At 72.4% G+C, this 100,131-nt stretch carries 91 protein-coding genes, 2 pseudogenes and 1 riboswitch; of the genes and pseudogenes, 41 read left to right on the top strand and 52 right to left on the bottom strand.

Going from position 1 to position 100,131, the window contains the following annotated elements; genetic code table 11:
- Positions 1-86 precede the first annotated feature (86 nt).
- Complete coding sequence (alc, locus tag ABT129_RS22135) at positions 87-1,205, bottom strand: allantoicase (protein WP_351904107.1); 1,119 nt, start codon at positions 1,203-1,205, stop codon at positions 87-89.
- A gap of 3 nt (positions 1,206-1,208) precedes the next feature.
- Entirely contained in the window at positions 1,209-2,543 is a 1,335-nt protein-coding gene (gene allB, locus ABT129_RS22130) for an allantoinase AllB (protein ID WP_351904104.1), read from the bottom strand.
- A gap of 367 nt (positions 2,544-2,910) precedes the next feature.
- Here allB and ABT129_RS22125 point away from each other — a divergent pair, with 367 nt between their 5' ends.
- On the top strand, positions 2,911-3,717 hold the full coding sequence (locus ABT129_RS22125) for an IclR family transcriptional regulator (protein ID WP_351904101.1): 807 nt from the start codon (positions 2,911-2,913) through the stop codon (positions 3,715-3,717).
- 223 nt (positions 3,718-3,940) lie between these two features.
- On the opposite strand, the gene ABT129_RS22120 is transcribed toward ABT129_RS22125, so the two are convergent.
- Positions 3,941-4,621: an ABC transporter ATP-binding protein gene (locus tag ABT129_RS22120; RefSeq protein WP_351904098.1), complete on the bottom strand. Its 681-nt coding sequence runs from the start codon at positions 4,619-4,621 to the stop codon at positions 3,941-3,943.
- Positions 4,622-4,772: 151 nt separating this feature from the next.
- Positions 4,773-5,852, bottom strand: a complete 1,080-nt coding sequence (locus ABT129_RS22115; RefSeq protein WP_351904095.1) for an ABC transporter permease — start codon at positions 5,850-5,852, stop codon at positions 4,773-4,775.
- 112 nt (positions 5,853-5,964) lie between these two features.
- Between ABT129_RS22115 and ABT129_RS22110 the strand changes: the two genes are divergently transcribed.
- Both ABT129_RS22110 and ABT129_RS22105 read left to right on the top strand, forming a co-directional pair.
- The gene (locus tag ABT129_RS22110; protein ID WP_351904092.1) at positions 5,965-7,176 is read left to right on the top strand and encodes a sensor histidine kinase; all 1,212 of its coding nucleotides are present in this window, start codon (positions 5,965-5,967) and stop codon (positions 7,174-7,176) included.
- A complete protein-coding gene (locus ABT129_RS22105) occupies positions 7,173-7,799 on the top strand; it encodes a response regulator (RefSeq protein WP_351904089.1) in 627 nt (208 codons plus the stop codon). Before ABT129_RS22110 ends, ABT129_RS22105 begins: the two co-directional genes overlap by 4 nt.
- Positions 7,800-7,880: 81 nt before the next feature.
- Here ABT129_RS22105 and ABT129_RS22100 read toward each other — a convergent pair whose 3' ends face one another.
- Positions 7,881-8,219, bottom strand: a complete 339-nt coding sequence (locus ABT129_RS22100) for a DUF5955 family protein (RefSeq protein ID WP_351904086.1) — start codon at positions 8,217-8,219, stop codon at positions 7,881-7,883.
- 195 nt (positions 8,220-8,414) lie between these two features.
- Here ABT129_RS22100 and ABT129_RS22095 point away from each other — a divergent pair, with 195 nt between their 5' ends.
- From ABT129_RS22095 to ABT129_RS22085, 3 genes are all read left to right on the top strand, one after another.
- Positions 8,415-9,041 (top strand): nucleotidyltransferase family protein, encoded by a 627-nt coding sequence (locus tag ABT129_RS22095; RefSeq protein WP_351904083.1) that lies wholly within the window; start codon positions 8,415-8,417, stop codon positions 9,039-9,041.
- A gap of 226 nt (positions 9,042-9,267) precedes the next feature.
- Positions 9,268-10,890 (top strand): malate synthase A, encoded by a 1,623-nt coding sequence (gene aceB / locus ABT129_RS22090; RefSeq protein WP_351904080.1) that lies wholly within the window; start codon positions 9,268-9,270, stop codon positions 10,888-10,890.
- A gap of 240 nt (positions 10,891-11,130) precedes the next feature.
- Positions 11,131-12,276: a GDSL-type esterase/lipase family protein gene (locus tag ABT129_RS22085; RefSeq protein WP_351904077.1), complete on the top strand. Its 1,146-nt coding sequence runs from the start codon at positions 11,131-11,133 to the stop codon at positions 12,274-12,276.
- 98 nt (positions 12,277-12,374) lie between these two features.
- On the opposite strand, the gene ABT129_RS22080 is transcribed toward ABT129_RS22085, so the two are convergent.
- Positions 12,375-14,180 (bottom strand): hypothetical protein, encoded by a 1,806-nt coding sequence (locus ABT129_RS22080; RefSeq protein ID WP_351904074.1) that lies wholly within the window; start codon positions 14,178-14,180, stop codon positions 12,375-12,377.
- An 89-nt stretch (positions 14,181-14,269) separates the two neighbouring features.
- Positions 14,270-15,208, bottom strand: a complete 939-nt coding sequence (locus tag ABT129_RS22075; protein ID WP_351904071.1) for a fibronectin type III domain-containing protein — start codon at positions 15,206-15,208, stop codon at positions 14,270-14,272.
- Between the two features lie 167 nt (positions 15,209-15,375).
- On the opposite strand from ABT129_RS22075, the gene ABT129_RS22070 reads away from it, so the two are divergent.
- Complete coding sequence (locus ABT129_RS22070) at positions 15,376-15,993, top strand: hypothetical protein (RefSeq protein WP_351904068.1); 618 nt, start codon at positions 15,376-15,378, stop codon at positions 15,991-15,993.
- Between the two features lie 28 nt (positions 15,994-16,021).
- Here the strand turns inward: ABT129_RS22070 and ABT129_RS22065 are convergent, their stop codons facing one another.
- The 9 genes from ABT129_RS22065 to ABT129_RS22025 all read right to left on the bottom strand — a co-directional run bounded on the left by ABT129_RS22065 (position 16,022) and on the right by ABT129_RS22025 (position 24,008).
- Complete coding sequence (locus ABT129_RS22065) at positions 16,022-16,669, bottom strand: aspartate/glutamate racemase family protein (RefSeq protein WP_351904065.1); 648 nt, start codon at positions 16,667-16,669, stop codon at positions 16,022-16,024.
- Positions 16,670-16,728: 59 nt separating this feature from the next.
- A complete protein-coding gene (locus ABT129_RS22060) occupies positions 16,729-18,177 on the bottom strand; it encodes a nucleobase:cation symporter-2 family protein (RefSeq protein ID WP_502981851.1) in 1,449 nt (482 codons plus the stop codon).
- Between the two features lie 295 nt (positions 18,178-18,472).
- On the bottom strand, positions 18,473-19,861 hold the full coding sequence (locus tag ABT129_RS22055) for an 8-oxoguanine deaminase (protein WP_351904062.1): 1,389 nt from the start codon (positions 19,859-19,861) through the stop codon (positions 18,473-18,475).
- 48 nt (positions 19,862-19,909) lie between these two features.
- Positions 19,910-21,316, bottom strand: coding sequence for a nucleobase:cation symporter-2 family protein (locus ABT129_RS22050; protein WP_351904059.1), 1,407 nt, complete (start codon positions 21,314-21,316; stop codon positions 19,910-19,912).
- 71 nt (positions 21,317-21,387) lie between these two features.
- Entirely contained in the window at positions 21,388-22,311 is a 924-nt protein-coding gene (gene pucL / locus ABT129_RS22045; RefSeq protein ID WP_351904056.1) for a factor-independent urate hydroxylase, read from the bottom strand.
- Between the two features lie 5 nt (positions 22,312-22,316).
- Entirely contained in the window at positions 22,317-22,706 is a 390-nt protein-coding gene (gene uraH / locus ABT129_RS22040; protein WP_351904053.1) for a hydroxyisourate hydrolase, read from the bottom strand.
- Positions 22,703-23,218, bottom strand: coding sequence for a 2-oxo-4-hydroxy-4-carboxy-5-ureidoimidazoline decarboxylase (gene uraD / locus ABT129_RS22035; RefSeq protein WP_351904050.1), 516 nt, complete (start codon positions 23,216-23,218; stop codon positions 22,703-22,705). Before uraD ends, uraH begins: the two co-directional genes overlap by 4 nt.
- Positions 23,219-23,373: 155 nt before the next feature.
- Positions 23,374-23,712 (bottom strand): helix-turn-helix domain-containing protein, encoded by a 339-nt coding sequence (locus ABT129_RS22030; RefSeq protein ID WP_351904123.1) that lies wholly within the window; start codon positions 23,710-23,712, stop codon positions 23,374-23,376.
- A 44-nt stretch (positions 23,713-23,756) separates the two neighbouring features.
- Positions 23,757-24,008, bottom strand: a complete 252-nt coding sequence (locus ABT129_RS22025) for a YkoF family thiamine-binding protein (protein ID WP_351904120.1) — start codon at positions 24,006-24,008, stop codon at positions 23,757-23,759.
- Between the two features lie 140 nt (positions 24,009-24,148).
- Here ABT129_RS22025 and ABT129_RS22020 point away from each other — a divergent pair, with 140 nt between their 5' ends.
- The 4 genes from ABT129_RS22020 (at position 24,149) to ABT129_RS22005 (ending at position 28,735) form a co-directional block, all read left to right on the top strand.
- Positions 24,149-24,982: a TIM barrel protein gene (locus tag ABT129_RS22020; protein WP_351904047.1), complete on the top strand. Its 834-nt coding sequence runs from the start codon at positions 24,149-24,151 to the stop codon at positions 24,980-24,982.
- A gap of 44 nt (positions 24,983-25,026) precedes the next feature.
- A complete protein-coding gene (locus ABT129_RS22015; protein WP_351904044.1) occupies positions 25,027-25,917 on the top strand; it encodes a 2-hydroxy-3-oxopropionate reductase in 891 nt (296 codons plus the stop codon).
- Positions 25,918-26,104: 187 nt separating this feature from the next.
- A complete protein-coding gene (locus tag ABT129_RS22010; RefSeq protein WP_351904041.1) occupies positions 26,105-27,559 on the top strand; it encodes a catalase in 1,455 nt (484 codons plus the stop codon).
- Between the two features lie 510 nt (positions 27,560-28,069).
- On the top strand, positions 28,070-28,735 hold the full coding sequence (locus ABT129_RS22005) for an HNH endonuclease (RefSeq protein ID WP_351904038.1): 666 nt from the start codon (positions 28,070-28,072) through the stop codon (positions 28,733-28,735).
- Here ABT129_RS22005 and ABT129_RS22000 read toward each other — a convergent pair.
- The gene (locus tag ABT129_RS22000) at positions 28,729-29,982 is read right to left on the bottom strand and encodes an MFS transporter (RefSeq protein ID WP_351904035.1); all 1,254 of its coding nucleotides are present in this window, start codon (positions 29,980-29,982) and stop codon (positions 28,729-28,731) included. The genes ABT129_RS22005 and ABT129_RS22000 overlap by 7 nt on opposite strands.
- A 72-nt stretch (positions 29,983-30,054) precedes the next feature.
- Here ABT129_RS22000 and ABT129_RS21995 point away from each other — a divergent pair, with 72 nt between their 5' ends.
- Positions 30,055-31,041 (top strand): ArsR/SmtB family transcription factor, encoded by a 987-nt coding sequence (locus ABT129_RS21995; protein ID WP_351904032.1) that lies wholly within the window; start codon positions 30,055-30,057, stop codon positions 31,039-31,041.
- A 193-nt stretch (positions 31,042-31,234) separates the two neighbouring features.
- Here the strand turns inward: ABT129_RS21995 and gcl are convergent, their stop codons facing one another.
- Positions 31,235-33,022 carry a glyoxylate carboligase gene (gene gcl / locus ABT129_RS21990; RefSeq protein WP_351904029.1) on the bottom strand — a complete coding sequence of 596 codons (1,788 nt, stop codon included), beginning with the start codon at positions 33,020-33,022 and terminating at the stop codon, positions 31,235-31,237.
- 324 nt (positions 33,023-33,346) lie between these two features.
- Here gcl and ABT129_RS38070 point away from each other — a divergent pair, with 324 nt between their 5' ends.
- The 4 genes from ABT129_RS38070 to ABT129_RS21970 all read left to right on the top strand — a co-directional run bounded on the left by ABT129_RS38070 (position 33,347) and on the right by ABT129_RS21970 (position 36,711).
- Positions 33,347-34,543 carry a hypothetical protein gene (locus ABT129_RS38070; RefSeq protein ID WP_502981849.1) on the top strand — a complete coding sequence of 399 codons (1,197 nt, stop codon included), beginning with the start codon at positions 33,347-33,349 and terminating at the stop codon, positions 34,541-34,543.
- Positions 34,544-34,656: 113 nt separating this feature from the next.
- Positions 34,657-35,457, top strand: a complete 801-nt coding sequence (locus ABT129_RS21980) for a TIGR04222 domain-containing membrane protein (RefSeq protein WP_351904026.1) — start codon at positions 34,657-34,659, stop codon at positions 35,455-35,457.
- A 19-nt stretch (positions 35,458-35,476) separates the two neighbouring features.
- Positions 35,477-36,064: a GNAT family N-acetyltransferase gene (locus ABT129_RS21975; protein ID WP_351904023.1), complete on the top strand. Its 588-nt coding sequence runs from the start codon at positions 35,477-35,479 to the stop codon at positions 36,062-36,064.
- Positions 36,061-36,711: a flavodoxin family protein gene (locus tag ABT129_RS21970; protein ID WP_351904020.1), complete on the top strand. Its 651-nt coding sequence runs from the start codon at positions 36,061-36,063 to the stop codon at positions 36,709-36,711. The genes ABT129_RS21975 and ABT129_RS21970 overlap by 4 nt, the downstream gene beginning before the upstream one ends.
- Before the next feature lie 173 nt (positions 36,712-36,884).
- Here the strand turns inward: ABT129_RS21970 and ABT129_RS21965 are convergent, their stop codons facing one another.
- A complete protein-coding gene (locus tag ABT129_RS21965) occupies positions 36,885-38,684 on the bottom strand; it encodes a bifunctional metallophosphatase/5'-nucleotidase (protein ID WP_351904017.1) in 1,800 nt (599 codons plus the stop codon).
- Between the two features lie 432 nt (positions 38,685-39,116).
- Here ABT129_RS21965 and ABT129_RS21960 point away from each other — a divergent pair, with 432 nt between their 5' ends.
- Complete coding sequence (locus ABT129_RS21960) at positions 39,117-39,500, top strand: hypothetical protein (protein WP_351904014.1); 384 nt, start codon at positions 39,117-39,119, stop codon at positions 39,498-39,500.
- A 61-nt stretch (positions 39,501-39,561) separates the two neighbouring features.
- On the opposite strand, the gene ABT129_RS21955 is transcribed toward ABT129_RS21960, so the two are convergent.
- Both ABT129_RS21955 and ABT129_RS21950 read right to left on the bottom strand, forming a co-directional pair.
- The gene (locus ABT129_RS21955) at positions 39,562-41,133 is read right to left on the bottom strand and encodes an AMP-binding protein (RefSeq protein ID WP_351904011.1); all 1,572 of its coding nucleotides are present in this window, start codon (positions 41,131-41,133) and stop codon (positions 39,562-39,564) included.
- Between the two features lie 122 nt (positions 41,134-41,255).
- On the bottom strand, positions 41,256-42,941 hold the full coding sequence (locus tag ABT129_RS21950; RefSeq protein WP_351904008.1) for an AMP-binding protein: 1,686 nt from the start codon (positions 42,939-42,941) through the stop codon (positions 41,256-41,258).
- A 139-nt stretch (positions 42,942-43,080) separates the two neighbouring features.
- Between ABT129_RS21950 and ABT129_RS21945 the strand changes: the two genes are divergently transcribed.
- A complete protein-coding gene (locus ABT129_RS21945) occupies positions 43,081-43,896 on the top strand; it encodes a helix-turn-helix transcriptional regulator (protein WP_351904005.1) in 816 nt (271 codons plus the stop codon).
- Between the two features lie 30 nt (positions 43,897-43,926).
- On the opposite strand, the gene ABT129_RS21940 is transcribed toward ABT129_RS21945, so the two are convergent.
- Positions 43,927-45,051: a winged helix DNA-binding domain-containing protein gene (locus ABT129_RS21940; RefSeq protein ID WP_351904002.1), complete on the bottom strand. Its 1,125-nt coding sequence runs from the start codon at positions 45,049-45,051 to the stop codon at positions 43,927-43,929.
- A gap of 145 nt (positions 45,052-45,196) precedes the next feature.
- Here ABT129_RS21940 and ABT129_RS21935 point away from each other — a divergent pair, with 145 nt between their 5' ends.
- The 9 genes and pseudogenes from ABT129_RS21935 to ABT129_RS21895 all read left to right on the top strand — a co-directional run bounded on the left by ABT129_RS21935 (position 45,197) and on the right by ABT129_RS21895 (position 52,309).
- Positions 45,197-46,303 carry a magnesium and cobalt transport protein CorA gene (locus ABT129_RS21935; protein WP_351903999.1) on the top strand — a complete coding sequence of 369 codons (1,107 nt, stop codon included), beginning with the start codon at positions 45,197-45,199 and terminating at the stop codon, positions 46,301-46,303.
- 375 nt (positions 46,304-46,678) lie between these two features.
- Positions 46,679-47,176: an SMI1/KNR4 family protein gene (locus ABT129_RS21930; protein WP_502981852.1), complete on the top strand. Its 498-nt coding sequence runs from the start codon at positions 46,679-46,681 to the stop codon at positions 47,174-47,176.
- Between the two features lie 130 nt (positions 47,177-47,306).
- A pseudogene (locus ABT129_RS21925) lies at positions 47,307-47,544 on the top strand (helix-turn-helix domain-containing protein); the annotation flags it as partial.
- Positions 47,545-47,676: 132 nt separating this feature from the next.
- Positions 47,677-48,588 carry a DUF4145 domain-containing protein gene (locus ABT129_RS21920; protein WP_351904119.1) on the top strand — a complete coding sequence of 304 codons (912 nt, stop codon included), beginning with the start codon at positions 47,677-47,679 and terminating at the stop codon, positions 48,586-48,588.
- A 132-nt stretch (positions 48,589-48,720) separates the two neighbouring features.
- Positions 48,721-48,909, top strand: coding sequence for a hypothetical protein (locus ABT129_RS21915; RefSeq protein ID WP_351903993.1), 189 nt, complete (start codon positions 48,721-48,723; stop codon positions 48,907-48,909).
- 81 nt (positions 48,910-48,990) lie between these two features.
- Positions 48,991-49,263, top strand: a complete 273-nt coding sequence (locus tag ABT129_RS21910; protein WP_351903990.1) for a hypothetical protein — start codon at positions 48,991-48,993, stop codon at positions 49,261-49,263.
- Entirely contained in the window at positions 49,264-49,920 is a 657-nt protein-coding gene (locus ABT129_RS21905) for a hypothetical protein (RefSeq protein WP_351903987.1), read from the top strand.
- 160 nt (positions 49,921-50,080) lie between these two features.
- Complete coding sequence (locus ABT129_RS21900) at positions 50,081-50,839, top strand: hypothetical protein (protein ID WP_351903982.1); 759 nt, start codon at positions 50,081-50,083, stop codon at positions 50,837-50,839.
- Positions 50,840-51,262: 423 nt separating this feature from the next.
- Positions 51,263-52,309, top strand: coding sequence for a hypothetical protein (locus ABT129_RS21895; RefSeq protein WP_351903975.1), 1,047 nt, complete (start codon positions 51,263-51,265; stop codon positions 52,307-52,309).
- A 55-nt stretch (positions 52,310-52,364) separates the two neighbouring features.
- Here the strand turns inward: ABT129_RS21895 and ABT129_RS21890 are convergent, their stop codons facing one another.
- Positions 52,365-53,003, bottom strand: coding sequence for a Cap15 family cyclic dinucleotide receptor domain-containing protein (locus ABT129_RS21890; RefSeq protein WP_351903973.1), 639 nt, complete (start codon positions 53,001-53,003; stop codon positions 52,365-52,367).
- Between the two features lie 2 nt (positions 53,004-53,005).
- The gene (locus ABT129_RS21885) at positions 53,006-53,917 is read right to left on the bottom strand and encodes a nucleotidyltransferase domain-containing protein (protein ID WP_351903971.1); all 912 of its coding nucleotides are present in this window, start codon (positions 53,915-53,917) and stop codon (positions 53,006-53,008) included.
- 1,052 nt (positions 53,918-54,969) lie between these two features.
- On the opposite strand from ABT129_RS21885, the pseudogene ABT129_RS21880 reads away from it, so the two are divergent.
- The 3 genes and pseudogenes from ABT129_RS21880 to ABT129_RS21870 form a co-directional block, all read left to right on the top strand.
- Positions 54,970-55,161 (top strand): annotated as a pseudogene (locus ABT129_RS21880) (CorA family divalent cation transporter); the annotation flags it as partial.
- A gap of 242 nt (positions 55,162-55,403) precedes the next feature.
- Positions 55,404-57,161, top strand: coding sequence for an FG-GAP repeat domain-containing protein (locus tag ABT129_RS21875; RefSeq protein ID WP_351903968.1), 1,758 nt, complete (start codon positions 55,404-55,406; stop codon positions 57,159-57,161).
- Positions 57,162-57,165: 4 nt separating this feature from the next.
- Positions 57,166-58,296: a COG1470 family protein gene (locus ABT129_RS21870; protein WP_351903965.1), complete on the top strand. Its 1,131-nt coding sequence runs from the start codon at positions 57,166-57,168 to the stop codon at positions 58,294-58,296.
- Between the two features lie 135 nt (positions 58,297-58,431).
- Here the strand turns inward: ABT129_RS21870 and ABT129_RS21865 are convergent, their stop codons facing one another.
- The 8 genes from ABT129_RS21865 to ABT129_RS21830 all read right to left on the bottom strand — a co-directional run bounded on the left by ABT129_RS21865 (position 58,432) and on the right by ABT129_RS21830 (position 68,032).
- Positions 58,432-59,100, bottom strand: coding sequence for an MSMEG_1061 family FMN-dependent PPOX-type flavoprotein (locus ABT129_RS21865; RefSeq protein ID WP_351903962.1), 669 nt, complete (start codon positions 59,098-59,100; stop codon positions 58,432-58,434).
- A gap of 164 nt (positions 59,101-59,264) precedes the next feature.
- Entirely contained in the window at positions 59,265-59,717 is a 453-nt protein-coding gene (locus ABT129_RS21860) for a hypothetical protein (protein ID WP_351903959.1), read from the bottom strand.
- Positions 59,718-59,776: 59 nt separating this feature from the next.
- A complete protein-coding gene (locus ABT129_RS21855; protein ID WP_351903956.1) occupies positions 59,777-60,280 on the bottom strand; it encodes a P-loop nucleotide/nucleoside kinase family protein in 504 nt (167 codons plus the stop codon).
- Positions 60,281-60,419: 139 nt separating this feature from the next.
- Positions 60,420-61,784 carry a diacylglycerol/lipid kinase family protein gene (locus ABT129_RS21850; RefSeq protein WP_351903953.1) on the bottom strand — a complete coding sequence of 455 codons (1,365 nt, stop codon included), beginning with the start codon at positions 61,782-61,784 and terminating at the stop codon, positions 60,420-60,422.
- A 211-nt stretch (positions 61,785-61,995) separates the two neighbouring features.
- On the bottom strand, positions 61,996-63,342 hold the full coding sequence (gene gdhA, locus ABT129_RS21845; RefSeq protein ID WP_351903950.1) for an NADP-specific glutamate dehydrogenase: 1,347 nt from the start codon (positions 63,340-63,342) through the stop codon (positions 61,996-61,998).
- 528 nt (positions 63,343-63,870) lie between these two features.
- The gene (locus ABT129_RS21840) at positions 63,871-65,124 is read right to left on the bottom strand and encodes a hypothetical protein (RefSeq protein ID WP_351903947.1); all 1,254 of its coding nucleotides are present in this window, start codon (positions 65,122-65,124) and stop codon (positions 63,871-63,873) included.
- 149 nt (positions 65,125-65,273) lie between these two features.
- Positions 65,274-67,025, bottom strand: a complete 1,752-nt coding sequence (locus ABT129_RS21835) for a lysyl oxidase family protein (protein WP_351903944.1) — start codon at positions 67,023-67,025, stop codon at positions 65,274-65,276.
- 389 nt (positions 67,026-67,414) lie between these two features.
- The gene (locus tag ABT129_RS21830) at positions 67,415-68,032 is read right to left on the bottom strand and encodes a rhodanese-like domain-containing protein (RefSeq protein WP_351903941.1); all 618 of its coding nucleotides are present in this window, start codon (positions 68,030-68,032) and stop codon (positions 67,415-67,417) included.
- Between the two features lie 270 nt (positions 68,033-68,302).
- Here ABT129_RS21830 and ABT129_RS21825 point away from each other — a divergent pair, with 270 nt between their 5' ends.
- From ABT129_RS21825 to ABT129_RS21815, 3 genes are all read left to right on the top strand, one after another.
- Complete coding sequence (locus ABT129_RS21825; RefSeq protein WP_351903938.1) at positions 68,303-69,550, top strand: serine hydrolase domain-containing protein; 1,248 nt, start codon at positions 68,303-68,305, stop codon at positions 69,548-69,550.
- Between the two features lie 166 nt (positions 69,551-69,716).
- The gene (gene helR, locus ABT129_RS21820; RefSeq protein ID WP_351903935.1) at positions 69,717-71,885 is read left to right on the top strand and encodes an RNA polymerase recycling motor ATPase HelR; all 2,169 of its coding nucleotides are present in this window, start codon (positions 69,717-69,719) and stop codon (positions 71,883-71,885) included.
- 88 nt (positions 71,886-71,973) lie between these two features.
- A complete protein-coding gene (locus ABT129_RS21815) occupies positions 71,974-72,393 on the top strand; it encodes a hypothetical protein (protein ID WP_351903932.1) in 420 nt (139 codons plus the stop codon).
- A gap of 79 nt (positions 72,394-72,472) precedes the next feature.
- Here ABT129_RS21815 and ABT129_RS21810 read toward each other — a convergent pair whose 3' ends face one another.
- Positions 72,473-72,940, bottom strand: a complete 468-nt coding sequence (locus ABT129_RS21810; protein ID WP_351903930.1) for an SRPBCC family protein — start codon at positions 72,938-72,940, stop codon at positions 72,473-72,475.
- A gap of 150 nt (positions 72,941-73,090) precedes the next feature.
- Between ABT129_RS21810 and ABT129_RS21805 the strand changes: the two genes are divergently transcribed.
- Complete coding sequence (locus ABT129_RS21805) at positions 73,091-73,486, top strand: TOBE domain-containing protein (protein WP_351903927.1); 396 nt, start codon at positions 73,091-73,093, stop codon at positions 73,484-73,486.
- Between the two features lie 87 nt (positions 73,487-73,573).
- Here the strand turns inward: ABT129_RS21805 and ABT129_RS21800 are convergent, their stop codons facing one another.
- On the bottom strand, positions 73,574-75,262 hold the full coding sequence (locus tag ABT129_RS21800) for a helix-turn-helix domain-containing protein (RefSeq protein ID WP_351903924.1): 1,689 nt from the start codon (positions 75,260-75,262) through the stop codon (positions 73,574-73,576).
- A gap of 229 nt (positions 75,263-75,491) precedes the next feature.
- On the opposite strand from ABT129_RS21800, the gene ABT129_RS21795 reads away from it, so the two are divergent.
- The 3 genes from ABT129_RS21795 (at position 75,492) to ABT129_RS21785 (ending at position 79,845) form a co-directional block, all read left to right on the top strand.
- Positions 75,492-76,364: an FAD binding domain-containing protein gene (locus ABT129_RS21795; RefSeq protein WP_351903921.1), complete on the top strand. Its 873-nt coding sequence runs from the start codon at positions 75,492-75,494 to the stop codon at positions 76,362-76,364.
- The gene (locus tag ABT129_RS21790; RefSeq protein ID WP_351903918.1) at positions 76,361-79,153 is read left to right on the top strand and encodes a molybdopterin-dependent oxidoreductase; all 2,793 of its coding nucleotides are present in this window, start codon (positions 76,361-76,363) and stop codon (positions 79,151-79,153) included. Before ABT129_RS21795 ends, ABT129_RS21790 begins: the two co-directional genes overlap by 4 nt.
- A gap of 203 nt (positions 79,154-79,356) precedes the next feature.
- Positions 79,357-79,845, top strand: coding sequence for a molybdopterin-dependent oxidoreductase (locus ABT129_RS21785; RefSeq protein ID WP_351903915.1), 489 nt, complete (start codon positions 79,357-79,359; stop codon positions 79,843-79,845).
- 12 nt (positions 79,846-79,857) lie between these two features.
- On the opposite strand, the gene ABT129_RS21780 is transcribed toward ABT129_RS21785, so the two are convergent.
- Positions 79,858-80,247 (bottom strand): VOC family protein, encoded by a 390-nt coding sequence (locus tag ABT129_RS21780; protein ID WP_351903912.1) that lies wholly within the window; start codon positions 80,245-80,247, stop codon positions 79,858-79,860.
- 217 nt (positions 80,248-80,464) lie between these two features.
- On the opposite strand from ABT129_RS21780, the gene ABT129_RS21775 reads away from it, so the two are divergent.
- Entirely contained in the window at positions 80,465-81,745 is a 1,281-nt protein-coding gene (locus tag ABT129_RS21775; protein ID WP_351904116.1) for a radical SAM protein, read from the top strand.
- A gap of 63 nt (positions 81,746-81,808) precedes the next feature.
- Here the strand turns inward: ABT129_RS21775 and ABT129_RS21770 are convergent, their stop codons facing one another.
- Positions 81,809-83,332, bottom strand: a complete 1,524-nt coding sequence (locus ABT129_RS21770; protein WP_351903909.1) for an MFS transporter — start codon at positions 83,330-83,332, stop codon at positions 81,809-81,811.
- A gap of 129 nt (positions 83,333-83,461) precedes the next feature.
- On the opposite strand from ABT129_RS21770, the gene ABT129_RS21765 reads away from it, so the two are divergent.
- Positions 83,462-84,187 (top strand): TetR/AcrR family transcriptional regulator C-terminal domain-containing protein, encoded by a 726-nt coding sequence (locus tag ABT129_RS21765; RefSeq protein ID WP_351903906.1) that lies wholly within the window; start codon positions 83,462-83,464, stop codon positions 84,185-84,187.
- Here the strand turns inward: ABT129_RS21765 and ABT129_RS21760 are convergent.
- The 9 genes from ABT129_RS21760 to ABT129_RS21720 form a co-directional block, all read right to left on the bottom strand.
- Complete coding sequence (locus tag ABT129_RS21760) at positions 84,136-85,455, bottom strand: MFS transporter (protein WP_351903904.1); 1,320 nt, start codon at positions 85,453-85,455, stop codon at positions 84,136-84,138. The genes ABT129_RS21765 and ABT129_RS21760 overlap by 52 nt on opposite strands.
- 101 nt (positions 85,456-85,556) lie before the next feature.
- The gene (locus tag ABT129_RS21755; RefSeq protein WP_351903901.1) at positions 85,557-85,916 is read right to left on the bottom strand and encodes an ArsR/SmtB family transcription factor; all 360 of its coding nucleotides are present in this window, start codon (positions 85,914-85,916) and stop codon (positions 85,557-85,559) included.
- A gap of 108 nt (positions 85,917-86,024) precedes the next feature.
- Positions 86,025-86,858: an ABC transporter ATP-binding protein gene (locus ABT129_RS21750; RefSeq protein ID WP_351904113.1), complete on the bottom strand. Its 834-nt coding sequence runs from the start codon at positions 86,856-86,858 to the stop codon at positions 86,025-86,027.
- A 104-nt stretch (positions 86,859-86,962) separates the two neighbouring features.
- Positions 86,963-88,018 (bottom strand): FecCD family ABC transporter permease, encoded by a 1,056-nt coding sequence (locus tag ABT129_RS21745; RefSeq protein ID WP_502981846.1) that lies wholly within the window; start codon positions 88,016-88,018, stop codon positions 86,963-86,965.
- On the bottom strand, positions 88,015-89,070 hold the full coding sequence (locus tag ABT129_RS21740; protein ID WP_351903898.1) for an ABC transporter substrate-binding protein: 1,056 nt from the start codon (positions 89,068-89,070) through the stop codon (positions 88,015-88,017). Before ABT129_RS21740 ends, ABT129_RS21745 begins: the two co-directional genes overlap by 4 nt.
- Positions 89,071-89,150: 80 nt before the next feature.
- Positions 89,151-89,328, bottom strand: a riboswitch (cobalamin riboswitch).
- Positions 89,329-89,400: 72 nt separating this feature from the next.
- Positions 89,401-89,676, bottom strand: coding sequence for a cold-shock protein (locus tag ABT129_RS21735; RefSeq protein WP_351903895.1), 276 nt, complete (start codon positions 89,674-89,676; stop codon positions 89,401-89,403).
- Between the two features lie 315 nt (positions 89,677-89,991).
- Positions 89,992-90,750: a DJ-1/PfpI family protein gene (locus ABT129_RS21730; RefSeq protein ID WP_351903892.1), complete on the bottom strand. Its 759-nt coding sequence runs from the start codon at positions 90,748-90,750 to the stop codon at positions 89,992-89,994.
- A 121-nt stretch (positions 90,751-90,871) separates the two neighbouring features.
- On the bottom strand, positions 90,872-91,471 hold the full coding sequence (locus ABT129_RS21725; protein ID WP_351903889.1) for a TetR/AcrR family transcriptional regulator: 600 nt from the start codon (positions 91,469-91,471) through the stop codon (positions 90,872-90,874).
- A 130-nt stretch (positions 91,472-91,601) separates the two neighbouring features.
- Positions 91,602-92,264 carry a CGNR zinc finger domain-containing protein gene (locus ABT129_RS21720; protein WP_351903886.1) on the bottom strand — a complete coding sequence of 221 codons (663 nt, stop codon included), beginning with the start codon at positions 92,262-92,264 and terminating at the stop codon, positions 91,602-91,604.
- A gap of 56 nt (positions 92,265-92,320) precedes the next feature.
- Here ABT129_RS21720 and ABT129_RS21715 point away from each other — a divergent pair, with 56 nt between their 5' ends.
- Together ABT129_RS21715 and ABT129_RS21710 are read left to right on the top strand one after the other, a co-directional pair.
- Entirely contained in the window at positions 92,321-93,082 is a 762-nt protein-coding gene (locus ABT129_RS21715; RefSeq protein WP_351903883.1) for an AzlC family ABC transporter permease, read from the top strand.
- Complete coding sequence (locus tag ABT129_RS21710; RefSeq protein ID WP_351903880.1) at positions 93,079-93,387, top strand: AzlD domain-containing protein; 309 nt, start codon at positions 93,079-93,081, stop codon at positions 93,385-93,387. Before ABT129_RS21715 ends, ABT129_RS21710 begins: the two co-directional genes overlap by 4 nt.
- A gap of 127 nt (positions 93,388-93,514) precedes the next feature.
- Here the strand turns inward: ABT129_RS21710 and rfbB are convergent, their stop codons facing one another.
- The 7 genes from rfbB to ABT129_RS21675 all read right to left on the bottom strand — a co-directional run.
- Entirely contained in the window at positions 93,515-94,483 is a 969-nt protein-coding gene (gene rfbB, locus ABT129_RS21705; protein WP_351903877.1) for a dTDP-glucose 4,6-dehydratase, read from the bottom strand.
- A gap of 136 nt (positions 94,484-94,619) precedes the next feature.
- Positions 94,620-95,489, bottom strand: a complete 870-nt coding sequence (gene rfbA / locus ABT129_RS21700) for a glucose-1-phosphate thymidylyltransferase RfbA (protein WP_351903873.1) — start codon at positions 95,487-95,489, stop codon at positions 94,620-94,622.
- 93 nt (positions 95,490-95,582) lie between these two features.
- Positions 95,583-96,644, bottom strand: a complete 1,062-nt coding sequence (locus ABT129_RS21695; RefSeq protein ID WP_351903870.1) for a Gfo/Idh/MocA family protein — start codon at positions 96,642-96,644, stop codon at positions 95,583-95,585.
- A complete protein-coding gene (locus tag ABT129_RS21690; RefSeq protein ID WP_351903867.1) occupies positions 96,641-98,122 on the bottom strand; it encodes an NDP-hexose 2,3-dehydratase family protein in 1,482 nt (493 codons plus the stop codon). The genes ABT129_RS21695 and ABT129_RS21690 overlap by 4 nt, the downstream gene beginning before the upstream one ends.
- Positions 98,122-98,658 (bottom strand): nuclear transport factor 2 family protein, encoded by a 537-nt coding sequence (locus ABT129_RS21685; protein ID WP_351903865.1) that lies wholly within the window; start codon positions 98,656-98,658, stop codon positions 98,122-98,124. The genes ABT129_RS21690 and ABT129_RS21685 overlap by 1 nt, the downstream gene beginning before the upstream one ends.
- Before the next feature lie 43 nt (positions 98,659-98,701).
- Positions 98,702-98,932, bottom strand: a complete 231-nt coding sequence (locus ABT129_RS21680) for an acyl-CoA carboxylase subunit epsilon (RefSeq protein ID WP_351903862.1) — start codon at positions 98,930-98,932, stop codon at positions 98,702-98,704.
- Positions 98,933-98,979: 47 nt separating this feature from the next.
- Positions 98,980-100,131: acyl-CoA carboxylase subunit beta (locus ABT129_RS21675; RefSeq protein WP_351903859.1), on the bottom strand; the 1,152-nt coding region annotated here is incomplete at its 5' end.

Here is a 100,131-nt window from a genome sequence, read left to right as displayed (position 1 = left end):
ACCGAGCAGCCGGCCATGTCCAGCGAGGTCACGTAGTTCCCGACGAGGGTACGGGCCAGGGCAGACGGCAAGGTGACGACAGGGCGCTAGCCGCCCAGCTCCTGGTGGCGGGCGGTCAGCCGGGCCGTACCGGCCTCGGTGAGGGAGCCGAAGAGGCGAAGGCGGGAGATGCCGCCGTCCGGGTAGATGTCGATCCGGACGCGGGAGCCGACCGCCGGGGTGTCGAGCACGAAGCGGTGGTTGGTGTCGGGCTGCAGGCGGGTCCGGGGCAGGATCTCGGTCCACTCCTCGGAGTCCGCGGCGGCGACGGAGAGCGCGGCCCAGCCGGCGCTGTTGCCCTTGAGGTACGCGGTGTCGATCTCGACGGCGCGGATCTCGGACTCGGCGGCCAGCTGGTAGCGGATCCAGTCGTTGCCCTTGTCGCGGCGGCGGCGGGTCTCCCAGCCGTCGTCCATCTTGCGGGAGCGGCCCGGCTGGATGGTGTTGGTGGCCGGGGAGTAGAAGCGGTCGGAGGCGTCCTCGACCTGGCCGCCGTTCTCCAGGGCGGCGAGGTCGAAGGTGCCGAGGACCGCGAGCCACGCCGGGTCGGGGGCCACCTCGCCGTGGACGCGGAGGCGGGCGATGCCGCCGTCGGGGTGCTGGTTGACGCGCAGGTGGGTGAAGCGCTGCTCGACGTCGACGGCGAAGCCGTTGGCGGCGTGGCCGCCGACGGCGGTGCGCGGGACGAGCGTCGTCCACTTCACGTCGTCGGCGAGGAGCTCCTCGGGCGAGGGCGAGCCGGGTACGGAGGCGGCCTCGACGGAGACGGCCTGCGGGTAGTTGCCCCGGAAGTGGGCGGTGTCGAGGACGATGCCGCGGACGACGCCGGGCGCGCCGAGCCGGACGAGGGCCCAGTCGTGGTCGTCCTCGGTGGGGTGCGGCTGCTGGGCCGAGACGCCACGGCGGCGGCGGGTCTCCCAGCCGTCCATGATCTTGCCCTTGTGGCCGAAGTGCTCGGGGTCGAACTCGGCGGCCTCGGGCTTGAGGAGGTTCTCGCGCTCGGCGAAGAACTCGTCGTTGGCGGCGACGACACCCGCGCCGAGGCGCCGGTCGGCGAGGTCCGCGTACTGGGTGAAGGGGAAGTCGGCCGTCCGGTAGTCGGCGTACGGGTCACCGCCGCCGTAGGGGCTGGCGTCGCCGGTGAAGGAGGGTATGCCGGTGCTCACGGGTCAGTTGTTCCTTTCGAGGAGGCGGCCGGAGGGCTCGGCCAGGGTGCCGTGTTCGGCGATCCGCTCTCCGCGCAGCCAGGTGGAGGTGACGACGCCGCTGAGGGTCTTCCCCGCGTAGGCGGTGATCCGGTTGCGGTGCTGGAGCTCGGCCGGGTCGACGGTGAAGGTGGCGTCCGGGGCGAGGACGGCGAAGTCGGCGTCGCGGCCGGCCTCGATGGCGCCCTTGCGGGTGAGCCCGGCGAGGCGGGCGGGACCCTCGGACATCCAGCGGACGACGTCCGTCAGGTCGAATCCACGGCTGCGGGCCTCGGTCCAGATGGCCGGCAGGCCGAGCTGGAGGGAGGAGATGCCGCCCCAGGCGGACGCGAAGTCGGGCGTCTTGAGGTCGGCGGTGGACGGGGAGTGGTCGGAGACGATGCAGTCGATCGTGCCGTCCGCGAGCCCCTGCCAGAGGGCGTCCTGGTTGACGGCCTCGCGGATGGGCGGGCAGCACTTGAACTCGGTGGCGCCGTCCGGGATCTCCTCGGCGGTGAGCGTGAGGAAGTGCGGACAGGACTCGACGGTGATCTTGACGCCCTCGGCCCTGGCGGCGGCGATGACCGGCAGCGCGTCCGAGGAGGAGAGGTGGAGGACGTGGACGCGGGCGTTCAGCCGCCGGGCCTGGTTGATCAGGTTCTCGATGGCCGTGTTCTCCGCGTCCCGGGGCCGGGAGGCGAGGAAGTCGGCGTACGCGCCGCCCGTGCGCTGGGGGGCGGCGGCGAGGTGGTGCGGGTCCTCCGCGTGCACGATCATCAGGCCGTCGAAGCCGGAGATCTCGGCGAGCGAGGTCGCCAGCCGCTCCTGGTCGAGCTCGGGGAACTCGTCCACGCCGGACGGCGACAGGAAGCACTTGAAGCCGAAGACCCCGGCGTCGTGCAGCGGGCGCAGGTCCTTGACGTTGTCGGGCAGGGCGCCGCCCCAGAAGCCGACGTCGACGTGGGCCTTGGCACGGGCCACCTCCTGCTTGATCCGCAGGTTCTCGACGGTGGTGGTCGGGGGCAGCGAGTTGAGGGGCATGTCGAGCAGGGTGGTGATGCCACCGGCGGCGGCCGCGCGGGTGGCGGTCCAGAAGCCCTCCCACTCGGTGCGGCCGGGGTCGTTCACGTGCACGTGGGTGTCGACGAGTCCGGGCAGGACCACGTCGTCGCCGACGTCCTCCAGCCGGGCCCCGGCGGGTACCTCGGCGTCGTACGGCAGCACGGCCGCGATCGTCCCTCCGGAGACGGCGATCGACGCCGGGCGCGTCCCCTCGGGGGTGATGACACGCGTCGAGCGCAGGACCAGGTTGACGTCCACCCGTACCCCTTCTTCAAGTGCTTCGGCGAGAACCGGGCGCTTCGGCGGGAACCGCCCGACCGCCCGGCAGAAAATTCAACGAACTGTTGAAGGAGTCTTCACTTCCGGACGACATGTCGTCAAGGGCACACTTCCAGCATCCGACGTCGGTCAACCGCGTCTGGACGTTTCCACAAAGTGGAATGTAAATTCCGTACAGTAGAACGTAGCTCCGCACATGCGGGGTGGAGCCGGACGCCTCCGGGCCCTCGTCGACACCGGACAAACACCCCCTGACCGGCGCGTACGCCGGGACCGGGACCGGGTGCCCCGACCGCTGGCCCGGTAGGCTGCTGCCTTGCCCGCCTGCCCCGAAAGGACCGTTGACGTGCCGACGTCCAGCGCCAGCACCACCGACGCCGCCAAGCCCGCCGCGAGCGGGGGCGTCCAGTCCCTTGAGCGTGCCTTCGACCTCCTGGAGCGGATGGCCGACGCCGGGGGCGAGGTCGGGCTGAGCGAGCTCTCCGCCAGCAGCGGACTCCCGCTCCCCACCATCCACCGCCTGATGCGCACGCTGGTCGCCTGCGGCTACGTGCGCCAGCAGCCCAACCGGCGGTACGCGCTCGGCCCCCGGCTCATCCGGCTCGGCGAATCCGCCTCCCGGCTCCTCGGCACCTGGGCCCGCCCGTACCTGGCGCGGCTCGTCGAGGAGACCGGCGAGACCGCGAACATGGCGCTGCTCGACGGCGACGAGATCGTGTACGTGGCGCAGGTGCCGTCCAAGCACTCGATGCGCATGTTCACCGAGGTCGGCCGGCGGGTGCTGCCGCACTCGACCGGCGTCGGCAAGGCGCTCCTCGCCCACACCCCGGCGGAGGAGGTACGCGCGCTGCTCGCCCGCACCGGCATGCCCGCCGCGACGGAGAAGACGATCACCACGCCGGACGGCTTCCTCGACGCGCTCGTCGCCGTCCGCGAGACGGGTTACGCGGTCGACGACAACGAGCAGGAGATAGGAGTCCGCTGCCTCGCCGTGTCGGTGCCGGACTCCCCCACCGCGGCGGCGATCTCCATCTCCGGCCCGGCCGGCCGGGTGACGGAGGCGGCGACGGAGAAGATCGTCCCGATCCTCCAGGAGGTCGCCCGCGAGCTCTCGACGGCGCTGGCGAACACGACGGGCAACGGCGGGGCGTAACACCCCGGCGGCCCGGCCTCCCGCCGCGTCGCGGCGGGGCCGGGTCGCGGCGGGCCGGGTCGCGGCGGGCCGGGTCGCGGCGGGCCGGGTCGCGCGCCACGGGCAAGGTCCGTGGGTTCGCCCCGGGCCTGGCCGAGACCGGTTCGGGGCCGGTCCGAGGCTGGTCCACGGCCCGTTCGAGACCCGTTCGAGACCCGTTCGAGGACTGCTCCGCGCCGTGTCCTCAGGCCGGGACGGGTTCCGCGAGGTGGCCGTCCTGGACCGTCACCACGCGGTCCGCCCGCGCGAGGTGCGTACGGTCGTGGGTGACCAGGACCGTAGCCGTCCCCCGTTCCACCGTCAGACCCGCGAGCAGCGACACCACCGCCGCGCCCCGCTCGTGGTCCAGCGCGCTGGTCGGCTCGTCCACCAGCAGCACCGCCGGCTCGTTCATCAGGGCCCGCGCGATGTTGACCCGCTGCCGCTGGCCGCCGGACAGCTGGTGCGGCCGCCGCCCGGCCAGCTCCGCGAGGCCCACCGCGTCGAGCAGTTCCAGGGCCCGGCCCCGGGCCTCCTTGGGCGCCCGCCCCGACAGGTGCGCCATGACCTGGAGCTGTTCGGCCACCGTGAGCGAGGGCAGCAGGTTGGGCTGCTGGAACACGATCCCGATCCGCTCGCGCCGCAGCGCCGCCCGCCCGGCCGCGTCCAGCGCGCCCGTGTCCGTACCGGCGACGACGACCCGCCCGCGGTCGGGCGTCACGAGGGTGGCGGCGACCGCGAGGAGGCTGGACTTGCCGGAGCCCGAGGGACCGACGACCGCCGTGAGGGAACCGGCGGGGACGGTGAGGGAGACGGCGTCGAGCGCGGTCAGACGGCTGTCTCCGTCCGGGTAGGTGAGGGTGACGGCATCGAGGACGAGACTCATCGGGCACTCCCGGACAGGATCACGACAGCGGAGACAGCGGGGACAGCGAAGGCAGCGGGAACAGCGGAGGCGGCGCGGGCCGTGCAGACGGCACGGACGGCACGGGCAGGACGGGCGGCACAGGCAGGACGGGCGGCACGGGCGGTGGGGTTCATCGGGCGCTCCCCAGGGCCGTGAGGGGGTCGACGGCGGTGATCCGCCGGATGGAGAGCGCCGCCCCGAGCACACCGAGCACGACGATCACGGCGGCCGGCCCGAGGACGGTCAGCGGGTCGAGCACGAACGGCACGTTCCCGCCGCTGACCAGCGCTCCGATACCGACCGCGAGCGCGGTGCCGAGCAGCGTCCCCGCGGTGAGCATGAGCACGGCCTGCCCGAGGGCGTCCTTGAGGAGGTACGGGGTCGAGGCCCCGAGCGCCTTCAGGACGGCGACATCACCGCTGCGCTGGATGGTCCAGACGGTGAAGAAGGCTCCTATGACGAGGGCCGAGATGGCGAAGAGGAACCCGCGCATCAGCTGGAGCGAGCCGTTCTCGGCCTGGTACGACCCTATGGCGGTGAGGGCGTCGTCGACGGTCCGCGCCTCGGTGCCGACGGCCCTGTCGCCGGCCGCCCAGTCGGTCTCCCCGCCACCGCGGAGCGCGACGACGGTCGCCTGTTCCTCCACCGTGGTGCCGGTGTGCCCGAGCCGCTGCCAGTCGTCGAGGGAGGTCCACACCACCGGGGTGTGGCTGTACGAGGCGTCACCGGCGACCGCCGTGACGGCCAGCTCCAGGGGGCCGAGGCGGACGGAGTCGCCGGCCGAGACACCCAGCTCCTCGGCGGCCGACTCGGAGAGGACGGCCTTGCCCGAAGCGGGCGCCACGGGTGCGAGCCCGCCGTCCGGCTCCGTGCCGAAGGCGGAGACGGCGGCGGTGCGGTCTCCGGCGGCCCCGTTGAGCGTGCGGATGCCGAGCGGCGCGGCCGCCGTCACTCCGGGGCGCCCGGCCCACCGGCGCCACTGCTCCTCCGTCACCGTCGAGTTGGTGAAGGAGACCGACTGCCCGGACGGCGGCGCCGCGAAGGCCAGCCGGTCGGCGGGCAGGCCGGTGATCGCGGAGATGTTCTCCCGCGCGAGCCCGGCGGTCAGCCCGGACAGCAGTCCCACGAGCAGGGTGATCAGCACGATCACGGTGCCCATGAGGGCGAACCGTCCCTTGGCGAATCTGAGGTCTCTCCATGCCACGAACATGCTGACCAGGGTGGTCCGGCGGGTGCCCGGCGGGCATCGCGCCACGGATGGCTCCGCAATCAAACTTTCGGTTGAGTCCGGATTGTCCGCCGCTGTCTACGCTGGAGGGATCATGGATCCCCACTCCTCCCTCCACCCCGCCCGGCGTTCGCTCACCCCCGCCCTGCCTGCGCTGCGCCTCTGTCTGCACCTGCTGATGGCGGGGCTGCTCACCCTGGCGGCGGTGCGGGCGGGCTCGGCCGCCGGAACGGTTCTGGCGGTGGTGACCGGCGCGATCTACGCGGCCGGTTCGTATCTGCCGTCCGTCCGGCGTTCCCAGCGGGCCGCCGCCGTGTGGCTGGGTGTCCTGGGCGCGTCGTGGATCGTGATGCTCTGCCTGACCCCGGAGGCCCTCTGGGTGGCGTTCCCGCTCTACTTCGTCCAGCTGCACCTGCTGCCGACGCGCTGGTCGCTGCCGGTGGTCGCGGCGACGGCGCTCGCGGCGATCCTCTCGTACGTGGGTCACGGGGCCGCGCTCAATCCGGGGGTCTTCATCGGGCCGCTGCTCGGCGCGGCGGTCGCGGTGGCGACGGTCCTCGGCTACCAGGCCCTGTACCGGGAGAGCGAGCGGCGGCGCCGGCTCATCGAGGAGCTGATCACGACGCGGGCCGAGCTGGCGGCGGCGGAGCGGCACGCGGGGACGCTCGCCGAGCGGGAGCGGCTGGCGCGGGAGATCCACGACACCCTCGCGCAGGGCCTGTCCTCGATCCAGTTGCTGCTGCGGGCGGCCGAGCGGACGCTGCCGCCGGGCTCACCGGCCGTCGGTCACATCGAACGGGCCCGTCAGGCGGCCCAGGACAACCTGGCGGAGGCACGACGCTTCGTCCGGGCCCTGTCGCCGCCGGACCTGGAGCACGGTTCCCTGGCGGCGGCGCTCGCGCGGCTGTGCGAGCCGGGGGCGGGCTCGGGGGCGTACGAACCGGGGGACGGGCCGCGGGTCCGGTTCTCGGTCAGCGGTACGCCGGCGGAGCTGCCGACCCCGTACGAGGTGGCTCTGCTGCGGATCGCCCAGTCGGCGCTCGCGAACACGGTGCGGCACGCGGCGGCCTCGCGGGCGGAGATCACCCTGTCGTTCATGGACGCGTCGGTGACGCTGGACGTGGTCGACGACGGCGCGGGCTTCGAGCCGGATTCCGTACGCCCCTCCTCCGACGGCGGTTTCGGGCTTCCGGCGATGCGCTCGCGCGCGGAGTCGCTGGGCGGCACGTTCACCGTCGAGTCCGCCCCCGGCCAGGGCACGGCCGTCGCCGTCTCCCTCCCTCTCCCCATCGGAGTCCGATCATGACCATCCGCCTGCTCCTCGCCGACGACCACCCGGTGGTCCGGGCGGGCCTGCGCGCCGTCCTCGACACGGAGCCGGACTTCGAGGTCGTCGCGGAGGCGGCCACCGCCGAGCGCGCGGTGGAGCTGGCCGCCGCCGGGGGTGTCGACGTGGTCCTGATGGACCTGCAGTTCGGCTCGGGGATGCACGGCTCGGAGGCGACGGCGGCGATCGCGGCGGCCCCGGGCGGGCCGAAGGTCCTCGTCCTGACGACGTACGACACGGACGCGGACATCCTGGCGGCGGTGGAGGCGGGCGCCTCCGGCTACCTCCTCAAGGACGCGCCGCCGGAGGAGCTGGCGGCGGCGGTCCGGACGGCGGCGGCCGGGCAGTCGGCCCTCGCGCCGGCGGTGGCGCACCGGCTGATGGACCGGATGCGGACCCCGGCGGAGGCGCTGACGAGGCGCGAGCTCGAAGTGCTCCAGCTGGTGGGCGAGGGGCTCTCGAACCAGCAGATCAGCAAGGTGCTGTTCCTGAGCCAGGCGACGGTGAAGTCGCATCTGGTGCACGTCTTCGCGAAGCTGGGCGTCGACTCGCGCACGGCGGCGGTGGCGACAGCGACGGCACGCCGACTGATCCGGCGGTAGGCACCGACCGCGGGCCGCCCGGCGCGGGAGCGTCGGGCTCCCCGCGGCCGCCCGGCCTCCGGGAGTCGACAGACCGACCCGTCAGGCCCCTGCGACGTCGGCAGGCCCCTGGGGCGTCGGCGGGCCGAAGAGTTCCACCGCGTGCCGCACCCCGGCGAGCCCCTGGGAGAGCGCGCTGACCGAGCCGACGCAGCCCGCGACGATCAGCAGGGAGCGGCGCAGCCGCCGTACCTCCGGGGCGCCGCTGAGGGCCATGGCGTCGAGTGCGGCGAGCTCGCCCTCGGCGATGCCCCGGTCGGCGAAATCGACGCGGTGTGCGGCCAGTTCGCGCCGGAGGCGGGACACGGCGGACCGCAGTTCGGCCACCCTGGGGTCCACGCCGTCGCCGGTCACTCGCCTCTGCCCCACGCTTCGCAACATGGTTCTCCCCCTCGCACGACACTGTGCGCAGAACGCCGTACCCGAACACACCGCACTACCGAGCCGACCCGTCGGACGGTGGTCGGGCGCCGTGAGTCGCGGGCCAGTTAACTCCTTCGCCACCCCACCGCGCCACCCTCCGTGGACGGAATTCAGGCGACCGTGTGATTCCGCCCGATGCGGTATGCAGTCCTCATGAAGACCTCAGAAGATCGAACCGACGACCGTGCCCCCGTCGTCGCGGGTCTGCTGCTCGCCGCCGGGGGCGGGCGGCGGCTCGGCGGGCGGCCGAAGGCGCTGCTGACGCACCGCGGGCGGCCGCTGGTCGAGCACGCGGTGGGGGTGTTGCGCGCGGCCGGCTGCGAGGTGGTGCACGTGGTCCTCGGCGCGTCGGCGGAGACCGTGCGGGAGCGGGCGGAGCTGCCGGGATGTGTGCTGGTGGACAACCCGGAGTGGGCCGAGGGGATGGGTTCCTCGCTGCGGGCCGGGCTCGCCTCGCTGGCCGCCGATCCGCGCGGGGTGGACGCGGCGCTCGTGTTCCTGGTCGACCAGCCGGGGATCGGGGCGGAGGCGGTGGCCCGGGTCCGGGCGGCGTACGGCTCGCGGGATGCGCTGGCGGCGGCCTCGTACGGCGGGGGGCGGGGCCATCCGGTGCTGTTCGGCGCCGGGCACTGGGCGGGGATCGCCGCGACGGCGGTGGGCGACCGGGGCGCGCGGGACTATCTGGCGGCGCACCGGGATGCGATCACGCCGGTGGACTGTTCGGATGTGGCCGAGCCCTATGACATCGACACGGAGGCGGATCTGGCGCACCTGGAGTGAGTGGGCTGGCACCGAGCGCCATGTTGTGTCGATCCGGAGAATCTCGACATCAACAAACCATTGAACTTCCACCATGAGGAAACTAGTATCCACTGTTCAGAAGCGCCTGCTAGTTCAGAGGGCGCTCGCGGCCGTATCTCGGCGCCTGCGGCACTCCGTGCCGTCCCGCGACGCCCGGCGGCCGCCTGGCACCGCCCGTGAAGTCCGCTGAAGGAAGTGACAGTTCATGTCCGCACCAGCGCCGTCCCCCCTGGCCGTCGTCGATGCCGAGCCCCTGCCGCGTCAGGAAGAGGTGCTCACCGAGGCCGCCCTGGCCTTCGTCGCCGAACTGCACCGGCGGTTCACCCCGCGCCGGGACGAGCTCCTCGCCCGCCGAGCGGAGCGTCGCGCCGAGATCGCCCGCACGTCCACCCTGGACTTCCTCCCGGAGACCGCGGCGATCCGCGCCGACGACTCCTGGAAGGTCGCTCCGGCCCCGGCGGCCCTGAACGACCGCCGTGTCGAGATCACCGGCCCCACCGACCGCAAGATGACGATCAACGCGCTGAACTCGGGCGCCCGGGTCTGGCTCGCCGACTTCGAGGACGCCTCCGCGCCGACCTGGGAGAACGTGGTCCTCGGCCAGGTCAACCTGATCGACGCGTACCGCCGGAAGATCGACTTCACGGACGCGCGCTCGGGCAAGTCGTACGCCCTCAAGCCGGCCGACGAGCTGGCGACGGTCGTCATGCGGCCCCGCGGCTGGCACCTGGACGAGCGTCACCTCACCTTCGACGGACGCCCGGTGCCGGGTGCGCTCGTCGACTTCGGCCTGTACTTCTTCCACAACGCCCAGCGCCTGATCGACCTGGGCAAGGGCCCGTACTTCTACCTGCCGAAGACGGAGTCGCACCTGGAGGCCCGCCTCTGGAACGAGATCTTCGTCTTCGCCCAGGACTACGTCGGCATCCCGCAGGGCACCGTCCGCGCCACGGTCCTCATCGAGACCATCACGGCCGCGTACGAGATGGAGGAGATCCTCTACGAACTCCGCGACCACGCAGCCGGGTTGAACGCGGGCCGCTGGGACTACCTGTTCTCCATCGTCAAGAACTTCCGTGACGGCGGCGCCAAGTTCGTCCTCCCGGACCGCAACGCGGTCACGATGACGGCCCCGTTCATGCGGGCGTACACCGAACTCCTCGTGCGCACCTGCCACAAGCGCGGCGCGCACGCGATCGGCGGCATGGCGGCGTTCATCCCGTCCCGCAAGGACGCCGAGGTCAACAAGGTGGCCTTCGAGAAGGTCAAGGCCGACAAGGACCGCGAGGCCGGCGACGGCTTCGACGGCTCCTGGGTCGCCCACCCCGACCTGGTCCCGATCGCGATGGCCTCCTTCGACGCCGTCCTCGGCGAGAAGCCGAACCAGAAGGACCGCCTCCGCGAGGACGTCTCCGTCGCGCCCGGCGATCTGATCGCGATCGACTCGCTGGACGCGAAGCCCACGTACGCCGGTCTGGTGAGCGCCGTGCAGGTCGGCACCCGCTACATCGAGGCGTGGCTGCGCGGCCTGGGCGCCGTCGCCATCTTCAACCTGATGGAGGACGCGGCCACCGCCGAGATCTCGCGCTCGCAGATCTGGCAGTGGATCAACGCCGGCGTGGTCTTCGAGAACGGCGAGACCGCCACCCCGGAGCTGGCCCGCAAGGTCGCCGCCGAGGAGCTGGACGCGATCCGCGCGGAGATCGGCGAGGAGGCCTTCGCGGCCGGCAAGTGGCAGCAGGCGCACGACCTCCTGCTGCACGTCTCCCTCGACGCGGACTACGCGGACTTCCTGACGCTCCCCGCGTACGAGCAGCTGGTCGGCTGACCCCGACCCCGTCCCGTACAGGCTCGGCCCCGCACAGGCCCGGCCCGTCACAGGCCCCGACCCCGGTGGACGCACACCTCCGGGGGCGGGGCCTGTCGTGTGTCCTGCTGTTCCACAGGTGACGTGACGCAACCGAGATATGCGGCTACCTAGCGGTAACAAGCCAGTGGGTGACAGATTCCGCCATGCCACCGGCCGGCGGCTGTCCCCCACGTCACCGCGTACCGCAGGAGCACAGCCATGCCTTCGTCCCCCCACCGTGCGCTGCGCGCACTCCTGGCACTGTGTACCGCCGCCGGACTCGTCTCCGTCGCCGCCCCCACCGCCTCCGCCTCCCCCGGCACCGGGCCGACCGCCGTCGTCGCCATGGGCGACAGCTACATCTCCGGCGAGGCCGGCCGCTGGCTGGGCAACAGCCTGACCGACTCGGGCGGTCGCACCGGCACCGACCGGGCCTGGACGGGCGGCGGTCACGACCCGTCCCGGGTGTACGGCGCCACCGCGGGCGGCTGTCACCGCTCCGACACCGCCGAGGTGAGGAGCGCGGGCCCGCTCGCGGGCTCCCTCGTGAACCTGGCCTGTTCCGGGGCCACGACGGACAACGTCTTCCGCGCCTCGCGGGGCGGCCAGTCCTTCAAGGGCGAGGCGCCGCAGGCCGACCAGCTGGCGGCGGTGGCCGCCTCGCACGACGTGGAACTGATCGCCCTCTCCATCGGCGGCAACGACCTCGGGTTCGCCGACGTCATCACCGCCTGCGCGACCGACTACATCGTCTGGTACTCGTACTGCCACGACGACCAGCAGAGCGAGGTCGACGCCCGCATCGACGGCGTCATGGCGGACGTCGGCCGCTCGGTCGACGAGATCCGGGCCGTGATGGCAGGGGCCGGATACAGCTCGTCCGACTACCGGATCGTCCTCCAGTCGTACCCCTCCCCCCTCCCGCGCGCCGCAGACAACCGGTACGGGGAGAGCGGCTGGTCCCGTACCGACACCGGCGGCTGTCCCTTCTGGAACGCCGACTCCGACTGGGCCCGCGACTCCCTCGTCCCGCAGCTCGCCGACCGGCTGAAGGGCGTCGCGGCGGCGAAGGGCGTGCAGTTCATGGACCTGCGGGACGCGCTGCAGGGGCGTGAGGTCTGCGCCAAGGCGAGCCGTCAGGTGACGTCGGCCGCGCCCGCGTCGGGGACGACGAGCGAGTGGGCGCGCTGGATCGACAGCCGGAGCACGCAGGGGCTCGTCCAGGAGTCCATGCACCCCAACGCCTACGGCCAGCAGGCCCTCGGCCGCTGCCTGGCCCTGGTCCACGCCCGCCCGACCGGCAACCACAGCTGCCGGAACACGGCGGGGGCGGGGCCGTCGGGGATGTACCTGACGGCGGGGTGAATCCGGTGCGCCGGACTCAGGTGCCCTGGACTCCGGTGCGCCGGACTCCGGTCCGCCGGACTCCGGTCCGCCGGACTCCGGTGTGCTGACGCCGAGGGTCAGGCGAGGGTTCCCGGTGGGGCGAGGCCGAGCGGGGCAAGGACCCGCTCCGTCTCGTGGCGGTCGGCCGCGACCATCGCCCGGAGCAGGGCGGCCGACCCGCCCGGCCAGGCGGCGGCCGCCTGGTCGAAGGCGGTACGACGGGACTCCAGGGGGCCCTTCTTGGCGGGCAGCGCGTCCAGCACGAACAGCGCCCGCGCCGAGGTCCGCACCTGGATCAGGTCGGAGGGTTCGCCCCGCGCGCGCAGGGCCTGATGGGCGTACGCGCCGATCACCGGGTCGCGCAGGGCGCCGCGCAGGGCCTCGGGCGGGGCGGCGGCGGTGTCGAGGACGGTGAAGAGGCCGCGGACGGTGGCGGCGTCGGAGGTCCCGGCGTGGACGGTGCCGAGGGCGGCGAGCAGCCGGGACCAGGCGTCGGCGGTGTCCCCGCGCGCGCGGAGCCAGTCGGCGAGCACGCGCGCGGCGACGCCCGAGGGCCAGCCCGCCGCGGCGGTCACCACCTCGGCCGCGGTCCACCCCTCGGTCTCGGTGGCGTCGGGCGCGGCGACCCCGCGCACCCCGAGGAGGTAGCGGACGGCCCCCGCGCCGCGCGGGGTCAGCCCGAAGGCGTCGCCGGTGCGGAAGACCAGGCCGGTGGCGGCGAGCCGGTCCAGGGCGGTGGCCAGGTCGCGTGCGGGCCCTTCGAGCGCCGTGCGGTCGGCCTCGGTCAGCCCGGGCGTCCCGAGGAGTCGTTCCAGCTCCGGCAGGGACGGGACCGTGTACGGTCCGGCCGCCTCGGCCGGTACCGGTACGGGCAGGTCCTCCAGCGCCGGATCGACGGACCGGTCCTCGTACTCCGCGGCCTTGCGCGCGACGGACTCGGCCGAGCAGCCGCGCCGGTAGACCACGTAGAGGAGGTGCGGGGCCTCGCCCCCGTAGGGCTCGAACTCCTCCTCCGACAGCTCCTCGACCGCGGTGATGAGGGCGTCGGCGTCCTCCTCGACGGGCCCCGGCCCGGGCTCGGTCGCGGGCGGCGGGGGTACGGGTGCGCCGGTGTCCCCGTAGTGGTCGAGGTGTTCGTCGAGGAGGGCATCGGCCAGGACGAGGTGCGGGAAGGCGTCGGGTCCGGGCGCGAAGCGGGCGTACGGCCCGGCGAGCTGTTCGGTCAGCCCGGCGGCGGTCCACCGGTCCTGGAGCGCGGCGGCGACCTGTCCGATCCCGGTCGCGACGGTGTGGTCGGTGAGCAGCGGCCCGGCGGCGGGCGGCGCCTCGGCGTCCCGTACGTACGCGCGGGTGAGCGCCTCGGCGAGGAGGACGTCCGCGAGGGCGGTGCGTCCCATCAGGTCGGCCCGGTGGACGCCGTCGGGCAGCGGCGCCCCGTCGAGGGCCGCGAGCCGGCGCCGTACGTCCTCGGGGTCGGCGAGGTCGGCGCCGCAGGTGCGGAGCAGCGAGGCGTACCAGCGGTGCCAGGTGAGGTTCCCGGGGTCGGTCATGGCCCGCTCGAAGTCGGCGGTGGTCTCCCTGACCGCCACGGCGACGCGCTCGCCCCGCTCGCCGTCGAACCGTGCGGCGAGCCGCCCGACGACAGCCGGATAGGCCGCGAGCGTCCCGGGCGGCGCGTACACGAACGTCGGCAGGTCCTCGACGAGCAACTGGCGGACCAGAGGGGGCGTCGGCTCGGGCACCCCCGTCCCCCGGTCCGCCCCCCGGAGGGCGAGAAGACCCAGCACCGCCTCGGCGGCACGCACGAAAACGGGATCGCGGCGCTCGGGTGCTCCGTCGAGGAAGCTGTCGAGCCCGGTGTTGGTGAGAACGGTCTCGGCCACGCTTCCCAGGGTAGTTCGGAAGGGGCGGATCGGGCGTGCGACGCAGGCGGGCGGGGTGCGGAATCCGCCCGGCGGCCGGGGTGGCGCGGTCAGCGCACCGCCACCGTCCGGGGTGCCGAGAAGTCGCCCCAGGTGCCGTCCGGGAGTTGGGCGCGGAGGGTGACGGTGTAGCGGGTGCCCGGGGGGTCCTGGACCGGGAAGGTGTAGGTGGCGCGGCCCGGGGGCGGGGTGGTGCCCCAGATGATGGTGGTGGCGAAGCGGCCGTTGAGGTGGAGTTCATGGTGGGTCACCGGGGCTCCCGCGTCCGGTGGGGTCCAGGTGACGGTGATCTCGCCCTTGGCCGCGGTCACGGAGAGGCGGGTGGGGGCGGTGTTCGGTGGTGCGCCCGGGGACGGGGCGGTGGTGAGGTCGGCGGGGGCGCTGTCCCGGGAGGAGTTGTCGGCGGCGTCACGGGCGCGGACCGTGAACGCGTAGGCGGTGCCGGGGCGCAGTCCGGAGACGTGGGCGGTGGTGGCGGTGCCGGGCACGGTGTGGATGCGGGTGTCGGCCTGGTAGACGTCGTACGCGGTGACGCGGGTGTCGTCCCTGGCCGGGGACCAGCGGAGGGTGACGGCGCGGCCGCCGTCGGGGGTGGCGCGGAGCGCGGACGGCGCGGTGGGGGGCGTGCGGTCCTCGGCGACGGCGCGGAGCGTGGTCGCGGCGACGGTGGCGCTCGGGGGTGAGACGTTGCCGGCGGCGTCGCGGGCGCGGACCGTGAAGCGGTGGCGGGTCTCGGGGGCGAGGCCGACGACGTCGGTCATCAGGGTGGTGGCGGGGAGGTCCTTGACCTTGCGGCCCTCGCTGTAGACCGCGTAGCCGGTGACGGCCCGGTCGTCGGTGGCCGCGCTCCACATGACGTGGACGGTGCCGGCGCTGCCGGCGGTCGCGGTGACTCCGGTGGGGACGGTGGGGGCGCGGGTGTCCCGGGGCTCCGGGGCGGCGGCGCCGGAGCACCCGGTGAGGGCGAGTGCGAGGGCGAGTGTGGTCAACAGGCTTGCGGGGATCGGGCGTTGTGGGGGGTGCACGGTCCGGCCTCCGTCCGTCGGAAAGGTCCAGACCTATATCCCACAGGCGGGGCGACCCCAGCAAGGGGGCGTTGTCAGTGGCATGCGCTTCACTGAGAACATCACGCTCCGTAGTCGAATCTGGGGGAATCATGACGGACCGTACGACCTATGTGACGCTCGCCGGGGTACGCCGCCGGGGCTGGACCGACACCATGGTGCGGGAGCTGCTCGGCACACCCGACGTACAGGGCCGTGACCCGCGCCGCTGGTCGCTCACACCCCTGCGGCTCTACCTCCTGGCGCGGGTCGAGACCGTGGAGCGGACACCCGAGTTCGCCGAGACCTCGGCGCTCTCCCCCGCCCGGTCGGCGGCCGCCACGGCGTACGCGGAGCGGCGCCGGGCGGCCGTGCTGGCCGCGATCCGCGCGGAACCGATCGAGGTGCCCCGGCTCCCCGCGCCCGAACTGGAGCGGAGGGCGGTGCGGCACCGACGGCTCCTCGGGTCGCCGGTCCCCGCCGCCGAGGCACCGGCGGAGTCTCCGGCCCGGACGCCCGCCGGCCCGCCCGCCGGGGCTCTCGTGCGGTGGCAGGTGAGCTATCTGCGGCACGCCCTCTCGCGCTACGAGGCGCTGCTCGACGGCCTGTACGGGGCGACCGGGCGCGGCGAGGCCGAGCGGTTGCTGCGGCGGCGGCTGTACGAGGCGATCGCCGCCGCCTACCCGGCACTGGCCCACGAGTGCCGCCGGCGGACGGCGGTGGAGGGGTGAAGGGCCACGCGTTCCGCATCCCCGGCCGTCACACGGACAGCAGGCCGGCGATCACCCGGCAGGCCGCCGGGATCGGGGCCACGATCCGCACCGCGCAACGGGACCGGAGGGCCTCCGCCGCCTCGCCCAGCGGGCCGCCGCCGATGACGACGGCCCGGGCGCCGTCCTGTTCGACGCAGGCGCGGACCGCCCGCTCCAGCGCGTCGAGGAGCGACTCCGGGTCTCGGGTGAGGAGTTCGGGGTCTCCCGGTGTGAGGCGCGGACCCGTGTACCGCTCGGCGAGGCCGAGGGACGCGACATGGACGGCGAGGGCGTCGGCCAGGAGCGGTGTCGTGGTGGCGATGCCGAACGGCGTCCCGCCGGCGGCCGCCTCCGCGAGGGCGGCCTCGCCGATGCCCACCAAGGGGACGTCGGTCGCCGCACGCAGTTCCCCGACACCCGGGTCGCCGAAGGCGGCCACGAGGAGCGCGGCGCAGCCGCCCCCGGCCGTGGCGCGCAGGCCCGCGGCGAGCACCTCGGGGGCGGCGGCGCGCAGGGCGGCCGGGTCGGTGAGCATGCGCGGGCCGCGGGGCACGGTCACACCGCGGACGGCGAGGGCGGGGCCCAGGGCGCGCCGGGCGAGGGCGGTCATCATCGCGGTCGTGGCGGTGGAGGTGTTGGGGTTGATCAGCACCACGGCCCCGGGCCCCGCTGTGTGCGCGGGGACCGGGGCGTGCGGTGGGACGTCGGGCGGGTTCAGTGGACGTGCGCCGCCTTCGCGGTGCGGCTGCCCGAGATCTCGTCGCCGGGCTCCATCGGCGCGGTGACGTCGTCGTCGTCCCGGCCCTTGCCCAGGTGGTTGAAGACCACGTTGAGCAGGACGGCGGCGACACAGCCGGTGGAGATGCCGGAGTCCAGGATGATCTTCGCGGTCTCCGGGAAGGCGTGGTAGAACTCCGGCGCGGTGATCGGGATGATGCCGACGGCCAGTGAGACCGCCACGATCAGCACGTTGTTGTCCTTCTCCAGGCCGGCCTTGACCAGGGTCTGGATGCCGCTGGCGGCGACCGAGCCGAAGAGGACGACACCCGCGCCGCCGAGGACCGGCCGGGGAACCACCGAGATGAGCGAGGCGGCGACCGGGGAGAGGCCCATCAGGACCAGGAAGCCACCGCCGCAGGCGACGACGAAGCGGCTGCGGATCCGGGTCATGGCGACCAGGCCGATGTTCTGCGCGAAGGCGCTGCACATGAAGCCGTTGAAGAGCGGGCTGATCGCCGAGCCGAGGGTGTCGGCGCGGAGTCCGGCCGCGATGGTCTTCTCGTCGGCCGGCCGGTCGACGATCTCGCCGAGCGCCAGCATGTCGGCGGTCGACTCGGTCATGGAGACCAGCATGACCACGCACATGGAGATGATCGCGGCGAGGGCGAACTGGGGTCCGCCGAAGTGGAACGGGGACGGGAAGCCCACGATGTCCGCCTCGGTCACCGGGGAGAAGTCGGTGACGCCGAACGGTATGGCGATGAGGGTGCCGATGACGAGGCCGACCAGGACGGCGATCTGCTTGAGGAAGCCGCGGGTGAAGCGGCGGAGCAGCAGGACGACGACGAGGGTGATGCCGGCGAGGGTGAGGAAGGTGGTCGAACCGTAGTCCTCGGCCTTGGGGTTGGGCCCCTGGGCCCAACCGAACGCGACCGGGAGGAGGGAGACGCCTATGAGGGTGATGACGGTGCCGGTGACGACCGGCGGGAAGAACCGCACCAGCCGGGAGAACCAGGGGGCGGCGAGGAATCCGAGGAGTCCGGCGACGATGATCGCGCCGAAGATCACGGGGAGCGCGTCGGCCTTGTCGTCGGTGGTGTCGACGATGGCGAGCATCGGGGCGACACCCGCGAAGGTGACGCCGTTGACGAACGGCAGCCGGGCGCCGATCTTCCAGACCCCGAGCGTCTGGAGGAAGGTCGCGAGCCCCGCGGTGAAGAGGCTGGCGCCGGTCAGGAAGGTGAGTTCGGTACCGGAGAGGCCGACGGCCGCTCCGACGATGAGGGGTGGGGCGACGACGCCCGCGTACATGGCGGCCACGTGCTGGAGGCCGCTGGTGAGCATCTTCAGTGGGGGCAGCGTCTCGTCGACCGGATGTGTCTCGCGGTCTTCGGGGGCGGAGCCTGCGTCTTGTGCATTGCGAACCTGGGGCGCTTCGGCCACGGCGGTTCCTCCGGTCGGTTACACGTCGGCGGTGACGCGGGGTTCAGGGAGGTGGTGCGATGCGGTGCGAGGTGCAGGAGGTGCGGCTCGTTGCGGGGGTGGTGCGGTGCGCGCGGCGGGAGTCCGCGGTGCGGGGACGGGGTGCCCGGTGGGGGTTCGGGCAGGCGTCACCGTCCCGGGAGGTGCCGTACTGCTTCTGAGTACGGCACCTCCCGGTCAGGCTGCCGCGAACCCCGCTCGGGTCCGCGGCGACCGACCGAGGGCCGTCCCCCTCGGTCGGACTCCATGGGGAGGGTCAGCCCTGGGCCGCGATGCGGGCCAGACGCTGGGCCTCCGCGCGCGCGTCGCGCGCGATGGTGTCCTCGTCGACGGTGAGCAGCCGGTCGTTCTCGACGATCTGCTTGCCGTTGACGAAGGAGGCCGTGACCGGGGCCGCCGCGCCGAAGACGATGGCGGTGACCGGGTCGGCGATCGTGGAGTGGCCGAGGCCGTCGATCTTCCAGAGGACGAAGTCGGCGAGCTTGCCGGCTTCGAGGGAGCCGATGTTGTCGGCGCGGCCGAGGACCTGGGCGCCGCCGTAGGTGCCGAGGCGCAGGGCCTGGCGGGCGTTGAGCGCGGACTCGCGGTGGGCGCCGAGGCGGTTGATGAGGAGCGCGTTGCGCAGCTCGGTGTGGAGTTCGCCCGACTCGTTGGAGGCGGTGCCGTCGACGCCGAGGCCGACGGGTACGCCCGCCTTCAGCATGTCGGGGACGCGGGCGATGCCGGCGGCGAGGCGCGCGTTGGAGGAGGGGCAGTGCGCCACACCGGTCTTGGTGCGGGCGAAGGCCGCGATGTCGGAGTCGTTCATGTGGACGCAGTGCGCCATCCACACGTCCTCGCCGAGGAAGCCGGTGGACTCGAAGTAGTCCGTCGGTCCCATGCCGAAGAGCTCGTGGCAGAACTTCTCCTCCTCCACGGTCTCCGAGCCGTGGGTGTGCATGCGCACGCCCAGGCGACGGCCGAGGGCCGCGCCCTCCCGGAGGAGTTCGGTGGAGATGGAGAAGGGGGAGCAGGGCGCGACGGCGACCTGGGTCATCGCGTCGAAGGAGGCGTCGTGGTACTTCTTCACCGTCTCCTCGGTCGCGGCGAGCGCGCCCTCGGTGGTCTCGACGGCGAAGTCCGGCGGCAGGCCGCCGTCCTTCTCGCTGCGGTCCATGGAGCCGCGGGCGAGGGTGAAGCGGACGCCCATCTCGGAGGCGGCGCCGATGATGGCACCGGAGAGGTCGCCGGAGTTCACCGGGTACACGTAGTGGTGGTCCATGGCGGTGGTGACACCGCCGCGGGCCATCATGGCCAGCGAGCCCTGGGCGGCGGCGCGCACCATCTGCTCGTCGATCCGCGCCCACGTCGGGTAGAGGGCGACCAGCCAGTTGAAGAGGTTGTGGTCGGTCGCCAGACCGCGGGTGATCCACTGGTAGAAGTGGTGGTGGGTGTTGACGAGGCCGGGCGTGATCAGGTGACCGGTGGCGTCGATGCGCCGGACCACGTTCTCCAGGCCTTCGGGAGCCCGGCCGGCACCGATGGACTCGATCTTGTTGTCGGCGACGACGAGGTAGCCGGAGGCGTACTCGGTGTCGTTCGCGTCGACCGTGGCGATCGCCGCGTTCTCGATGACGATGCGCTGGGCTGCCGAAGGTGCTGCCATGGCGGTGGTTCCTTCATTCCTCTGGGGTGGAGTGGGCACGGCAGGACCCTAGGAGGATTTGAGTGCCGGAGCCGTCTGACGGCTCCGGGTGCCGAGGTGGTGGAAGAACAGGTTGAGCAGGACGGCGACGAGCGCGCCCGCGCTGATGCCGGAGCCGAGCACGGTCTGCGCCCAGGCCGGGAACTCGGCGTAGAAGGTGGGCGCGGCGAGCGGGATGATGCCCGCTCCGAGCGCGACGGCCACCAGGATGATGTTGGAGCTGTCGTCGAGCCCGGCTTCCGACAGGGTGCGGATGCCGCTGACGGCGATCGAGCCGAAGAGGACGATGCCGGCGCCGCCGAGGACGGGCATCGGGACCATGGACACGACCGCGCCGAGGACGGGGAAGGCCCCGAGGACGAGCAGGGCGCCGCCGGCGACGGCGACCACGTAGCGGGAGCGCACCCGAGTCAGCGAGACGACGCCGACGTTCTGGGCGAAGGCCGAGGTCGGGAAGCCGCCGAAGACGGGTCCGAGCAGGGTGGCGATGCCGTCGGTGCGCAGTCCGCGGGTGATGGTCCGGCCGTCGCTGCGCCGGTCGCAGATCTCGCCGAGGGCGAGCATGCCGGCGCTGGACTCGGTCATCAGGACCAGCATCACGATGCAGAGGGAGAGGATCGCGGCGGGCTGGAACTCGGGGGCGCCGAAGGCGAAGGGGGTGGGCAGGGCCGCGACGGGCGCCTCGCGCAGGGCGGTGAAGTCGGCCATCCCGAAGGGGATCGCGGCGAGGGTGCCGATGAAGAGGCCGAGGAGCAGGGCGATCTGCTTGAGGAAGCCCTTGCCGAAGCGCTGGAAGAGCAGGATGACGACGAGGGTGAAGCCGGCGAGTGCCAGGTACTTCATGGCACCGAAGTCGGCGGCGGTCCTGTCGCCGCCCTGGGCCCAGCCGACGGGCACGGGCATCAGGGTGACCCCGATGAGGGTGATCACGACGCCGGTGACGAGCGGCGGGAAGAAGCGCAGGAGCCTGCCGAAGAAGGGACCGACGGCGAGGCAGAAGACTCCGGCGACCATCACCGCGCCGTAGATGGCGGGGAGTTGGTGTCCGGGGGCGCTGGTCTCGGCGATGGCGAGCATCGGGGCGATTCCGGCGGAGGAGGCGGCGTTGACGAACGGCAGCCGGTTGCCGGCGAAGCGTCCGACGCCCAGGGTCTGCAGGATGGTCGCGCAGCCGGCGATGAGCAGGCTGGCGGCGATGAGCCGGGTCATTCCGGCGGTGTCCAGGCCCACGGCCTGGCCGATGATGAGCGGAGGGGTGACGACGCCGGCGTACATGGCGGCGATGTGCTGGAGCGCCGCGGGGACGAGCCGCGAGGCGGGGAGCTTTTCGTCCACCGGATGGACCGCGTGGGTGGTGTCCGGCAGGGTGGAACACGGGCCTTCGGCGTGCGCCGGCCCCTTTGCGGGCTGTGCCATGGGAATCCCTCCGGTCTGGCGCGGCCCCCGCCCGACTGCGGGCGGGCGGGGGCCGGTCACTCAGACTCCGCTTAGAGGTTGGTCATGTCGACCGGGATCTGCGCCGTGGCGCCGTCGCGGAGGACGGTGGCCTCGATGAGGCCGTACATGCGGTCGGCGGCGTAGTAGACCTCGTTGTCGTTCTTCAGGCCGAAGGGCTCGAGGTCGACCAGGAAGTGGTGCTTGTTCGGGAGCGAGAAGCGGACTTCGTCGATCTCCGAGCGGTGGTTGATGATGCGCGTGGCCATCTGGTACAGCGTCTGCTGGAGGGAGTACGAGTACGTCTCCGAGAAGGCCTCGAGCATGTGCTTCCTGGTCTGCTCGTACGACCGCTCCCAGTTGGGCATGCGCTGGTCGTCGTCGGTCCAGTTGAACCGCCAGCGGGCGGACACCTGCGTGGCCAGGATGCGGTCGTACGCCTCCTGGAGCGTCGTGTACTGGTCCTTGATGTAGCCCCAGAACTCCGAGTTGGTGGAGTTCATGACGACCAGGTCCTTGAGGCCGGAGATGACCTCCCACGTCTCACCGTCGTAGGTGATCTGGGTGACGCGGGTCTCCTGGCCCTTGCGGGCGAAGGAGTGGTTGACCTCTTCGGCGCCGATGAACTTGGAGTTGGCGTCGGAGGAGGCGATGCGCTCCCAGGAGTACTCCTCGATCCGGATGCGCGCCCGCCTGATCGGCTCCTGGCTCGTCACGAAGTGGCGGGCGAGGTGGATGCCGAACTGCTCGGCGGACTCGATGCCGTACTCCTTGGCGAACGCGAAGATGGTGTTCTTCGTCGTGTCGGTGGGGAGGCAGTGGGCGTTGGAGCCGGTGAGGTGGACGTCGTCGAGGTCGCCGGAGAGGGCGACGGAGACGTTCAGGTCCTTGATGTGGTGGGTGTCGCCGTCCCGCGTGATCTTGACGACGCGGTTCTCTGCTTTGCCGTACTGGTTCTGGCCGAGAATCGTGGGCATGTCTGCTAGCTCCCTCGGTATACGGAGTAGCCGAACGGGTTGAGCAGCAGCGGTACGTGGTAGTGCTCGCCCGGGGTGACGGCGAACGTGATCGCCACCTCGGGGAAGAACGCACCGCTGTCCCTTACGCGGGGGGCGTCCTGCTGCGCCTCGGCTTGCTTCTTGGAGAAGTACGTCTCGACCTCGAAGTCGAGCCGTACGTGGGTGGTGCCCTCCGGCAGCGCCGGCAGGTCCTTGCAGCGTCCGTCCGCGTCGGTGGCGGAACCGCCGAGCGCGACCCACTCCGCGTCGGGGCCGCTGCGGGCCGCGAGCGTGATGGCGACGCCCTCGGCGGGGCGGCCGATGCTGGTGTCCAGGATGTGGGTGGACACCGAGGCCGTGGTGTCGGTGCTCATGCGGAGCTCTCTTCCTCTACGAGTCGGGTCAGCCGGATGCGGTTGATCTTGCCCAGTTCGGTGCGGACGATCTCCCGCTCCTCCTCGGGCGAGTTGCCGATCCGCTGCCGGAGCGCGTCGCGCATCTGCTCGCCGGTCAGGCCGGTGGCGCAGATGAGGAAGACGTGTCCGAACGTGTCCTGGTAGCCCAGGTTGAGTTCGAGCATCTCGGCCTTGAGCTCCGCGGAGGCGCCGGCCATCCCGCTCTGTTCACGGGAGGAGGTCGGGTCCCCGGCCTTCGGACGACCGATCGGCGGGTGCCCCGCCATCGCCTCGGCAAGGTCCTCGGCGGTCAGCTCGGCCATGGCGGCGTCACTGGCGAGGAAGAGAGCTTCGGCGGTGGTGTACGGGCGCTGGGCGAGGATCTTGCTCCCCCACGCCGAACTGGAACACACCTCGTGGAGCGTGGCGACGGCCTCGCTGTCCGCCGAGGTGTTGAACCGGGTGAGACCCGGTGTCGTACCTGAAGTCACGGGAAGCCTCCGTGGCTGTTTTTCGCTGTGCGTCGGACGGGCTGCGGATAGCTAACGCCCTCCGCAACACAACGTCAACACTTTGTTGAAAACTCGGTCATGCAAAAGCCGTCGTCCCGACATGCGGACGACGGCTGGTGGCCTTACATGATCAACTACTCGCTCTTGGCGGCCTTTTCCCTGTTCAGGGCGGTCTCCCTGTTCAGGTAGTTGTACACGGTGAAGCGGCTGACACCCAGTGCGCCCGCCACCGTCTCCACTCCATGACGGACCGAGAAGGCGCCGCGCGCCTCCAGGAGCCGGACGACCTCCTGCTTCGTCCTGCGGTCGAGCTCGGCCAGTGGCATCCCGTGCCGCCGCTCCATCGCCGCCAGGATGTGGTCGAGGGATTCGGACAGCTGGGGCAGGCGCACGGCGAGCACGTCCTCCCCCTCCCAGGACAGGACCACATCGTCACCCTCCGCCTGCGCGGGGACGAGCAGCTCGGCGCCCATGGCGTCGACCAGGGGCTTCACCGCCGCGATCAAGGGGTGCTCGGTCACTTCTCGCCCTCCCCGATGACATTGACCTGGAGCGAGACGCGGGTGGCGCCGGCCGCGAGCGAACTGCGCAGCAGCGCGTCGACCGCGGTGAGCACCTCGTCGGCGCCGCCTTCGGCCGTGTTGCCGAAGGGGCCCACGTCGACCGCGTCCAGCTCGGCCGACTGAATGACCTCACGGGCCACGACCGCGTGCGCCGGCGCCTCGTCGAGGTCGAACGGCTCGGTCGTGAACTCCACTCTCAAACGCACCATGGCCCCACGCTACGGCCCCGCTCCGGCGCACGGGAGCCCCGGACCTGCGGGGACCTCTTGACAAGTGTGTCGGGAACCTTGCAACATTCCGTCAGACAGAAACTTACTTCCGCGATACGGAAGGAGCGCCGCCCCTCATGGGATTCACGGACCAGCGCTTCGATGTGAACCTGTCGATCCTCTTCACGGAACTCCCGCTCCTGGAGCGCCCCGCGGCCGCCGCCGCGGCGGGCTTCACCGCGGTCGAGCTGTGGTGGCCCTGGATCGACACCGCCACCCCCGAGCAGAGCGAGCTCGACGCCCTCAAGAAAGCCCTTGAGGACGCCGGCACCCAGCTGGTGGGCCTGAACTTCTACGCCGGGCAGCTGCCCGGCCCGGACCGCGGAGCCCTCTCCGTGCCCGGGGACGAGTCGGACCGCTTCCGCGCCAACATCGAGGTGGCCGCCGACTTCGCCGCCTCGGTCGGCTGCAAGGCGCTCAACGCGCTCTACGGCAACCGCGTCGAGGGCGTCGACCCGCAGATCCAGGACACCCTCGCCCTGGAGAACCTGGTCCTGGCCGCCCGCGCGGCCGACCGGATCGGCGCGATCCTCCTCGTCGAGACCCTCAACAAGCCGGAGTCGCCGCTCTACCCCCTGGTGAGCGCCCCCTCCGCGATCGAGGTCATCGACAAGGTCAACGAGGCGACGGGACTCGGCAACGCCAAGTTCCTCCTCGACATCTACCACCTGTCGATGAACGGCGAGGACGTCGGCCGGGTCATCGCCGAGTACGCGGCGAAGACCGGCCACGTGCAGATCGCGGACAACCCGGGCCGTGGCGCGCCGGGCACCGGCGACCTGCCGCTCGAACAGCTCCTCGACGAGCTGAAGAAGGCCGGTTACGAGGGCTGGGTCGGCCTGGAGTACAAGGCCGCCGACGCCGCCGCGTCCTTCGAGTGGCTCCCGGCCGAGGCCCGCCCGGCCCGCTGACCAGCGACTTCTCCCCGTACCACCTTGTTTTGAGAGGCACCCTCATGAGCAACCTCCCCAAGATCGCTTGGATCGGCCTCGGCATCATGGGCTCCCCCATGTCCGAGAACCTGATCAAGGCGGGCTACTCCGTCACCGGCTTCACGCTGGAGCAGGACAAGCTGGACCGCCTCACCGCGGCCGGCGGCACGGCCGCCGCGTCGATCGCGGAGGCCGTCAAGGACGCCGACGTCGTCATCACGATGGTGCCCGCCTCCCCGCAGGTCGAGGCCATCGCCTACGGCCCCGAGGGCATCCTGGAGAACGCCCGGCAGGGCGCGCTGATCGTCGACATGTCGTCGATCACCCCGCAGACCTCGGTCGACCTCGCCAAGAACGCCGCCGACAAGGGCATCCGCGTCATCGACGCCCCGGTCTCCGGCGGCGAGGCCGGCGCCATCGAGGCCGTGCTCTCCATCATGGTCGGCGGCGAGAAGGCCGACTTCGACGAGGCCCTCCCGATCCTGGAGAGCCTCGGCAAGACCATCGTCCTGTGCGGCCCGCACGGCTCCGGCCAGACGGTGAAGGCGGCCAACCAGCTGATCGTCGCGGTCAACATCCAGGCCTGCGCCGAGGCCGTCGTCTTCCTGGAGAAGTCCGGTGTGGACCTCCAGGCCGCCCTCGACGTCCTCAACGGCGGCCTGGCCGGCTCGACCGTGCTGACCCGCAAGAAGGACAACTTCCTGAACCGGGACTTCAAGCCCGGCTTCCGGATCGACCTGCACCACAAGGACATGGGCATCGTCACCGACGCCGCCCGCAACGTCGGTGCGGCCCTCCCGGTCGGCGCGGTCGTCGCCCAGCTGGTCGCCTCGCTGCGCGCCCAGGGTGACGGCGGCCTGGACCACTCGGCCCTGCTGCGCGCCGTCGAGCGCCTCTCCGGCCAGCAGGTCTGACCCGTCGCCCCTCTTCCAGGGGCCCCAGATTTCCGGTCGGCGGCGGCGCTGACAACTGTCCTGTCGCGCCCAGGCGCCGCCGCCGACCGGAACACCACACTTCCTTTTCAACAAACTGTTGACGATACGTTCGGGCCGAATTTACGCTCCTCGGACCGTCAGCAGAGCTCCCGTACGGAAGGTCACGATGTCGAAGCGCGTGCTTACGACCGAGTCCGGCGCCCCCGTCGCCGACAACCAGAACTCCGCCACCGCCGGCGTCGGTGGCCCTCTCCTCCTCCAGGACCAGCACCTGCTGGAGAAGCTCGCGCGCTTCAACCGTGAGCGGATCCCGGAGCGCGTGGTGCACGCCCGCGGTTCCGGCGCGTACGGCTACTTCGAGGTGACCGACGACGTCACCGGCTACACCAGCGCGAACTTCCTCGGCGAGGTCGGCAAGCGGACCGAGACCTTCATCCGCTTCTCCACCGTGGCCGACTCGCTCGGCGGCGCGGACGCGGTCCGCGACCCGCGCGGCTTCGCGCTGAAGTTCTACACCGAAGAGGGCAACTACGACCTCGTCGGCAACAACACCCCGGTGTTCTTCATCAAGGACCCGATCAAGTTCCCCGACTTCATCCACTCGCAGAAGCGCGACCCCTTCACGGGCAAGCAGGAGCCGGACAACGTCTGGGACTTCTGGGCGCACGCCCCCGAGGCCACCCACCAGATCACCTGGCTCATGGGCGACCGCGGCATCCCGGCCTCGTACCGTCACATGAACGGCTACGGCTCCCACACCTACCAGTGGACCAACGAGGCGGGCGAGGCCTTCTTCGTCAAGTACCACTTCAAGACGAACCAGGGCATCCGCAGCCTCTCCGCCGACCAGGCCGCCGAGCTCGTCGGCAAGGACGCCAACTCGCACCAGACCGACCTGCTCCAGGCGATCGAGCGCGGCGTGAACCCCTCCTGGACCCTGTACGTCCAGGTGATGCCGGCCGCCGAGGCCGCCGAGTACCGCTTCAACCCGTTCGACCTCACCAAGGTGTGGCCGCACAGCGACTACCCGCTGCGGCGCGTGGGCCGTCTGGTCCTCGACCGCAACCCGGACAACGTCTTCGCCGAGGTCGAGCAGGCCGCGTTCTCCCCGAACAACTTCGTCCCGGGCATCGGCCCCTCGCCGGACAAGATGCTCCAGGGCCGCCTCTTCGCCTACGCGGACGCCCACCGCTACCGCCTCGGTGTCAACCACACCCAGCTCGCGGTGAACGCGCCCAAGGCGACCGTGGCGGAGAACTACGGCCGCGACGGCCTCATGGCCACCCGTCAGGGCTCGCGCCACGACAAGAACTACGAGCCCAACTCGTACCAGGGCCCGGCCCAGACCGACGCGGCGCTCTCCGCCCCGCTCGCGATCCACGGCTGGACCGGCACCCACGAGGCGCCGCAGCACACCAAGGACGACGACTTCTTCCAGGCCGGCGAGCTCTACCGCCTGATGTCCGAGGACGAGAAGAAGCGCCTGATCGCCAACATCGCCGGCGGTCTCTCCCAGGTGTCCCGCGAGGACGTCATCGACAAGAACCTCGCGCACTTCGCCGCCGCCGACGCGGAGTACGGCAAGCGCGTGGCGGACGCGGTCAACGCCCTGCGCGACTGACCCGCCCGCAAACCCAGACTGCGTACGACACCTGACGGGAGGTCAGTGTCGTACGTGGTCCGGATCGCCGACCCGGATGAGGGGTGGCCGGCGAACCGGACAAGCGTGAGGACCGCGGCGGCGCCGAGCCAGTGCGGTGGTAAGGGCGTCGGTCCCCCTTCTTGACCTGAAAGAAGAGGACAGCTGATCCGCCCGTCGGCACCGCCGCGGTCCCAACGCCCCCCCTTCCGAGGGGAACCCTTCCGGGCAGAACCCTTACGAGGAGCCCCCGGAACTCCAAGACTCCGCCCGGCGGCGCGAACGTCCTGTCGCGCCAGCCTCGTGCCGTCGGGCGGTCACAAGGCCGGAGAGCGCGGAACCAGGTTTACGGTCCCTGGTTCCGCGCTCTTCTTGTTCCCCGGTGTACGGCTCCGCAGCGCATCGTTTCTGCGGTGAAGATCCGCACCCGCTCGGAGGAGTGCACCGCGATTCGGGCCCCCGCGCCCCGCGACCGCCGCTATCCACTCGTACGTGATCAAGAACCTGATGCGCGGGCTCACCCCGCTCGCCCTCGTCCTGTCCCCGCTCGCCGTCCCCTCCCCCGCCCTCTCCGCGAACGTCGTCCTCCTGCCCGACGCGCTCGCCGAGCTCACCGAGGCGGCCGAGGAACCGGCCGGCTTCCAGGTGAGTGCCTTCCCCCACTGGAACGCCGGCCTCGACCCGGCCGACGGCTGCGACACCCGCTCCGAGGTCCTGCTCACCGAGGCCGTCGACGCGCCCGCGACCGGCGCGGGCTGCGCCCTGACCGGGGGCCGGTGGACCTCGTCCTACGACGGCCAGAGCGTCTCCGACCCGGCCGCGCTCCGCGTCGACCACCTCGTCCCGCTCGCGGAGGCCTGGGAGTCGGGCGCCTCCGGCTGGACCGCGGACCGGCGCGAGCGGTTCGCCAACGACCAGGGCGCGGCCGCCACCCTCGTCGCCGTCACCGCCCGCAGCCGGCAGGACCGGGCGGGGCGGGACCCGGCCGCCTGGGTGCCCACGGACGCCGCGCGGTACTGCAGGTACCTCGGCGACTGGGTGGGCACCAAGCTGCGCTGGGACCTCTCCGCCGACAAGGACGAGGTCGAGACGCTCAAGCTGTTCGCCGACGGCCCCTGTGAGGACACCGTCGTGATCCGGTCGACGTCACCTCACTGAGCGGGCGCGCCGAGCGGCGGCCCGGCGCGGTCGGCCCCCGGTCCGGCCGCGCCGTCGGCCTCGGGGCCGGTCTCGGGCCCCTTCCCGGCCACGGCCCCGCGGTCGGCCCGCGCCAGCAGGAACGTGACGGTGAGCGAGGCGAGGGCGAGCAGCACCATCCCCGTCCTCGGTGACGTGAGCTGGGCGAGGGTGCCGGCGAGCGTCGCGCTCACCCCCTGAAGCGCGAGCATCCCCGAGCTGTGCAGTCCGAGGGCGTGACCGCTCGACTCCTCCTGCACCAGGGTCATCAGCCGCTCCTGGTGCAGGAGGCTCGCCCCGTACCCGACCGCCGAGACCGTCACCACGAGGAACGCGAGCGGCGGCGCGGGGTCCAGGACGAAGAGCAGGAACGGGGCCGCGAGCAGCGCCTGGAGCGGGAACCGGAGCCGGCCGCGCAGCCGGGCCGGCACGAAGCGGCCGACGGCGACGTCCCCGACCAGCATCCCGAGTGCCCCGCTGGCGAAGAGGAGCCCGGCGCGCTCGGGGTCGTACGGCACGAAGAGCGACTCGCAGCCCACGATCAGCCCGTTGGGCACCCAGAGGGCGAGGTAGCAGCGCCGGCGTGCGGGCGCGGACAGCAGTCGCCGGTTGGTGCGCCAGGTCTCGGCGACCGAGGCGCGCCCGGTGGCGCGCGGCGGGCGCGCCGTGAGGCCGAGGCGGGCGAGGAGCGCGGCGGTGAGGTAGAGCCCCGCGCCGACGAGCACCGCGCCGCGCGGCGCGAGCAGGGCGATCAGGACGCCGCCGGTCACGAAGCCGCCGATCTGGCAGACGCCGACGGCCATGTTCGTCACGGAGCGGCCGATGAGGTACTTCTCGCGGGGCAGGATCTCGTTGAGGAGCCCGTAGCGCACACCGCCGCCGAGCGAGGCCGCGAGGCCCTCGGCGAGGAGGACCGCGAAGACCGCCCAGGTCGGCAGGGTCGGGATCGCCAGGACCGCGGTTCCCAGGGCGAAGAAGAGGGCGAGTCCGGCGATCGTGGCGCGCGGCGGCAGCCGGTCGGCGGCCGAGAGGAGGGTGGTCGCGCCGACCAGTTGGGCGAGGGAGGGGCCGAAGAGCGCGAGGGCGGAGAGGAGCGGGGAGCCGGTCTCGCGGAACACGAGCGTGGCGAGGCCGAGCCCGGCGATGGTCTGGGCGGCGCTGTGGGCGGCACCGGTCAGGAAGAGCGGCGTGAACTCGGGGGTACGGAAGAGCGCGCGGTAGCGGGGCATGCCGGGAGTCTCCGGGCGGCCCGTCCGCGCCGGTATTGTTTCGCGTGGGGGCGAAAGGACGGGGTGCGTTCCATGGGCTGGTGGCAGATCGGTACGGACTCCCTCGCCGGGAGCCGGTTCGTCGTCTCCCCGCTCGCCGAGACGGTGGCGGCCCTGAAGACCCTGGACCTGGCCGTCGGCACCCACCCGGGCGAGCGGGCCTGGCTGGCGACGCATCTGCCCGCGTACCGGAGGCGTCTGACCGCCGAGCCGCTCGACGCGCTCCTCGTCCGGGCGGCCCTCGGGCCCACCTGGAACGCCGACTTCCTCACGCCGACGCCGACGGGTGAGAGCGGGCGGTCCTTCGAGGAGGAGGTCGCCGCCGTCCGGGACGCCGAACCCGCCGCCGCCGTACCGCAGTTGGAGGTGGCCATCGGCGGCCCCGTCCCGGAGCCGCTGCGGTCGGCGGGGGATCTTCCGCTCCGGATGGCGGGAGTTCTGGAGTGGGTGTGGCGGGAGACCGTGCTGCCCGACTGGCCGCGCCGCCGCCGGGTGCTGGAGGCCGATGTGGTGGCACGGACCGCGCGGTTGGCCCGGGACGGCTGGGTGGCGGCGCTCGACGAGCTCTCCCCGGGGAAGATGCGCTGGCTGGGCGACGGACGCCTGCAGGTCAACCCGCGCGCCTACCCGCCGAGACGGCTCGACCGCGGCCGACTGCTCTTCGTCCCGGTGACGCCGGACCAGGGGTGGGTCTCCTGGGAGGGTTCCGAGCGGTACGCGATCGTGTACGCGTGCTCCGGCGCCCTCACGGGCGGGGCGGGCCCCCTCGTACCGGAGGCGCTCGGCGCCCTGCTCGGCGGGGCGCGCGCCGGTGTCCTCGTACGGCTCGAATCGCCGAAGTCCACGAGCCAGTTGGTGGCGCTGACCGGGCAGGGGCTCGGATCGGTGGGGCGCCATCTGAAGGTGCTGCTCGACGCCGGGCTCGTACGGCGGGGACGGGCGGGCCGGTCCGTCCTGTACGAGTGGACGGAGGCGGGCGCGGTGCTCGTCCGGGCGCAGCCGGGAACGAGCGGCGCCTGAGGCCGGGCGCGGGGTGACGCGTGCCGGGCGGCGGGGTGACGCGTGCCCGGCGTGGGTGACGCGTGCCGGGCGCGGGGCGCTCCTGACGCAGGGGTGACGCGTGCCGGGCGTGGGTGACGCGTGCCGTGCGTGGACGTGGGGCGGCCCCCGTCCCGGTGCTCCTCGGGACGGGGGCCGTGTCGCGGCTCCGGGATCAGACCTGGAGGGCCTTGATCGCGGTCGGTGCGTGGCCGGGCTCCGTCGCGAGCTCCTCGAACTCGGTGACGTCGCTCATGTCGACCGTCTTGCTCATCGCGATGTTGGTGATGCGCTCCAGGATGGCCTCGACGACGACCGGGACCTGGTGCTCGACGGCCAGCTTCTTGGCCTGCTCCAGGGCCTCGCCCAGCTTCTCCGGGTCGGTGACGCGGATCGCCTTGACGCCCAGGCCCTCGGCGACCTTGACGTGGTCGACGCCGTAGACGCCGATCTCCGGGGTGTTGATGTTCTCGAACTCGAGGTTGACCTCGAAGTTGATGCCCAGGTTGCCCTGCGCCTGGCGGATCAGGCCCAGGTAGGCGTTGTTCACGAGGACGTGGACGTAGGGGACCTTGTGCTGGGCGGCGACCGCCAGCTCCTCGATCATGAACTGGAAGTCGTAGTCGCCGGAGAGCGCGACGACCGGGGTCTCCGGGTCGGCGGTGGCGGCGCCGATGGCGGCCGGGATGGTCCAGCCGAGCGGGCCGGCCTGGCCGCAGTTGATCCAGTGGCGCGGCTTGTAGACGTGCAGGAACTGCGCGGCCGCGATCTGGGAGAGACCGATGGTGGTGACGTAGCGGGTCTCCGGGCCGAAGGCCTTGTTCATCTCCTCGTAGACGCGCTGCGGCTTGATCGGGATGTTGTCGAAGTTCGTGCGGCGCTGGAGGGTGGCCTTGCGCTCCTGCGCGGACGCGGCCCAGGCGGAGAAGTCCGGCAGCTTGCCGGCGGCCTTCAGCTCCTTGGCGATCTCGACGAAGAGTTCGAGCGCGACCTTGGCGTCGGAGGCGATGCCGTAGTCCGGCGCGAAGATCTTGCCGATCTGGGTGGGCTCGATGTCGACGTGGACGAACTTCCGGCCCTTGGTGTACGCGTCCATGTTGTAGCCGGTGTGGCGGTTGGCCCAGCGGTTGCCGATGCCGAGGACGAAGTCCGACTCCAGGAAGGTCGCGTTGCCGTAGCGGTGCGCGGTCTGGACGCCGACCATGCCGGCGGCCAGCTCGTGGTCGTCCGGGATGGTGCCCCAGCCCATCAGGGTGGAGATGACCGGGATGTTGGTCAGCTCGGCGAACTCGACGAGGAGGTCGGAGGCGTCGGCGTTGATGATGCCGCCGCCGGCGACGATCAGCGGGCGCTCGGACTCCAGGAGGAAGTTCAGCGCCTTCGCGGCCTGGGCGCGGGTGGCCTGCGGCTTGTAGACCGGCAGCGGCTCGTAGGTCTCCGGGTCGAACTCGATCTCGGTCAGCTGGACGTCGATCGGCAGGTCGATGAGGACCGGGCCGGGACGGCCGGAGCGCATCAGGTGGAAGGCCTGCTGGAAGACGCCGGGGACCTGCGCGGCCTCCAGGACGGTCGTCGCGGCCTTGGTGACCGGCTTGGCGATCGAGGCGATGTCGACGGCCTGGAAGTCCTCCTTGTGGAGCTTCGAGACCGGTGCCTGGCCGGTGATGCAGAGGATCGGGATCGAGTCGGCGATCGCCGAGTACAGGCCGGTGATCATGTCGGTGCCGGCCGGTCCTGAGGTACCGATGCAGACGCCGATGTTGCCGGCCTTGGCGCGGGTGTACCCCTCGGCCATGTGCGACGCGCCCTCGACGTGGCGGGCCAGCGTGTGGCCGATGCCGCCGACGTTCTTGAGCTCGCGGTAGAAGGGGTTGATCGCCGCGCCGGGGACGCCGAACGCCTGGGTGACGCCTTCGCGCTTGAGGATCTCAACGGCCGCTGCGGCGGCGGTCATACGAGGCATGGGAGTGCTCCTGCTTCGGCCGGGCGGATCCAAGGCCACCGGGTCGGCTCACCGAGCCCGAGGGGCTTGTTTCCGTAATGCGGAAATACTGTTCTGCTATACGGAAGCAATGTAGGTCGGGCTCCGGAGAGCCGTCAAGAGAAGTCCGATCTACGGGATCGAGGAAGTGGCCGAACACCTCCCCCCGGGACGGCCGATGGGGGGACGATGGGACCGGACGACAGGGGGTTCGTTGTGGGCGAGTCGGTATCGGTGCGCTGCCCGAAATGCCTGAGCACGCAGGCCTACGCGGCACCCGTCTTCCCCTGCGCGTGCGGGAGCCCCGTGGCGCCACCGTTGACGGCGGGCGCGACGGGGGCACCCCTCACGCACCGGAACTGGACCGACGAATGGGTCACCGTCCGCTGCGGGGCCTGCGGCCGCGAGAACGACTGGCCCCACCCGGAACTGGGCTGCTCGTGCGGAACGCTCCTGCGGGTACCGGTACAACCGGTGGACTCCGTGGATTCCGCGCGCCCCGTGGACGCGGCGGATTCCCTGGGCTCCGCCGGCTCGGGGACCTCGGTGGCCGGCGAGAGCGGTACGGGCGACACGGACGGCGACGCCGCAGGTGAGAGCGGTGCGCGGGGCGTGCGGGGCTCCCTCTCCGACCCGGCCGACTCCGACCCGGCCGACTCCGACCCGGCCGACTCCGGTCCGTCCGCCTCCGGTCCGTCCGCCTCCGACGGGACCCCCGGGCAGCCGGAGCCGGACGCGCCCTCCGCAGCCGCACCGCGCCGAGGGGCCGAGCCCGTTGCGGGGTGGTTCGGGGCGGGCCCCACGAAGCGCCACGAAGACCACCCGTCCAAACCCGACGACCGCACGCCCGAACCCGACGGCCGCACGCCCGAGACCGAAGGCCGTACGTCCGGGCCCGAAGGCCGTACGCCCGAGCCGGAAAGCCGTACGTCCGGGCCCGAAGCGGGCAGCCCCCGAGAGGGCAGCCCCCGGGAGGGCGGCGCCCACGCGGGCGGCCGTGACTCCGACGCGCCCCGCACGGGACCGGGCACGCCGCCCTTCCCGGGGGCGCCCCGCGCCTTCGCCGAGCGGTATCCCGCGCACATCCCGCTGCCGCCCACCGCCCCGCGCCCTGGGCCGGTGCGCGGAGCCTTCCAGCCCCTGACGATCCGGACCGCGCGGGACGCGGTCGCGGCGGCGGCCGGGTACCTGCGCTGGCTGGGGTTCCGGGACGTCGTCCAGCCCGAGGAGCGCCCCGCGTCGGGGGTGGACCTGCGGGGGCCGGGGCTCGTCGCGCAGGTGGACCCGAGCACCCGGCCGACCGCGCTGCGGGCCGTCGAGTGCCTGTGGCTCAACGGGCTGAGCGCCTCGGGCGTGAGCGTGTTCTTCTCGCTCGCCGGCTACACCCCGGAGGCCCGCTCCCGGGCCGCCGAGATCGGGCTCCCGCTCTTCGTGCTCGACCTGACCGGCACCCCGCAGCCGGTCAACGACGCCGCCGACGGCCTGGCCTCGGGCGGCGCCTGAGCTCCGGAGCCGTACCCCCGCGAGAACCCCCACAAGACCTCGGCATCCGAAACCGGCCATTCACGCGTGACGATCACGCTCCCCCGGGCACAACACCCTCGGGGGTGGGTGTCATGTCGACGGGGATGTGGTGGTTCATCGGAGCGGCCTGCGGGCAACTGCTGTGCGCCGCCGCGCTGTTGCGAACCCGCAGCCGGGACAGCGGAACGGAGCGCCCGGACGAGGTGCCGCCGCCGCAGGCCCTGGCGCTGCTGCGGGGCGGGCGGCGGGCGGCGGTCACCGTGGCGCTGGTCGCGCTGCACCAGCGCGGGGCGGTCGCGGCGGGCCGCAAACATACGATTCGGGCCAACGGCGGGCCGGGCCGCACCCGGGATCCCGTACAGCTGGGGGTGCACGGGGCGCTCCACCGGGCCTTCGCGCTGAGAGATCTCGCGCTGCGCCCCGAGGCGCGGCGGGCGGTCGACGCCCTGCGCGGTGAGCTGCGCGGGGCGGGGCTGTTGCGGCCGCCCGCGCGGTGGTGGGCGGCGCGGGCGCTGCTGGGGTGCGTACCGCTGACGGTGGCGGTGGGGGCGTACGCGACGGGGGCGTCCGGCGCGGGGCTGGCCGGGACGCTGGCGGTGGGGGCGCTTCCGGTGCTCGTGGCGGTGGTGCTGCTGCGGCGGTCGCCGGCGACCCGGGCGGCGCGGCGGCTGCTCGCCACGCTGCGGGAGCGGTACCCGTTGCCGGCGCACCGGCGCGAGGTGACGGACGGGCGGCTGGTCCAGCTGTACGTGGCGCTGTACGGCGATCCGGCGCTCGCCCTGTTCCTGCCCCGATTCTCACGGGAGGGCGGCCTGCTCGCCCGGCCCGGGGACGAGGACCGGAACCGGCCTCCCGGGGAGCGGGGTGCGGGGACGGGCGGCGCCGCGGGGTGAGGCCGCGCCATACTGTCGTATGCGCATCAGAGCGGCCGCTGCGGCCGAACTCCCGCTGCTCCAGGACATCGAACGGGCGGCGGGCGAGCCGTTCCGCACCCTCGGCATGGCGGCGATCGCCGACGACGACCCGCTTCCCCTGGACGTCCTGGAGTCCTACCGCTGTGCGGGCCGGGCGTGGGTGGCGGTGGACGCCGCCGACCGTCCGGTCGCGTACCTCCTGACCGACACGGTCGACGGTGCCGCCCACATCGAGCAGGTGTCGGTGCATCCGGACGCGGCTCGCCGGGGGGTGGGCCGGGCGCTGATCGAGCATCTGGCGGTGACCGCCGGGGAGCAGGGTCTGACGGCGCTGACCCTGACGACGTTCACCGAGGTGCCGTGGAACGCCCCCTACTACGCGCGGCTCGGCTTCCGTCCGCTCACCGGGTCGGATCCCGCGCTCACGGAGGGGCTGCGGGCGATCAGCCGCGCGGAGGCCGACCACGGCCTGTCGGTCTGGCCGCGCGTCTGCATGCGCCGGGAGCTGGAGAGCGGGGCGGGGAGTCCGGCCTCCCTCACGGAGTTGACCTTCACACCGGTGTCAACCGTTAGCGTCCAGCCATGACCTCTGATTCCCCGCGTTCCGCGGACCGATCGTTCCTGTTCGTGCTGGGCAGCTCACGCGCCGACGGCAACACCGGGATACTCGCCAGGGCCGCCGCGGAGGCGCTGCCCGCCGACGTCCCGCAGCGATGGATCGACCTGAACGGACTGCCCCTGCCGGACTTCCAGGACGGGCGCCACGAGGACGGCGACTGGCCGGTCCCGGAGAGCGAGCGGATGCTGCGGGAGGCCACGCTGGACGCCACCGACATCGTGATCGCCTCGCCGCTGTACTGGTACACCCTCTCCGCCCAGACCAAGCGCTACCTCGACTACTGGTCGGGCTGGCTCGGGGTTCCCGGCCTGGACTTCAAGAAGAGGATGGCCGGACGGACCCTGTGGGCGGTCGCGGCCATGGCGGACGAGGACGAGGCCGTCGCCGACGGCATGGTGACCACCCTCAACAACACGGCGGCGTACCTGCGGATGCGTTTCGGCGGGGTCCTGCTCGGCAACGGGTCGCGGCCGGGCCAGGTGCGCGGCGACGAGCGGGCGATGGCCAGGGCGCGGACGTACTTCGAGGGGGAGGCGCGGCCGGCGCTGTTCCCGGCCGAGGAGCGGGCGCGGCGGGCGGCGCTGCCCGTGGAGGCGGTGGGCTCTCCGGTCTGACCTCACGGGAGGCCGGGACCCCGCGGCCCCTCCGGACGGCCCGTCCCGCCGGGACCGCACGGACACTGCCGGACCCGCCGCGACCTCCGCGACCGCCGCGACCCACGGACCGCACGCCGACGCGTGGGAGCGGGTACGCGTGGGCGTGCGGCGGCGGTGGGACGCGATCGGTGTCAGCTCTTGGCCTTGGCCTTGGCCTTGATGCGGACACGGTCGAGGGGTGCCGGGGAGATCGTCTTGCGGGTCTTGAGGTAGTCCACGAAGCTCTCGTGGTCGGCGCCGTTGCGGACGGGTGCGGTGTAGCCGGTGAAGGCGCCGTATCCGTCGGCTCCGATGACCGTGTAGGCGAGGGCGGCCACGCGGTAGGTACGAGCGGGGTCGAGCGGCCGCCCGTTGATCCGCACGTCGCCGGGGGCGACGCGATCGCCGACGGCCCGGGCCGGGTCGTAGCTGTACGAGACGTTGCGGGAGACGGCGAGCGGCGCCGACCTCACCGTCCCGTCGGCCTGCTTCTGCCACTGCTGTTCGAGGATCGCGTCGAGCTGTCGGCCCTTCACGCTGACGGTGAGGACGGGATTTCCGTAGCCGTAGGCGTTCCAGGACTCGCCGAACAGGATGCGCCCGTCCGCGTCGGCGGGGTGGCTCCCCCTGCCGAACGGCAGGTCGCCCCGGACGGCGTTGCTGCCCTTGGCGGGCCGCGCGGAGATCAGCGACAGATCGGCCCGCCCCTGGCGGGTGCGGTTGGCGTTCCAGTACTGGGCGTCGGCGTACAGGTCGGCCGCCGTGCTCTCCCCCGCGGCGTTCGCCGTACGGGTGAAGGAGCCGGTCTGCCGGGCGAGCGGCTCGGCGAAGCGCTCGGCTCCGCGCGCGGCCCAGTAGTCGACGATCTTCTGGACCTCGCGGTCCGGCGCCACGTCGCGCGTCACCGCGTGGTTGACGGACCGGGTGCGGTCCCTGAGGACCTCACCGGTCCTCGGGTCGAGAGACAGGTTGATCTCGTTGATCACACCGCCGTGGTGGCCGGCTTCGACGATCGGGCGCGGTACGCCGGCCGGGTCGGGCACCATGCAGTTGAAGCGCCAGTGCCAGTCTCCCGTGACGATCGCGTCGATCTCGGCGGGGACCTTCTTGGCCAGTTCGAAGACCGGTCCGAAGACGGAGTCGCACGCGTCGTAGCCCGCGGTGACGTCCGTCGGCGAGCCGCCCTCGTGCACGTTGAGGACGATGGCCTCGACGCCGCGCCGCTTGAGTTCCCTGGTGTGGCGCTCGATGGTCCGCGCCTGGTCGAGGGCGCGCAACTGCGGCTGGAAGGAGGTCGAGTTGGTGACGGAACCCTCGACCGTGGTGCTGATGAAGCCGACGGGGATCCGCTTGCCGCCGGCGGAGCGGAACCACTCGACCCGGTACGGATCCACCACCGTGCGACCGGTCCGCGCGTCGACGATGTTGCCCGACTGGAAGTCGAAGTCGGCGCCGTGGAAGCGCTGCCCGGTGGAGTCCGTGAAGCAGCTGTCCACGTCGACCTCGCCGAAGCACCGGCCCTCCTCCATGTGCTGGACCAGGAACTCCGGGGAGACGTCCAGTTCGTGGTTGCCCAGGGCCGAGAAGCGCACGCCGAGCTTGTTGAGCACCTCGATCGTCGGCTCGTCCTGGAAGGCGTCCACTTCGAAGGGCCAGCCCGCGAAGCTGTCGCCGGTGGCGAAGGTGACGGAGCGGGGGTGGTCGCCCCGTAACCGCTGGAGGTGGGTGGCGAGATAGGCGGCGCCGCCGACGGTGACCGAGGTACCGCGCCCGGTGGGGATGGAGCCGCCCTGGCCGGCGGTGGGCGGCTGCAGATGGCCGTGGAAGTCGGTGATGCTGAGGAGTTGGACGTCGACAGTGTCGTCTGCGGCTGCCGGTGAGACGGACAGTGCGCCGCCGAGAAGGGCGGTGCCCGCGGCGATGACGCCGATCCGGCGAAGGAAGTTTCTCAAGGCGATGACTCCTTCGGAGTGGGACGAGCGAACCCATCCCACTCCCCGTCGGTGTCATGGCCATGAACGTCGTACTGCGCTCCAAGACATGGGGAATGACCGCTTCAGCCAAGCCCGGCCGGGCGGACGGGCGAAGGAAACGCGGGCCGGCCCGTGCCCCAACTGCCGTGGTACCGGAGCCGAAGGCCGCCTGCCGAAGGGTCGGCGCGACCGGGCGCGGGGAGCTCCTCGACCCGGCCCGCCATCCGGGGCACGAGCGTGGGGCCCCGACGGCGTCATCGACTCCGCCCCCACCGCCCTGCGTGGCGTCGCGCTCCCCGGGGCCTTGACATCGCACACCCCTCCCCATTTACCTTTACCCTCAAAGCTATTTTGCTTTGGATGCAAAGCAAAATGGCTCCCTCGTACGTACCGCGTGAACGGAGCGCCACCATGCCGCACTTCAGCGTGCACATCCGCGAGGAAACCCTCGACGGGACGGTAGAGACGAAGCTGATCAGCGCCCTGACCGACGCGGTGGGGGCCGTCTACGGCAAGGAGTTCCGCCGCCTCGTCGGGGTGGACCTGATCGGCGTCCCGCGGCACCGCCGCGGCGTCGGCGGCGTCCCGACCGACGACGACGCCCCGCTCGTCACCCTCAGCATGCGCGAGGCCGCGTACCACCTGCCCGAGGTGCCGGACGCCCCCGCCCGTCTGGTCGCCACCACCACCGACGCGTTGGCCGACGTGCTCGGCGAGGCCGTCCGGGAGCAGGTCATCGTGACGATCGTCGGTGTCCCCGACGGCCGCACCGGCGTCGCCGGCACGGTGGCCTGACGCGCGCCCGCGGGCCGGGGCCACCCGCTCCGGCCCGCTCGCCGGCCCCTGAGGATCCCCGCTACCCCTCCCCTTCCCCGTACCTCTGCCGCAGTTCCACCTTCCGCACCTTGCCGCTCACCGTCATCGGGAACTCCGTGAGGATCTCCACCCTGCGCGGGATCTTGTAGTGGGCGAGCCGGTCGCGGCAGAAGGCGGTGACGTCCTCCAGGGTGGGCGGGGCGGCCGGGTCGCGGGGGATGACGCAGGCCAGGATCTCCTCCCCGTAGCGCGCGTCGGGGACACCCACGACCTGGACGTCGGCGATGCCGGGGTGGCCGTAGAGGAACTCCTCGATCTCGCGGGGGTACACGTTCTCGCCGCCACGGATGATCATGTCCTTGATGCGGCCGACGATCTGGACGTAGCCGTCCTCCCGCATCACCGCGAGGTCCCCGGTGTGCATCCAGCGGCCGGGGTCGATCGCCTCCGCGGTCTTCTCCGGTTCGTCCCAGTAGCCCAGCATCACGCTGTAGCCGCGGGTGCACAGCTCCCCCGCCGTGCCGCGCGCCACGGTGAGTCCGGTCGCCGGGTCGACGACCTTCACCTCGACGTGCGGCAGGACCCGGCCGACCGTGCCGGTCCGGCGCTCCAGGTCGTCGTCGCGCCGGGTCTGGGTGGAGACGGGCGAGGTCTCGGTCATGCCGTAACAGATCGACACCTCCGCCATGTTCATCTCGGCGACGACCCGTTTCATCACCTCGACCGGGCACGGCGAACCGGCCATGATGCCGGTGCGCAGGCTGGACAGGTCGTACGTCGCGAAGTCGGGGAGGTTCAGCTCGGCGATGAACATCGTCGGCACCCCGTACAGCGAGGTGCACCGCTCCTCCTGCACCGCCCGCAGCGTGGCGGCGGGGTCGAAGGAGGCCGCGGGGATCACCATGCAGGCGCCGTGCGAGGTGGCGGCGAGGTTGCCCATGACCATGCCGAAGCAGTGGTAGAAGGGCACCGGGAGGCAGATCCGGTCCTGTTCGGTGTAGGCGATCATCTCGCCCACGAAGAATCCGTTGTTGAGGATGTTGTGGTGGGAGAGGGTGGCCCCCTTCGGGAAGCCCGTCGTCCCCGAGGTGTACTGGATGTTGACGGGTTCGTCGCAGGAGAGCGGTTCGGGGCGCAGCTCTCCCGGCGTACGGGCGAGGAAGGCGTCCCAGCCCGGGTCGCCGAAGTGGACGGCCTCCCGCAACTCCGGGCAGTCACCCCGGACTTCCTCGACCATCGCCCGGTAGTCGCTCGTCTTGTGGGCGAGCGAGGCGAAGAGCAGCGTGATGCCCGCCTGGTTGAGCACGTACGCCAGCTCGTGGGCCCGGTAGGCGGGGTTGATGTTGACCATGACGGCGCCGACGCGGGCGGTGGCGTACTGCACGAGGACCCATTCGGCGCAGTTGACGGCCCAGATCCCGACCCGGTCGCCCTTGCGGACCCCGCTGCCGAGCAGGGAGCCGGCCAGCCGGTCGACGTCCGCGCCGAACTCGGCGTACGTCCAGCGGCGCCCGGTGGGGACGTCGACGAGCGCCTCCCGTTCGGGCCAGGCGGCGACCGCCCGGTCGAGGTTGGCGCCGATGGTGTCGCCGAGGAGCGCGGTGGTGGACACGCCGTGCGCGTAGGAGGGTTCCCCGGCTGGGAGGTCGGCGGCGACTCCCCGCGCGTCGGAGCGATCCCCGGCGGGGAGGTCGGCAAACATCCCGCGCGGGTCCGGACGTTCCTGCGGCGCGTTCACGCGAGGTCCCCTTCCGTGTACTCCCTGCCGCCGCCTTCCGCGGTGAGGCGGCGCAGCTCCACCCGGCGGATCTTGCCCGAGACGGTCTTGGGCAGGTCGGCGAACTCGATGCGCCGGACGCGCTTGTACGGGGCGAGGACGGCGCGCGAGTGCGCGAAGAGGACCTTCGCGGTCTCCGCGTCCGGCTCCCAGCCCGCCGCGAGGACGACGTACGCCTTCGGGACGGCGAGCCGCAGCGGGTCGGGGGCGGGGACGACGGCCGCCTCGGCGACGGCCTCGTGCTCCAGGAGCGCGCTCTCCAGCTCGAAGGGGCTGATCTTGTAGTCGGAGGCCTTGAAGACGTCGTCGGAGCGCCCGACGTACGTGATGTACCCGTCCTCGTCCCGCGCGCCGATGTCGCCGGTGCGGTAGTAGCCGTCCGCCATCGCCTCCGCCGTACGCTCCGGATCGCCGTGGTAGCCGGTCATCAGGCCCAGCGGGTGGGTGGACAGGTCGAGACAGATCTCGCCCTCCGCCACGTCCGGCCGGCCGCTCACCGGGTCGACGAGGGTGACCCGGAAGCCGGGGCTCGGGCGTCCCATGGAGCCCTCCTTGAGCCGCTGGCCGGGGCTGTTGGAGACCTGGACGGCGGTCTCGGTCTGGCCGAAGCCGTCCCGGACGGTGACGCCCCAGGCGCGCCGCACCGACTCGATGACCTCGGGGTTCAGCGGCTCGCCGGCGGCGACGACCTCGCGCGGCGGGGTCTTGAGCCGGCCCAGGTCGGCCTGGACCAGCATCCGCCACACGGTCGGCGGGGCGCAGAAACTGGTGACGCCGTGGCGTTCCATCTCGTCCATCAGACGGGCCGGGTCGAAGCGCGTGTAGTTGTGGATGAAGACGGTCGCCTCCGCGTTCCACGGGGCGAAGAGGTTGGACCAGGCGTGCTTGGCCCAGCCGGGCGAGGAGATGTTGAGGTGGACGTCGCCGGGCTTCAGACCGATCCAGTACATCGTGGAGAGGTGCCCGACCGGGTACGAGGTGTGGGTGTGCTCGACCAGCTTCGGCCGGGCGGTCGTACCGGAGGTGAAGTACAGCATCAGGGTGTCGTCGGCGAGGGTGACGCCCTCGGGCTCGAAGTCGGCGGACGCGCGCTCCGCGTGCTCGTAGCCGAGCCAGTCCACCCCGTCGCCGCCGACCGCGATCCGGGTGTACTCCCCGGGGACGTCGTCGAACTTGGCGATGTCCTCGGCGCGCGCGATCACATGGCGGGCGCGGCCCCGGTCGACGCGGTCGCGCAGATCGGCGGGGCCGAGGAGCGGCGTGGCGGGGATGACGACGGCGCGCAGCTTCATCGCGGCGAGCACCGTCTCCCACAGCTCGACCTGGTTGCCGAGCATCACGATGATCCGGTCGCCCGCGCGCACGCCCTGGGCGCGCAGCCAGTTCGCGACCCGGTTCGATCGGGCGGACATCCCGGCGAAGGACACCTTCGTCTCGGAGCCGTCCTCCTCGACGAGGTGCAGCGCGGTCCGGTCGTTGCCCTCGGCGATGACGTCGAACCATTCGAGCGCCCAGTTGAACCGGTCGGGCCGGGGCCAGACGAAGCCCTCGTAGGCCGTCTCGTAGTCCTCGCGATGCTGGAGCAGGAAGTCCCGGGCGGCCCGGAACCTCTCCGTCGCGCTGGTCGCGCTCGTAGCCGTCATGCGTCCTCCTCGTTGCGGGACCGGTCCCGGACATCGTGTAATCAGTGACCCAGGTCTCACTACCCCCGTTCGGGGGTGAAGGCGTCGCCGATCCCCTGCGGCGGTCGGACCGGCGGCGGGGCCGCGAGAGGAGGGCACGGTGCGCGAGCACGTCGAGTCGGTGGAGCTGCGCGGGGCGCTGCTGCGGCTGCGCCGCGCCACCGGCCTGCCGGTCGTCTTCGGCGGGCTGCTGCACGACGGGCGGGTGCTGCGGATCGGCGAGCTGAACGGAGCGGTGACCCCCGCCCTCCACGGGCTCGCCGTCTCGGCCGGCTCCGGTCTGGGCGGGAAGTGTCTGGCGCTGTCCCGGCCGTGCGCGGTGACGGACTACCCCTCGGCCCCTCACATCACGCACGAGTACGACGGGCCGGTCTCGGCGGAGGGGCTGCGCTCGGTGATCGCGGTGCCCGTCGTCGTACGGCGGAAGGTACGCGGGGTGCTGTACGGGGCGCTGCGCGACGCCCTGCCCATCGGCGAGCGGGTCTTCGACGCGGCCGTCGCGGCGGCCCGTGACGTGGAGCAGGCGCTCGCGGTACGGGACGAGGTCGGGCAGCTGCTCACCCCGCCGCCCTCGGGACCGTCGTGGGAGGAGGTACGGCAGGCGTACGGGGAGCTGCGCGAGCTGGCGCCCCGGGTCGAGGACCCGGAGCTGCGGGAGCGTCTGCTCGCGGTGTGCGGACGCCTGGAATCGGCCTCGGGCACCTCCGTACCGGCCCCGGGTGTGCTCCTGACCCCCCGGGAGACGGACGTGCTGGCGGCGGTGGCGACGGGGGCGACGAACGCGACGGCGGCGGCGCGGCTCGGTCTGCGCCCGGAGACGGTGAAGGGCTATCTGCGCTCGGCGATGCGGAAGCTGGGCGCGCACACCCGCTGGGAGGCGGTGGTGGCGGCCCGGAGGGCGGGCGCGCTGCCGTGAGGCCGGGGGCGCGGATCACCCGTGCGGGGGCTACGTCTCGGGGGTGCCGAAGACGATGTCGTACGGGATGTCCGGCGGGGTCATGAGCCGGAGGGTCCGCTCGGCCTCGGCGGTGAGCGCGGCGCGCCGGTCGCGCGTCACGCGCCCGAAGGGCTGGACGGTGAGGGTGGTGCGGTCCTTCGCCTCGTCGAGTCTCCAGATCCCGGCGAGGAAGCCGTCGAGGAGGAAGACGCGGTGCGCCTGGTTGCCGGTCCACGTGCGGCCCCGGGCTTCCTCGGGCACGACCCGGCCGCGGTCGGCGTGCGAGAGGAGCAGGTTGTCGAACTCGGGCAGGAACCGCGGCGGGGCCGGGGTGTCCTCGTCGGGGCGGGGTGCGTCGGGCAGGTCGAAGAGTTCCGTGCCGCGTTCGCTCCGGAAGGCGAGGAGCCGGGGCCGCAGCCGCTCGAACGCCTCACCGAGCCGGGTGAGCCCGCACCAGGTCTGCATGTCCTTCACGGAGGCGGGCCCGAAGGCGCCGAGGTAGCGGAGGACCGTCTCGTCGACGTCGGCCGCCTCCCGCGCGGGGTCGTCGAACCACCGGTCGGTGGTGGTCAGCGCGACCCGGCCGCCGCGCCCCCACAGGCCGCGCGGGGTGACCTGGACCAGGGGAAGCAGGCAGCGGGCGGCGACGGAGAGGGACTGCGGGTCGGCGTCGGGCCACAGCGGGAGGAGCTCCTCGCGCAGCTCCTTGGGGGTGCGGGGCCGCTCCTCGACGAGCGCGCGGGCGGTGGTGGCGAGCCGGTCGAGGTCGACGCCGTCGAGCCCCTTGCGGGAGACGAAGACGGCGAGCTCGCGGTCGATGGCCCCGGGCTGGACGAGGCGGCGCAGGGCGACGGCGTCGCGGGCGGTGTGGGTGTGCACGGTGGAGCGCATGGTGACGATGCGGGCCACGGCGCGGGACTCCATCAGCGCGGACAGCTGCTCGGGCCGGAAGCCGTCGAGGCGGGCGGCGAGCGCGTAGTACGGAGGCTTGGTGTTCTGCGCCTGGAGGCCGAGGAGGTGCTCGACGGCCTCCGTGACGCCCATCGGGGCGGGGCGCAGGAGCAGCTGGCGGGCGAGGGTGGCGCGGTTCAGGGCGCGGGTGCCGAGGACGGGATGCGTCGTCTTGAGGGCCATGTCGGCACGCTACCCGGGCTTGCGGACAGATACGGTCCGCAAGAGGGCGAGTGGCCCGGGCGCACCACGGAACCCCGCCAGGGCGGACCGCGCCGCCGCGATTCACCCCATATATCCTTCCCACGAGACCCAGGAGGTGCACGAGATGCCCGACCGCCGCCCCCGCGCGGCGTGGCGCCGCCCCCCGGCGGAGCCGCCCGCCACGACCTCCCCGGAACCGCCGACGGAGCGGTCGAGCGTGGTGCAGGCCAGCCTGTACCGGGACGGCCGCCGGGTCTCCTCCCCCGCCACGCTCGCGGACACCTTCCGGCAGCTGCGCGAGCACCCGGACGGCATGGCGTGGATCGGCCTCCATCGCCCCACGGAGGAGGAACTCCACTCCCTGGCTGCCGAGTTCGACCTCCACGAACTCGCCGTGGAGGACGCCCTCGAAGCCCACCAGCGGCCCAAGCTGGAACGGTACGGCGACACCCTGTTCGTCGTCCTGCGGGCGGCCCGCTACCTGGACGCCCAGGAGGAGGTCGAGTTCGGCGAACTCCACCTCTTCGTGGGCCCGGACTTCCTGATCACGGTCCGCCACGGCGCCGCGCCGGACCTCTCCACGGTCCGCCACCGCATGGAGAAGGACCCGGACCTCCTGGCGCTGGGCCCGGAGGCCGTCCTGTACGCGATCCTGGACGCGGTGGTCGACGGCTACGCCCCGGTGGTGGCGGGCGTCCAGAACGACATCGACGAGATCGAGACGGAGGTCTTCGGCGGCGACCCGGCGGTCTCCCGCCGCATCTACGAACTCTCCCGCGAGATGGTCGAGTTCCAGCGCGCCACCCGCCCCCTGGTGGGCATGCTGCACGGCCTGATGGCCGGCTTCGCCAAGTACGGCACGGACGAGGAACTCCAGCGCTATCTCCGCGACGTGGCCGACCACGTCACCCACACCAGCGAACGCGTGGACGGCTTCCGCCAGGCCCTGACGGACATCCTGACGGTCAACGCGACCCTGGTCACCCAACAACAGAACGCGGAGATGCGGGCGTTGGCGGAGGCGGGCTTCGAACAGAACGAGGAGATCAAGAAGATCTCGTCGTGGGCGGCCATTCTCTTCGCACCGACGTTGGTGGGAACGATCTACGGGATGAACTTCGACAACATGCCAGAACTCCAGTGGGCAGCCGGCTACCCCTTCGCGATCCTGCTGATGGCGGTGGTCTGCGTGAGCCTGTACGTCATCTTCAAGAAGCGCGACTGGCTGTAGATCACACAGCAGCACCACTGATCAACTTAGCTCCTGCGAACACCGAGAAGTGGCCCGCAGGACCCCCTGGGGAGAATCTGGCGAGAATCCGCAGCCCACCCATACCGGGCGCTCCCCTGACCTTGGGGCCAGCCCTCCCGCACCGCCGACCACCCTCGACGGCACGCGATTGCGGAGGGTAACGACAACGGGTGGCACAGCAGATGCTGTGCCACCCGTTGTCGCGACCAGGCCTGTCCTGTCTCTCCCGACGACTACAAGCCGGGAGTCGTCCAACGACCTTGCCCGTGGGGCGTCGATGTCCGACCCCCTATCTAGCCTGTCTCCGTGAAGCCCGCCGATGACCGCCAGTTCCCCGCCGCGCTCGCCACTGCGATGGCCGTTCGCTTCGACTACGCCGACGGGAAGACCGGGGTCGACTTCGAACCCTTCCCGGCCTTCCTGTCCGCTGCCGAGACCACCGACTGGTTCCAGGCATGGACCGGGAACAGCGAACTGGACGGCAACGACTTCCGCGTGTTCGGACAAGACGGCACGGGCGGGTACGCGGCGATCTGGCTCATCCGCCCGAGCCGCCCTCTGGCTGAGCAGCCCATCGTCTTCCTCGGCTCCGAGGGCGAAACCGGTGTCGTAGCACGCGACCTGGGCGACTTCCTGTGGCTCCTGGCCGACGGCTTCGGCCCCTGGGAAGCCGCCACGTCCTACGAGCCGGACTGGAAGGCGCGCCCCAACCCGGAGTTGGCAGCCATCGCCGAAGGATTCGCACCGCACCAACGCCGGTCGGCGGCAGCCGTGATCGAGCTGGCGACCCGGGAGTTCCCCAACTACTCGAAAGCGTCCGCCGGGCCCACCCGCTGCTCGCGGACCAGCTGACGCACGACCCTGGCGACCGGGCATGGGAAGCTCGCCTGGAGTCTCTGGCGGCGTTCCCGACCGCCCACACCGCGCCGGGGTAGACCTCGTCGCGGACGCCGAACCCGGGAACCCGAGCTACAACAGACGCATGCCCCGAAGAGCTACGGAAATCGGTCCCGCCGGAGAACGGACCGCCCGCGCCATCGAGCGGCTGCGTACCTCGCGCGGATTCGCCCAGCGCGAGCTCGCTGCCCCGTGTCACCGAGCTCGGCCACCCCATGACCAACACCATGCTGTCCCGCATCGAACGCACCCGCCGGCGCTGCGACGTGGATGACCTCGTCGCCATTGCGGCTGCCCTCGGTGTCTCCCCACTCGCTCTCCTCCGACGGGGGCCTGGCCGACGACACGGCGGAGGCACCCGAGGACCCAGGTACGGACGATCTGGCCAACACGCTCCGCAAGGTAGAAGACAACGAAGTAGACGACGAAACCGACGACAGCACGGAAGGCTCGGCATGACTGCGCAGTCCCCACTCGGCATCCTCGACGCCAACACCCTGGAGGAGCTCGCGCGCGTCATCTGCGGCGACGACCACCTCTACTACCGCAAAGGTTTCGAGATCGCGCGCTTCCTGGAACACGCTGGCTGGCAGCGGGTGCCGGAGTACAACGGCGAGTACAGGATGGAGTGGACGCTCGCCCGGCTCAGCGAACGCCGAGAAGAGCCCACCGAGCTGGAACGGGTCCTGCTTCGCCTGGCCGACCCTCGCGAATACCTTGACGAGCCGGACCAGCTACCTGCTGTCGTCTCCGCGGTCAACGCCTTCCTGGTCTACGAGGGAGCACGCCTGGAGAATCCTGGTGGCCGCCCCCGTCTCGTCGCCTGCGACCCCTCCCTTGCCCACCCGGGTAGCCGGGGCCCTGCCGAACTCAGCACAGCCATGACCGATCTCATCAGTGACCGGAAGATGGCCGCCCTGCTCCAACACCGCTTGGACGAGGCACGAACCTGCTACGCCAATGGCGCTCACGTCGCCGCCATCATCATGCTCGGCAGCCTGCTGGAAGGCGTCATGGTCCATGTGGTGCGCGAACGCGACGCCTCACGACTCGGCAGTACGTCAGCGGATAGGGTCACCCTGGACACTTTGATCAAGACCTGCCACGACGCAGGATGGATCGGTGCCGACGTAGAGCGCTTCTGTCACGAGCTGCGCAAGTACCGCAACTTCGTCCATCCGCGCGCAGAGATCCGCGAGGCCCACACCCCGGATCGCGACACGCTGGACATGTGCTGGCCCGTGGTCAGCGCAGTCCTGAACGACCTCGCCGCCTCCCAGCCGAAGACGGCCACGCCAAAGCCAACCGCCGCGCCTGTCCGACCCGTGCCCCGGCCATCGCCAGCGCGACCAGCACGCCGGCCCTGACACCAGGGCGCGGTTGGTTCGACCACCGCCCTGCGCTCAAGAGCAGGGCGCAGCGGCCGAACCAACGCCTTGCCCGGCGGCTCATCGAAGTCCATCCAGGAAATCGGCTCCGGTGGCCTGTACGTCGCGATCGTGGACGCCCCGATTCCGGGCAGCGGTTACACCGTCAGCTGGGAAGCCACCGAGAGCTTGCCGACCCAGGACGTCGGCAAGCTCGTCGATGGCAGCGGGCTTGGTGGGGTCGAAGTCCGCTTCTTCCTCGTGCAGCAGCACGTCACCTCCTCCAAGACCTACGACTGGGATCACCTGGCGCTGCTCTGACAGGAGTACCTCGCCTACGAGGGCTGGATTCCGTGGCGACTCCATCCGCCGCGCAAGAGGTTGCAGTGGGAGAAGGATGGCGTGGCTCGGCTCAAGGAACTCGGCGCTCCGGCGTTCCTCGGCTATGGCTACGGCGAGGGGCAGGCCAAGCTCAGCGGTGAGGTCGAGTTCGGCGCGCGCTTCGTGCTGCCGCCTTCAACCGAACTCAAGGAGGCCGCCGAGGTGCTCAGTAGGGTGGCCGTGATCGGGTCCCGGATGGCACAGCACGCGACGCAGCCGCAAGCCAAGGAGGCTGTGATCGCGCTGATCGACGGAGAATCTCATGGCAGCGGCGATGCAGGGGTGGACGGATAGATGACGGGCGACTTCGGACCGGACCGCTTGCGGCAGCTCTTCGGTGACCCGAACGAGGACGGGGTCTACCTCGTCGGCGTGGTGGAGTTCTCCGACGATGCGAGCGAGGACCAGTGGTCGTACGTCGGGAACACTCAGATGGGGACCCTGGAGTCAGTTGTCAGCAGACTCGGCTACGAGCGGCGTGACATCAGGGTCGCGGAGCCTTACGGAGAGCCCGGCCGGGGGGTGCTGCCGGACGGCACAGAGCTGGCGGTCACGTCGACCACCGTGCGAGGGAGCGCTTCCTGGCATCGGATCAGCAGGGAGCCAACGCCGGAGGAACGCCTCCGGTGGGCAGGGCATCCGGTTCCACCGCCGCTTCCGCCCGAGCCGGTGCCGGTCGGTCCCAACATGGAGACGGCGAGGCCTCGGATCGAGGAGCACCAGGGAGAGGTCTTCTACACGAAGACCGGCAAGCCCTTCACCTACCGGACCGACCGCTACACGCTGGTCATCGTCGAGAGCCGGCGCAACGTGCAGTGGCACGAGATCAGGTCAGCACTGGAGGAATGGCCGATCGGGGGGCCGTCGGAGACTCCACGATGCCCCGAACGCTCTGGGCGGTACGTCTACGGGATCGTGTCCGACGAGCGGATCCGGCGAGGGGACTGGTGACAACCTTGGCCCTGAGGCTCTGTGGCGCCTGATGCGACGCTCGCCGAACCTGCCGACTTGTCGGACGCCAAAGCTACGGTGGCGGGTGAGGTTCGGTTCCACTACCGCGACTTCCTCGTCGACCGAGCGCCGAGGAAGCCCCGAGCACTGACGAGGACGCATGGCCGAGGACCCGGAGTACGACCTGTTCAACGCACTTATTCGCATCCCCAAGGGCGAGAGTCTCGCCGACTCGCGGGAGAACGAAGGCTGGAAGCGTGGGTTCACTCCCAAGACGAGTGACAAGGGACCGAAGCACGTCGAGATTCTCCTGAAGACCGAAGCCAAGCCCAAGATCGTCTACGTCACCAAGTACGTGAAGGAGCAAGGTCCTCAGCTCACCCCCGCCCAACAGATCGTGGCTGACATCGCGGGCCAGATCACCGAAGGTCTCGTAGAAGCCACGAAGTCTGTGGTTGTCCACTTGTGGCACACCCAGGCCGTGCCGGCCCTCGCTGCCAAACGCGAAGCCTTCGTGCTGAAGCAGCAGGCCCGCAGAGCCCAGAAGAAGGCCTTGCGGGCTGGGGTCACGACGACACCTCCTGTTGCTGTCCCGGGGGTCGAGGCTGACGCGCCTTCCCAAGATGCGGCCACCGCGCCCAGCGACCCGAAGGTCACTGTGACAAGCGAGCAGTTCCAGCAGATGTTCATGACTTGGCTCGCTCGTGAGGACGCCCAACAGGCGCTCTGGAGCCTCATCGTGAATGCCGAGGTCGATGATGGCGGTGCTGCCACCCTGGCATGGCAGCAGGAACTGAAAGAGCTTTCGCCTGAACAGCGAACCGAGCGGGCCATGGAATTCCTCGCTGCCAACCCCTCGATCCTGGAGGACTTCGCTCGTCAGCTCATGGGCAGCATGGCCCTCGGGCTCGGCGAATAGATCACGCCCCGCCACAGACCTTGAGCGCACGGTCCATGGCCGGGCTTGGACTGCCCGGCGAAACAGCCGCTGGCGCAGGTCGTAGCGCGATCCGATGTCCTCCCACGGCCCCTGCTCGGAGCCGGGGGAACCGACACTCGTCGGCCGGCTCGTACGACCCCTCTACACGCGACTGGAGCTCCTCACCGACACCCTCCCAGCCGCACCTAGCCCTTCAAGGGCAGCAGCCCAGGACCCCAGGGCCTACACAAACTCCAGTTCACCGCTGCCGCCTCTGACACAGGGTGTTGCCTTCTCGCCGCAGATCCCAACCACTCGGCAGCACCACGAACTCGTCGCCACCATCGCGGACCGGTAAACGGAAGGCCCAATGTCGGACCCGCTCCGTACCCTTGGCTGAGGTACCTGAGACAGGAGGCCAACGTGGCCCGCATCAACCAGCGCGCGATCGACAAGCACCTCAAGGACATCGTCAAGGGCTATGAGCGCGCAGCCAAGCGGAACCCCATCCGGGTACCGATTCAGACCGAGGCGACTGGAACAGGAGGCACCATGCCTGGCCGCGACACCGCCGAAGGCGACCCGACCTTGGCACGGCTCCTGGTGTGGCTCGACGAGCAAGCCCAGCAGAACCCCTCTCACTACATCGACCTGACCCGGTTCGTCGAAGAACAGCAGCTGCCGGACGAGGACCCGGCCGTGCTCGCGTTCGAGCTGGAGCAGCGGGATCTGGTCACCGTCGTGCGCGGCATGGGCGAGCTTCCCCAAGTCCACCTCGCGGACGCTGGCCGCGCCGCGATCCACCGGCTGAAGAAGCTACGCCTGGACCGCGCCGCCCGCCTCCGCTACACCATGGACGCCTTCCACCGGTGGCTATTCGACACCGCCGGCGACCAGAAGCCCATTAACCCGGTGCTGTTCCTCGCCACGCCCGCCGCCTACTTCGCCGGATCTGAGATCACCGGCACCGAGCTGTTCGAGGCACTCGCCCACCTGGCACAGCACCAGTTGATCGAGCACATCGACACCGAGCCCCGCACCGTCGCCATCACACCCCAGGGCGTCAGCTGCGCCCTGACTGGAGGAAGCGTGCAGGATCACGTCAGCCAGCCCCGCCCCGGCACCACGTACAACAACTACATGCCGAACGCCAAGGGCGTCATCATCGGCGAGCAGCAGCACTTCGCCCAGAACGTCACCGAAGGCATCGACCCGACGCTGTTCGTCCAGCTTGCCGGGTACATCGGCCAGGTCAGCCCCATCCTGGGCATGCCCGATGAGGACCGCGTAGAACTGGAGCGCGTCGCCGAAGACCTCCACGCCGAGGCGACCTCGGGGAACCCTGAGCCGGGCCGCCTGCGCCAATTCGCCACCCAGCTCAGAGACAAGCTGCTGGAGGGCGCCTCGACCATGGCGGCAACGCAGGGCATCCAGATGGCTGAGCAGGCCCTCGGCGGGCTCATGCAGTAGCTCGTCCAGCAACACTACGGGCCCCGGGGTACCAGCCCCCGGGGCCGCTTGATCTTCAGCGGCTGGTGTGCGCCGGGTCGGCGGCCTGAGCTTCGGCGAATGTGCCGTAGTCGGTCGATCGGCCGAGCAGGGTGAAGTCCATATCGCCGGCAGTAAACCGGCTAGTGAAGTAGTGCCCGGTCGCGGCCTTGGGTTGGAGGCCGGTGACCGCGATCCGGCAGGCCCCTTCGTGCCGCGGGCTTCGAGGCTGGTGTTCCACGCGGGGCGTGTTGTCGTACAGGAACCCGATCTCGGCGGTTCCCGAGTTCTCGGGGGAGCCGATGGTGGCGTTGCTCGACCGCGAGGTGCTCTCCTTCGTGCGGAGCGTGGCGTGCAGGCTCCAAAAGGTCTGCTCGATGGTCATGTACGTGGTGATCGGGCCCCGGTTCCCTCCCTCCGGTATGTGGCTCTCCGGGCTCGGGACAAGCACGACCCGCCAAGTGCCCGTGACCCAGGCACGGCCGGTGAAGCGGTGGACCACGGGCCAGCGCCAGGCCCACTTGTCGAAGACGACGGTGCCGTAGCCCACGAGGGCCGGGATGTACGCGAAGAGGTACCGGAACTCGGACGGGTACAGGCCCAGGACGAGCAGGACGACGGTGTAGAGGGTGGCGGCGATGGTGGCGCCGGTGCGGATGGTGGTCGCGGTGTTCATCGTCAGCCTTCGTAGTTGAGGTAGTGCCACGCGCCCTCGACCAGCTCGCGGGCGTCCTTCTCCGTCCACTTCTGACCCTCGCCGAACACCTTCTTGATCCCGTTCGGCTCCACCATGCGCTGGGAGCTGAACCAGGCCCCCGTGAGCTGCCGGTAGACCTCCCGCAGACTCTCGCGGACCACAGCGTCCAGGCTGCCGTCGAGACCCAAGACGTCGTCCGGGACGTTGTAGATCAGGCACTCGGAGAAGTACGACGGCAGGGCCGTGATCACGCCGTCGGAGGCGAGGGCGTTTTCCACGTTCTTCAGCACCCGCACCACGAACTTGTACCGGTACTTGGTGGCGCTGTTTTTCGCCTTGCCGTTGGCCAGCTGGAGCTCGGGCCAGTTGATGACACGCTTCCCGTTGCGCCCGTAGACGACGCTGCCCACGTACTCGCCGCCGGGCACCGTGCTGTCGTAGGCCACCCACTTGAAGCACGGCACCACGTCGATGCTGGGACGGCTGCCCACAACCTCCGGAACGTGCAAGGCGAGGTTATGGTCCGTGTCCACCGAGCCGAACTGGTTAGTGAGCGCGTCCTCGACCTCCCGGCGGAGCCTCTGCCGGGTCCACGGCCCCGCGTAACTGGCCTGCTGCCCAAACCACCAAGCCGCCAGCCCCTCCGTATGGAAGGGGTCGTTCAGTTTCACCATGATGTCGACATCGCTGTCACCGCGAACGTTGGTGTTGTTGGGGTACGAGCCCTTCGACGCCACCGTGATGTCGAGCCCCTGGAACGGCTCGTGTCGGAGCACCGCCTGTTTCACCATGCGCTCGGCGCGCTCCAGCCGGAGCTGTTCGGAAGCCCCCGGGGGGTTCTTCCATTTGTTGATCAAAGCGATCCGCTGTTCATACGTCAGCTGTCGTGCCATGAACGCCTCCAGGCTCCGGCGCGCCTGCGCCGGCCAACAGCGTACGAGCGGGCACCGACAGCGGCACACCTATGAATCCACATGGCCGCCCAAGTCAGAGGCGACCAGGGCGGGGCTTGCCACCACGGCGTAGACAGGGGGAGTGGCTCGGCATCCCAGGGCGCAGTGCCCCGACCAGGGTCAGCGAAAGGCCCCGGGCCGCCCAGCGCGCCCGGGGTTCCGCCTGCCAACGTCGCAGCGTCACCAGTCATCGGCGTTGACCACCCACGCGGCCGGCCCTCGCTATAGCGGCCCCAGTGCGGTTCCTCCATCGAGGTCGCGTGATCGTCGGACAGGACGCAGATCCGCCCCCAGCGGCCGGTGCTTGCCGGGACAGATCCCGGTGAGCCGGGCCGCGTCGCCGTCGCGCACGGCCTGGTCGTGGCGGTCCTGGAACGGCTGGAGCTGGGCGCACAGCTCCATGCCGAGCTCCGTCTCCGCCGCCTCGCCCCTCGCCCTCGCCTCCTGCCCCCGGGATCGGACAGCACGAACGAGACGACGTCCTGCGCCTCCGCGCGGTCACCAGTCACGGTCCTGCTGCTCTCCTTCGGAAGGGGCACCAGCGGGTCCGCCGCGGCGGACTGGTCCTCAGCCATGAGCCGGTAGTGGAGGATCTCCCCACCGATCAAAAGGACTTGCCCTGCGGCTCCGTCACGAGGCGCTCCCAGCCGACAGCTGAAGTGGTGGAGCTCTGCCAGCGTGCGACGGCGCCCCAGGGCAACAGCAGCCTCGCCGAGCTCCTCCAGCCCCGCTGCGCCTCTTGCCCCGCCCCGCCGCCACTCCCCTGAGTAGCCGGTCGTGAGCGACGGAGGACGGCCCCGGAACCTGCGGTGCCCTCTTGGCGAGACAGTCCCGCTGGGGGGGAATCTGGGGGGGGATGAGGCCTCGTTGGGGAGCGGGTTGGGGGGAACCGGCTGCACAAACGCGGAGCAGGGTGAAAGACTCTGAAAGGTCGATTGCTGCAGGTCAGACCGCCCGCACTACCGATTCCCGCAGGTCAGACGTGTGAGGCCGACGACTTCAAAAAGATCTCCTCGTGGGCGGCCATCCTCTTCGCGCCCACCCTGGTCGGCACGATCTACGGCATGAACTTCGACGCGATGCCGGAACTGGACTGGGCCTTCGGCTATCCGTTCGCGATCCTGCTGATGGCGGTGGTGTGCACGACCCTGTACTTCGTCTTCAAGCGGCGGGACTGGCTCTAGCCGGAGCCCGGGGCGTTGATCGACCTCACAGACGTGCGCCCTCGGGGGTGCCCCTGAGGGCGCAGTCGGCCGTCGGTCGTATGAAGCACCAGGTCATGCCCATGAGCGGGCCCCGGAACTGGTGGGACATCCACTGAACATCCCCAGCGCGGCGGTGTTGACTGCAATCGACTCCCCCCACACCCCACCGCAGGTCGGCTCCTCCTGTCGACGTGCACCGACATCGCCAAGGGGCAGGTACGTTGAAGACTTCCACACCACGCGGAGCCGGGCTCGCGCTCGGCTCGGCGGCCGCGCTCGTGGCCGGGCTGTGTCTGGCGCCGGCCGCCCAGGCCGCACCGGATCCCCGCGTCTCCTTCGGCGGGGCGACCGCTGTCCCGCTGCCCGCGGGCTCCGGGAAGGGCACCGCGCCGGCGCTGGGCGACCTGAACGGCGACAGCAAGGCCGACCTCGTCACCCCGGTCCGGGGATCGAACACCCTGGTGGCCGCGCTCGGCGACGGCAAGGGCGGCTTCGGCCCCGGTGTCTCCTTCAAGCTGGACACCGGCGTCTTCCCGACGGCGGTCGCCCTCGCGGACCTCAACGGTGACGGCCGGCTGGACGCGGTCGTCGCCGCGGCCCTGACCAAGCAGCCCACGCAGCACGGCATGGAGAGCATGGGCAGCGTCGTCGAGCTGCTCGGCGACGGCAAGGGCGGCTTCGCCCCGGCCACCTCCTACTTCGCGCCGACGCTGGTCAACCCGTCGACGAACGCCATGTTCCCCGCGGACATCACGGTCGCCGACATGAACGGTGACGCCAAGCCCGACGTGCTGACCTCCAACACCAACGGCGACAACGTCTCCGTGTGGACGAACGACGGCACCGGCGCGCTCGGCACCGCGAGCAACCACTACGTCGGCGGCGGCCGGCCCGGCAGCTACTCCGCCGGGCAGCTGCGCCCCTCCGGCCTGGCAACCGCGGATGTGAACGGCGACGGCAAGCCCGATGTGGTCACCGTGAACGCGGGCACCTCCGACATCTCCGTCCTCCTCGGAGACGGCAAGGGCCGTCTCGGCCCGGCCACCCGCTTCGCCGACGGCGTCTTCCTCGGCCGAGCCATCGCCCTCGGCGACGTGAGCGGCGACGGCAAGCCGGACGTGGCCGTCGCGCACACCGACCGGACGATCACCGTCTTCCTCGGCGACGGCGCCGGATCCTTCCGCGCCCCGGTCACCTACCCGGTCGGCGGCGGCGCTCTCGAGGGCGTGGCCATCACCGACGTCGACACGGACGGCAAGCCGGACCTGGTCACCGACAACGGCCCCGACGACCAGCCCACCGTCCTGCTCGGCGACGGCACGGGCACCTTCCGCAACGCCGGCCCGCTGTACGACGTGAAGGGCGGCGGGAACGGCTCGTACGCCGTCGGCGACCTGAACGCCGACGGTCGGCCCGACCTGGTGGCCTCCTCCACCGCCGCGGGCGTCGCGGCGCAGGTGCTGCTGAACACCTCGAAGCCGCACCGCACGGCCCAGTCGATGTCGATGCAGGTCGCCAAGGCGCCCGGAGTCCTGTCGATGGAGGTCGACCTGCCGGCCGTCGACTTCGGCACCCTGACCCCCGGCACCGTCAGCAACCCGGCCGGACTCGGCACGTTCACGTACACCGACACCCTCTCCACCACCGCCCCCTGGTCGGTGACCGTCGCCACCACCGACCTGGTCAGCGGCACGGACACCATCGGATGGAGCAACCTGAGGATCACGACCGGCGGACACCTCAACGGGACCGGCGGCCAGTGGACGGGCACCGCCAAGCCCGGCCCGGGCGGACACCTCCCCAAGGGCGACAACCCGCAGCCGGGCACCAGCCTCTCCCCGGCCGTGACGATGGCCACCGGCGACGGCGGCACCCGCGGTGTCTTCACCCACAACGGGTCGACGGCGCAGTGGAACATCCCCACGGAGACGGCCCCCGGCTCGTACAGCGGCACCCTCCAGTACACGATCACCGGCTGATCCGATGAACAGCTGTCCGCGCGCCCGGGGCGGCGCCACCGCCACCCACCCGGCACGGTTCCCCGCTCTGTGGAGCCTCCTCCTCACGGGCCTCGTGCTCGCTCTGGCGCCGGGCGCGCAGGCAGCGCCGGCCCCCGTACCGTCGCCCACTCCACCGAACTCCGCCGCGGGGGCGCCGTTCGGCGTGCGGGCCGGGCTCTACGGTCTGACGACGCTGACCGGCGGACACTTCGGGTACGCGCTGAAGGCCGGCGCCCGGATCGAGGACTCCGCGGTCATCCACAACGCGAGCGACGAGGCCCGGACCTTCCACGTCTACGGCGCCGACGTCGCCCACGCGGCCGGCGGCGGCCTGGCCCCCGCGCAGGAGGGCCAGAGGATGGGCGCGGTCGGGGCCTGGCTGAAGCTGGACTCCGAGGCCACCGTCACCGTGCGGCCGAAGGGCAGCGCCACGGTCCGCTTCTCCCTCGCGGTCCCCGCCGGCACCCCGCCGGGCAGCTATCTCGGCAGCCTGGTCACCGCGCTGCGCACCCCCGCGGTCAGTGGCGGGGTGAACACCGAGACCCGTATCGCCCGGCTCGTCGAACTCACCGTCCCCGGCACGGCCGACCTCCAGGTCTCCCTCACGGAACTGGAACACCGGTCGGCGGGCGGCGGCGAGGAGTTCACCGTGACCGTACGCAACACGGGCAACGTCCTCTACACCTTCGCCGGAACGCTGAACATCACCGGCGGCGGCTCCGCGCGTACCGTCCCGCTCTCCCCCACGGGGATCTACGTGATCCCCGGCGGCAGCGCCACCCTCACCGGCCGAATGGCCGACCTCCCCGCGCTCGGCCGTCGCACGGTCACCGCCTCGGTGACCGCCACGGTTCCCGGCGGGGCGGCGAAGACCGTGGACAGCAACACGGTCCGGCTGTCCTACTTCCCCTGGCTCATCGCCGCCCTCATCGTCGGCGGCTTCCTCGCCCTGGTCCTTCTCCTCGTCGTCACGCGCAGGCGACGGCGCGCCTGGCTGCAACGGCGCGCGGAGGAACGCACCGCGCTGCGCGCACTGCGGCGGCGACTCCGTGCGGGAAACCCGCCCGCCGACGCGCCTCAAGAGGCGCAGGCAGGCGGCGCCGAACGTCCGTAGCCGGGCAACGGCCGTGGCGGGGACGGCCGGGCCCTCGGTGTCCGACGCGTGGATCCGTCGGGCCGGGCCTACGACGGTCCGCACGGAACCGCTCGATCTCGTCCGGCCCCGCCGCTTCCCTCTCCGGTCAGCCCGTCACTCGTATCGGTACTTCAGCGAATCCGCCTCCGTCCGCTCGATGTCGGCGATCGTCAGCTCCGGCATCCGCAGCTGGGCCAGCGTCACCTCGGCCGACGTCGGCTGGGCGTCCGCCGGCAGCCACTGCTCCGGCTTCCAGGCCCCGCTACGCAGAAGCGACTTGGGGCAGTGCGGGTACACCTCCTCGATCCCCACCACCAGCGCACTGGCCGGCGGCTTGCCCACCGCGGTCAACTGCGCGAGCAGCTCGGGACGGGTGGAGACACAGGCCCGGCCGTTCACCCGGAGCGTCGTGGTGCGCCCCGGGATGACGAACAGCAGCCCGGCCCGTCCCGTGGCGATGACGTTCTGCAGGGTGTCCAGGCGCTTGTTGCCCGTCGCGTCCGGTATCGCCACCGTCCGCGCGTCCAGCACGGCGACGAACCCGGCGGGACCCCCGCGCGGGGAGACGTCGCAGTTTCCCTCGGCGTCCGCGCTGGCGACCAGGACCAACGAGGAGCATCCGATCAACCGGCGTGTCTCCGCGGTGAGTTCGGTCATCTGTTTCCGCAGGGCCGCGTCCTTGGGCAGCTCGTAGACCTGACGCAAGGCCTGCCGGTCGGGCACGGCGTCACGGAGGAGCGAGTCGAAGGCACTGCCGGCAAGGCCGGTAAGGGGTGTCGTCATGTCCCGAACCTAGTAGGCCGATGCGCGGTGGTTCTTCGGGAGGGGCCGAGGACGACCCACATGAGCTGCCCGAAGGGGCGTACGCCGCCGGGAGGTCCGGGACCGTGTCGGACCGTCCCTCCGCTCCCGCGCGCTTGATGGCCGCCGCTCAGTGGTCCCGCCGGTCAGTGGTCGTACGCGTCGAGGTGCCGGCGGAGCAGGTCACACATGTCTTCGCGGCCCCCTTCGGTCGGCAGCGGTGCGGGGGTGTCCTCGCCGTTCGCCATGGCGAGGCTGCTGGCGAAGCCCACGAGGTTCGGCGCGGGGGCGAAGGAGTCGCGCAGCCAGACGGCGAAGATGCCCGCTTCGTCCGCCGTCACATCGGTGAGGGTGATGTAGGCGTAGTCGGGCTCGCTGATGGCCGCGGTGCCGTCCACCCACATGTCCGGCGCCGGCTCGATCTCGAAGTCCAGCACGGTCATCTCGTGGACGCCGGACCTCCGGTGCGCGACGGTGGTGCCGGGGAACGCCTCCCGCAGCGCCCGCTCCAGGGAGTCCAGCGTGGCGTGCCAGGCTCCGCCGTCCCCCTCGGGAGGGTAGAAGGCGAAGTTCGTCCGGATGCTTCGTTCCGCAGCCATGGTCTTCCTGCTCCTCACGCGAATCCCGTCCCCGGCTCTGTCCCTGTCCCGGCCCCCGATCACGATCCCGACTCCGTCCTCGACCCCGTCCAGGCCAGCGGCGGATCGAACAGCGCGAGTTCGGTCCGGGTCGGTGCCTCGAAGGCGGCCAGGGACGCTGTGAGCAGTTCGGCGGTCAGCACCACCGAGCCGGGTTCCTGGTTCCGGAGGGCGATGCGTCGTTCCAGTTCACCCATCGGCACGGTGAGATAGCGCAGTTCGACATCCGCACCGAGCGCGCGGGCGCGGAGCCGCTTCTCATCGCGTTCCGTGCGCTGCCAGAACCCGTTCTCCAGGATCACCACCGCTCCGGAGGCCAGCAGGTCCTGGGCGTGCCGCCACAGGCGCCGCTCGACGCGGTCCCGCGCCTCCCCGTCGAAGAGGTCGAGGCCGAGCTCGGTGAGCCACTCGTCCGGGCACAGGCGCACAGCGGCCAGCTCGCGCTCCAGTCTCCTGGCCGCGGTGGTCTTCCCGGCTCCGGGCAGGCCGCACAGGAGCACGAGTCTCGGCCGGCGGTCGCCCATGATCGCCTCTCCCTCGTCGAGTACGCAGGGAGATCATCGCTCCTGTCGCAGCCAGGAGGAAGCGAGTTCCGCGACCCGTCGCGGGCCGGCGTCCCGGCGCTGCGACGCCGCCGAGCGGCCGGCCGGTTCACGGGCGGACTCACGCGCGGTTCGAGCCGTCGCCGGTCTTCGGCTCGGTGCGGCCGAAGGCGAGGTCGAAGATCCGTCGCCATCTCACCGGGGGCGTGGGGACGGCGACACCCGGACGGTCGCGCGGCACCAGGACCCGAAGGGCGCCCGCGCGCAGCGTGCACACCACCGGGGTGGGCATCCGCAGGGCCTCGCCGTCGACTGCCACGGCGATCTCGTCCACCGCCCCGGAGGTCACCTCGACGCGCTGCGCGGTCAGGACGGTGAGACCCGAGGACTGCGAGCCCCGCAGCGCCAGGTCGGCGGCCTGCGCCGCGTCCTCCACCCGGATGCCGAGCACGCCCAGCTCGCCGTCGTCCAGCCGGGGACGACGGCCGCCGCCGCTCAGCTCGTCCGGCGAGACGTACGGGTTGTTGCTGACCAGCAGGGCCTGCTGGTCGGAGAGCGTGGTGCCGTCGACCCGCGCGTCCAACCGCCGTACCCCCTCACCGACCAACAGGTCCGGCATGAGGTTCAGTGCCGTGCCCGCCTTGTCGTCGCGGTACTCCGGCCGCTGCACGACATCGGCGTACACCCCGAAGGACACCGTGTTGACGAACGCCCGGCCCGAGACGTCGCCCAGGTCGATCCGGAGCTCCTCTCCGTCGGCCAGCGCGTCGAGGCAGCGGGACGGGTCGGAGCGGTCGAGGCCCAGGTCCATGGCGAAGTGGTTGCGGGTGCCGGCGGACACCACGAGGAACGGCAGGTCGTGCTCGGCGGCGACCGCGGCCACCAGGGCCTGCGTGCCGTCGCCGCCCGCGACGCCCAGCAGGTCCGCCCCCTCGGCGACGGCCCCGCGGGCCAGTTCGGCGACGTCGGCCGGGGCCGACGGATCGAGCAGGATCACCCGGGCGCCCAGCTCCTCCGCCCGCTCGACCAGACCGAAGCGGCCGACCTTCCCGCCGCCCGACTTCGGGTTCATGATCAGGACCGGCCTGCTCGGCCGGGGCGCGGAGACCGCCGGCGCCGACCGTCTCGGGCGCGAGGTGCGCAGCGCCGCCCGGGCGAAGGCGAGCGTCGCGCCCCAGCACAGGAGCAGGACCAGCGCCGTCAGCCACAGGCCGTCGCGTGCGAACAGCACCAGGACGGCGACGGGTGCCGCGACCGCGAGCACCGCGCCGAGCAGCCGCACCGCACCGCGGTGCGCCACGAACCACCACAGGCCGGCGGCGCAGAGGACGAGTCCGAGGAACCCCGCCAGGACGACCTTGATCCCGCCCTTTCCCACCGCGAGCACGAGCACGACCACCGAACCGGTCGCCGCGAGCACGGCGAGACGCGCGAGCAGCCGCGCCGCGCCACTCCTGGCGGGCTCCTCCACACGCGTCCCGCCCATGGTGTCCTCTCCCTGCCCTGTACGGCTCCACGCCCTGGCCCGAGGCACCAGCCTGCCCACTCCCGGACCGGTGGGCATCCCGGCGGGACCGGGAGGATGAAGAGGACGACCCGCGCGCCGCGCCCGGCCGCGGACGCGCCCGCCCGGTGGTGCCGGGCACCGGGGCACCCGGCACCACCGGGAGGTCGAGGCCGTCCGGGCCGGGCGGACCTCAGATGACGCCCTGTGCCGCCATCGCCTCGGCGACCCTCAGGAACCCGGCCGCGTTGGCGCCCAGCACGTAGTCGTCGGAGGTGCCGCCGTACGCCTCGGCCGTCGTACGGCACTGGGTGTGGACGTCTCGCATGACCTCGGCGAGCCGGGACTCGGTCTGCTCGAAGGACCAGGTGTCGCGGGAGGCGTTCTGCTGCATCTCCAGCGCCGACGTGGCCACGCCACCCGCGTTCGCGGCCTTTCCGGGGCCGAAGAGGACCCCGGCCTCGCGGAACACCGCCACCGCCTCCGGCGTGCACGGCATGTTCGCGCCCTCGGCCACGGCCCGCACCCCGTTCTTGACCAGGGCCACGGCGTCGTCGCGGCCCAGCTCGTTCTGGGTCGCGCACGGCAGGGCGATGTCGCACGGGATGTCGAACACCCGGCCGCGGGCGGAGAACCGCGCGGCCGGCTTGGCCTCCACGTAGTCGGAGATCCGGGCGCGCCGGACCTCCTTGAGGTCCTTCAGCAGTTCCAGGTCGATGCCGTCCTCGTCGACGAGGTACCCGGAGGAGTCGCTGCAGGCCACCACGCGGCCGCCCAGGGCATGGACCTTCTCCACCGCGTACAGGGCCACGTTCCCGGATCCCGACACCACCACGCGCCGCCCGTCGAAGTCCTCGCCGCGCGTGGCGAGCATCTCCTGCGTGAAGTACACGGCTCCGTACCCCGTGGCCTCGGTTCGGGCGTGGGAGCCGCCCCAGCCGACCGGCTTGCCGGTGAGGACGCCGGACTCGTAGCGGTTGGTGATCCGCTTGTACTGCCCGAAGAGGTAGCCGATCTCGCGCCCGCCCACACCGATGTCACCGGCGGGCACGTCGGTGTGCTCCCCCAGGTGACGGTAGAGCTCGGTCATGAAGGACTGGCAGAACCGCATGACCTCGCCGTCCGAACGGCCCTTGGGGTCGAAGTCGGCGCCGCCCTTGCCGCCGCCGATGGCCATCCCGGTCAGCGCGTTCTTGAAGATCTGCTCGAACCCGAGGAACTTGACGATCCCGAGGTTGACGCTGGGGTGGAACCGCAGCCCTCCCTTGTACGGCCCGAGGGCGCTGCTGAACTCCACCCGGAAACCGCGGTTGACGCGGACGGCGCCCCGGTCGTCGACCCACGGCACCCGGAAGATCAGCTGCCGCTCCGGCTCGACCAGCCTCTCGACGATCCCGGTCTCGATGTACTCGGGGTGCCGTTCGAGCGCGGGGGTGAGGGACTCCAGCACCTCGGCCGCCGCCTGGTGGAACTCGGCCTCCCCGGGGTTGCGCCGACGGACCTCCGTGTACACGGCCTCGATGTGTTCGCTCACGTTCACCGCTGTGTCCCGCTTTCCTCGGCTCCGGATCCGCACGGTCCGGAGATCTTCGCTCCGGATCCGCACGGTCCGGAGGTCTTCGCCCCGGACCCACGGGGCCCGGAGAGGCGCGCCCCGGACCTGATCGGCCCGGACGCCGTCGCTCCGGACGTCCTCGGTCGGGAGCTCCTCGTGCTGAGCCGATCAGACAACCGGCCGACCCGTCCAGACCGCGTCCAACGGGTGGGCGTCGAGAACGGGTGCGGGAGGGAACCGGGACCCCGTCCGGCGGACGGCGCCGAGGTCCTCGCGGGGCTCGGCGCCGGCGAGTCGGCCGACGGGCGGCGTGCCGAGGTACGGGGTCCGGGCGAAGCCGTGTCCGTGGCGGGCGATCGCGTGGAAGACGTTCTTCGCGGCCGCTCCGACGACCGGCCGGCGGCCACGACGGCGCCGGCACGACCCGGGAGTCCGGGATACGTGAGGTGAGGGCGGAGGGCGTCCTCCCCCATGCCCGTGCCGCTCGGCGCGCCGGACCGACGGCGGTCACCGTCACGGGCGGTCCGCCGGCCCCGCTTCCTCGTCGGCGGCGTAGGGGTGGACGTACCGGTCGGCGTCGAACGGGGTGAACCACGTGTCGAAGGCAGGCGGCGTGGTGCCCGTGCCGTCCGGCCCGGGGGCCTCGTCGACGCCGTCCTCCGGGTCGTAGAGCCACACGACGTCCATGTCCTCGTGGACGCCGCCGGCGAAGCACGCCAGCGCCTCGGCGGCGCCGCTGTCGAGGAGCCCGTACAGCTCCAGGGTGGCGTGCGCCTCTTCCAGGAGGTGCTTCAGGACGAGCTCCTCCGCGAGGCAGCCCAGCCGCTGGAAGCTGCCGTCGGTGAAGCGGGTGGTGAGGGCGATGGCGGTCGTCAGGAAGCGGCGCGCGAAGAGCACGTCGTACCGGAGGGCGTAACGCGGCGGCAGGTCGCCCAGGTGCCAGAGCTCGTCACCGCACTCGGCGACGTTCGTCTCCTCCTCGGCGAGGGTCTGGACGTCGTCGTACAGCTCGTCGATGAGCAGCTCCGAGGCGTACACCAGGGCTCCGGCGGCCAGTTCGGCGGCCTCGGCGGCGATGGCACCGCCACCGCCGACGGCACCGGCGGCGCCACCGGCGTCGGCGGCGCCACCGGCCGCCGCACCGGCCGCTGAGAGGCCGGGGACGGCTGAGAGGCCGGGGGCGGCGAAGGGGGCGGGGATCGCCCCGTCCCCCTCTCGTTCCTCCGGGTCGACGCCGCCGAAGGACGAGAGCGCGAAGGAGGTCAGGCGCGGGGCAAGCGCCCGGATCCTGGCCTCGTGGTCGACGGGGCCCTCATGGCCGCCGCTCTCCGCCGTGCTCCCCGGGGTGTCGGCACCCGCCGTGTGCTGGGCGCGGCGGGCCTGAAGGTCGCTGGACGGTACGTCAGGGCCGTCGGCGGCTTCCAGACGCTCGCGGGTCAGGTCGATGTGGAGCTTGACCTCGCTGCTCTCCACCACCCAGTCGGCCAGCAGCTCCGAGTGCTCCAGGACGTCCTCCGCGACGGAGCCCACGGCGTCCTCGGCGATCTCCAGGGAGGGCGCGTGGACGAACACCTTCAGGATCGCCCCGCCAGGATGGACGGCGACGATCGTCTCCAGGACGTCGACCTCGGTTCCCTCCGGCCCTTCGATCGCCGCCACGGTGTCGAACCCGCGTTCCAGGAGCGCGGACGCGCCGACCTGTCGCAGCGCGTCCAGCTCATCGGCGCCCACAGGGAGGCGTGTCTCCACGGTCACGACGTAGCTCACGACGGCAAGCGTGCCAGGGCGGGCCGCTCTCCGGGGCCGATCCGGTGAGAACGAGGTCCCTCGGCGCGCGGGCCGCCCCCGGGGCGGACGGGAAGGGCGGGTGGCGCGGCGTCCGCCGCACCACCCGCCCGTTCACCGGAGGTGGGTGATCAGTTCGCGTTCACGAGCTCGTGCGCGGGAACGGTCACGGTCCGGGCACCCTTCGTCCCGCCGAGGACGACCTTCCGCAGGGCGCTGTTGTTGTCGAGGTTGGTCTCCTTCAGCCGCTTGGCCGGGTTGGCCAGCACCTGGATGTAGTACGTGCCGTTGGGGATGTCGGTAATGTCGAACGACTGGCCCGGCAGGTCCTGGGTGTAGGTGTCACCGGAGCCGACGTCCAGCACCTCGCGGACGGAGATGGAGTTCTCCTGGCCGCAGGCGGTGGCGAGGTCGGTGTTGAAGGGATGCCAGTTGGCGTTCTTCACCGTGTAGTCGACGGCGTCGGTGTTGGCCAGGCAGAACGCCTCCTTGCCGCTGCGCACCGCTTCCTTCTGGTCGGCCTTCAGGAGCCGGTAGCTGGCGAAGTCGGTGAAGTGCCAGTGCACGTGGCCCGGGCGCGGGTCCCACTCCATGGTGCCGGTCGGGGTGTAGCCGACCTGCTTGCCGTTGGCGTCGTAGAAGTACTGGTAGGCGTCCATCTTGGCCTTGCCGGGCGAACGGAAGCCGTCCACCACGAGCTGGGCCGGACCGGCGTTCCAGACGTTCGCGCTGAACGCCAGGTAGTCCTTGCCGGGGACGTTCTGGCCACCGTCGCTGATGGTGATGCCGTAGGCAGGCAGCGACCGCAGGTCGGGCTTGGGAACGTTCGGCACGGAGGCCTTGCCGGTGGGCCGCTTGGCCAGCGGCGTGAGGGCGGGCGCCTGGCGCGAGCCGTCGGTCTGCCCGGTGGTGTCCGCGGCCTGCATGTCGGCGCGCGCGGCCTGCTGCTTCTTCAGCGCCCACGGCAGGGCGGGCGGCGCGGCCTTCAGCGGGCCGTGACCCACGTTGTACGAGGGGCCCGCGCCGCTCGTCTCCGGTGCGCCGGCCTGGGCGGGCTTCGGGGCGTGCGCCGCGCCGTGGCCGGCGTGGGCGGACGGGGCCTGGTGGGCGGCGCCGTGCCCGGCGTGCTCCCCCGCGGCGGAGGAACGGGCGCCCGCGACACCGGGGCCCTCCTCCCAGCTGCGCTCCTGGACGGTGACCTTGACCGTCGCGGGCTTGTCGGCGATGCCGAAGAGGTCGCGGTACTTCTTCGCGACCCCGATCTTCGCCGTGTACGCGCCGGCGGCGAGCTTCACCGGCTGGGTGTAGGAACCGCCGTACGTGTTGGCGGCCCACCCCTTCTCGACGCCCCACACCGAACCGAGCGTGAAGGGGTTCGTGGGGCAGCTCTCCGGATACTTCGAGGTGGAGGGCGCGTCGGGCCGGACCCGGCCGCTGGCGTTGTTCGGGCAGAAGCTCTCCGTCCGGCTGACGACCTTCTTGCCGTTCTTGTCGGTGACGGTGATCTCCGCGAAGCCGGGCAGGCCGGAGAAGTCCTTCACCGTGCCCGCGGGCAGGGTCTTGGCCTTCGCCTTCCCGCCCTCGAACACGGTCTGGGTGATGGTCACCGGGTCCTTGTAGGACTTCCGGGTCACCTTGAACTCCAGCGGGGTTCCCTCCGCGGTCAGGTAGGTGCCCAGGTCGAGGTAGACGCCCGGGTCCTCCTTCCACGAGGTGAGCGTGACCGAGCCGGTCGCCGCGATGAGACTCAGCTTGGGGCCCGGCGCGGCCTTCGCCTGGTCCGGCGTGGCGGCCATGAAGCCGACCGTCACGGCCATGGCGGCGACGGCCGTGGTACCGGCGAGCAGCGGACGCCGCAGCCGGTTGGTGCGCGTAGTGGTCATCGTTCCCTCGTCCTCCGGATGCTGTGAGACGGAGCAGGCAGCGGCCCACCCGGCCGACGGGACGGAACAGCGGCCCGGCCGGCGCGGTGAGAGGCACTCGCTGCGCCCGTGCGGTGAGAGGAGGGGACCGGATGCCCGGTTGTCCGGAGGTTCGAAATCGTCGGGATGTTGGCCGGATAGCGCCCCTGTGAGGGAAACCGGTTGGGCCCGGAGGGTGACGGACGCGGCCGGGGAATCGGTGGCGCGTTCGACGGCGGACGCGGGTCCGGACGAGGGGGGCGGACGCCGGACCGGCCGCGTTCGCGGACGCCGATCCGGCTGCGACGGCGGCGGTGGCGCCTGCAGATTCGGTTTCGCCGAAGGCTCCGGCTCCGTCTCCGTCTTCGGCCTCAGCCCCGTGCGCCCGGCTCCGCCGCCGCCTCCGCCCCGCCGCGCAGACGGTTCAGTGTCGTCTCCAGGTCCGGGCCGGTCGCGGCGCCTCGGTTGTACGGGAGACGGCCCAGGACCAGCGCCATGCCGCACGTGTTGGTGAGCGCCGAGAAGACGAGTCCGCCCGCGACGCCCGCCGACAGGAGCTGCCAGGCCGGGTGCAGGAGAAGGCCGAGCGCCAGGCCGATCAGGACCAGTGCACCGGCCGCGAGGCGGACCTGGCGCTCCATCGCCCAGACGGCCTTCGGCGGGGCGCCCTCGGGACGGTCGAGGGCGTGGCCGCCGGAGGCCCAGGCGCTGGTGCCGCCGGTGAGGTTGAGAGCGGTCACGCCGTGTGCGGCGAGCTGCGCGCGGGCGCTCTCGGACCGGCCGCCTCCCTGGCACACGAGCAGCAGTTCGCCCCGGCCCGCGGCTTCCCTGAGCGCGGGCACGGCGTGGCCGAGCCGGTCGAGCGGGACGTTGAGCGCGCCCGGCAGGTGCCCGGAGGCGTACTCGGCGGGGGTGCGGACGTCGACGACGGTCAGCTCGTGCAGGCGGGTGCGGGCCTGGTCGGCGTCGAGGTCTGGGGAGGTGTGCATCGCGGCTGCCATCCTTGGTGATCCACGGCGGTGCGTGGTGGCTCTTCGGTCGTGGACAGAACCCCGTGCCGCCCACGCTAACCGGCCCGCGGCCTCCGGACGTGGCCTCGGGCCGACCGCACACATGACTGCAACAATCGCGCCCCGGCGGCCCGGGTGGCGCCGAACGAGTGGACTCGCCGGGAGGCGGAGCGGGGAGCGCGGGGGCCCGGTGGGAGGTCGGTGGTGATGTTGCCGTCCCTGACCATGACCTGGAAGAGGCGTCCCGCCATGCGACGTACCCCCCCTCGCCGACTCATCGCCGCGACGCTGCTCGTGGCGTCCGTGCTGGCGCCGCTGGCGACGACGCCCGCCACGCCCGTCCACGCCGCACCCGTCACCGCGGGCGCGGGGCAGCTCGGGCCACTCGGATCACTCGGGTCACTCGGGTCACTCGGGCAGGAGGACTGCCCGGAGGGCGGGCTCGGGCCCGAGCTGACCGCCCGTCTGGACGAGACGATCGAGGAGGTCCGCGAGCAGGCCGGTGTCCCCGGTGTCGTCGTCGGACTGTGGATGCCGGGCAAGGGCGGTTACGTCCGCGCCACCGGGGTCGCCGACACCGTCACCCGAAGGCCGATGGAGAAGGACGGCTTCGTCCGCATCGGCAGCGAGACCAAGACCTTCACGGTCACCGCGCTGCTCCAGCTCGTCGACGAGGGGCGGATCGGTCTCGACGACCCGATCTCCACGTACGTGCGCGGCGTGCCGAAGGGCGACCGGATCACGCTGCGGCAGCTCGCCGGGATGCGCAGCGGCCTCTTCCCGTACACGTCCGACCCGGACTTCATCCACGACCTGCTGAGCGACCCGCAGCGCTCCTTCACACCGCGGGAGGTGCTCGCGTACGGCTTCAAGCACAAGAACACCTTCGCGCCGGGCGCGCGGTTCGAGTACTCCAACACCAATCTCGTCCTGCTCGGCCTCGTGATCGAGAAGGTCACCGGACAGCGGGCCGCCGACGTCGTCCACCGGCGGATCCTCCGTCCGGCGGACCTGCGCCACACGCTGTTCCCGACGGGCTCCGAGTTCCCCGAGCCGCACCCGCGCGGCTACACCGACCAGACGCTGAGCGGCGCGGTCGCGGACGCCACGGACTGGAACCCCAGTTGGGCCTGGACGGCCGGGGCGATGATCTCCGACCTGCACGACCTGCGCCGCTGGGCCAGGATCGTCGCCACCGGTGAGCTGCTCAGCCCCGGGACCCAGGCCCAGCGTCTGAAGACGCTGCCGACCGGCATCCCGGGCACCACCTACGGCCTGGGCATCCTGGAGACGAACGGCTGGATCGGGCACAACGGCTCCATCCCCGGCTACGAGACGGTGACGGTCTACCTGCCCTCGCAGAAGGCCACCCTGGTCCTGATGATCAACACGGACTCCCAGGTCCAGGGCCAGGAGCCGTCCACCCTGCTCGCCCGGGCGATCACCGAGATCGTCACTCCGGACAACGTCTACGCGGGTGCCATCACCCCGCGCTAGTCGCACGGCGCGGTGCTGCGGGGGGGAGGTCGGGGTGTGGGAGGGAGTACTCACCTCTCGCCACTCTCAAGGTATAGCGCACAGGGGGGCTTGCGGCAAGGCCCCCTCGGTACCGCAGAATCACCCATCTCAGCCAGCTCGGACCTGCAGAAATGGGATTCATCAAGTGCGTGTGCTCTCGTCGGTGGACCAGTCGTCCGGCACCGGTGCGTTCGACCTTCCCGACCGTCTCTCCCCCAAGGCCGACCCCGCGCTGATCGCGGGCGACGAGCGGCACTTCGCGGACATCGCGGAGAGCCTCGCGCAGACGATCGCCGAACTGTCCGACCGCCTCGACGCCACGCGCAGGGCACCGGGAGGCGTCGGCCGGGAGGCGATGGACCGGGACGCGGAGATCCACCGGCTGACCGGCCGCCTGCGCACCCTGCGCCGCTTCGGTCTGGATCTCTGCCTCGGCCGGATCGTCGGCGCGGACGGCGCCGAGCCCGTGTACATCGGGCGCCTCGGTCTCACCGACAGCACGGGGCGGCGGCTGCTCGTCGACTGGCGCTCCCCCGCCGCCGAGCCGTTCTTCGGGGCGACGCACGCCGACCCGATGGGTCTGGCGAGCCGCCGCAGGTACCGCTGGACCGGCGGCCGGATCAGCGACTACTGGGACGAGGTCTTCACCGCCGACGGTCTGGAACGGCACGCGGCGCTCGACGACCAGTCCGCGTTCATCGCCAGTCTGGGCGGCAGCCGGTCGCCGCGCATGCGGGACGTCCTCGCCACGATCCAGGCCGACCAGGACGCGATCATCCGGGCGGGCTCCCGGGGCACGCTCGTCGTCGACGGCGGGCCCGGTACGGGAAAGACCGTCGTCGCGCTGCACCGCTCCGCGCACCTGCTCTACGCGGACCCGCGCCTCGGTCACCGCCGGGGCGGCGTCCTCTTCGTCGGTCCGCACCAGCCCTACCTGGCGTACGTCTCCGACGTCCTGCCCAGCCTCGGCGAGGAGGGCGTGCAGACCTGCACCGTGCGGGACCTCGTCGCCGAGGGGCCCAGGGCCTCGGCCGAGCGGGACCCGGCCGTGGCGGCGCTGAAGTCGTCGGCGGACATGGTGCGGGCGATCGAGACGGCCGTCAGGTTCTACGAGGAGCCGCCCACCCGGGGCATGACGGTCTCGACCGACTGGGCCGACATCCGGCTGACCGCCGACGACTGGGCCGAGGCGTTCGACGCGCCGGAGGCCGGTACGCCGCACAACGAGGCGCGGGAGCAGATCTGGGACGAGCTGGTCGCGATCCTGAGCGGCAAGCTCGACGACGAGGTCCCGGCCGAGGAGTTCCGCAGGGCGCTGCGGCAGGACGAGGAGCTGGCCGGGGCGCTGCACGGCGCGTGGCCGATGATCGAGGCGGCCGACCTCGTCGGGGACCTGTGGTCGGTCCCCGCGTACCTGCGCAAGTGCGCCCCGTGGCTGAGCCGCGAGGAGGCCGGCTCGCTCCGGCGCGAGGACGCGCAGGCCTGGACGGTCTCCGACCTGCCGCTCCTGGACGCGGCCCGGCACCGGCTCGGCGACCCCGAGGCGGCGCGGCGCAGGCGTCGGCACGAGGCCGTCCTCGCGGCGGAGCGGCGGCGGATGGCCGATGTCATCGACGACGTGCTCGCGGCCGATGTGGACGGTGAGGGCGCGGTGACGATGCTGCGCGGGCAGGACCTCAAGGAGAGCCTGGTCGACACGGCCGTCCTGCCGGGCGCCGAGCCGGACCTGCTCGCCGGCCCGTTCGCGCACATCGTCGTGGACGAGGCGCAGGAACTCACCGACGCGGAGTGGCAGATGCTGCTGCTGCGCTGTCCGTCCCGGAGCTTCACCGTCGTCGGCGACCGGGCCCAGGCCAGGGACGGGTTCACGGAGTCCTGGCAGGACCGGCTGGAACGCGTCGGGCTCGACCGGATCACCGTGGCCTCCTTGGGCATCAACTACCGGACGCCGGAGGAGGTCATGGCGGAGGCCGAGCCGGCCATCCGGGCGGCGCTCCCGGACGCGAACGTGCCGACGTCGGTCCGCGCCGGCGGCGTCCCGGTCGTCCACGGTCCGGTGGCGGAGCTGGACTCGGTCCTCGACGCGTGGCTCGCCGCCCACGACGACGGGGTGGCCTGTGTGATCGGGGCCCCGGGCTTCCGGCCGACGGACCGGGTGCGGTCGCTGACCCCGTCCCTGGCGAAGGGCCTCGAGTTCGACCTGGTCGTCCTCGTGGACCCGGAGAGGTTCGGCGGAGGCATCGCGGGTGCGGTCGACCGGTATGTCGCGATGACCCGTGCGACCAGGCAACTCGTCGTCCTGACGAGCTCCTGACCCCGGACGGGGAGCCCCGTGGGGCGAACCGGTGTCGTGTGGGCGCGCCACGGCCGTTCCTGCGATGACATGACGTATCGATAGGTTCATGACTCAGACATGCGAGCCAGCCACCACACCCGTTCTCGGCGACCAGGTCGTTCCCGGTGGGGAGTGCCCCGAGGTCGCGTCGCTTGTCGCGCCGTACCTGCGCATCATCCGCTCCGCGTTGCCCCCCGCCGAGGCGGAACGATTCTTCGCTGAGGCCCTGGACGCGCACGAGGAGGAGCGCCGCCGGGACGGGGCGCTCCAGCTCGGGTTCAGCGCGTACCTCTGGGACGGTCTCGGGGACGGCTGGGGCGGGACCCTGGCGCACACCTCCGCCTGGGAGGCCATGCAGGCGGTCCGCCATCTCGTCCGCAAGGCCCCCCGCGCGGACCTGGGCGCGTACCTGCGCCTCGGGCTCCGGCTCGTCCGCGAGCTCGGCGCCGGCGCCCCGGGCCGGGCTCCGCTGACCGTGGGAGCCTGACCTCCCGTACGTCGGGCCCGTCGTCCGCGCCTCGGGCGGCGGGCCCACCCATGCTCCCGCCGCGCCGTCCGGCGGGTGTTCAGCCCTCCGGCTGCCGCGTCCAGGTGTCCGGTCCGGGGTCGCCGCCCTCGGCGCGGGCCGCGAGGCGGTCGACGTAGTGCTGCCAGCTCTCGGCGTGGGCCTCGCAGGACTCCGGGGTGGGCAGGCCGCTGTGGATCAGCCGGAGGTCGGTGCCGTACGAGGTCGGCGCGAGGGTGATCTCGATGGTGCTGGAGCCCGGCGGGACGGCCACGGGGCCGGACTCCCAGCCCCAGCTGAAGACGAGCCGGCGGGGCGGGTCGACGGTGATGAACCGGCCGGCGGCGACGTCCCCGCCGGTGATCCGGGTGCGGTACGAGCCGCCCGGTTCGAAGGCGAACGTGCCCTCGGCCCCCATCCAGGACAGCCACTTCCCGGGGTCGGTGAAGAAGCCGAAGACGGTTTCGGGGCCGGCGCCGATGCGCCGCTCCAGGGTGACGGTGTCCATGGGCGTCGGGGGGATCGTCATCAGGGCTTCTCCCTTCGTCCGGCCGCTGCGTCCCTGCGCAGCGTAGCCAGGGCGGCGCCCGGCAGCACCTCGGGCGACGCCTCCGCGGGGCCTCTCCGCCGGGCTCTCCACCGGCCGCCCGGCCCCCTCCGCTTCGCCTAGAGTGACGTCGTGCCGTCGTACAGCATTGGGCAGGCAGCTCGGCTGCTCGGAGTGAGTTCGGAGACCGTGCGCCGGTGGGCGGACGGCGGGCGGTTGCGCGTGGACCGGGACGGCTCCGGCAACCGGACGGTCGACGGGGTGAGCCTGGCGCGCTTCGCCAAGGAGCGCGGGTCCGGTGCGCACGCCGTGGCCGACGAGGTGCCCACGTCCGTACGGAACTCGTTCGTGGGGATCGTGACGGCCGTACGGGTCGACGACGTGGCCGCGCAGGTGGAGGTCCAGTCGGGTCCGCACCACCTGGTGTCGCTGGTGACGCGGGAGGCGGTCGAGGAGCTGGGGATCGCCGTGGGTATCACCGTCACCGCGCGCGTGAAGTCGACCAACGTGCACATCGACCTCGCCTGACCCCGGTCGGCCCCGCCCTGCCTCCTCCGACCCCCGTCGACCTCGCCCGGCCCTGTCCCGCCTCCGCCTCCGGTCGGCCCGTGCGGATCAGCGGCAGAGCAGCGCGGCCCGCAGGTCGAGCTTGTGGTCGAGGCGGGAGAGGTCCCGGCCGGTGAGGGCTTCGACGCGCTGGATCCGGTAGTGGACGGTGTTCACGTGGAGGTGGAGGGCCTCGGCGGTGCGGGCCCAGGAGCAGTTGTGTGCCAGGAAGACCTCCAGGGTGTCGAGGAGGGTGGCGTGCGCGGCGCGCCCGCCCGGCAGGAGGGGGCCGAGGACGGTGTGGCGGTACACCGTCCGCACGTCGTGGGGGATGCCCGCGAGCAGGGTGGCCAGGCCGGAGAGGTCGCCGACACCGGCGACGCCCGCGTCCTCGGGGCCGCTCGTCCGGGCCGCGGCGAGGGCGTAGCGCGCCTGGGTGAGGGCGGTGGCCAGGTCGGCGGGCGCGGCGACGGTCTCGCTCACGCCCGCGTGGGGCGCGGCTCCGGGCGCGGAGGCGTGGAGGAGCGGCCAGACGGCCGCGAGCTCCGCCCGGACGTCGAGGCCCTCGCCGGGGCGTCCACCGGGGTCTGAGCCCAGGGGACCGCCGGCGTGCGGGGCGGCCCGCCGGTCGGGGCGCCCGTCGGGGTGCGCGGCGGCCCGCCGGTCGGGGCGCCCGTCGGGGTGCGTGTCGGGCGATGCGCCGGAGCGTGCGTCGAGCGGTCCGCCCGCCCCGCCCTCGTGGGCGATCACCGCCATCGTCTCGCCGCCCGCCGGGGCGACGGCGAAGGAGACGGAGTCGAGGTGGCTCAGCGCCTCCGTCAGGGCCGCGCGGCACCCGGAGGCCTCCTCCGGGCGCGTCGGCGCCGCGACCACGACCGTGTAGGGGCCGGTGTCGGGCAGACCGCACGCGCGCAGGGCGTTCTCCACGGCGTTGACGTCGGGGTACGCCGAGCCGACGAGGCCCGTGAGTTCCTCGTGCGCCCGGACGCGCGCGGCGAGCCGCCGGTCGCGGCGGCGCCGGTGCCGTCCGAGGATTTCGGCTATCTCGTGCAGGAGGCGCGGGGGGACCTGGTCCTCGCCGGGGAGGTGGAGGTGCCAGGCGTCGAAGGCGGAGTCCTCCGCCTCGACGCGCAGCGTGGTGCCCCGGGAGCCGCGCAGCCGCTCCGAGGCCCGCCCGGCGGGGAGTTCGGCCGCGGTGGCGGTCCGCGCCACGGTGCGGCCGCTGCCGGTCAGGAGGTAGCAGGGCGGCGTGCCGAGGTGCGCGAACGCCCGGTCGAGCAACTCGCCCGCGGAGGCGCCCCGTTCCAGTTCGCGTCCGAGCTCGCCGCGGACGTTCTCGGGGAGCGCGTAGTGGTCGGTGGGGCGCCGGCTGAGCTCGCCCCACTGGCGGAGGTAGACCGCTTCGGTGATCGCGCGGAAGCTCGTGTGCGCCGGAACGGAGAGGAGTACGACCCGGTGTCTCCGGCACGCGTCGACGAGCTCTCCGGGCACCTCGCCGTGCGTCTCCTCGCCGGCGAGGAGCGCCACGGCCCCGGCGCCGCGCAGGGCGGCGACGAAGCGGTCCGTCTTGGCCGGATCGCCGTCCGGGGTCCACCACACGAGGCCGCTCAGCACGATCTCCCCGGCCTGGAGGAACCGGGCGGGGTCCTCCAGGTCCGTGGCCGTCACGCCGCCGATCTCCTGGCCGAGCAGCGCCGGGTCGCCCCAGACCAGGGCGAGGTCGAGCCGGTCGAGCCGGAGGAGGTGTTCGACGTGCATGCGGTGCTCCTTGTGTGCGGTCGCAGGTCGGGCCCACTTCTCACATTCACGAGGCGAATACGAGGTCCCTCATCGTAGATGCCCGGCTGTCGGCTCGAAATGCTCCTTGGTCGATCCTCCAGCGCGCCCGCCCGCGACATGGTGGTTTTCCGGCGTGCGAACCAGTCGTCGGCTCCGCCCCCACCGGGCTTCACTGGCCTGAATTGAAAGGCCGGGAGGCGTGGAAGACATGGATCTGAACACGGTCAGCGACGTACGGGACGGGCGGCGGCACGAGCCGTGGCGGCCGGGGGACGCCTGGCTGGGCGGCGGAACGTACCTGTTCTCCGAGCCCCAGCCGCGGATCCGCCGGCTCGTCGATCTGAGCCGGATGGGCTGGGAGCCGCTCACGCGGCGGGCGGACGGGTCCCTGGAGATCGCCGCGACCTGCACCGTCGCCCAGCTCTCCCGGTTCGGGCGGTCGTGGCGCGCCCCGGCGGCGCCGCTGTTCGAGCAGTGCTGCCGGGCCTTCCTCGCCTCGTTCAAGATCTGGAACATGGCGACCGTCGGCGGGAACCTGTGCAACGGCCTGCCGGCCGGGCCGATGATCTCGCTGACCGCCGCCCTCGACGGGGAGTGCCTGTTGCGCGCCCAGGACGGCTCGCTGCGGCGCGTGAAGGTCGTGGACTTCATCACCGGCGCCGGGCGGAAGGACCTCGCCGAGGGGGAACTCCTGCGCTCGGTCACCCTTCCCGCGCGGGCCCTGCGCTGCCGCACGGCCTTCCGGCAGGCCTCGCTGTACGGCCTGGGCCGGTCGGGCGCGCTGGTGATCGGGACGCTCGATCCGGTGGACGGCTCGATGGCGGTGACGATCAGCGCGGCGACCGTGCGGCCGTTCCGGTTCTGGTTCCCGCTGCCGCCGGACGCCGAGCGGCTCCGGCGGGCGATCGCGTCGACCGTGGGCGAGGACGACTGGTTCGACGACATCCACGGACTCCCCGCCTGGCGACGGCACATGGGGCTGCGCCTCGCGGAGGAGGTCCGCCGGGAACTGACCCGGCCGGCCCCGGACCGGGGCACCCACGACGGCACCTTCGACGGCACCCAGGAGGACCCCCGATGAGCTTCCGCGTCCACGTCAACGACCGGCCGTTCGAGGAGCCCCCGCGCGCCGGGCAGTGCCTCCGCACCTATCTGCGCGAACGCGGCTGGTTCGGGGTGAAGAAGGGCTGTGACGCCGGGGACTGCGGTGCCTGCACCGTGCACGTCGACGGCGAGCCGGTCCACAGCTGTCTCTATCCGGCGGTACGGGCCGAGGGGCGCGAGGTCACCACGGTCGAGGGGCTCGCCTCCCGGGACGGTGAACTCCACCCCGTACAGAAGAGGTTCCTCGAAGCGCAGGGGTACCAGTGCGGCTTCTGCACCGCCGGGTTCCTGATGACCACCGCCGCGCTCGAAGCCGAGCGGGGCACCGCGCACGACGACGGCAAGCTGGAGGACCTGCCCCGCGCCTTCAAGGGAAACATCTGCCGCTGCACCGGCTACCGGGCGATCGAGGACGCGGTGCACGGCGTCCGGCACACCGAACGCCCCTGCGCGGGCAAGGCGGTCGGCCGGAACGTCGGCGCTCCGGCCGGGCCCGAGGTCGTCACGGGACGGGCCCGCTACACCTTCGACGTCGAGGTCCCCGGACTGCTCCACATGAAGCTGCTGCGCTCCCCGCACCCGCACGCCCGGATCCTCGCGATCGACACCTCGGCCGCGCTCCGGGTCCCCGGCGTGCACGCCGTGCTCACCCACGAGGACGCGCCCGCGACGCTGTACTCCAGCGCCCGCCACGAACACCCCACCGAGGACCCCGACGACACCCGGGTCCTGGACAGCGTCGTCCGGTACGTCGGTCAGCGGGTCGCGGCCGTCGTCGCCGACAGCGAGCAGGCGGCCGAGGAGGGCTGCCGCCGGATCGAGGTGACGTACGAGCGGCTGCCGCACGTCACCGACCCCGAGGCGGCGATGCTCCCCGGGGCCCCGGCGCTCCACGGCGACAAGGGTCCGGAGGCGCGGATCGCCCGCGCGGCGGACAACGTGGCGGGCGAGGTGCACGGCGAGATCGGGGACGTGGAGCGGGGCTTCGCGGAGGCGGACGTGATCGTCGAGGACACCTTCCGCACCCAGCGGGTCCAGCACGCCAGTCTGGAGACGCACGGCTGCGTCGCGTACTTCGAACCGAAGGAGGACGGTACGGGCGAGCGGCTCACCGTGCGTTCCTCGACCCAGACGCCGTTCCTGACCCGGCGGGCGCTGTGCGCGCTGTACGGCCTGCCGGAGGACGGGGTCCGGGTGGTCGCGGGGCGGGTCGGCGGCGGCTTCGGCGGCAAGCAGGAGATGCTCACCGAGGACATCGTGACGCTCGCCGCGCTGCGGCTGCGCCGGCCCGTGAAGCTGGAGTACACCCGGGCCGAGCAGTTCTACGGGGCGACCACCCGCCACCCGTTCACCATCGGCATCAAGGTGGGCGCCCGTGCCGACGGGACCCTGACCGCCGTCCAGATGCGGGTCGTGTCGAACACCGGCGCGTACGGCAACCACGGTCCCGCCGTCATGTTCCACAGCGTGGGCGAGTCCTTCGCCGTCTACCGCGCCCCGCACAAGAAGGTCGACGCCTGGTCCGTCTACACCAACGCCGTCCCGGCGGGCGCCTTCCGCGGCTACGGCCTGGGCCAGGTCACCTTCGCCGTCGAGTCCGTCATGGACGAACTCGCCCGGCGCCTCGGCATGGACCCGCTGGCCCTGCGCGAGAGGAACATCATCGGCCCCGGCGAGGCCATGCACAGCCCGATCGGCGAGGAGGAGGACCTCCACATCGCCTCGTACGGCCTCGACCAGTGCCTCGCGGTCGTCCGCCGGGCCATCGCCGAGGACACCAGCGAGCGGGACGTGCCCGAGGGGTGGCTGACCGGGCAGGGGACGGGCATGGCGATGATCGCCACCGGCCCGCCCGGCGGCCACTACGCCGACGCCCGCGTCTCGCTGCTGGAGGACGGCACGTACGACGTCGCCGTCGGCACCGCCGAGTTCGGCAACGGCACCACCACCGTCCACCAGCAGATCACCGCCGGCGCCCTGAACACCACCGGGGACCGCGTCACGATCCGGCAGTCCGACACCGACGTCGTCCGCCACGACACCGGCGCCTTCGGCTCGGCGGGCACCGTCGTCGCCGGAAAGGCCGTCCTCCTCGCCGCGACCTCCCTGGCCGAACGCCTCCGCACCCTCGCCGCCCGCCACACCGGCGTCGCCCGGCACCTGTGCGTGCTCGGCGCCGAGGCCGTCGACTGCGCCGGGCGTACGGTCACCCTCAAGGAGCTGTACGAGGCCGGGCACGCGCTCGGCCTCGCGGAGGAGCTGGGGGCGGACGGGCACTGGGGCGGCTCGCCCCGGTCGGTCGCCTTCAACGCCCAGTGGTTCCGGATCGCCGTCGACCCGGGCAGCGGGGAGATCCGTATCCTCCGCAGCGTCCACGCGGCCGACGCGGGCAAGGTCATGAACCCCATGCAGTGCCGGGGACAGGTCGAGGGCGGCGTCGCCCAGGCGCTCGGCGCCACCCTCTTCGAGACGGTCCGGATCGACGACCGCGGCGAGGTCACCACGGCCGCCTTCCGCCGCTACCGCCTGCCCCAGTACGCCGACGTGCCCCGGACGGAGGTGCACTTCGCCGAGACGGCCGACGCGATCGGGCCCCTCGGCGCCAAGTCGATGAGCGAGAGCCCCTTCAACCCGGTCGCACCCGCCTTCGCGAACGCGCTCCGCGACGCGACCGGCATCCGCTTCACGGAGCTTCCGGTCACCCGGGACCGGGTGTGGCTGGCACTCGACCGGAAGGCCCGCGCGGACGGGGGAAGGACCCGGTGAGGCCGGAGCATCGGACTGGAGGATGAGACCGGAAACCTCGTAGGAAGCTCACAATCGCCGGTCGGATCGTGGGATTCGGGTCGCAGGCACGGTTCCCCGTCCCGGCCGTCGGGTATCACTGGGCGCAGTCGCCGTTCCGGCCGCCGCACGCTCGCCCGGCCCGCCCGACTGCCCGATCGTCCGACCGTCCGAAGGGGATCCCGATGAGTCGACCCAGCGCTCCACCCCGGGCGGACGCCACCCGCGCGGGTGCGTTCACGCTCTGGGGAGAGGTGGCCCGGCCCACCCGCCTGACCGTGGCGGATCTGCGGGCGGGGTGGGAGCAGCACCGGGCCGAGGTCGTCTTCGACTGCGCGACCGCCGGGCCGCAGCACCACACCTTCGAGGGCCCGCTGCTCCGCGAGGTGCTCAGCCGGGTCCGTCCGGAGTTCGACCCCGCCCGGCGCAAGGAGCGTTCGCGCTTCCTGCTCGCCGTGAGCGGCGGCGACGGCCACCACACCGTCCTGTCGTGGGCGGAGATCGACGCCGACTTCGGCAACGCGCCCGTCCTCCTCGCGACCCGGATGGACGACGCCGGCCTCGAAGCGACCGGCACCCAGCTCGTCGTCCCCTCCGACCGCTGCGGCGCCCGGTACGTCAGCGCCGTCACCGGCATCTGGATCGGGACCTGCCGGGTGCCGGTGGCGGCCTGAGAACCGCCCCGGTCAGGCGTACTGGGCGATCTGGATCAGGTTGCCGCAGGTGTCGTCCAGGATCGCGACGGTGACCGGGCCCATCTCCACGGGCTCCTGCGTGAAGCGGACGCCGAGGCCCTTCAGGCGGGCGAACTCGGCGCGGACGTCGTCCACGGCGAAGGAGGTGAGCGGGATGCCGGCCTTCACCAGGGCCTCCCGGTAGGTCCGGGCGGCGGGGACGGCGGCGTCGGGTTCCAGGACCAGTTCGACGCCCTCGGGGTGCTCCGGCGAGACCACGGTCAGCCAGCGGTACTCCCCCAGGGGGACCTCGGTCTTCTTCACGAAGCCCAGCACGTCGGTGTAGAAGCGCAGGGCCTTCTCCTGATCGTCGACGAGAAGGCCGGCCAGGTTGATCCTCATGGGTGCTCTCCGGCGTGTGGTGCGGGTGTGCGGACCGTGGAACTTCTAGCATCCCGCCTCCCCCGCGGCGGCCGGACGCGCCGGACCCCGGGTCCCGGTCGCCGCCCCGGACGCACGCGCGCGTAGCGTGGCGGTGTCGGCTCCGTCGTCTCTCACCTCTGGAGATCCGCCTGTGTCCACCGCTGCCCCGACCCGTACCGCCGTCGTGGAATCCCTCATGGAGCGCTTCCCCGGGATCCCTCCGGAGGCCGTGTTCAAGGAGGACCTGCTGCGCGGCGGGCTCGCCTTCGACCCGTCCGCGCTGAGTGGCAACGAGGGGGGCGAGGTGAAGCCGAAGTCCTACTTCATCTTCTCCTTCGACCACCGCACGCTGCCGGAGCTCGGGGAGGCGGCGCTGAACCGTCCGCCGGAGGAGATCGTGCTCACCGGCGGTCCGTACGGTCTGCGCCGCACGGTGGTGTCGGTGCGGGTCAACCCGTCGTCCCCGTACCGGGTGGCCCCCGACGGCGAGGGGGCGCTCGCGCTCTTCCTCGACGGGGTGAAGATCGCGGACGTCGGCCTGCCGCCGATGCCGGAGTACTACCGGCACCCGCTGTCGAACGGGAAGTCGGTGATGGAGGTCGCGCCGACGATCCAGTGGGGTTACCTGATCTATCTGACGGTCTTCCGGGTCTGCCAGTACTTCGGCGCCAAGGAGGAGTGCCAGTACTGCGACATCAACCACAACTGGCGCCAGCACAAGGCGGCGGGCCGCCCGTACACCGGCGTGAAGCCGGTCGACGAGGTCCTGGAGGCCCTGGAGATCATCGACCGCCACGACACCGCCCGGACCTCGACCGCGTACACCCTCACCGGCGGGGCGGTCACCTCCCAGGTCGGCGGGAAGGACGAGGCCGACTTCTACGGGCAGTACGCGCGGGCGATCGAGGAGCGGTTCCCCGGCCGCTGGATCGGCAAGGTCGTCGCCCAGGCCCTGCCGAAGGAGGACGTGCGGCGCTTCCACGACTACGGCATCCGGATCTACCACCCGAACTACGAGGTGTGGGACCGGCGGCTGTTCGAGCTGTACTGCCCCGGCAAGGAGCGCTACATCGGCCGCGACGAGTGGCACCGGCGGATCCTGGACTCCGCCGAGGTCTTCGGGCCGCGCAACGTCATCCCGAACTTCGTCGCGGGTGTCGAGATGGCCCGCCCGTCCGGCTTCCTGACCGTGGACGAGGCGATCGCCTCCACCCGTGAGGGGCTGCGCTTCTTCATGTCGCGCGGGATCACGCCCCGCTTCACCACCTGGTGCCCGGAGCCGACGACGCCGCTGGGCCGCGACAACCCGGACGGCGCCCCGCTGGAGTACCACCTGCGCCTGCTCGAGGCGTACACGGCGACGCTGGAGGAGCACGGTCTGACCGCGCCGCCCGGGTACGGGCCCGCGGGCCCCGGTCGCGCGGTGTTCTCGGTCAGCTCGTTCATGGACGCGCTGCCGCCGGCGCCGGGCGAGTAGCGGAGCACGGGCAGGGAGAAGGGCCGGTACCCCCGTGGGGGTACCGGCCCTTCTCCCGTGGGGTCAGGCGGCGAGTCCCGCCTCGGACTTGGCGTCGGCCGGGGTGTCGGCCGCGGTCTCCGGGGTCGGCGCGGGCTTGGCGTCCCGCATCACCAGGGTGGCCAGGACGGCCGCCGCGAGGACACCGACGGCGCTGATGGTGAAGGTGGTGGCCATCGAGGAGGTGAAGGCCTCGCGGGCGGCGGCGATCAGACCGGGGTCGCCCTGGGCGGCGGCCAGTGCGCCGCCGATCGACTGCCTGGCCGCCTCGGGGGCGTCGTCCGGCATCTCGGCGGAGTAGGTGCTGGTGAGGAGCGAGCCGAGGATCGCGATGCCGAGCGCGGTGCCGGCCTGCTGGATGGTGTCGTTCAGGGCGGAGCCGACGCCCGCCTTCTCAGCGGGGATGGTGCTCATCAGGGCGCCGACGGCGGCCGGCATCGCGAGTCCGGCGCCGAGACCGAGGAGACCGAGGGCGATGGCCGGGACGGTGAAGCCGGAGTGGGCGTCGACCGTGGTCAGCAGGGCGAAGGAAGCGGCCATGACGAGCATGCCGACCAGGATCAGGACCCGGTTGCCGGTCTTCGCGGCGAGACCGGCACCGGCGCCGTTGCCGATCAGGGCGGCGACGGCGAGCGGGACGAAGGCGAGGCCGGCCTTGACCGGCGAGTAGCCGAGGACGAACTGCAGGTACTGGGTGAGGACGAGGAGCAGGCCGCCGTTGCCGATCTGCACGAGGGTCAGCGAGAGCGAACCGCCGCTGAAGTTCCGGTTCTTGAAGAGGACCAGCGGCACCATCGGCTCGGGGGTGACGTTCTCCCAGATCACGAATCCGGCGAGGGTGACGACCGCGACGGCCAGGGTGACGAGTCCACGCCCCTCGAAGGCACCGTGCTGCGGGATCTCGATGATCCACCAGATCATCGCGGTCATGCCGACCGCGGAGAGGATCGCGCCGAGCGGGTCGGGCTTCTGCCACGGGCCCTTCGACTCCGGCATCAGGGTGAGGGCGGCCAGGACGGCGAGGACGACGACCGGGACGTTGATGAAGAAGATGGACTGCCAGGAGAAGTGGTCGATCAGGAAGCCGCCGAGGACGGGGCTGCCGACCAGGCCGAGCATCGAGACCGAGCCCCAGGCCGCCATCGCCCGGGGGCGCTCGTCCTCGTCGAAGACGGTGATGAGGATGGAGAGCGTCGAGGGCATGATCAGCGCGCCGCCCACACCCATGGCGATCCGCGCGGCGATGACCTCGCCGGGGCTGGTGCAGACGGTCGCGGCGAGGGAGGCGGCGCCGAAGAGCAGCAGGCCGATGATCATGATCTTCCGCCGGCCGAAGCGGTCACCGAGGCTTCCGGAGGTGAGCAGGAGTCCCGCGAAGACCAGGATGTAGGAGTCCAGGATCCACTGGATGTCCTGGGCGCTCGCCCCGATGTCCGCGGTCATGGCCGGGACCGCGACGGTCAGCGCCATGCTGTCGACCACCAGGACCAGGGTGCTGAGGCACAGCACGACCAGGATCCACCAACGGCGTGGGTTGCGGGCTTCCATGGGACTTCCCCCTCGGTTCGCGTTCTTGCTCGCTCCTTCGATGCGAACACTGTACGCAGCTGCGCACAGTGTTCGCAACCCCGATCGCTGTACGCTGGATGCGAACGTCGTACGCAGCGAAGGAGGACCATGGCCGCCAAGGCGCAACCCGTTCCGTCCGTGTGGGCCCGACAGCAGTCCGCCCCCGACCAGCCCGCGCTCAGCCGGGCCGCGATCGTCCGCGAGGCGATCGTCATGCTCGACGCCGACGGCATCGAGGCGCTCAGCATGCGCAAGCTCGGCGCCCGGCTGAACGCGGGCGCCACCTCCCTCTACCGCCATGTCGCCACCAAGGACGAGCTGATGGAGCTCGCCGTGGACGAGGTCGCGGCCGAGTTCACCGTCCCGGCCCCGGGCGGCCCCTGGCGCGCCTCCGTCACCGAGGCCGCGGTCTCGTTCCGCGCCACGGCCCTGCGTCACCCGTGGCTCTCGGCCGTCCTCGGACAGGCCGGCCTCGCCTATCTGGGCCCCAACCTGATGGCGTACTCCGAACGGCTCGCCGGGCTCTTCACCGCCACGGGTTTCCCCGAGCCGAGCCGGGCGATCGACACCGTCCTGTCGTACGTCATCGGCATGAGCACGACCGAGGCCGCCTGGCTCACCACCGTCGCCCGCTCGGGAGACACCGAGGCCGAGTTCATCGCCCGTCTGATGCCCGCCGCACAGGAGGCGGCGGCCGGCCACGACCATCTCACCGGGGCCTACGCCGACGCCGCCGTCCACGCGACGGCCGACCCGGTCGCCCTCCGCGACGAGAAGTTCTTCTACGGCCTCGACGTGGTCCTGGACGGCCTGGAGATGCGGCTCCCGCGCTGACGGGCCGCCGTGCCGGTTCGGTGGCCGGGGTCCCGCTCCGGCTCCGTCCAGAGCAGCGCCGCGCCCAGGGCGCCCGCGAGCGCGACCGCGGTGAGCGCGGCAGCCGAGGCCGCGGGGCCCGCCGCCGCGGCGAGCAGACCGGCGAGCGGGTAGGTGACCAGCCAGCAGGCGTGCGAGAGGGAGAACCGGGCCGCGAAGGCGGCGGGCAGGTCGCCCGCGCGGACGGAGCGGCGCACGACCCTGCCGCCGGGGGTGAGGACCGCCGAGCCCGCGGCGCCGGTGATCAGCCAGACCGCGAGCAGGGCCGGCCAGGACCAGGCGCCGGGCGGGACGGCGAGACCGAGGGCCAGGAGTCCGAGGGCCCCGGGCAGGACGAGGGCGGCCCGCACCATGACCGCGCGGTCGCCGCACCGCTCCAGGACGCGCGGCAGGAGCAGGGCCGCCGCCATCGAGCCCGCGCCGTACGCGCCGAGGGCGAGCGGCACGTCCCCGGCGGGGCGGCCGAGCGTGTCGCGGACCAGGAGGACGGTGTCGACCAGGACCACGGCGCCGGCCGCCGCGACGGCCAGGTCGAGGGCGAGGAGGGCCCGCAGGCGCGGGGCGGCGAGCAGGAGCCGGACGCCGGAGAGCGCCTTGGTGCCCGCCCGCGGGCGGGAACCGCCGCCCCCGGCGCGCTCCGGTGCGGGGCGGGCGGGCGCCGGGGGCGGCAGGGCGGTCGAGCGGACCAGGACGGCGGAGGCGAGGAAGCCCGCGGCGGTGCCGGCGAAGAGCCAGGAGTACGGCAGGACGGTCAGCAGCGCGACGGCGAGCACCGGGCTCACCAGGCTCTCCAGGTCGTGGGCGAGCCGGGCGAGCGACAGGGCCTCGGTGTAGTCGCGCTCGTCGGGCAGCACCTGCGGGATCGTCGCCTGGAAGGCCGGGGTGAAGGCGGCCGACGCGGCCTGGAGCAGCAGGATCAGCAGGTAGACCTGCCAGATCCGGCCGACGAACGGCAGGGCCAGGACGACCGCCGCCCGCACCAGGTCCATGGAGACGAGCAGCGCGCGCCGGGGTACGCGGTCGGCGAGGGCGCCGACGAGCGGGGCGATCAGGACGTACGCGGCCATCTTGATCGCGAGGGCGGTGCCGAGCACGGCGGTGGCGTTCGCGCCCGCCAGCTCGTACGCGAGGAGGCTCAGCGCGACGGTCGCGAGGCCCGTGCCGGTGAGGGCGACGGCCTGGGCGCCGAACAGGCGGCGGTAGGTGGGGCTGCGCAGCACGGACAGCATGAGGGCGCCCCCGGTCGGCCAGGGCGGACTGCGGACGTCACCACCGTAGCCGACGTGTGCATGATTGCGCACATGTTGACGTGCGGGGGGCGGAGTCGTCCTCAGTCGTGCCAGGGCTCCCCGCTCACCTCGTGGTCGGCGCGGCTGATCGCCTCGACCACCAGGCGCTTCAGATGCCCGTCCGGCATCGCGTACACGACCCGGCGGCCGTCCTTGCGGGACTGGACGAGCCCGGCGAGGCGCAGCTTGGCCAGATGCTGGCTCACCGCCGGGCGCGCGGCCCCGCACGCCTCCGTCAGGGCGGTCACGTCCGCCTCGCCCCGGGTGAGCAGCCAGACCAGATGCAGCCGGGTCGGGTCCGAGAGCAGCCCGAACACCTCCGCCGCCGCCGACAGTTCGAGCGCTCCGGGCGTCCGCTCGTGCGGCCGGGACGCGGCCTCGGGGTGTACGCGCTCAGACATGCGCTCATCGTAGGCGGCCCGGCGGCAGCGCTGCGGCGCCCTCGGACGGCCCCTCAGGTGCTCCTCACGTGCCCCTCAGGTGCTGCTCAGGTGCTGCTCAGGTGCTCCTCAGGTGGCGGAGACCGTACCCAGGAAGCGGATGTGGGGCGGTCCGCCCGGGTCCGGGCGGGTCACCGCGGCGCGGACCCGGTAGACCTCGGCGATCAGCTCCTCGGTGAGCACCTCGCCCGGTGTGCCGGCGGCCACCACGCGGCCCCGCTCCAGGACCACGAGCCGGTCGCAGTACATCGCCGCCAGGTTGAGGTCGTGCAGGGCGACGACGGCGGTCAGGCGCAGCTCGGCGACGAGGGCCAGGAGGTCCAGTTGGTGCTGGATGTCGAGGTGGTTGGTGGGTTCGTCGAGGAGCAGTTCGCGCGGCTCCTGGGCGAGGGCGCGGGCGATCTGGACGCGCTGGCGCTCGCCGCCGGAGAGGGTGCGCCAGGGCTGCCGGGACCGGTCGGTGAGGCCGGTGCGGGCGAGGGCGGAGCGGACGGCGGCCTCGTCGGCCGCCGAGGGGGGCGACCAGGCGCGGCGGTGCGGGACGCGACCGAGGCGTACGACGTCGAGGACGGTGAGGTCGGTCTGTGTGTCGGCCTGCTGCTCGACCGTGGCCAGACGCCGGGCGACCGTCCGGCGGCCGAGCGTGGCGAGCGGTTCGCCGTCGAGGGTGACGACGCCGGAGTCCGGGGCGAGGACTCCGGCGAGGAGCCGCAGGAGGGTCGACTTGCCGGAGCCGTTGGGCCCGAGGAGGCCGGTGACGGTCCCGGGGGCGAGGGTGAGTCCGACGCCGTCGAGGACGAGGGTGCCGCCTGCGGTGCGCGAGACCCGCTCGGCCCGGAGCCCCCGGGCGGCGGCCGGGTGGGCGGCGGCGTCCTGGGCGTCCCGCGGGCCGGGCGTCTTCACACCTCCGGCCGGGTCCTCGACTCCCCGCGCGCCGGGCGCCTTCGCGCCTCCGGCCGGGTCCTCGGCTCCCCGCGCGCCGGGCGCCTTCGCGCCTCCGGGTGGGGTCACCGTGTGCTCCTCGTGCGGTACAGGACCAGGACGAACGCCGGTACGCCGATCAGTGAGGTCACCACGCCCACCGGGACCTCCTGGGGGTCCAGGACCGTGCGGGCCAGGGTGTCGGCCCAGACGAGGAAGACGGCTCCGGTCAGGGCCGTGACCGGGAGGAGTCGCGCGTGGCCGGGGCCCGCGAGGGCCCGTGCCGCGTGCGGCAGGACGAGGCCGACGAAGCCGATCGCCCCGGCGGCGGAGACCAGGGCCGCCGTCAGGAGGGCGGTGACGCAGAGCAGGACGAGCCGGGTCCGGACGACGGCGACCCCGAGCGCCGCCGCGGCGTCCTCGCCGAACGCGAACGCGTCGAGGGTCCGCGCGTGCCCGCCGCAGACGAGCAGCGCCACCGCGAGCACCGCGCCGCACACCCCCACATCGCCCCAGCCCGCCCCGCCGAGCGAGCCGAGCAGCCAGAACAGCACCCCGCGGGTGGTCTCCGCGTCGGCGGCCGTCATCACGACGAACGAGGTGAGGGCGGAGAAGAGCTGCATCGCCGCGACCCCCGAGAGGACCACCCGGTCCGTCGAACCGCCCAGGGTGTGACTGAGGAGCAGCACGAGCGCGAAGGAGCACACGGCGCCCAGGAACGCCCCTCCGGTGACGGAGAGGACGCCGCCGCCGATGCCGAGGACGACGACCGCGACCGCGCCGGTCGAGGCGCCGGAGGAGACTCCGAGGACGAACGGGTCGGCGAGCGGGTTGCGCAGCAGCGACTGCATCACCGCACCGCAGACGGCGAGGCCGGCTCCGCAGACGGCGGCGAGGAGGGTGCGGGGCAGCCGCAGGTCCCACACGATGCCGTCCCGGATCGGCGAGACCTCCGCGGCTCCCCCGCCGAGGTGGGCGGCGACGACGGACCACACGTCGCCGACGCCGATGTCCGCCGGCCCGATGGTGATCGCCACGGCCACCGACGCCGCCAGGACGGCGAGTCCCACGACCGTCCACAGCAGCGCCACGCCCCCGCCGCGTACGACGGCGGCGGCTCCGGCGACCGGGGTCGCGGTCACTTCGCGAGACCGTACGAGCGGAGCGCGGCCGCCACCTTCTCGATGCCCTCGACGGTGCGGAGGGTGGGGTTGAGGGCCTGGCCGCTGAGGAGGACGTACCGCTTCTCCCGTACCGCCGTCATGTTCCGGGTGACCGGGTCCGACTCCAGGAACTCGATCTTCTTGGCGGCGCTCTCGGCCGACTGGGAGCGGCGGGTCAGGTCGCCGATGACGAGGATGTCGGGGTCGCGGTCGGCGACGCTCTCCCAGTTGATCTGGGGCCACTCCTCGCGGGTGTCGTCGAAGACGTTCTTCGCGCCGAGGGCGCGGGTGACGATGCCGGGGGCGCCGCAGCAGCCCGCCATGTAGGGCGATTCGGCGTTGGCGTACCAGTAGAGGACCGTGACGTCCTCGAAGTCGCCGGTGGCGGTGGCCTTCGCCACCCGGGACTTCAGGTCCGCGACGAGCTTCTCGCCGCGCTCGCGCACCGCGAAGACCTCGGCGAGGTCGCGGATCTCGCCGTAGACCGTCTCCATGGTCAGCGGTTCGGTGCGGACGCCGTCGCCGTCGCCGCTGTTGTCCTTGCCGACGCAGTCGGTCGGCGAGAGGTAGGTGGGGACGCCGAGCTTCTCGAACCGGTCGCGGGTCGCCACCCCGCCCTTGCCGAGGGTGTACGCGAAGGAGGCGGCCGCGAAGTCGGGTTCGGTGTCGAGGACCTTCTCGAAGGAGGGGTAGCGGTCGGCGAGGCGCGGAACCTTCGCGTTCTCCTTCTCCAGGCCCTTCAGGACGGGGTCCGTCCAGGTGGCGGTGCCCACCATCCGGTCGGCGAGGCCGAGGGAGAGCATGATCTCGGCCGCGCCCTGGTCGAGGGCGACGGCCCGCTGCGGCGGCCGGTCGACGGTGACCCGCTGTCCGCAGTTGTCGGCGAGCGTCAGGGGGAAGCCCTGCCCCGGTCCCGCGGCCGGCTCCTTCGCGGCCGGGGCGGTGGTCCCTCCGCCGCATCCGGTCGTGGTCAGGAGCAGTGCGCCGGCCAGGAGGAGCACGGCGGAGCGGACGGGGTGTGCGAGCGGCACGGGATGTTCCTCTGCGGCCACGGCTCATTCGCGGAGCCTGTCGTACGGTGCTCCCCGGACGACAGCGTGCCGCCGGGGCCGCCAGCAGGTCTTCGGACTCGGGGTCAGCCGGACGGAGCGCCTTCCCGGGCCTGTCGTGCCGCCCAGTGGCCGATGCTCCGCCCGTCGCCCTCACCGCTGCGCGTCAGTTCCGGTCTCGCACCGGATTCCCTGACCCGTGCACAAACCCGTTCGGGTGCGTACAAAGGTGCGACTGGCCTCGGCACACTACCACCGGCCCGCTCCCCCGCCCGGGGGCGCCGCCGGTGGCGGAGAGGTGCCGGCGGGGCGTCAGACGCGCAGCTCCTTCGCCTCGAACCGGCCCTCGCCCAGGACGAGGACGAAGGAGACCTGCTGTCCCTCGGAGAGCGACCGCTCCTCCCCCTCGATGTCCTCGGCGCTGAAGTAGACCTGTTCCTCGGAGCCCACGGGAACGACGAATCCGTACCCGCCGGCGCGGTTGAAGGAATGCACGAACCCTATGTTTCTGCCCTCCACGGCGGCCTCCTCGTCGTCGTCACCGGTGGCGCGGCCGAGGGGGCGGGGACCCCGCTCGGCCGCGTTCACGCCTCAGGGGACTTTTACCCCGTTCGCCCGTCGTTCGCCCGTTGCCCGCACCCCGACCGGTGCCGGCGGACTCCCACGTGAACCCCGTTCGAGGAAGGGCCGCGCGGGGTCCGCGTCTCGCCCCGGGGGCGGGCGGACGGCGGCGGGGTGGGGTGTGGTGCGTACACACCCACCGAGTCTGTAGAATCTTCAACAGAGGCCTGGTGCCGGAGATCCCCCGTGTCCGGCACCGGGCCTTTTCATGCCCCGAACCGCCCCGAACCGCCTCGACCCGCCCGGCCCGCCCCGCGTCGGCCCCGCGCCCTCCGTGACGGCCTACCGGTCGCGCGTCCAGACGGTGCCCCGGGCCTCGTACTCCAGCATGGTCTCCAGGCCGTTCGCCGCGTCGGGGCCGAGTTCGCGCCGGACCAGCCAGAGGGCGAGCTCCAGGCCGGACGTGATGCCGCCGGCGGTCACCAGGTCGCCGTCGTCGACCACCCGGGCTTTCTTCAGCACACCCCCCTGCCGCTCCAGGTCCGGACGGGCCTTGTGGTGCGTGGTGCAGGGGCGGCCACGGGTGAGCCCGGCCGCCGAGAGCAGCATCACGCCGGTGCACAGGGCGCCGACGGTGAGCCCCGGCCGGGCGGCCGCCGCCAGGGCGCGGGGCAGGGTGCCCCGGTCGATCTCCGCCCGGACGCCGGGGCTGTCGCGCCGCGCGTATCCGCCGCCGGGCACGACGAGCAGGTCGGCCCGGTGCGGGGCCCAGGGGTGGTCGACGCGGACCTTCGTGCCGTAGGCCGCGGTCACGGTACCGGGGCCGGTGGCGGAGACGTAACGGACCTCCACCGGGCGCTCGGAGAAGAACCCGGCGGCGGACAGCACCTCATAGGGGGCGGCGAAGTCGAGTTCCTCGACGCCCTCGAAGAGGACGACGTGGACGCGGAGCGGGCGGGACGCGGAAGGCTTCGAGGCGGCCGAGCCGGTGGCGGCGGTCCCCGCCGTGGTCGTGGCCTGCGCCCCGGTCGCGGCGACGCCGGTGAGGGCGCCGGTGGCGCCGAGGGCGGTGGTGGCGCGGAGCAGGTGGCGGCGGTTCATGGTTCTCCCCGGGGAGGTGGACGGTCCCGACGTTTCTGTCGCGTCCAGGCAGTCGGACGGCGCCACCGCCGGGTTCCTCGTCTGCCGAAACCACCTCACCACAAGGCGAGTTGATCTCCCGTCAGGCCTTCGCGGCGCCCGGGTACGCGATCCTCGCCGTGATCGCGGCGATGCGCCGCGCCGACTCCTCCGGGGAGGCCACCGGCTGGACGATGTGGCTGACGGTGAGCCGCACGACCGTCTCGACGGCGAGTCCGCGCGACTCCTCGTCCACGTCGGGCCAGGCCTCGGTCGCGTACGCGTCGAGCATCGCCATCGCCGTGCCGAAGACCGGCTCCGGGCGGGTCGTGAGGTAGGCGAGGAGATCGTCCTCGCCCCCGCGCGCCGCCACCAGGACACTCTTGACCAGCGGGTTGTCCACCGTCTGCTGGAGCGTGTAGCCGACCCCCGCGGCGGCCGCGGCCTCCAGCTCGCCCCGGTGGGCGTCGAGTTCGCGCTGGATGCCGACCAGAAAGCCCTCCAGCTCGCGCTGGACCAGGGCGTTGCCGATCGCCTCCTTCGAACCGAACTCGTTGTAGAGGGTCTGGCGGCTGATCCCGGCGGTCCGCGCGACGGCGGTCATGCGCAGCCCGCCCCAGCCGTCGGCGGCGACGAGGCGGTGGGCGGCGTCGAGGACCTGCTCGCGCAGCAGGGACCGAACACTCTCACGGAAGCGTGTCATCGTGCGGTCACCCTATCCGTGCGGTCCCGGGCCGGGTCCTGGACGGATTCCGCCGTACCCGTACGCCTGCCCCGGCCCCCGCGCGGGCGATCCGTGCGCCCGATCCGTACGCCCCCCGGGCCCGGTCGCCTCATCGCGGGTGTCTGGTGCGCGCGTAGTGGCGGCGGGCGCGATCGCGGTTGCCGCAGTCGCCGGAGCTGCACCACCGCCGGGTGCCACCCCGGCTGCGGTCGAGGAAGAACCAGCCGCAGCCGGGGCCCTCGCAGCGCCGGATCCGGGTGAGGGACGGGCCGCCGAGCAGGGCTTCGGCCTCCAGCGCGAGCGCGTGGCCGAGGTCGGCGAGCCGCTCCGTGCCGGGTTGCCAGCGCAGGGGGAACGCGGGCGGCAGCTCGGCGTTCCGGCGGGCCAGCAGGAGGGATCGGCGGAGCTCCTCCCACGGCCCCGGCGGCGGGGACTCGCCGTCGACGAGGTGGTCCAGGACGGGCCAGAGCTGGGCGCGCAGGTGCAGCAGCGCGGCCAGTTCCCGCCCGGTCTCCTCCGGTTCGGCCGCCGCGGACGTCTCGGCGAGTTCCACGGACCGGCTCGGCGTGAGCAGCCCGGCGGCGGCCCCCCACCGCGCCCAGGCCCTGGCGCCTGTGACGCGCTCGGCGCGGCGTGCGGGGTCCGTACGCCAGGCGACGGTGTTGGCGAAGTCCAGCACCGGGTGTCCGCCCATGAGCGCGACCCCCGCGTCGGGGGTGTGCGCACCGCGCGTCGCGGACGGGACGCCGGTTCCGTTCTTCTCTGCTGCCACCCGGTCATTCTACGTACCTAACGACCTTGAGCCCTTATGCCTGTTAGCCTGCGATCATGGAAAGCACCTCGCCCCCGCACGGCGCCGCTCCGCCCCGTGAGCGTTTCCGCTCCGGTCTGGCCATCGGGTCGGGCCTGGCGGTCGCCTCGTTCCTGCTGGCCGTCAGCTTCGGCGCACTGGCCCGGGCGCAGGGGTGGGGCGCCCTCGCGACCGTTCTGTGCTCGATGGTCGTCTTCTCCGGCTCCGCTCAGTTCGCCCTGGTGGCCGCCCTGGGTACGGGCGGGGGCATAGCGACCGCCGTCACGGCCGCCGCCCTCATCAACAGCCGCTTCCTTCCGATGGGGATGGCCGTCGCGGGCGACCTGCGCGGCGGCCGGCTGCGCCGGGCGCTGGAGGGCCAGGCGGTGGTCGACGGGTCGTGGGCCGCCGCGCACCTCGGCGGCGGACGGTTCGACCGGCTCGTGCTCTTCGGCGCGACCGCGGTCCAGTGGCCGGCGTGGGTCGCGGGGACCGCGCTAGGGGTCGCCGTCGCTCCCGATCCGCGCCTCCTGCACACGCTCGGGCTGGACGTCCTGACCCCCGCGCTCTTCCTGATGCTGCTGCTCGACGGGCTCCGCAAGGAGCGGGCCCACCGGCTGCCCGCTCTGCTCGGCGGGGTCGTGGCGGCGGGGCTGATCACCGTCCTGCCCACCGGACCGGCCCTGATCGGCGCGGCCGCGGCGGCGCTGGTCGCCCTCGCCGTGCCCACCGGCGGGGCACCCGCCCGCCCGCTGCCCTCCGACGGTCCCTCCGACTCCGCCCCGGAGGCGGCGCGATGAGCCTCTGGATCGCCATCGGCGCCGTCGCCCTGGTCAGCTTCGCCTTCAAGGCCATCGGCCCGGCCTCCCTGGCCGGCCGGGAACTGCCCGACCGCACCCGGTCCGTGATCGCGCTCCTGGCGCCGGCGCTGCTGGCCGGGTTCGTCGTGACGGCGGTCGCCGGGCCGGGCTGGCGCGCCCTGGACCTCACCGTGCTCGCCGGCCTCTCGGCCGTGGTCGTCCTGCGGCGGTTCCGGGCACCGCTGCCCCTGGCCCTCCTGGGCGCGGTGGCCGTCACCGCGCTCCTGCGGCTCTGGACCGGATGACGCCCCGCCGTACGCCCCGAGGCCGGACGGGCCGCCGGTGAACACCGGGTCGGCGGGTGTCGGGACGCGGGGCGCCGATCCGGCCCGGGCGGGTACCGGCGGGCCGGCCGTGTACACGGCCTTCGGTTCAGCCCTCCTTGTCGGCCTTCCACCGGTCGGGGTGGTCGCGGTACCAGCGCACGGTCGCGCTCAGGCCGTCCTCGAAGGAGGTCAGGGGCGCGTACCCCAGCTCCTCGCGGATCTTGGCGTCGGAGAGCGAGTACCGCAGGTCGTGGCCCTTGCGGTCCTCGACGTACCGGATCATCGAGCGGTCCGCGCCGCAGAGTTCGAGGATCCGGTCGGTCAGGTCGAGGTTGCTGAGCTCGTTCCCGCTGCCGATGTTGTACGTCTCGCCCGCCCGGCCCCCGGTGAGGACGAGGTGGACGGCGCGGCAGTGGTCGTCGACGTGCAGCCACTCGCGGACGTTGCGCCCGTCGCCGTAGACCGGCACCGGGAGGCCCTCCAGGAGCTGGGTGACGAACCTCGGGATGAGCTTCTCGGGGTGCTGGTGGGGCCCGTAGTTGTTGGAGCAGCGGGTGATCGACAGGTCGAGCCCGTGGGTGCGCCAGTAGGAGCGGGCGACCAGGTCGGAGCTCGCCTTGGAGGCGGCGTACGGGGAGTTGGGCAGGAGCGGGGACTCCTCGGTCCACGCGCCCTCGTCGATCGTGCCGTACACCTCGTCGGTGGAGACGTGCACGATCCGTCCGACTCCGGTGCGGAGCGCGGCCTCCAGGACGGTCTGGGTGCCGAGGACGTTGGTGCGGACGAACTCGGCGGCCGACTCGACGGAGCGGTCGACGTGGGACTCGGCGGCGAAGTGGACGACCGCGTCGTGCCCGGGGAGCAGGTCGAGCAGGAGCGGCAGGTCGCAGATGTCGCCGCGCACGAAGGTGAGCCGTCCGTGGGAGGCGGGCAGGTTGGCGCGGTTGCCGGCGTAGGTCAGCTTGTCGAGGACGGTGACGGTGTCCGTGCCGTCGCCGCCGTACTCCCCGGCGAGCAGGGAGCGGACGTAGTGGGAGCCGATGAACCCGGCCCCGCCGGTGACGAGGATTCTCATGCCGTTCCCCCGGGGAGCGCGTCGAACTGGATCGGGACGGTGGTGCACGGATTTCGCATGGTTCTCTCTCCGCGGAGGGGCGTGGGGGCTGGGGTGGTGGAGCTGGGGTGGTGGGGAGCTGGGTCGTGGGAGGGGGTCAGCCGGCGCGGGCTATCTCCATGACGTACTGGCCGTACGGGGACTTGGACAGCCCCTCCCCGAGCCGCAGGCAGGCCTCCCGGTCGATGAAGCCCATGCGCCAGGCGACCTCCTCCAGGCAGGCGAGCCGTACGCCCTGGCGGTGCTCCAGGATCTGCACGTACTGGCCGGCCTCGGTGAGCGCGTCGTGGGTGCCGGCGTCGAGCCAGACGAATCCGCGTCCGAGGGACACCAGTTCGGCCTTGCCCCGCTCCAGGTAGACCCGGTTGACGTCGGTGATCTCCAGTTCGCCCCGGGCGGAGGGGGTGAGGTTCTTCGCGATGTCGACGACGCCGTTGTCGTAGAAGTAGAGCCCGGTGATGGCGAGGTCGGAGCGCGGGTGGGCGGGCTTCTCCTCCAGGGAGACGAGCCGTCCGGCCGCGTCCACCTCGCCGACGCCGTACCGCTCGGGGTCGCGGACCGGATAGCCGAAGAGCACACAGCCGTCCACGGTCCGGGCCTTCTCCTGGAGGATCGCGGAGAAGCCGGGGCCGTGGAAGATGTTGTCGCCGAGGACGAGGGCGACGGAGTCGTCCCCGATGTGGTCGGCGGAGATGACGAAGGCCTCGGCGAGGCCGCGGGGCTCGGCCTGGACGGCGTAGCTGAGCGAGATGCCCAGCGGGGCGCCGTCACCGAGCAGTCGGCGGAAGTTCTCGATGTCGTCGGGGGACGAGATGATCTGGATGTCCCGGATCCCGGCGAGCATCAGCACGGAGATCGGGTAGTAGATCATCGGCTTGTCGTAGACCGGCAGCATCTGCTTGGACGTGCCGAGGGTGATCGGGTGCAGCCGGGTGCCGTGGCCTCCGGCCAGGACGATGCCTTTCACGGTTCTCTCCTCCTGGGCTTCCCAGCCTCATCGGTGCGGTGCGGTGGTGGGCGGTGCGGTTCATCGGGGCGGCGCTGTCGTGAGTGGTGCGGTTCAGGGCCCGGACGGGGTGCGCGCGGGCCCTGCGGCCGCCTCGGCACGGGGCCGGGCGGCTTCGGGCACCGGCCGGACGGGGGCGGCCCGGCGGCGAACGGCGTCGAGGAGCCGGGCCTGGCGCAGCGGTGCCTCCCGGTCGTGGGCGACGGGTTCCCCGGCGCGTGCGGACGCGACGTGGGCGGCGAACGCGGCGACCGTGTTGCGGACCTGGTCGTCGGCGTCCAGGACGCGTTCCTCGACACCGGTACGGGTCTCCAGCCGGACGACCGGGCGGTGGCCGGCCGGCGGGGTGTAGGCCCGTTCCACGGTGAGGCGCCCCGCGCTCCCCCACAGCTCGTACGCCGAGCGGTAGCCGTGGTCCATGCCGAAGGCGATGTGCGCGGTCACCCCGGCCGGGGTGGCGAGCAGCGCCCCGCCCGCGGTCTCGACCCGGCTTCCCGCGCCCCGGACGAGGTGCGCGCCGAGGACGTCGAGGTCGTCTCCGAGCAGATGCTGGGCGGCCCGCAGCGGGTAGACGCCGACGTCGCCGAGGGCGCCGCCGCCGAGCTCCGGATCGTGCCGGATGTCGGATTCCGGCAGTCGCGGGATGCCGAACGAGGCGTGCATGGAACGGAGTTCGCCGATGACCCCGTCCGCGACGAGTGCGCGGACGTCCGCGTGGAGCCGGTGATGGACGAACATGACGTTCTCCATCAGCGCGAGCCCGGCCGCCTCGGCCAGGTCGAGCAGGGCGGCGGTGGACTCCGGGTCGGTGGTGAGCGGCTTCTCGGCCAGCACGTGCTTGCCCGCGCGCAGCGCCGCCCCGGTCCACTCGGCGTGCAGGGCGGCCGGCAGCGGTACGTACACGGCGTCGACGTCGTCCCGCCGGAGCAGCGCCTCGTAGCCGAGGACCGCCGCGGCGCCGTACGGGGCGGCCGCCGCGGCGGCCTTCTCCGGGTCACGGCTGGCGACCGCGGCGACCTCGGTCTCCGGCAGCGCGGCCATCGCGGGCAGCATGCGCCGGACGGCGATGTCGGCGCAGCCGAGCACGCCGATCCGCAGGGGTGCCGGGGTGCTCATCGGCCCCGCACCGCCCCGGCGTGGACGCAGGCGAGCAGGGTGCGGGCCTGGACGTTGAGGTAGTGGCCGTGCCGGGTGAGGGAGGTGAGCTGGGCGGCGGTCGCCCAGGCGTAGCCGGGCGGCGGTTCGGCCGGGGTCCGCTCCTCGTCGGCCTCGACCAGGAGGTAGCGGCTCTCGGCGTTGAGGAAGCGGCCGCCCTCCTCGGAGTGCACGGCCTCGTAGCGGATGCGGGCCGGGTCGGCGCCGAGGACGTCGTCGAGGAAGAGGGGGCGCTCCTCGGAGGGCAGATGGGCGTAGTTCCCGGGGGTGTACTGGACGGTGGGGGCCAGTTCGACGGTGTCGAGGAAGCCGCCCTCCACCCGGGCGTGCACCAGGTAGTGCGGGACGCCGCCGAAGTCACGGGTCAGGAAGGCGGCGACGCCGAGACCGACCGGTTCGAACAACGGCTGGGTCCAGCTGCTCACTTCACGGTTGCCGGCCTGCACGGAGACGGCGACGACCTTGAAGTGCCGGCCCTCCTCGTGCTCGATGGTCTCCTCGCCGCGCTTCCAGCCGGGCAGGCCGCGCAGCGGGACGCGCCGGGCGCGCACGTCGTGGCGGGCGCGTTCGCCGGTGAACCAGGAGAGGAGCTTGACGTCGGAGAGCAGCGCGCCGTCGGCGGTGTCCTGGTGGGGCACGCAGGAGAGGACGGTCCGCGCGTCCATGTTGACGACGTTGTCCCGGTGGAGGAGTTCGCCGATCTGTCCGAGGGTGAGCCAGCAGAAGTCGTCCAGGAGCGGGACCTCGCCGGTGGCCTCGACGATCATGTTGCGGTTGGACTTGCGGAAGAACCAGGCGCCGTGCTCGGACTGGAGGGAGTCGGCGACGACCGTGCCGTGCTCCGAGGTCGTGAAGTACTCGATGTACTTCACGTCGCCGCCGCGGTGCGCCTTGGTGTAGTTGCTGCGGGTGGCCTGGACGGTGGGCGACAGCTGGAGCAGGTTGCGGTTGCCGGGCTCCATCTTGGCCTGCATGAGGAAGTGCAGGACGCCGTCGAACTCCTTGGCCAGGATGCCGAGGATGCCCACCTCGGGCTGTTTGATGACGGGCTGGTACCAGGAGCGGTAGGGGCCGTCGCCGTACGGTCCGGCCTCCTCGACGACGTGGAGCCCCTCGACGGTGAAGAAGCGGCCGCTGCGGTGGACGAGGTTGCCGCCGCCCTCCTCGAAGGACCAGCCGTCCAGCGCGTCGAAGGGGACCCGGTCGACGCGGAAGGTGTGGGCGCGGCGGCGTCCTTCGAGCCAGCCGTGGAACTCCTCGGTCGACAGGTGGGCGCCCCGGCCGGTGGCGGCCGACAGGGCTATCCGCTCGGCGAGCCCGGCGGGGCGGCGGGGGGTGAGGGCGACCGCCGCCGGGGCGGCGGCCCGCGCGGTGGTGTCGGCCCGTGTCGCGGCGGTGGCCTGCGGGGTGACGCCGGCCGGTGTCGTGGCGGTGCTCATCAGGAGTGTCCCTTCGCGCCGGGCGCCTCGCCCGCGTTCCAGACCAGGTCGAAGGTGAAGGAGCGGATGCGCCAGCCCGCGGGGGTGCGGACCACCCGGGCGTCGTAGTGGCCGCCGATGGCGAAGTGGGCCGAGGGCTCGGCGGGGTCGCGGACGTGGAAGGCGGTGAGGTGGGCACGCACCTCGGCCTCGTCGCCGCGCAGGTCGATGGCGTAGGCGCCGGTGAGGTGGTGGGTGCGGGCGAAGGTCGTACGGGCCATGCGCTGGAAGGCGGCGAGGCCTTCCATGCCCTTGTACTCGCCCATCGGGAAGACGAGGTGGACGTCCTCGGTGAAGACCGCGCCGAACCAGTCGTCGTCGCCGCGGTTCCTGTCGAGGTGCATGGCGTAGCGGTCGCAGACGGCGGCGATCTCGGCGCGGTCGGACAGCGTCCGTACGGTGGCGCGGAGTTCGTCGAGTTCGGCGCGCGTGGCACCGGTCGTACGGTCGGTCGTCGAATCGGTCGTGGTGCCGGTCGTCGTGTCGGTCGTGGTCATGGTGTGGACCCTTCTCCGGTCGGCGGTGCGCGGACGGTGGGCGTCAGTGGTGGCCGAAGCCCGTGGAGTGCCAGGTGCGGGGCCCGTCGAAGCCGCGGGCCCGCTCCGGGCGGCGCCAGCCGGCGACGGACCGGGAGACGGGGGCGGCCGGGCCGGGGGCGGCCGGGCCGGGGGCCTCCTGTGTGCGGGCGAGCAGGACGGCGGTGACGGCGGCGAGCTCCTCGGCGCTCGGCGCGCCCTTCTCGACGCGGAACAGGTGGGCGGGTGCGGTCACGTGGACGACTCCTGTCATCGGGACGGTGCCGGGGGCGTGCGTCGGTGTCACTGGGGCGGGTTGCCGTGCTTGCGGCGCGGCAGGTCGGCGTGTTTGGCGGCGAGCATGGCGACGGACCGGCAGAGCACCCGGCGGGTCTCGCGCGGGTCGATGACGTCGTCGACGAGACCGCGCTCGGCCGCGTAGTAGGGGTGGACGAGTTCCGCCCGGTACTCCTCGATCTTGCGGCGGCGCATGGCCTCGGGGTCCTCGGCGGCGGCGATCTCGCGCCGGAAGACCACGTTGGCGGCGCCCTCGGCGCCCATGACGGCGATCTCGTTGGTGGGCCAGGCGAGGGAGATGTCGGCGCCGATCGAGCGCGAGTCCATGACGATGTACGCGCCGCCGTAGGCCTTGCGCAGGACGACGGAGATCCGGGGCACGGTCGCGTTGCAGTAGGCGTACAGGAGCTTGGCTCCGCGCCGGATGATGCCCTCGTGCTCCTGGTCGACGCCGGGCAGGAAGCCGGGGACGTCGACGAGGGTGACGATCGGGATGTTGAAGGCGTCGCAGAACTGGACGAAGCGCGCCCCCTTCTCGGAGGCCTTGATGTCGAGCACGCCCGCCAGGGCGGCCGGCTGGTTGGCGACGATGCCGACGACGTGGCCGTCCAGCCGCGCGAGGGCGCAGACCAGGTTGGGCGCCCAGGCCGCGTGGACCTCCATGTGCTCCCCGTCGTCGACGAGTTCCTCGATGACCTCGCGGACGTCGTAGGAGCGGTTGCCGTCGGCGGGGACGAGGTCGAGCAGCCGGTCGCCGGGGCGGTCGGCGGGGTCGGAGGTGTGCGCGACGGGCGGGTTCTCGCGGTTGTTCTGGGGGAGCATCGACAGGAGGTAGCGGACCTCGGCGATGCAGGTCTCCTCGTCGTCGTAGGCGAAGTGGGAGACACCGGAGACACCCGCGTGGACGTCGGCGCCGCCGAGCCCGTTCTGGGTGATCTCCTCACCGGTGACCGCCTTGACGACGTCCGGACCGGTGATGAACATCTGCGAGGTCTCACGGACCATGAACACGAAGTCCGTCAGCGCCGGACTGTAGGCCGCGCCACCCGCGCACGGACCCAGCATCACCGAGATCTGCGGGATCACACCCGACGCCCGCGTGTTGCGCTGGAAGATGCCGCCGTACCCGGCGAGCGCCGACACACCCTCCTGGATACG

The organism is Streptomyces sp. NPDC002057 (assembly GCF_040296665.1).
GTDB lineage: Bacteria > Actinomycetota > Actinomycetes > Streptomycetales > Streptomycetaceae > Streptomyces.
The sequence above is the reverse complement of the archived record's forward strand: the minus strand, read 5'-3'. Positions and strand labels throughout refer to the sequence as shown.

Bases quoted from the DNA above. Each gene is read 5' to 3' on its own strand.
- ABT129_RS21850 (WP_351903953.1), bottom strand. From the start codon at position 61,784: ATGGGCGGGACGCGTGTGGAGGAGCCCGCCAGGAGTGGCGCGGCGCGG.
- ABT129_RS21775 (WP_351904116.1), top strand. From the start codon at position 80,465: ATGGAGCGCTTCCCCGGGATCCCTCCGGAGGCCGTGTTCAAGGAGGAC.
- ABT129_RS22120 (WP_351904098.1), bottom strand. From the start codon at position 4,621: ATGAGTCTCGTCCTCGATGCCGTCACCCTCACCTACCCGGACGGAGAC.
- ABT129_RS21950 (WP_351904008.1), bottom strand. From the start codon at position 42,941: ATGACGGCTACGAGCGCGACCAGCGCGACGGAGAGGTTCCGGGCCGCC.
- ABT129_RS21860 (WP_351903959.1), bottom strand. From the start codon at position 59,717: ATGGCTGCGGAACGAAGCATCCGGACGAACTTCGCCTTCTACCCTCCC.
- ABT129_RS21730 (WP_351903892.1), bottom strand. From the start codon at position 90,750: ATGAACCGCCGCCACCTGCTCCGCGCCACCACCGCCCTCGGCGCCACC.
- ABT129_RS21975 (WP_351904023.1), top strand. From the start codon at position 35,477: ATGCGCATCAGAGCGGCCGCTGCGGCCGAACTCCCGCTGCTCCAGGAC.
- ABT129_RS22085 (WP_351904077.1), top strand. From the start codon at position 11,131: ATGCCTTCGTCCCCCCACCGTGCGCTGCGCGCACTCCTGGCACTGTGT.
- ABT129_RS21715 (WP_351903883.1), top strand. From the start codon at position 92,321: ATGGAAAGCACCTCGCCCCCGCACGGCGCCGCTCCGCCCCGTGAGCGT.
- ABT129_RS21865 (WP_351903962.1), bottom strand. From the start codon at position 59,100: ATGACGACACCCCTTACCGGCCTTGCCGGCAGTGCCTTCGACTCGCTC.
- ABT129_RS21995 (WP_351904032.1), top strand. From the start codon at position 30,055: ATGGGCTGGTGGCAGATCGGTACGGACTCCCTCGCCGGGAGCCGGTTC.
- ABT129_RS21890 (WP_351903973.1), bottom strand. From the start codon at position 53,003: ATGAACACCGCGACCACCATCCGCACCGGCGCCACCATCGCCGCCACC.
- ABT129_RS21930 (WP_502981852.1), top strand. From the start codon at position 46,679: ATGGCCGTTCGCTTCGACTACGCCGACGGGAAGACCGGGGTCGACTTC.
- ABT129_RS21790 (WP_351903918.1), top strand. From the start codon at position 76,361: ATGAGCTTCCGCGTCCACGTCAACGACCGGCCGTTCGAGGAGCCCCCG.
- ABT129_RS21800 (WP_351903924.1), bottom strand. From the start codon at position 75,262: ATGCACGTCGAACACCTCCTCCGGCTCGACCGGCTCGACCTCGCCCTG.
- ABT129_RS22100 (WP_351904086.1), bottom strand. From the start codon at position 8,219: ATGTTGCGAAGCGTGGGGCAGAGGCGAGTGACCGGCGACGGCGTGGAC.
- ABT129_RS21870 (WP_351903965.1), top strand. From the start codon at position 57,166: ATGAACAGCTGTCCGCGCGCCCGGGGCGGCGCCACCGCCACCCACCCG.
- ABT129_RS22055 (WP_351904062.1), bottom strand. From the start codon at position 19,861: ATGGCAGCACCTTCGGCAGCCCAGCGCATCGTCATCGAGAACGCGGCG.
- ABT129_RS21785 (WP_351903915.1), top strand. From the start codon at position 79,357: ATGAGTCGACCCAGCGCTCCACCCCGGGCGGACGCCACCCGCGCGGGT.
- ABT129_RS21780 (WP_351903912.1), bottom strand. From the start codon at position 80,247: ATGAGGATCAACCTGGCCGGCCTTCTCGTCGACGATCAGGAGAAGGCC.
- rfbB (WP_351903877.1), bottom strand. From the start codon at position 94,483: ATGAGAATCCTCGTCACCGGCGGGGCCGGGTTCATCGGCTCCCACTAC.
- ABT129_RS21795 (WP_351903921.1), top strand. From the start codon at position 75,492: ATGGATCTGAACACGGTCAGCGACGTACGGGACGGGCGGCGGCACGAG.
- aceB (WP_351904080.1), top strand. From the start codon at position 9,268: ATGTCCGCACCAGCGCCGTCCCCCCTGGCCGTCGTCGATGCCGAGCCC.
- ABT129_RS21855 (WP_351903956.1), bottom strand. From the start codon at position 60,280: ATGGGCGACCGCCGGCCGAGACTCGTGCTCCTGTGCGGCCTGCCCGGA.
- ABT129_RS22105 (WP_351904089.1), top strand. From the start codon at position 7,173: ATGACCATCCGCCTGCTCCTCGCCGACGACCACCCGGTGGTCCGGGCG.
- uraH (WP_351904053.1), bottom strand. From the start codon at position 22,706: ATGAGCACCGACACCACGGCCTCGGTGTCCACCCACATCCTGGACACC.
- ABT129_RS22000 (WP_351904035.1), bottom strand. From the start codon at position 29,982: ATGCCCCGCTACCGCGCGCTCTTCCGTACCCCCGAGTTCACGCCGCTC.
- ABT129_RS21710 (WP_351903880.1), top strand. From the start codon at position 93,079: ATGAGCCTCTGGATCGCCATCGGCGCCGTCGCCCTGGTCAGCTTCGCC.
- ABT129_RS21825 (WP_351903938.1), top strand. From the start codon at position 68,303: ATGCGACGTACCCCCCCTCGCCGACTCATCGCCGCGACGCTGCTCGTG.
- ABT129_RS21830 (WP_351903941.1), bottom strand. From the start codon at position 68,032: ATGCACACCTCCCCAGACCTCGACGCCGACCAGGCCCGCACCCGCCTG.
- ABT129_RS21835 (WP_351903944.1), bottom strand. From the start codon at position 67,025: ATGACCACTACGCGCACCAACCGGCTGCGGCGTCCGCTGCTCGCCGGT.
- ABT129_RS21815 (WP_351903932.1), top strand. From the start codon at position 71,974: ATGACTCAGACATGCGAGCCAGCCACCACACCCGTTCTCGGCGACCAG.
- ABT129_RS21690 (WP_351903867.1), bottom strand. From the start codon at position 98,122: ATGAGCACCGCCACGACACCGGCCGGCGTCACCCCGCAGGCCACCGCC.
- ABT129_RS22015 (WP_351904044.1), top strand. From the start codon at position 25,027: ATGAGCAACCTCCCCAAGATCGCTTGGATCGGCCTCGGCATCATGGGC.
- ABT129_RS22030 (WP_351904123.1), bottom strand. From the start codon at position 23,712: ATGGGCGCCGAGCTGCTCGTCCCCGCGCAGGCGGAGGGTGACGATGTG.
- ABT129_RS22110 (WP_351904092.1), top strand. From the start codon at position 5,965: ATGGATCCCCACTCCTCCCTCCACCCCGCCCGGCGTTCGCTCACCCCC.
- ABT129_RS21960 (WP_351904014.1), top strand. From the start codon at position 39,117: ATGCCGCACTTCAGCGTGCACATCCGCGAGGAAACCCTCGACGGGACG.
- ABT129_RS22070 (WP_351904068.1), top strand. From the start codon at position 15,376: ATGACGGACCGTACGACCTATGTGACGCTCGCCGGGGTACGCCGCCGG.
- ABT129_RS21920 (WP_351904119.1), top strand. From the start codon at position 47,677: ATGACTGCGCAGTCCCCACTCGGCATCCTCGACGCCAACACCCTGGAG.
- ABT129_RS22115 (WP_351904095.1), bottom strand. From the start codon at position 5,852: ATGTTCGTGGCATGGAGAGACCTCAGATTCGCCAAGGGACGGTTCGCC.
- ABT129_RS21765 (WP_351903906.1), top strand. From the start codon at position 83,462: ATGGCCGCCAAGGCGCAACCCGTTCCGTCCGTGTGGGCCCGACAGCAG.
- ABT129_RS22050 (WP_351904059.1), bottom strand. From the start codon at position 21,316: ATGGCACAGCCCGCAAAGGGGCCGGCGCACGCCGAAGGCCCGTGTTCC.
- ABT129_RS22020 (WP_351904047.1), top strand. From the start codon at position 24,149: ATGGGATTCACGGACCAGCGCTTCGATGTGAACCTGTCGATCCTCTTC.
- ABT129_RS21905 (WP_351903987.1), top strand. From the start codon at position 49,264: ATGACGGGCGACTTCGGACCGGACCGCTTGCGGCAGCTCTTCGGTGAC.
- ABT129_RS21885 (WP_351903971.1), bottom strand. From the start codon at position 53,917: ATGGCACGACAGCTGACGTATGAACAGCGGATCGCTTTGATCAACAAA.
- ABT129_RS21980 (WP_351904026.1), top strand. From the start codon at position 34,657: ATGTCGACGGGGATGTGGTGGTTCATCGGAGCGGCCTGCGGGCAACTG.
- pucL (WP_351904056.1), bottom strand. From the start codon at position 22,311: ATGCCCACGATTCTCGGCCAGAACCAGTACGGCAAAGCAGAGAACCGC.
- ABT129_RS21770 (WP_351903909.1), bottom strand. From the start codon at position 83,332: ATGGAAGCCCGCAACCCACGCCGTTGGTGGATCCTGGTCGTGCTGTGC.
- gcl (WP_351904029.1), bottom strand. From the start codon at position 33,022: ATGCCTCGTATGACCGCCGCCGCAGCGGCCGTTGAGATCCTCAAGCGC.
- ABT129_RS21935 (WP_351903999.1), top strand. From the start codon at position 45,197: ATGCCCGACCGCCGCCCCCGCGCGGCGTGGCGCCGCCCCCCGGCGGAG.
- ABT129_RS22010 (WP_351904041.1), top strand. From the start codon at position 26,105: ATGTCGAAGCGCGTGCTTACGACCGAGTCCGGCGCCCCCGTCGCCGAC.
- ABT129_RS21685 (WP_351903865.1), bottom strand. From the start codon at position 98,658: ATGACCACGACCGACACGACGACCGGCACCACGACCGATTCGACGACC.
- ABT129_RS21940 (WP_351904002.1), bottom strand. From the start codon at position 45,051: ATGGCCCTCAAGACGACGCATCCCGTCCTCGGCACCCGCGCCCTGAAC.
- ABT129_RS21695 (WP_351903870.1), bottom strand. From the start codon at position 96,644: ATGAGCACCCCGGCACCCCTGCGGATCGGCGTGCTCGGCTGCGCCGAC.
- ABT129_RS21760 (WP_351903904.1), bottom strand. From the start codon at position 85,455: ATGCTGTCCGTGCTGCGCAGCCCCACCTACCGCCGCCTGTTCGGCGCC.
- ABT129_RS22095 (WP_351904083.1), top strand. From the start codon at position 8,415: ATGAAGACCTCAGAAGATCGAACCGACGACCGTGCCCCCGTCGTCGCG.
- ABT129_RS21810 (WP_351903930.1), bottom strand. From the start codon at position 72,940: ATGACGATCCCCCCGACGCCCATGGACACCGTCACCCTGGAGCGGCGC.
- ABT129_RS21755 (WP_351903901.1), bottom strand. From the start codon at position 85,916: ATGTCTGAGCGCGTACACCCCGAGGCCGCGTCCCGGCCGCACGAGCGG.
- ABT129_RS21970 (WP_351904020.1), top strand. From the start codon at position 36,061: ATGACCTCTGATTCCCCGCGTTCCGCGGACCGATCGTTCCTGTTCGTG.
- ABT129_RS21725 (WP_351903889.1), bottom strand. From the start codon at position 91,471: ATGACACGCTTCCGTGAGAGTGTTCGGTCCCTGCTGCGCGAGCAGGTC.
- ABT129_RS21900 (WP_351903982.1), top strand. From the start codon at position 50,081: ATGGCCGAGGACCCGGAGTACGACCTGTTCAACGCACTTATTCGCATC.